Origin of the sequence: Streptococcus equinus (genome assembly GCF_049393805.1) — a bacterium.
GTDB classification, from domain to species: domain Bacteria; phylum Bacillota; class Bacilli; order Lactobacillales; family Streptococcaceae; genus Streptococcus; species Streptococcus equinus.
Map to the genome: position 1 here is coordinate 922,745 of NZ_CP185763.1, position 115,343 is coordinate 1,038,087.

Annotated in this window: 105 protein-coding genes, 31 tRNA genes, 6 rRNA genes and 1 other annotated feature (2 of these 143 running past the window's edge); of the genes, 115 read left to right on the forward strand and 27 right to left on the reverse strand. The window is 38.4% G+C overall.

From position 1 onward, the window contains the following. The 3 genes in view from essB to essA are tightly spaced (each overlapping or abutting the next) and all read right to left on the reverse strand, a layout consistent with a single transcriptional unit that may run on beyond the window. A protein-coding gene (gene essB, locus ACN0NP_RS04470; RefSeq protein ID WP_423217648.1) for a type VII secretion protein EssB crosses the window boundary here: on the reverse strand, positions 1-1,127 show its 5' portion. Its footprint begins 22 nt before the window's first position; only the first 1,127 of its 1,149 coding nucleotides appear in the window; it begins with the start codon at positions 1,125-1,127; its stop codon lies off the left edge, out of view. Beyond that, the gene (locus ACN0NP_RS04475) at positions 1,117-1,383 is read right to left on the reverse strand and encodes a hypothetical protein (RefSeq protein WP_423217649.1); all 267 of its coding nucleotides are present in this window, start codon (positions 1,381-1,383) and stop codon (positions 1,117-1,119) included. The genes essB and ACN0NP_RS04475 overlap by 11 nt, the downstream gene beginning before the upstream one ends. Continuing rightward, positions 1,364-1,834, reverse strand: a complete 471-nt coding sequence (essA, locus tag ACN0NP_RS04480) for a type VII secretion protein EssA (RefSeq protein ID WP_423217650.1) — start codon at positions 1,832-1,834, stop codon at positions 1,364-1,366. The genes ACN0NP_RS04475 and essA overlap by 20 nt, the downstream gene beginning before the upstream one ends. A 244-nt stretch (positions 1,835-2,078) precedes the next feature. On the opposite strand from essA, the gene ACN0NP_RS04485 reads away from it, so the two are divergent. The 4 genes from ACN0NP_RS04485 to ACN0NP_RS04500 all read left to right on the forward strand — a co-directional run bounded on the left by ACN0NP_RS04485 (position 2,079) and on the right by ACN0NP_RS04500 (position 4,428). Further along, complete coding sequence (locus ACN0NP_RS04485; protein ID WP_021143347.1) at positions 2,079-2,372, forward strand: WXG100 family type VII secretion target; 294 nt, start codon at positions 2,079-2,081, stop codon at positions 2,370-2,372. A gap of 250 nt (positions 2,373-2,622) precedes the next feature. Continuing rightward, a complete protein-coding gene (locus tag ACN0NP_RS04490) occupies positions 2,623-2,949 on the forward strand; it encodes a PadR family transcriptional regulator (RefSeq protein WP_021143348.1) in 327 nt (108 codons plus the stop codon). After that, a complete protein-coding gene (locus ACN0NP_RS04495; protein ID WP_423217651.1) occupies positions 2,936-3,520 on the forward strand; it encodes a DUF1700 domain-containing protein in 585 nt (194 codons plus the stop codon). Before ACN0NP_RS04490 ends, ACN0NP_RS04495 begins: the two co-directional genes overlap by 14 nt. Then, on the forward strand, positions 3,517-4,428 hold the full coding sequence (locus ACN0NP_RS04500) for a DUF4097 family beta strand repeat-containing protein (protein ID WP_423217652.1): 912 nt from the start codon (positions 3,517-3,519) through the stop codon (positions 4,426-4,428). The genes ACN0NP_RS04495 and ACN0NP_RS04500 overlap by 4 nt, the downstream gene beginning before the upstream one ends. 37 nt (positions 4,429-4,465) lie before the next feature. Here the strand turns inward: ACN0NP_RS04500 and ACN0NP_RS04505 are convergent, their stop codons facing one another. Together ACN0NP_RS04505 and ACN0NP_RS04510 are read right to left on the reverse strand one after the other, a co-directional pair. Continuing rightward, on the reverse strand, positions 4,466-4,819 hold the full coding sequence (locus ACN0NP_RS04505; RefSeq protein WP_004233620.1) for a DUF1304 domain-containing protein: 354 nt from the start codon (positions 4,817-4,819) through the stop codon (positions 4,466-4,468). A gap of 149 nt (positions 4,820-4,968) precedes the next feature. Further along, a complete protein-coding gene (locus tag ACN0NP_RS04510) occupies positions 4,969-7,683 on the reverse strand; it encodes a YhgE/Pip family protein (protein WP_423217653.1) in 2,715 nt (904 codons plus the stop codon). Between the two features lie 132 nt (positions 7,684-7,815). On the opposite strand from ACN0NP_RS04510, the gene ACN0NP_RS04515 reads away from it, so the two are divergent. Beyond that, positions 7,816-8,355, forward strand: coding sequence for a TetR/AcrR family transcriptional regulator (locus ACN0NP_RS04515; RefSeq protein ID WP_288263692.1), 540 nt, complete (start codon positions 7,816-7,818; stop codon positions 8,353-8,355). A 93-nt stretch (positions 8,356-8,448) separates the two neighbouring features. Here the strand turns inward: ACN0NP_RS04515 and rpsD are convergent, their stop codons facing one another. From rpsD to mnmA, 7 genes are all read right to left on the reverse strand, one after another. Further along, entirely contained in the window at positions 8,449-9,060 is a 612-nt protein-coding gene (gene rpsD, locus ACN0NP_RS04520) for a 30S ribosomal protein S4 (RefSeq protein WP_004233633.1), read from the reverse strand. Between the two features lie 256 nt (positions 9,061-9,316). Further along, on the reverse strand, positions 9,317-9,589 hold the full coding sequence (locus ACN0NP_RS04525) for a Veg family protein (protein WP_004233634.1): 273 nt from the start codon (positions 9,587-9,589) through the stop codon (positions 9,317-9,319). Positions 9,590-9,613: 24 nt separating this feature from the next. Next, on the reverse strand, positions 9,614-10,975 hold the full coding sequence (dnaB, locus tag ACN0NP_RS04530) for a replicative DNA helicase (RefSeq protein WP_024344459.1): 1,362 nt from the start codon (positions 10,973-10,975) through the stop codon (positions 9,614-9,616). A 34-nt stretch (positions 10,976-11,009) separates the two neighbouring features. After that, on the reverse strand, positions 11,010-11,462 hold the full coding sequence (gene rplI / locus ACN0NP_RS04535) for a 50S ribosomal protein L9 (protein WP_004233636.1): 453 nt from the start codon (positions 11,460-11,462) through the stop codon (positions 11,010-11,012). Further along, positions 11,462-13,438: a DHH family phosphoesterase gene (locus ACN0NP_RS04540; RefSeq protein ID WP_021143359.1), complete on the reverse strand. Its 1,977-nt coding sequence runs from the start codon at positions 13,436-13,438 to the stop codon at positions 11,462-11,464. The genes rplI and ACN0NP_RS04540 overlap by 1 nt, the downstream gene beginning before the upstream one ends. A gap of 86 nt (positions 13,439-13,524) precedes the next feature. After that, positions 13,525-15,429 carry a tRNA uridine-5-carboxymethylaminomethyl(34) synthesis enzyme MnmG gene (gene mnmG, locus ACN0NP_RS04545; RefSeq protein WP_021143360.1) on the reverse strand — a complete coding sequence of 635 codons (1,905 nt, stop codon included), beginning with the start codon at positions 15,427-15,429 and terminating at the stop codon, positions 13,525-13,527. Positions 15,430-15,679: 250 nt separating this feature from the next. Then, a complete protein-coding gene (gene mnmA / locus ACN0NP_RS04550) occupies positions 15,680-16,801 on the reverse strand; it encodes a tRNA 2-thiouridine(34) synthase MnmA (RefSeq protein ID WP_004233645.1) in 1,122 nt (373 codons plus the stop codon). 258 nt (positions 16,802-17,059) lie between these two features. On the opposite strand from mnmA, the gene sdaAB reads away from it, so the two are divergent. From sdaAB to ACN0NP_RS04565, 3 genes are all read left to right on the forward strand, one after another. Then, positions 17,060-17,731, forward strand: a complete 672-nt coding sequence (gene sdaAB, locus ACN0NP_RS04555; RefSeq protein ID WP_039691227.1) for an L-serine ammonia-lyase, iron-sulfur-dependent subunit beta — start codon at positions 17,060-17,062, stop codon at positions 17,729-17,731. 11 nt (positions 17,732-17,742) lie between these two features. Beyond that, the gene (gene sdaAA / locus ACN0NP_RS04560; protein WP_004233649.1) at positions 17,743-18,615 is read left to right on the forward strand and encodes an L-serine ammonia-lyase, iron-sulfur-dependent, subunit alpha; all 873 of its coding nucleotides are present in this window, start codon (positions 17,743-17,745) and stop codon (positions 18,613-18,615) included. A gap of 90 nt (positions 18,616-18,705) precedes the next feature. After that, positions 18,706-19,341 (forward strand): HAD hydrolase-like protein, encoded by a 636-nt coding sequence (locus tag ACN0NP_RS04565; protein WP_024344462.1) that lies wholly within the window; start codon positions 18,706-18,708, stop codon positions 19,339-19,341. Between the two features lie 25 nt (positions 19,342-19,366). Here the strand turns inward: ACN0NP_RS04565 and ACN0NP_RS04570 are convergent, their stop codons facing one another. The 9 genes from ACN0NP_RS04570 to yfmF form a co-directional block, all read right to left on the reverse strand. Next, the gene (locus ACN0NP_RS04570) at positions 19,367-20,002 is read right to left on the reverse strand and encodes a transglycosylase SLT domain-containing protein (protein WP_423217654.1); all 636 of its coding nucleotides are present in this window, start codon (positions 20,000-20,002) and stop codon (positions 19,367-19,369) included. A gap of 214 nt (positions 20,003-20,216) precedes the next feature. After that, on the reverse strand, positions 20,217-20,810 hold the full coding sequence (locus ACN0NP_RS04575) for a LysM peptidoglycan-binding domain-containing protein (RefSeq protein WP_024344464.1): 594 nt from the start codon (positions 20,808-20,810) through the stop codon (positions 20,217-20,219). A 137-nt stretch (positions 20,811-20,947) separates the two neighbouring features. Then, positions 20,948-21,745, reverse strand: coding sequence for an energy-coupling factor transporter transmembrane component T family protein (locus ACN0NP_RS04580; RefSeq protein WP_423217655.1), 798 nt, complete (start codon positions 21,743-21,745; stop codon positions 20,948-20,950). After that, positions 21,738-22,580, reverse strand: a complete 843-nt coding sequence (locus ACN0NP_RS04585; protein WP_024344466.1) for an energy-coupling factor ABC transporter ATP-binding protein — start codon at positions 22,578-22,580, stop codon at positions 21,738-21,740. Before ACN0NP_RS04585 ends, ACN0NP_RS04580 begins: the two co-directional genes overlap by 8 nt. Beyond that, complete coding sequence (locus ACN0NP_RS04590; RefSeq protein ID WP_024344467.1) at positions 22,556-23,398, reverse strand: energy-coupling factor ABC transporter ATP-binding protein; 843 nt, start codon at positions 23,396-23,398, stop codon at positions 22,556-22,558. The genes ACN0NP_RS04585 and ACN0NP_RS04590 overlap by 25 nt, the downstream gene beginning before the upstream one ends. After that, on the reverse strand, positions 23,395-23,949 hold the full coding sequence (gene pgsA, locus ACN0NP_RS04595) for a CDP-diacylglycerol--glycerol-3-phosphate 3-phosphatidyltransferase (protein ID WP_004233663.1): 555 nt from the start codon (positions 23,947-23,949) through the stop codon (positions 23,395-23,397). The genes ACN0NP_RS04590 and pgsA overlap by 4 nt, the downstream gene beginning before the upstream one ends. Before the next feature lie 9 nt (positions 23,950-23,958). After that, positions 23,959-24,888: a RodZ domain-containing protein gene (locus ACN0NP_RS04600; protein WP_423217656.1), complete on the reverse strand. Its 930-nt coding sequence runs from the start codon at positions 24,886-24,888 to the stop codon at positions 23,959-23,961. A 66-nt stretch (positions 24,889-24,954) separates the two neighbouring features. Beyond that, positions 24,955-26,244 carry an EF-P 5-aminopentanol modification-associated protein YfmH gene (gene yfmH / locus ACN0NP_RS04605; protein WP_423217657.1) on the reverse strand — a complete coding sequence of 430 codons (1,290 nt, stop codon included), beginning with the start codon at positions 26,242-26,244 and terminating at the stop codon, positions 24,955-24,957. Then, a complete protein-coding gene (gene yfmF / locus ACN0NP_RS04610) occupies positions 26,245-27,489 on the reverse strand; it encodes an EF-P 5-aminopentanol modification-associated protein YfmF (RefSeq protein ID WP_423217658.1) in 1,245 nt (414 codons plus the stop codon). An 86-nt stretch (positions 27,490-27,575) separates the two neighbouring features. On the opposite strand from yfmF, the gene yaaA reads away from it, so the two are divergent. Together yaaA and recF are read left to right on the forward strand one after the other, a co-directional pair. Continuing rightward, the gene (gene yaaA / locus ACN0NP_RS04615) at positions 27,576-27,959 is read left to right on the forward strand and encodes a S4 domain-containing protein YaaA (RefSeq protein WP_024344471.1); all 384 of its coding nucleotides are present in this window, start codon (positions 27,576-27,578) and stop codon (positions 27,957-27,959) included. 2 nt (positions 27,960-27,961) lie between these two features. After that, positions 27,962-29,056 (forward strand): DNA replication/repair protein RecF, encoded by a 1,095-nt coding sequence (gene recF, locus ACN0NP_RS04620; protein WP_024344472.1) that lies wholly within the window; start codon positions 27,962-27,964, stop codon positions 29,054-29,056. 66 nt (positions 29,057-29,122) lie between these two features. Here the strand turns inward: recF and ACN0NP_RS04625 are convergent, their stop codons facing one another. From ACN0NP_RS04625 to trpS, 3 genes are all read right to left on the reverse strand, one after another. After that, entirely contained in the window at positions 29,123-29,989 is an 867-nt protein-coding gene (locus tag ACN0NP_RS04625) for a GRP family sugar transporter (RefSeq protein WP_033153619.1), read from the reverse strand. Positions 29,990-30,230: 241 nt separating this feature from the next. Next, positions 30,231-31,712 (reverse strand): IMP dehydrogenase, encoded by a 1,482-nt coding sequence (gene guaB / locus ACN0NP_RS04630; protein WP_021143381.1) that lies wholly within the window; start codon positions 31,710-31,712, stop codon positions 30,231-30,233. 227 nt (positions 31,713-31,939) lie between these two features. After that, a complete protein-coding gene (gene trpS / locus ACN0NP_RS04635; protein WP_004233676.1) occupies positions 31,940-32,962 on the reverse strand; it encodes a tryptophan--tRNA ligase in 1,023 nt (340 codons plus the stop codon). Positions 32,963-33,014: 52 nt separating this feature from the next. Continuing rightward, positions 33,015-33,224 (reverse strand) — a binding site (T-box leader). A 205-nt stretch (positions 33,225-33,429) separates the two neighbouring features. On the opposite strand from trpS, the gene ACN0NP_RS04640 reads away from it, so the two are divergent. From ACN0NP_RS04640 to ACN0NP_RS04650, 3 genes are all read left to right on the forward strand, one after another. Continuing rightward, positions 33,430-34,302: a YitT family protein gene (locus tag ACN0NP_RS04640; protein WP_024344474.1), complete on the forward strand. Its 873-nt coding sequence runs from the start codon at positions 33,430-33,432 to the stop codon at positions 34,300-34,302. Positions 34,303-34,395: 93 nt separating this feature from the next. Beyond that, positions 34,396-36,018 carry an ATP-binding cassette domain-containing protein gene (locus ACN0NP_RS04645; protein ID WP_423217659.1) on the forward strand — a complete coding sequence of 541 codons (1,623 nt, stop codon included), beginning with the start codon at positions 34,396-34,398 and terminating at the stop codon, positions 36,016-36,018. A gap of 90 nt (positions 36,019-36,108) precedes the next feature. Then, positions 36,109-38,691 (forward strand): YfhO family protein, encoded by a 2,583-nt coding sequence (locus tag ACN0NP_RS04650; RefSeq protein WP_423217660.1) that lies wholly within the window; start codon positions 36,109-36,111, stop codon positions 38,689-38,691. 175 nt (positions 38,692-38,866) lie between these two features. Here ACN0NP_RS04650 and ACN0NP_RS04655 read toward each other — a convergent pair. Beyond that, positions 38,867-38,940, reverse strand: a tRNA-Asn gene (locus ACN0NP_RS04655). Positions 38,941-38,971: 31 nt separating this feature from the next. Beyond that, a tRNA-Glu gene (locus tag ACN0NP_RS04660) sits at positions 38,972-39,043 on the reverse strand. Positions 39,044-39,372: 329 nt separating this feature from the next. Between ACN0NP_RS04660 and ACN0NP_RS04665 the strand changes: the two genes are divergently transcribed. After that, a tRNA-Arg gene (locus ACN0NP_RS04665) sits at positions 39,373-39,446 on the forward strand. Between the two features lie 82 nt (positions 39,447-39,528). Here the strand turns inward: ACN0NP_RS04665 and rlmH are convergent. Then, complete coding sequence (gene rlmH, locus ACN0NP_RS04670; protein WP_004233682.1) at positions 39,529-40,008, reverse strand: 23S rRNA (pseudouridine(1915)-N(3))-methyltransferase RlmH; 480 nt, start codon at positions 40,006-40,008, stop codon at positions 39,529-39,531. Positions 40,009-40,220: 212 nt separating this feature from the next. Between rlmH and ACN0NP_RS04675 the strand changes: the two genes are divergently transcribed. The 101 genes from ACN0NP_RS04675 to secY form a co-directional block, all read left to right on the forward strand. Beyond that, positions 40,221-41,480, forward strand: coding sequence for a S1C family serine protease (locus ACN0NP_RS04675; protein WP_423217661.1), 1,260 nt, complete (start codon positions 40,221-40,223; stop codon positions 41,478-41,480). A 60-nt stretch (positions 41,481-41,540) separates the two neighbouring features. Then, positions 41,541-42,323 carry a ParB/RepB/Spo0J family partition protein gene (locus ACN0NP_RS04680; protein WP_423217662.1) on the forward strand — a complete coding sequence of 261 codons (783 nt, stop codon included), beginning with the start codon at positions 41,541-41,543 and terminating at the stop codon, positions 42,321-42,323. A gap of 204 nt (positions 42,324-42,527) precedes the next feature. Beyond that, positions 42,528-43,883: a chromosomal replication initiator protein DnaA gene (gene dnaA / locus ACN0NP_RS04685; RefSeq protein ID WP_024344479.1), complete on the forward strand. Its 1,356-nt coding sequence runs from the start codon at positions 42,528-42,530 to the stop codon at positions 43,881-43,883. Between the two features lie 156 nt (positions 43,884-44,039). Continuing rightward, a complete protein-coding gene (gene dnaN, locus ACN0NP_RS04690) occupies positions 44,040-45,176 on the forward strand; it encodes a DNA polymerase III subunit beta (protein WP_021143391.1) in 1,137 nt (378 codons plus the stop codon). A 130-nt stretch (positions 45,177-45,306) separates the two neighbouring features. Next, positions 45,307-46,191 carry a diacylglycerol/lipid kinase family protein gene (locus tag ACN0NP_RS04695; RefSeq protein ID WP_423216886.1) on the forward strand — a complete coding sequence of 295 codons (885 nt, stop codon included), beginning with the start codon at positions 45,307-45,309 and terminating at the stop codon, positions 46,189-46,191. A 10-nt stretch (positions 46,192-46,201) separates the two neighbouring features. Beyond that, positions 46,202-46,396, forward strand: a complete 195-nt coding sequence (locus tag ACN0NP_RS04700; RefSeq protein WP_004233691.1) for a DUF951 domain-containing protein — start codon at positions 46,202-46,204, stop codon at positions 46,394-46,396. 103 nt (positions 46,397-46,499) lie between these two features. Then, on the forward strand, positions 46,500-47,615 hold the full coding sequence (gene ychF / locus ACN0NP_RS04705; RefSeq protein WP_024344481.1) for a redox-regulated ATPase YchF: 1,116 nt from the start codon (positions 46,500-46,502) through the stop codon (positions 47,613-47,615). A 75-nt stretch (positions 47,616-47,690) separates the two neighbouring features. After that, positions 47,691-48,260: an aminoacyl-tRNA hydrolase gene (gene pth, locus ACN0NP_RS04710; RefSeq protein WP_423216887.1), complete on the forward strand. Its 570-nt coding sequence runs from the start codon at positions 47,691-47,693 to the stop codon at positions 48,258-48,260. Between the two features lie 5 nt (positions 48,261-48,265). Further along, on the forward strand, positions 48,266-51,763 hold the full coding sequence (gene mfd / locus ACN0NP_RS04715; RefSeq protein WP_423216888.1) for a transcription-repair coupling factor: 3,498 nt from the start codon (positions 48,266-48,268) through the stop codon (positions 51,761-51,763). Between the two features lie 180 nt (positions 51,764-51,943). Further along, positions 51,944-52,216 carry an RNA-binding S4 domain-containing protein gene (locus tag ACN0NP_RS04720; protein ID WP_004233698.1) on the forward strand — a complete coding sequence of 91 codons (273 nt, stop codon included), beginning with the start codon at positions 51,944-51,946 and terminating at the stop codon, positions 52,214-52,216. Next, on the forward strand, positions 52,203-52,574 hold the full coding sequence (locus ACN0NP_RS04725) for an FtsB family cell division protein (RefSeq protein WP_021143399.1): 372 nt from the start codon (positions 52,203-52,205) through the stop codon (positions 52,572-52,574). Before ACN0NP_RS04720 ends, ACN0NP_RS04725 begins: the two co-directional genes overlap by 14 nt. Before the next feature lies 1 nt (position 52,575). Beyond that, complete coding sequence (locus ACN0NP_RS04730; RefSeq protein ID WP_074629920.1) at positions 52,576-52,695, forward strand: SP_0009 family protein; 120 nt, start codon at positions 52,576-52,578, stop codon at positions 52,693-52,695. Positions 52,696-52,710: 15 nt separating this feature from the next. Continuing rightward, positions 52,711-53,997: a serine hydrolase gene (locus ACN0NP_RS04735; protein ID WP_033153635.1), complete on the forward strand. Its 1,287-nt coding sequence runs from the start codon at positions 52,711-52,713 to the stop codon at positions 53,995-53,997. A gap of 9 nt (positions 53,998-54,006) precedes the next feature. Further along, positions 54,007-55,272, forward strand: a complete 1,266-nt coding sequence (gene tilS, locus ACN0NP_RS04740) for a tRNA lysidine(34) synthetase TilS (protein WP_423216889.1) — start codon at positions 54,007-54,009, stop codon at positions 55,270-55,272. Between the two features lie 4 nt (positions 55,273-55,276). Continuing rightward, positions 55,277-55,819 (forward strand): hypoxanthine phosphoribosyltransferase, encoded by a 543-nt coding sequence (hpt, locus tag ACN0NP_RS04745; protein ID WP_024344485.1) that lies wholly within the window; start codon positions 55,277-55,279, stop codon positions 55,817-55,819. Positions 55,820-55,837: 18 nt separating this feature from the next. Next, complete coding sequence (gene ftsH, locus ACN0NP_RS04750; RefSeq protein WP_423216890.1) at positions 55,838-57,811, forward strand: ATP-dependent zinc metalloprotease FtsH; 1,974 nt, start codon at positions 55,838-55,840, stop codon at positions 57,809-57,811. Positions 57,812-58,327: 516 nt separating this feature from the next. Continuing rightward, positions 58,328-59,875 (forward strand): 16S ribosomal RNA (locus tag ACN0NP_RS04755). Between the two features lie 54 nt (positions 59,876-59,929). Then, a tRNA-Ala gene (locus tag ACN0NP_RS04760) sits at positions 59,930-60,002 on the forward strand. 146 nt (positions 60,003-60,148) lie between these two features. Further along, positions 60,149-63,048: ribosomal RNA gene (locus tag ACN0NP_RS04765) — 23S ribosomal RNA — on the forward strand. 85 nt (positions 63,049-63,133) lie between these two features. Then, positions 63,134-63,249: ribosomal RNA gene (gene rrf, locus ACN0NP_RS04770) — 5S ribosomal RNA — on the forward strand. Between the two features lie 4 nt (positions 63,250-63,253). After that, a tRNA-Val gene (locus ACN0NP_RS04775) sits at positions 63,254-63,326 on the forward strand. Positions 63,327-63,350: 24 nt separating this feature from the next. Continuing rightward, positions 63,351-63,423: transfer RNA gene (locus ACN0NP_RS04780), tRNA-Asp, on the forward strand. Positions 63,424-63,426: 3 nt separating this feature from the next. Next, positions 63,427-63,499: transfer RNA gene (locus ACN0NP_RS04785), tRNA-Lys, on the forward strand. Between the two features lie 9 nt (positions 63,500-63,508). After that, positions 63,509-63,590: transfer RNA gene (locus ACN0NP_RS04790), tRNA-Leu, on the forward strand. A gap of 14 nt (positions 63,591-63,604) precedes the next feature. Next, positions 63,605-63,677 (forward strand) — tRNA-Thr (locus ACN0NP_RS04795). Positions 63,678-63,694: 17 nt separating this feature from the next. Beyond that, positions 63,695-63,766: transfer RNA gene (locus ACN0NP_RS04800), tRNA-Gly, on the forward strand. An 8-nt stretch (positions 63,767-63,774) separates the two neighbouring features. Continuing rightward, positions 63,775-63,860, forward strand: a tRNA-Leu gene (locus ACN0NP_RS04805). A gap of 22 nt (positions 63,861-63,882) precedes the next feature. Beyond that, positions 63,883-63,956, forward strand: a tRNA-Arg gene (locus tag ACN0NP_RS04810). A gap of 6 nt (positions 63,957-63,962) precedes the next feature. Beyond that, a tRNA-Pro gene (locus ACN0NP_RS04815) sits at positions 63,963-64,036 on the forward strand. Between the two features lie 120 nt (positions 64,037-64,156). After that, positions 64,157-65,704 (forward strand): 16S ribosomal RNA (locus ACN0NP_RS04820). A gap of 54 nt (positions 65,705-65,758) precedes the next feature. Beyond that, positions 65,759-65,831 (forward strand) — tRNA-Ala (locus tag ACN0NP_RS04825). Positions 65,832-65,977: 146 nt separating this feature from the next. After that, positions 65,978-68,877: ribosomal RNA gene (locus ACN0NP_RS04830) — 23S ribosomal RNA — on the forward strand. Between the two features lie 85 nt (positions 68,878-68,962). Continuing rightward, positions 68,963-69,078: ribosomal RNA gene (gene rrf, locus ACN0NP_RS04835) — 5S ribosomal RNA — on the forward strand. Together the 16S, 23S and 5S rRNA genes with 28 tRNA genes alongside form the textbook arrangement of a ribosomal RNA operon. Before the next feature lie 4 nt (positions 69,079-69,082). Beyond that, positions 69,083-69,155 (forward strand) — tRNA-Val (locus ACN0NP_RS04840). Between the two features lie 24 nt (positions 69,156-69,179). Further along, positions 69,180-69,252 (forward strand) — tRNA-Asp (locus ACN0NP_RS04845). A gap of 3 nt (positions 69,253-69,255) precedes the next feature. Further along, positions 69,256-69,328: transfer RNA gene (locus tag ACN0NP_RS04850), tRNA-Lys, on the forward strand. Between the two features lie 9 nt (positions 69,329-69,337). Then, a tRNA-Leu gene (locus ACN0NP_RS04855) sits at positions 69,338-69,419 on the forward strand. A gap of 14 nt (positions 69,420-69,433) precedes the next feature. Then, a tRNA-Thr gene (locus ACN0NP_RS04860) sits at positions 69,434-69,506 on the forward strand. A gap of 17 nt (positions 69,507-69,523) precedes the next feature. Further along, positions 69,524-69,595 (forward strand) — tRNA-Gly (locus tag ACN0NP_RS04865). Between the two features lie 8 nt (positions 69,596-69,603). Then, positions 69,604-69,689, forward strand: a tRNA-Leu gene (locus ACN0NP_RS04870). Between the two features lie 22 nt (positions 69,690-69,711). After that, positions 69,712-69,785 (forward strand) — tRNA-Arg (locus tag ACN0NP_RS04875). Between the two features lie 6 nt (positions 69,786-69,791). After that, positions 69,792-69,865 (forward strand) — tRNA-Pro (locus tag ACN0NP_RS04880). Positions 69,866-69,870: 5 nt separating this feature from the next. Further along, positions 69,871-69,944: transfer RNA gene (locus ACN0NP_RS04885), tRNA-Met, on the forward strand. 22 nt (positions 69,945-69,966) lie between these two features. Continuing rightward, a tRNA-Ile gene (locus ACN0NP_RS04890) sits at positions 69,967-70,040 on the forward strand. A 24-nt stretch (positions 70,041-70,064) separates the two neighbouring features. Beyond that, positions 70,065-70,154 (forward strand) — tRNA-Ser (locus ACN0NP_RS04895). Positions 70,155-70,166: 12 nt separating this feature from the next. Then, positions 70,167-70,240 (forward strand) — tRNA-Met (locus ACN0NP_RS04900). A 5-nt stretch (positions 70,241-70,245) separates the two neighbouring features. Next, positions 70,246-70,318, forward strand: a tRNA-Phe gene (locus ACN0NP_RS04905). An 18-nt stretch (positions 70,319-70,336) separates the two neighbouring features. Continuing rightward, positions 70,337-70,407: transfer RNA gene (locus tag ACN0NP_RS04910), tRNA-Gly, on the forward strand. A gap of 33 nt (positions 70,408-70,440) precedes the next feature. Continuing rightward, positions 70,441-70,514: transfer RNA gene (locus tag ACN0NP_RS04915), tRNA-Ile, on the forward strand. 10 nt (positions 70,515-70,524) lie between these two features. Next, positions 70,525-70,612, forward strand: a tRNA-Ser gene (locus tag ACN0NP_RS04920). A gap of 70 nt (positions 70,613-70,682) precedes the next feature. Then, on the forward strand, positions 70,683-71,510 hold the full coding sequence (mreC, locus tag ACN0NP_RS04925; RefSeq protein ID WP_074534143.1) for a rod shape-determining protein MreC: 828 nt from the start codon (positions 70,683-70,685) through the stop codon (positions 71,508-71,510). 1 nt (position 71,511) lies between these two features. Next, positions 71,512-72,018 carry a rod shape-determining protein MreD gene (gene mreD, locus ACN0NP_RS04930; RefSeq protein ID WP_029876012.1) on the forward strand — a complete coding sequence of 169 codons (507 nt, stop codon included), beginning with the start codon at positions 71,512-71,514 and terminating at the stop codon, positions 72,016-72,018. 101 nt (positions 72,019-72,119) lie between these two features. Further along, positions 72,120-73,433: a peptidoglycan hydrolase PcsB gene (gene pcsB, locus ACN0NP_RS04935; RefSeq protein ID WP_423216891.1), complete on the forward strand. Its 1,314-nt coding sequence runs from the start codon at positions 72,120-72,122 to the stop codon at positions 73,431-73,433. Positions 73,434-73,564: 131 nt separating this feature from the next. Continuing rightward, complete coding sequence (locus tag ACN0NP_RS04940) at positions 73,565-74,536, forward strand: ribose-phosphate diphosphokinase (protein WP_003067288.1); 972 nt, start codon at positions 73,565-73,567, stop codon at positions 74,534-74,536. 185 nt (positions 74,537-74,721) lie between these two features. Continuing rightward, positions 74,722-75,897 carry a pyridoxal phosphate-dependent aminotransferase gene (locus ACN0NP_RS04945; protein ID WP_423216892.1) on the forward strand — a complete coding sequence of 392 codons (1,176 nt, stop codon included), beginning with the start codon at positions 74,722-74,724 and terminating at the stop codon, positions 75,895-75,897. Beyond that, a complete protein-coding gene (gene recO / locus ACN0NP_RS04950; protein ID WP_003067284.1) occupies positions 75,887-76,642 on the forward strand; it encodes a DNA repair protein RecO in 756 nt (251 codons plus the stop codon). The genes ACN0NP_RS04945 and recO overlap by 11 nt, the downstream gene beginning before the upstream one ends. 135 nt (positions 76,643-76,777) lie before the next feature. After that, complete coding sequence (gene plsX / locus ACN0NP_RS04955; protein ID WP_423216893.1) at positions 76,778-77,773, forward strand: phosphate acyltransferase PlsX; 996 nt, start codon at positions 76,778-76,780, stop codon at positions 77,771-77,773. A gap of 17 nt (positions 77,774-77,790) precedes the next feature. Further along, positions 77,791-78,033, forward strand: a complete 243-nt coding sequence (locus ACN0NP_RS04960) for an acyl carrier protein (RefSeq protein ID WP_423216894.1) — start codon at positions 77,791-77,793, stop codon at positions 78,031-78,033. 124 nt (positions 78,034-78,157) lie between these two features. Next, positions 78,158-78,868, forward strand: a complete 711-nt coding sequence (purC, locus tag ACN0NP_RS04965) for a phosphoribosylaminoimidazolesuccinocarboxamide synthase (RefSeq protein WP_021141386.1) — start codon at positions 78,158-78,160, stop codon at positions 78,866-78,868. A 49-nt stretch (positions 78,869-78,917) separates the two neighbouring features. Further along, positions 78,918-82,643: a phosphoribosylformylglycinamidine synthase gene (locus tag ACN0NP_RS04970; RefSeq protein WP_423216895.1), complete on the forward strand. Its 3,726-nt coding sequence runs from the start codon at positions 78,918-78,920 to the stop codon at positions 82,641-82,643. 96 nt (positions 82,644-82,739) lie between these two features. Beyond that, positions 82,740-84,203, forward strand: coding sequence for an amidophosphoribosyltransferase (purF, locus tag ACN0NP_RS04975; protein ID WP_423216896.1), 1,464 nt, complete (start codon positions 82,740-82,742; stop codon positions 84,201-84,203). 23 nt (positions 84,204-84,226) lie between these two features. Then, positions 84,227-84,658 carry a hypothetical protein gene (locus tag ACN0NP_RS04980; protein ID WP_231997666.1) on the forward strand — a complete coding sequence of 144 codons (432 nt, stop codon included), beginning with the start codon at positions 84,227-84,229 and terminating at the stop codon, positions 84,656-84,658. Positions 84,659-84,868: 210 nt separating this feature from the next. Next, positions 84,869-85,888 (forward strand): phosphoribosylformylglycinamidine cyclo-ligase, encoded by a 1,020-nt coding sequence (purM, locus tag ACN0NP_RS04985; protein WP_033152113.1) that lies wholly within the window; start codon positions 84,869-84,871, stop codon positions 85,886-85,888. Next, positions 85,888-86,439: a phosphoribosylglycinamide formyltransferase gene (purN, locus tag ACN0NP_RS04990; protein WP_039691858.1), complete on the forward strand. Its 552-nt coding sequence runs from the start codon at positions 85,888-85,890 to the stop codon at positions 86,437-86,439. The genes purM and purN overlap by 1 nt, the downstream gene beginning before the upstream one ends. A 71-nt stretch (positions 86,440-86,510) precedes the next feature. Further along, a complete protein-coding gene (gene purH, locus ACN0NP_RS04995; RefSeq protein WP_423215111.1) occupies positions 86,511-88,058 on the forward strand; it encodes a bifunctional phosphoribosylaminoimidazolecarboxamide formyltransferase/IMP cyclohydrolase in 1,548 nt (515 codons plus the stop codon). Between the two features lie 367 nt (positions 88,059-88,425). After that, the gene (purD, locus tag ACN0NP_RS05000) at positions 88,426-89,688 is read left to right on the forward strand and encodes a phosphoribosylamine--glycine ligase (protein ID WP_423216897.1); all 1,263 of its coding nucleotides are present in this window, start codon (positions 88,426-88,428) and stop codon (positions 89,686-89,688) included. Beyond that, positions 89,678-90,127, forward strand: a complete 450-nt coding sequence (locus ACN0NP_RS05005; RefSeq protein WP_027968249.1) for a DUF523 domain-containing protein — start codon at positions 89,678-89,680, stop codon at positions 90,125-90,127. The genes purD and ACN0NP_RS05005 overlap by 11 nt, the downstream gene beginning before the upstream one ends. Then, positions 90,127-90,615 (forward strand): 5-(carboxyamino)imidazole ribonucleotide mutase, encoded by a 489-nt coding sequence (gene purE / locus ACN0NP_RS05010; protein WP_021141395.1) that lies wholly within the window; start codon positions 90,127-90,129, stop codon positions 90,613-90,615. The genes ACN0NP_RS05005 and purE overlap by 1 nt, the downstream gene beginning before the upstream one ends. After that, a complete protein-coding gene (purK, locus tag ACN0NP_RS05015) occupies positions 90,602-91,693 on the forward strand; it encodes a 5-(carboxyamino)imidazole ribonucleotide synthase (RefSeq protein WP_074534150.1) in 1,092 nt (363 codons plus the stop codon). Before purE ends, purK begins: the two co-directional genes overlap by 14 nt. A gap of 140 nt (positions 91,694-91,833) precedes the next feature. Then, positions 91,834-93,132 carry an adenylosuccinate lyase gene (gene purB / locus ACN0NP_RS05020; RefSeq protein ID WP_024344772.1) on the forward strand — a complete coding sequence of 433 codons (1,299 nt, stop codon included), beginning with the start codon at positions 91,834-91,836 and terminating at the stop codon, positions 93,130-93,132. 155 nt (positions 93,133-93,287) lie between these two features. Then, positions 93,288-94,193, forward strand: a complete 906-nt coding sequence (locus ACN0NP_RS05025) for a helix-turn-helix domain-containing protein (protein WP_021141398.1) — start codon at positions 93,288-93,290, stop codon at positions 94,191-94,193. A 170-nt stretch (positions 94,194-94,363) separates the two neighbouring features. Further along, positions 94,364-95,362, forward strand: a complete 999-nt coding sequence (gene ruvB / locus ACN0NP_RS05030) for a Holliday junction branch migration DNA helicase RuvB (protein WP_021141399.1) — start codon at positions 94,364-94,366, stop codon at positions 95,360-95,362. A 700-nt stretch (positions 95,363-96,062) separates the two neighbouring features. Next, complete coding sequence (locus ACN0NP_RS05035; RefSeq protein ID WP_423216898.1) at positions 96,063-97,388, forward strand: AAA family ATPase; 1,326 nt, start codon at positions 96,063-96,065, stop codon at positions 97,386-97,388. Between the two features lie 2 nt (positions 97,389-97,390). Next, positions 97,391-97,981: a hypothetical protein gene (locus ACN0NP_RS05040; protein ID WP_423216899.1), complete on the forward strand. Its 591-nt coding sequence runs from the start codon at positions 97,391-97,393 to the stop codon at positions 97,979-97,981. A 275-nt stretch (positions 97,982-98,256) separates the two neighbouring features. After that, complete coding sequence (locus tag ACN0NP_RS05045) at positions 98,257-98,688, forward strand: low molecular weight protein-tyrosine-phosphatase (RefSeq protein WP_423216900.1); 432 nt, start codon at positions 98,257-98,259, stop codon at positions 98,686-98,688. A gap of 16 nt (positions 98,689-98,704) precedes the next feature. Then, positions 98,705-99,085: an MORN repeat-containing protein gene (locus ACN0NP_RS05050; protein ID WP_021141401.1), complete on the forward strand. Its 381-nt coding sequence runs from the start codon at positions 98,705-98,707 to the stop codon at positions 99,083-99,085. After that, positions 99,082-100,875, forward strand: a complete 1,794-nt coding sequence (locus ACN0NP_RS05055; RefSeq protein WP_423216901.1) for an acyltransferase family protein — start codon at positions 99,082-99,084, stop codon at positions 100,873-100,875. The genes ACN0NP_RS05050 and ACN0NP_RS05055 overlap by 4 nt, the downstream gene beginning before the upstream one ends. Before the next feature lie 351 nt (positions 100,876-101,226). Beyond that, complete coding sequence (thrC, locus tag ACN0NP_RS05060; protein ID WP_423216902.1) at positions 101,227-102,711, forward strand: threonine synthase; 1,485 nt, start codon at positions 101,227-101,229, stop codon at positions 102,709-102,711. Between the two features lie 52 nt (positions 102,712-102,763). Continuing rightward, entirely contained in the window at positions 102,764-104,044 is a 1,281-nt protein-coding gene (locus tag ACN0NP_RS05065; protein ID WP_423216903.1) for an MATE family efflux transporter, read from the forward strand. A gap of 280 nt (positions 104,045-104,324) precedes the next feature. Continuing rightward, positions 104,325-104,633, forward strand: coding sequence for a 30S ribosomal protein S10 (rpsJ, locus tag ACN0NP_RS05070; RefSeq protein WP_003067229.1), 309 nt, complete (start codon positions 104,325-104,327; stop codon positions 104,631-104,633). A 109-nt stretch (positions 104,634-104,742) separates the two neighbouring features. Next, complete coding sequence (rplC, locus tag ACN0NP_RS05075) at positions 104,743-105,369, forward strand: 50S ribosomal protein L3 (RefSeq protein ID WP_003067226.1); 627 nt, start codon at positions 104,743-104,745, stop codon at positions 105,367-105,369. Positions 105,370-105,392: 23 nt separating this feature from the next. Next, a complete protein-coding gene (gene rplD, locus ACN0NP_RS05080; RefSeq protein WP_003067225.1) occupies positions 105,393-106,016 on the forward strand; it encodes a 50S ribosomal protein L4 in 624 nt (207 codons plus the stop codon). Beyond that, positions 106,016-106,312 (forward strand): 50S ribosomal protein L23, encoded by a 297-nt coding sequence (locus ACN0NP_RS05085; RefSeq protein WP_003062842.1) that lies wholly within the window; start codon positions 106,016-106,018, stop codon positions 106,310-106,312. The genes rplD and ACN0NP_RS05085 overlap by 1 nt, the downstream gene beginning before the upstream one ends. Before the next feature lie 17 nt (positions 106,313-106,329). After that, positions 106,330-107,163 carry a 50S ribosomal protein L2 gene (gene rplB / locus ACN0NP_RS05090; protein WP_021141407.1) on the forward strand — a complete coding sequence of 278 codons (834 nt, stop codon included), beginning with the start codon at positions 106,330-106,332 and terminating at the stop codon, positions 107,161-107,163. 102 nt (positions 107,164-107,265) lie between these two features. Further along, positions 107,266-107,541 (forward strand): 30S ribosomal protein S19, encoded by a 276-nt coding sequence (rpsS, locus tag ACN0NP_RS05095; RefSeq protein ID WP_020916215.1) that lies wholly within the window; start codon positions 107,266-107,268, stop codon positions 107,539-107,541. Between the two features lie 15 nt (positions 107,542-107,556). Further along, the gene (rplV, locus tag ACN0NP_RS05100) at positions 107,557-107,901 is read left to right on the forward strand and encodes a 50S ribosomal protein L22 (RefSeq protein WP_003062848.1); all 345 of its coding nucleotides are present in this window, start codon (positions 107,557-107,559) and stop codon (positions 107,899-107,901) included. A 12-nt stretch (positions 107,902-107,913) separates the two neighbouring features. Continuing rightward, positions 107,914-108,567, forward strand: coding sequence for a 30S ribosomal protein S3 (gene rpsC, locus ACN0NP_RS05105; RefSeq protein ID WP_021141408.1), 654 nt, complete (start codon positions 107,914-107,916; stop codon positions 108,565-108,567). A 3-nt stretch (positions 108,568-108,570) separates the two neighbouring features. Beyond that, a complete protein-coding gene (gene rplP / locus ACN0NP_RS05110; RefSeq protein ID WP_003029477.1) occupies positions 108,571-108,984 on the forward strand; it encodes a 50S ribosomal protein L16 in 414 nt (137 codons plus the stop codon). A 9-nt stretch (positions 108,985-108,993) separates the two neighbouring features. Further along, the gene (gene rpmC, locus ACN0NP_RS05115) at positions 108,994-109,200 is read left to right on the forward strand and encodes a 50S ribosomal protein L29 (RefSeq protein WP_003062854.1); all 207 of its coding nucleotides are present in this window, start codon (positions 108,994-108,996) and stop codon (positions 109,198-109,200) included. 27 nt (positions 109,201-109,227) lie between these two features. Then, positions 109,228-109,488, forward strand: a complete 261-nt coding sequence (rpsQ, locus tag ACN0NP_RS05120) for a 30S ribosomal protein S17 (protein ID WP_002887061.1) — start codon at positions 109,228-109,230, stop codon at positions 109,486-109,488. A 24-nt stretch (positions 109,489-109,512) separates the two neighbouring features. Then, positions 109,513-109,881: a 50S ribosomal protein L14 gene (gene rplN / locus ACN0NP_RS05125; RefSeq protein ID WP_020916217.1), complete on the forward strand. Its 369-nt coding sequence runs from the start codon at positions 109,513-109,515 to the stop codon at positions 109,879-109,881. 75 nt (positions 109,882-109,956) lie between these two features. After that, on the forward strand, positions 109,957-110,262 hold the full coding sequence (gene rplX / locus ACN0NP_RS05130; protein WP_003067218.1) for a 50S ribosomal protein L24: 306 nt from the start codon (positions 109,957-109,959) through the stop codon (positions 110,260-110,262). A 28-nt stretch (positions 110,263-110,290) separates the two neighbouring features. After that, positions 110,291-110,833 (forward strand): 50S ribosomal protein L5, encoded by a 543-nt coding sequence (gene rplE / locus ACN0NP_RS05135; RefSeq protein ID WP_021141409.1) that lies wholly within the window; start codon positions 110,291-110,293, stop codon positions 110,831-110,833. A 17-nt stretch (positions 110,834-110,850) separates the two neighbouring features. Continuing rightward, the gene (locus ACN0NP_RS05140) at positions 110,851-111,036 is read left to right on the forward strand and encodes a type Z 30S ribosomal protein S14 (protein ID WP_003062863.1); all 186 of its coding nucleotides are present in this window, start codon (positions 110,851-110,853) and stop codon (positions 111,034-111,036) included. A 163-nt stretch (positions 111,037-111,199) separates the two neighbouring features. Continuing rightward, entirely contained in the window at positions 111,200-111,598 is a 399-nt protein-coding gene (gene rpsH / locus ACN0NP_RS05145) for a 30S ribosomal protein S8 (protein ID WP_006531328.1), read from the forward strand. Between the two features lie 146 nt (positions 111,599-111,744). Next, on the forward strand, positions 111,745-112,281 hold the full coding sequence (gene rplF / locus ACN0NP_RS05150; RefSeq protein ID WP_024344768.1) for a 50S ribosomal protein L6: 537 nt from the start codon (positions 111,745-111,747) through the stop codon (positions 112,279-112,281). A gap of 106 nt (positions 112,282-112,387) precedes the next feature. Beyond that, positions 112,388-112,744 carry a 50S ribosomal protein L18 gene (gene rplR / locus ACN0NP_RS05155; RefSeq protein ID WP_003001342.1) on the forward strand — a complete coding sequence of 119 codons (357 nt, stop codon included), beginning with the start codon at positions 112,388-112,390 and terminating at the stop codon, positions 112,742-112,744. Between the two features lie 18 nt (positions 112,745-112,762). Beyond that, positions 112,763-113,257 carry a 30S ribosomal protein S5 gene (gene rpsE, locus ACN0NP_RS05160; protein WP_003067208.1) on the forward strand — a complete coding sequence of 165 codons (495 nt, stop codon included), beginning with the start codon at positions 112,763-112,765 and terminating at the stop codon, positions 113,255-113,257. Between the two features lie 14 nt (positions 113,258-113,271). Further along, the gene (rpmD, locus tag ACN0NP_RS05165) at positions 113,272-113,454 is read left to right on the forward strand and encodes a 50S ribosomal protein L30 (RefSeq protein ID WP_006531331.1); all 183 of its coding nucleotides are present in this window, start codon (positions 113,272-113,274) and stop codon (positions 113,452-113,454) included. 140 nt (positions 113,455-113,594) lie between these two features. Then, positions 113,595-114,035 carry a 50S ribosomal protein L15 gene (gene rplO, locus ACN0NP_RS05170; protein WP_003067203.1) on the forward strand — a complete coding sequence of 147 codons (441 nt, stop codon included), beginning with the start codon at positions 113,595-113,597 and terminating at the stop codon, positions 114,033-114,035. 16 nt (positions 114,036-114,051) lie between these two features. Then, on the forward strand, positions 114,052-115,343 hold the 5' portion of the coding sequence (secY, locus tag ACN0NP_RS05175; RefSeq protein WP_003067201.1) for a preprotein translocase subunit SecY. Its footprint extends 13 nt past the window's final position; the window shows 1,292 of its 1,305 coding nt (coding positions 1-1,292); it begins with the start codon at positions 114,052-114,054; its stop codon lies beyond the right edge, outside the window.

Genomic DNA, 115,343 nt, shown 5'->3' on the forward strand with positions numbered 1-115,343 from the left:
CCTGATGTTTCTCCAAGTTCTTTAGAAAGCTTACTAATTTCTTTCTCGTATTCGTTGAGTTTCTTTTGCTTATCAGAACCACTCATTTTCGTATCAGCTTTCACTTTTTCATATAAATTCGTATAAGCGTGTAAAATCAACTGAGTGTCGCCGATATTTTGAGCCACATCAAGTGCTTTTTCCAAGTCACCACGTCCTAAATAAATCCAGTAATTTAAAATGGTTTCATCTGAAGACTGAGTAATCGTATTTAAAACAGCTTCCATTTGCTCAGAATTAAGATTATCTAATTTTACAAAACTAGTTGCCAAAACATACTTGGCCGATTTCGGCAGACGATTAATACCGTAAGGTTCTAAGATATCAATAGCCTTGTCATAATCAGTTGACATAAAAGCAGCTTGCGCATCAATCACAGCATTTTTCAGCGGTAAATCTCTCGAATATGACTTATAAGTAAAGAATCCTAAAGTCAATGTTGCTACTGCTAGAACAATTGCTCCGACAACTAACGCACGCCATTGTTTTTTATTAACTTGGACCTTACTTTCTTTATTTTTTTGCTCTAAACGATGACATTCTTCACTGATAAATTGATTAATTTCAGCAATCGAATGAAAGGCATTGATTTTTTCAGCAATTGACTCACGAACCGCATCGAGTCCTTCAACCGCTAATTCAAAATCAACCTTGGGCAACAAAATAGAAGCCACTAAAGCTTTATAAACCTTCAAGTAGCGGTCTTGATTAAACACTTGAGGCGCTAAAATATGACTGACCCCATAGTGAATCAAACGAACATCATTACCTGAAACATAAATATTTTGCGGATGAAGGTAAACAACATTAAAGTCATTTGGTTTTACAGTCAGTGTCGCCACTTTTTGAGCTAAAGAATAACGCTCCAAATCTGTCGTTGCCTTAGCAATGCAAGTTGCTAAACTCTCTGAAAAAGCTGGCAACTCATATGCTAAGATCAACTCCCCATTTTCAGTCAATGATACTTGCGCCTTAACGTATTCTTTAATAAATTCTTGGCTCTTTCGATCATAATCACTTGGCTGCACAGTCACTAATAACTGATTGTCTTTTTCTACAAGTTTTAAATGGTTATCCTCAAATATCATAAGTTTTAATCTCCAAAATATCCCCATTTCCTAACGGAAAATTAACTAACATCTCGTAGCGATTTAAAGTTATCGCCTTATTTTTCAAGCAAAGTTCCCAAGCTTGATCTTCCTTTTCAACAAAACCCAGCCGAGACAAAATATGTAATTCTCTTAATAACTCTTCTAGCTTAATAAGAGACAAACCTCGCGAAATTCGTAAATCAATTTGCTTATCTTGATAAGCAATTGTAATATCAATGTTGTCGAATGCCATGACGTTTCCTTCCCAAATAAATTCCCAATCCTGTCATCAAAATAAAAAAGCAAAAAACAGCAATCGAATTCAAATACGATTTCTTCTGAGATTGGTTCTCTTTAGCAACTTTATAACTCTCATCAACATGATAATTAACAAATTGCTTTGACGTCACCTTCTCAGTATCTAAGCGATAATAAATTGTCTTTTCATTATCTTTCTTAAAAACAGAATGATTTGCAGTTGTTAGCATCTTCTTTTCTTTTTGATGTTCCTTATCGACAACTTCTTGTGTGCGATTTAAGAAAAGATTCGGCGCATAAAGCTCCTCAATGCTATTACCTGCTGACTTCTGTTTCGTGTTAGAAATAGAGTCCGTATTTAAATTTAGATTGCCGTTTTCTGCCAAAACGACTGATGTGCTTAAAAATAAACACAAAATATAAATCCCCATTATCCCTTTTTTCATTTCCCTAAATATTCTATATTTAAATTCCCTTTCATGTGTGTCTCATAATTATACCACTTTTTAAGCTATCTACCAATAGCAAAATAAGCCTTTTCACTCAAATATTTTGCCATATAAAACAATATCATAGGGCCAATTTATTTATTCATCCGATGAAATAAAATTTATTTTTTGCGGTTTATACTTTACAAAAAAAAATAAAAGCGTATAATTTAGAAAAAAATGAATTTTAAAGGAGATTTATATGGCCGCTATTAGCGTAACACCAGAACAACTTAAGGAGCAAGCTCAAGTTTACACTCGTTCAAAAGAACAAATTGAGCAAGCTATCCAATCTGTAAACAGCATGAACAGTCAAATTGCTGAAGAATGGAAAGGTCAAGCTTTCAACGCTTACCTTGAACAATACAACCAGCTTTACACTCAAGTTCAAAAATTTGAAGAGTTGCTTGCAAGTATCAATCAACAATTAAACAACTATGCTGAAACTGTTGCAGAACGTGACGCACAAGACTCTGCTTCATTCGGACTTAACTAATTTGTTCTGGCAAGGTGGACTGGGAGACTGTTGAGAATATCATTAACAGAATCCACCTTTTCCAAAATTTGATTTTAACAGCTACTGTAAACCTAAGTTTACAGTAGCTTTTTTTATCTTTACACTCTATTTTTTATAATATATAAAATTTTTATATATTATGCTTGACTTTTCGATTAAGCTAATTTATAGTTTATATATAAAATATTTATATATAAAAATTTTATATATTGCCAGAAAGGAATTTGCTATGTATTTTCCAACTTCTGCGACGGTTATTGAATTTCTTATCCTAGCGATTGTCGATAAAGAAGATTCTTATGGTTACGCTATTAGTCACACCATTAAAAAAGTGGCTAACATCAAAGAATCAACGCTTTATCCCATCTTAAAGAAACTCGAAAAGGCAGGTTATTTAAACACCTACCAACAAGAATACCAAGGTCGCAAACGCAAATACTATACCACTACAGAAAGAGGTAAACAACAGCTCACCTTTCTAAAGGGTGAGTGGCAATTGTATATCACAAAAATCGATGACATTGTTGAAGGGAGATTAGAGGATGACGAAAAGTGAATACTTGGCAAAATTAGATAAATATCTAAAGAAATTGCCAAAAGAGGATTATCTGGAAGCAATGGACTATTTCAGAGAATATTTCGATGAAGCTGGTCCTGAAAACGAAGAAGAAGTTATTGCTGAACTAGGCACTCCTAAAGAAGCCGCGCATGATATTATTAGTCGATTACTCAATGAAAAAATCGTTGAAGATGAAAAAACACCTAAAAACAGAGCTGTTATTTTCTGGATTGCTATCTTAGCCATTCTAGCTAGTCCAGTTGCTTTACCGCTTGTCTTTTTACTTTTAATGATAATTGTTGCTATTGTAGCTGTCGTTGTCAGCATACTTGTTGCAGTCATCGCTTTAGGGGTTGGGCTTTTCATTTCTGGTGGAGCTCTACTTGTTAATAGTTGGTCTTATCTCAACATTTCTTATGCAAGTACGACCCTCGGACTTGGCTTAGGACTACTTGCTGGCGGCTTATCAATACTTGCCATTCTAGCTGCTGGTGCCGTTTGTAAATATACTGGGATTGGACTTGTCAACTTAACAAAAATCATTGCAAGCAAAAGGAGAAAATCATGAAAAAGTGGACAAAAATTGTTTTAGGTATTGGTATTGGTGCTAGTTTAATCGGTGCAGGATTGACTGCTGCAGGACTTGCTGGTGGCGGGCTTTCACAACTTCAAAGTTATTATGATAACAAAGAAAAACATGACTCGCATTTTTACACAAAAACAGTAGAAAATTTTGACAAAATTGATATTGATACGACAGTGTACAATGTCATCATCACCCCAACAAACAGTGATAAACCAAGCATCTCATACACAGATAATTCAAAACTTCGTGTTTCTCATCAAGTGACAAACGACGGAATCCTAGCTATTAAACAAACTGGCGACTGGAAAGAATCAACAACTGGCATTCACTTCCCTAGCCTATCTGATTTTCTGACACTTGCCAAAAATGGTGTCGTTACGGATAACCACACCATTACTATTGCGATTCCTAAAAAAACAACTATTCACTCACTTATTGCAAAAGTCAAAGTTGGTGACCTTCAAATCAATCATCTAACTGCTGATTATGCTAACATCGACCTAAATGCTGGTGATTTTGAACTCACAAACAGCTACTTCAAATCAGGTAAAAGTAACTTATCTGTCGGGGATAGTAATTTTCAAGATGCTCAGCTAAAAAATTTCACTTTGACAAGTAACACTGGTGATATCGACTTTGAAAATGGTAAAGTCTCTGACTCAACGATTAGTCTCTCAATTGGAGATTTTTCAGCCGACAATATTGCATTTGAAAATAAAAATGAGCTCTCCGTTTCAACAGGAGATGTTGACATTACGCTAGCTGACAAAAATCTTACCCTCCAAGCTAGCAACAACTTAGGAGATGCTGATATTTCTGATTCACTCAAACCATCTACAAGTAACATTTTAAGTCTCAAAGGAAATACGGGTGATATTTCTATCCAGTAAACTAAAAAGGTATCGCAATGCGATACCTTTTATTTTATTAAAATAAAAATGTTAACAAGGCTAAAATAGCTAGGCCACCTTGCTTAAGTATGATTTTTTTATCAGCCGTCAAGCTACCATAAATTGCTGCCAAAATAACGTTCAAAAGAAAAATAACCACAATACTAATATTTTCTGTAAAGATACCGTAAAGCAAAAATACCGCAATCAAACCATTATAAATTCCTTGATTTTTAAATAGACTAGTTACAGACTCACGTTGTAACTCTTCTTCTGACATGTTAAAGACACGCGCTGTCGCTTTGGACTGCGTCGCAAAAGTTTCTAAATACATGATGTAAAAATGCTCTAAGGCTACTAAAATAGCTAAAACTATTGTAATAATTGACATGTTTTTTCCTCTTTTCATAAATTTAAAGTTTTACAAGCCTGTAAACATGTTGTAAACACTTCTAAACTATTTGACTTTTGTTAAGTATACAAAAGCTTACACAGTTCTTCAAATGATTTGCTTACAAAAAACAGAGGATAGAAAATCTATCACTCTGCGTCTTGTTTTCTATAAATGATAAGTCCTAATACCATGAAAGCAATAAGGAATCCAATTAGAACACCAACTTCTTTTCCAATTGAGCATGTCATTGAAATGGTTTGACGTAAACCTAAAACAATGTAAGACATTGGCATATATGGATGTACAACTTGGAAGAATTTCGGACTAAGTTCAATTGGATATGATCCACCTGCAGACCCTACTTGTAAGAGCAACATAAGCAATGAAGCAAATGAACCATAGCGGTTATCCCAACCGACCAAGGCTGTAACAAGTGCCATCAATGTCCATCCACTCAAGATGATGAAGAGAAGTGTTTGCCAACCATAGTTAGCTTCAACTCCAAGAAATTGAATAGCTACATAAAGAATGATTGAACCTGCTGTTGAAATCAAACCATTGATGAACAATTTTTGTTTTGCCCACTCAAAGCGATTCTTAACAGGACGACCTGATAATGAATCAGCAAAGATAACATTTGTTGAAAGAGCAACAACCATAAGTGATACAGCAATCATGTAAGGCGCCATACCAATACCATTTGTTTTCACGCTATCTTTATCCTTAGCTGTTGTAGAAACAGGTTCAGAAACAAGTTTTGCATTCTTACCGTCCACAGAGACAAGTGATAATTGGTGACTTGCATCAGAAAGTGACGTTGTCAATGTTGTCAACCCATTTGTCATTGTTGTCAACCCATTTGTCAATGTACCACTACCAGCAGCCAATTTGCTTGATCCAGAAGCTAATTCTTGTGCCCCTGATTGTAATTGCTTAGCACCACTATTTAGCTTATCATTGTTTGCAGCTAACTTGTTAGCACCTGATGCTGCTTCACTTGCACCGCTTCTTAACTCATCACTTTTAGAATCGAGTTGATTAGCGCCATCTGTTGCTTTTTTGACACCGCCAGCTACTGCCTTACCACCGCTTACTAATTCTTCATTTTTCGCAGCTAAAGCTGAAGTTGCAAATTGAACTTGAGCAAGACCATTACTTAATTCAGGACTATTTAAAACAAGTTGATTGCTACCTGAGCTCAATTGAGAGGCTACAGATAGTAACGCTTCATTATTACCAGTTAATTGGTTAGCTCCTGTAGTTAATTGTCCAACAACTGATGTATAGCTAGAAATACCTGAAGCCAAAGCTGGAATACCTTTATCTGATGTCAAACCTGCTTTAAATTGCGTTAAACCATCCACTAATTGTTGACTTCCTGCGCTAGCAGTTGAAGCATTAGCTTTTAAGGTAGCTACTTTATCAAGAAGAACTGATAAATTCGTTAATTGTGCTGATAAATCTTGAAGTGAGGCAAGCTGTGTTTGAATACCTGAAATTTGACTTTTTAAATTATTTGCAGTTGTTGCACCACTATTAGTGATAGCAGCATTAATTTCATCTTGTTGTTCTGGGCTAAGACCTTGGTAAGCAGACGTTGACTGTACTGCTGCCAAGTCTGAACTATTAATAGATGAAATCGCTGAACTAATCGCAGACAAATCTTGTCCAAGTTGATTTAGACTATTAAGATTTGCTTGTAATCGTGAAATGTCTGGCAAGCTTGTATTATTTAGTTCATTTTGAGTGGCTTGTAAGCCGTTATTTAGGTTAGTCGCACCTGCAATTAATTGATCTAGATTATTGCTACTTTCTGTTTGTAATTGATTAATACCATCAGTTAAATTTTTAGATTTGGCATTTAATTGAGTCAAACCAGCTGAAAGCTGACTTACGCCATCAGTATATGAAGTTACTGCTGTTTCAAAGGCAGATTGACCAGCTGAGATTTTTGAAACACCATTAGCATACGTATTAAACCCTTGCGTTAATTGAGGCATTCCATTGGCGACTTGACCTTCAACAGTGGTATACTCTGACACACCTGCTGATAATTTATTAGCACCAGCTAATAACTCTGGTAAACCAGCTGATAATTGTCCGACACCATTGGTATATGCTGAAACACCTCCAGAGAGTTTGTCAAGACCAGGTGCTAATTTTCCAACACCAGCTGTATATTCACCAAGACCATTGGCAAGTGTTGTTGAGCCATCAGCAAGTTGTTGGCTTCCTGATGCGGCTTTATTAAGGTTATCTGTAATGATTTGGCTACCTGATTCAAGCTTTTGACTTCCATCAACCAGTTGTGTTCCACCATCACTAGCCTTTTTCAAACCATCTTGAAGACTAGTCATACTTTTGAAGACTGCTTTCGTATAAGTCTTCGTGATATTTTCTGAGACAGTATCCTTAAGCTTAGTCATTGCTGATTCACTCATTTTTGAAGCAACCACACTACGACCAGCTGTTGTCTGATATTTAATGTTTAGTTTCTTCGGTTTATCTGTTAGCAAGCTTGAAGCTTTCTCTGACAAATCTTCTGGCAAAGTGATAACCATATAGTAGTCACCATCTTTTAAGCCTTGATCAGCTTTTTTCTGACTAACAAAATGATAATCGAGGGCTTTATTTTTAGACATGCTGTCTACCATGTCGTCACCGATTGTTAATTTCTTGTCATTAAGCGTTGCTGTCTTGTCTTCATTTACAACTGCCACTGGTAAGTTATCTAAGCTACCATAAGGGTCCCACATAGAGCCTATAAATGACAAGTTATAAAGAGCTGGCACAAGCGCAACCCCAATCATTGTTACCCAAAGTTTAGGATTTTTAATAAGTGCTTTTAATTCTTCTAACATATTTTCTCCTAATTTAGACACACTGTTCAAAAATTATGATAAAATATATTATACAAGGATATAAAATAATTTCAAGACAAAAGAAGGAGTTTTTGGACACCCTGTCTAAAAGTGTTCAAAAGGTTTTTTAGTATGGCACATGACAACCGCAAAGCAAACACAAGAAAAGCTATCCAAGAGGCTATGGTAACTCTCTTAAAGTCCGAAAGCTTTGATGACATCACAGCTATTAAAATCGCTAAAGAAGCTGGTATCAGTCGCTCAAGTTTTTACACTCACTACAAAGATAAATTTGAGTTAATTGATTCTTACCAACAGACACTCTTCAACCAAGTCGAGTACATTTTTGAAAAGCACGAAGGCAGTAAAGAACACGCTTTTTTGGAAATCTTCGAATTTCTACAACGCGAACAATTATTGTCAGCTTTGATTTCAGCAAACGGGACACGCGAATTTCAAACGTTTATCATCAACAAAGTCCGTATCTTTATCAATACAGACTTGCAAGATCGATTTGGACGCGAAGTTGCTTTATCACCAATTGAAAGAGAATACAGCAGCATTTATTTCGCCTATGCATTTTTTGGTGTTTGTCAAACATGGATTGCTAAAGGTAAGAAAGAATCCCCACGTCAAATGACTAATCTCATTTTAAAGTTATTACCTCTTTAAATAATTTTACCGCCGTTAGGCGGTTTTTTATTTTTTTAAAACAAAAAAACCACGGCAAAAACCGTGGTTTTAAATACTTCAATAAACTGAGAATTAAAGCATTTTGTTGTAGTATTCAACGATAAGAGCTTCGTTGATTTCTGGGTTGATTTCGTCGCGTTCTGGAAGACGAGTCAATGAACCTTCAAGTTTTTCAGCGTCGAATGATACGAATGCTGGACGTCCAAGAGTAGCTTCAACAGCTTCAAGGATAGCAGGTACTTTAGCTGATTTTTCGCGAACTGAGATAACTTGACCTGGAGTTACGCGGTATGAAGGGATATCAACACGTTTACCGTCAACAAGGATGTGACCGTGGTTAACGAATTGACGAGCTTGACGACGAGTAGTTGCAAGACCTAGACGGTAAACAACGTTGTCAAGACGACGTTCCAAAAGAACCATAAAGTTGAAACCAAGAGTTCCACCTTTAACTTTAGTAGCTTGTACGAACAAGTTACGGAATTGTTTTTCACCTACACCGTAAGTGAAACGAAGTTTTTGTTTTTCAGCCAATTGCAAACCGTATTCAGAAAGTTTGCTACGGTTGTTAGGACCGTGTTGACCTGGCACGTAGTTACGACGTGCTAATTCTTTACCTGTACCTGTAAGAGACAAGCCAAGGCGACGTGATTGTTTCCATGATGGACCAGTATAACGTGACATTTAAAATGTCCTCCTATAAAATAAAAATTTTGTAGGAAATAACAATTTAGAGAATCCTGATTCGTGCAGTTGACTTTCATCTAAACAGCCAAGATTACTTTTCCGACTTCTAGAAGCTTTTCCATAAAAAGAAAAACTGTAGAAGAGCCAACTGTTGACGAGCTTCATACTCTCCCGCTATTATTTCACACGGAACTTAGTTTAACATAAAAAAAAGGCTCTGTAAAGCCTTTTGTATGCTAATTCTAAGATTAATTTAATCAAAATAACGAATCAATGTTTTTTCAGTTAAAATATCTGAATATGTGTATGATTCGACGTAAGAATTATTGATAGCACCTGGAACATCAGAATTCTCATTGTATTCAACGATAAATAATGATGGGTACACTTCAGTTAAACGACCGATTTTATTTTTTTCACGTTTACGGCCATTTTCTAGTGTCAATTCAACCAATTGACCTTCGTGTGCTTTAATATCCTCTTTAATTTTCTTCATTTTAGCAACATCTGCAAATGCATCGCTCATATTTTATTGTACTCCTTAATTTTATTAACGCTCTTCAAACTGCGCAATACTAGAAAATTTATTGTATTCCTTCTGGAAAATGAGTTTTACTGTCCCACGCGCACCAGAACGGTTTTTTTCCAAAATAACTTCAATGGTATTATCTTCAACAGCCTCATCGCTCTCTTCACCCTCACGGCGATAGTAATCATCACGATACAAGAAGGCTACAATATCAGCATCTTGTTCGATAGATCCTGATTCACGAATATCAGACAATACAGGACGCTTATCTTGACGCTGTTCAACACCACGAGATAACTGACTCAATGCGATAACTGGTACTTTCAATTCTTTCGCCAAGATTTTCAATTGACGTGAAATATCAGATACCTCTTGTTGACGGTTTTCAGGACGTGTACCTGTAATCAACTGAAGATAATCGATAACGATTAAACCAAGTCCACCCTCAACTTCTTGAGATAGTTTACGCGCACGCGCACGTATTTCAGTAATTTTAATACCAGGCGTATCATCGATGTAAATTGGTGCTTCAGCTAAGGCACCTTGAGCAATCGTAATGTTATTCCACTCTTGATCGGTTAACTGACCTGTTCTAAGGTGATGAGAATCAACCATTCCTTCAGCAGCCAACATACGGTCAACCAAACTTTCAGCCCCCATTTCTAGAGAGAAGATAGCTACTGGTCGATTTTGCTTAGTTCCGACATTCTGTGCGATATTTAGTGCAAAGGCAGTCTTCCCGACGGCTGGACGTGCTGCCAAAATAACCAATTGATCAGGGTGCAAACCTGTCGTAATCTTATCCAAATCACGGAAACCTGTTGGTAATCCCGTAACATCACTCGTTTGGCGTGAACGGATTTCTAAGTTTTCGTAGTTTACTTTCAAGACATCTGAAATCTTGCGAAAACCACTACGATTACTGTGCTCGTTAATCTCAACAAGAGCTTTTTCAGCACCGGCAATCACATCCTCTGAATCCGTAGCTCCTTCATAAGCTAGATTTACAGTTTCTGTCAATCTAGAGATAATATTACGCAGCATTGCTTTTTCAGCAACAATCTTAGCGTAATACTCCGCATTGGCACTTGTTGGAACACTGTTGACCAACTCAACAATATAAGACAAGCCACCAATATTTTGCAAATCTCCTTGATCATCAAGAATGGTTCTCACTGTTGTAGCATCAATAGCCTCATTACGATCACTTAAGGTAATCATAGCTTTAAAAATCACTCGGTGTGAGTATTTATAAAAATCATCTGGGCTAACAAATTCACGAACAGTGATGAGTTTATCTGGCGAGATAAAAATAGAACCTAATACAGATTGCTCTGCTAATAAATCCTGTGGCTGAACTCTCAATTCTGGCTCTTCTGCCAAACTTTTCACCTCCCCTAATAAGCTCGAATACGAATTATGCTTCTTTAATGTTTAATTTGATTTCAGCGGTTACTTCTTTATGTAATTTCACAGGTACTTCGACAGAACCAATTGCACGAATTGGGTGATCTAAAGTAATAGAACGTTTGTTAATTTTTAGACCGAATTGTTTTGACAATTCTTCTGCAATTTTCTTAGCCGTAATTGAACCAAAAGTACGTCCATCTGGACCAACTTTTTCAGTGAATTTAACGACAGTTTCTTCTTTTTCAAGTTCTGCTTTAAGAGCTTTTGCTTCAGCCAAAACTTCAGCTTGCGCTTTTTCTTCTGACTTTTGTTTTCCTTTCAATTCACCAATGGCTTGATTAGTAGCTTCTTTAGCAAGATTTTTCTTAATCAAAAAGTTTTGAGCGTATCCAGTTGGAACTTCTTTAATTTCGCCTTTTTTACCTTTTCCTTTAACATCTGCTAGAAAAATTACTTTCATTATTCTGCCTCCATATTTTCTCTTAAATCATTTTCAATCACATCAAGTAGCATTGCTTCAGCTTGGCTGACCGTTGTATTTTCTAGCTGACAAGCAGCCAATGTAAAGTGACCACCGCCGCCGATTTCTTCCATCATACGTTGGACATTAATCTTACTACGACTGCGTGCTGAGATAGCAACTGTGTTTGGTGCCACTTGCACCAATACAAATGTCGCCTCGATACCAGCTAGAGATAACATGGTATCTGCCGCCTTACTAGCAACTACTTTACTGTAATTAACATCATCACGCCCACTTGCAATGATGATATTGTCATAAATTCTGCGACCTCGAAGAATTAATTCATTAACCAATCGGTATTCCTCAAAATCTGTTTGAGAAATATTTTGAATCTCAATACTGTCACTACCATGAGCTCGAAGATAACTTGCAACATCAAACGTTCTGCTTGTAACACTTGCTGAGAAGTTCTTAGTATCAAGCATAATACCAGCCATCAAGATGCTTGCTTGAATCTTACTCAAACGTTTCTTAGCATTTTGAAATTGAATCAACTCTGTAACAAGTTCACTGGCACTACTTGCACCACTTTCAATAAATGTCAAAACAGCATTTTCTGGGAAATTATCATCACGACGGTGATGGTCAACGACAATCACATCGTTAAACTTATTATAGAGCTCTTGCGACAAGGTCAAATCAATCTTAGAGTGATCGACCATAATCAACAACGATCTCTCAGTCAACATTGACAAAGCCTGATTAATCGTAATCAGTTTAGTCTTTTCATCCTCTTGCAATCGTTTGATAGCACGCGTGATATCTGGAGTCATTTCATTTGGATTGTAGACCACATAAGACTCTTCATTAACGTTACTTGCAAAGAACTGCATACCAACAGCAGAACCAAGCGCATCCATGTCAATATTACGGTGACCAACCACAAACACACGATCAACACCTTTAATATGATCTGAAATAGCAGTCATCATAGCACGTGTACGCGTACGAGTTCGCTTAACAGTAGAAACAGATCCGCCACCGAAGTACAATGGTTTCTTATGCTCATCATTTTCACAAATAACGACCTGATCTCCACCTCGAACAAGCGCAGTATTCAAATTTTGCAACGCAACTTGTCCAATTTGTTGATGATTATCATCGCCATAAGCCACTCCAATACTAAGGGTCAGTGGCAAATTGTGTTCTTCTTTTGCCTGTTTTCGGAAAGCCTCCAAAACATTGAATTTATCGTCAATTAAAGTACTCAATACCGCATAATCTGTGAAAAAGTAGAAACGATCTAAATTAACACGGCGATAAAAAATATTTTTTGATTTAGTAAAATTCGAAATAAAGTTGGCAATAAAGCTATTGATTTGTGAAATCTCAGCATCCGACAAATCATCTGTAATGTCATCATAGTTATCGATTGAGATAACTCCAATTACTGGGCGCAAAAAAGCCACATCGCCTAACTGACGATTTCCCATAGATGTATCGAAGAAATAGAAAATTCCCGTTGATGAATCGATGTAAGATGAGTACTTATTACCATTCAACTCAAATGTCTGACTAGCATCACCTTCACGCTTATTCCCAATAATTCTCCGAATGATGTCGTCCTCAAACTCTCCTTCTTCACTAGTAAAAATAAGCTCTGCGTACGGATTAAACCACTCTACCTCATTTGTCTCTTGATCAAATTGAACAACACCTACTGGCATTTGTTCCAGAAGATGTTTTAATCCAACTTCTGTTTTGTCGTTTAACAATTCAATTTGTTCAAGCTCTGATAACTCATAAGTTTCCTTTTGATAGTAGAGCAAAGCTACAAGTAAAGAAAGCGCCAAAAAGATTGCAGCTAAGATAGCTGACTCCGTCTGAAAAAGTCTGACACAAATAGCCAAGATACCAAATAAAATAAGGCCAATCATGACTAAGTGGATAGTTGCAAATCGAAATCTTTTCATTGGTTAACCTCTTAGCTTATAATTATACCATAAAACAGCCCTATTTAATAGGGCTGCGTTCTGTTTAATAATTACAGTTTGATGACTTAATCTTCGTGATGGCGATGGTGTTTTTGTTTACCTTCCAAGTAAACCATCAAGATTGAAATATCGGCTGGGTTAACCCCTGAAATACGGCTAGCTTGACCGATAGTTTCTGGATTAATTTTCTTGAATTTTTGACGAGCTTCTGTCGCAATAGAATCAATATCATCCCAATCGATATTAGCAGGGATACGTTTTTCTTCCATGCGTTTCATCTTAGCCACTTGATCAAGAGCTTTGTTGATGTAACCTTCGTATTTGATTTCTGTTTCCAAAAGTTCAATCACTTTGCTATCAAGTTTTTCTTCGGCAGGACCAACAAAGCTTGTTGCAATTTCATAATTGATTTCAGGACGACGCATGAATTCTTTAGCTGTCAAGGCATCTGTCAACGGTTTGAAACCTAATGCTTCGATACGAGCGTTTGTTTCCTTGACTGGCTTGATTTTAAGGCTTGACAAACGTGTCAACTCATTGTCAAATTGACGTTTACGCTTCAAGAAACGAGCATAACGTTCTTCATCAACCAAACCAACACGATGACCAATCTCAGTCAAGCGCATATCTGCATTGTCATGACGCAAAATCAAACGATATTCTGCACGACTTGTCAACAAACGATAAGGCTCCAAAGTTCCTTTAGTTACCAAGTCATCAATCATAACACCGATGTAAGCATCACTACGTTTAAGAATCATTTCTGGTTTACCTTGAACTTTCAAAGCAGCATTAATACCAGCAACAATACCTTGACCAGCAGCTTCTTCATAACCTGATGTTCCGTTAGTTTGACCTGCTGTGAAAAGTCCTGAGATTTTCTTCGTTTCAAGCGTTGCACGCAATTGGTGTGGAAGAACGATATCGTATTCAATCGCATAACCTGTACGCATCATTTCGGCATTTTCAAGCCCTTTGATAGAATGAACTAATTCTTTTTGAACATCTTCTGGAAGACTAGTTGACAAACCTTGGATGTAAACTTCTTCTGTTTCACGACCTTCTGGTTCTAAGAACAATTGGTGACGTTCTTTATCCGCAAATCGAACAATTTTATCTTCGATAGATGGGCAATAACGAGGGCCAACACCTTTAACAATACCAGAGAACATTGGTGCACGATAAAGGTTTTTATTGATAATATCGTGACTAGTTTGGTTAGTGTATGTCAACCAGCAAGGAATTTGATCTTTAAGATAATCTTCATCATTTGACATGAATGAGAAATGATTTGGTTTTTCATCACCTGGTTGGATTTCTGTTTCATCATAGTTGATAGAACTTGCTTTAACACGTGGAGGTGTTCCTGTTTTGAAACGTCCAATTTCAAGACCAAGTTCTTTCAAGTTGTCAGCAAGACCGATAGAAGCCAAACTATTATTAGGACCTGATGAGTACTTGAGTTCTCCTAAAATAATTTCTCCACGAAGAGCTGTTCCTGTTGTGATAACAACAGCTTTAGCTGAGAATTTTTGGTTAGTAGCTGTACGAACACCAACAACTTTTCCATCTTCAACTAGAACTTCTTCAATCATTGATTGACGTAAAGTCAAGTTTTCTTGTTGTTCAACCGTATGCTTCATTGTACGTGAGTAAAGTGCCTTATCAGCTTGAGCACGAAGAGCACGTACAGCAGGACCTTTACCAGTATTGAGCATTTTCATTTGGATGTAAGTCTTGTCAATGTTTTTACCCATTTCCCCACCTAGGGCATCGATTTCACGAACGACAATCCCTTTAGCAGAACCCCCAATTGCAGGATTACATGGCATAAAGGATAACATTTCCAAGTTGATTGTAGCGAGCATTGTTTTACAACCCATACGAGCTGCAGCCAAACTAGCTTCAACACCAGCATGCCCTGCACCAACAACAATTACATCATAATTTTCAGCAAATTCATGTGTCATGATTTAATTACAATATCAAGTAAACAGTTACTAGGTTTTATCCAATTTGAACAGCTTAAAATCTAGCTATCTACTTAAAGCATTCCTTTCCAAATATAAAATGATTTATAAAACACAAAAATGATCAAAACCCTCGAAAATTGTGCAGTAAAAACGCACAATTCTCATGAGCTTTGACCATCATGATTATTGTTATGATTATTGTATCAAATTAAGTTAAAATGTCAACTTATCTTTACAAACTTGTCAATTAGATGTATTGGCAAGCAACGCCGTCTTTGTAAGCCATATCGATGATACCGCCACCGAGGCATTCTTCACCATCATAGAATACGACAGCTTGACCTGGTGTGATAGCACGTTGTGGTTCAGCAAAAACAACTTCTGCTTTGTCACCTTTTACATGAACAGTAACTTTTGAGTCCGGTTGACGGTAACGGAATTTAGCTGTTACTTCCATTGTAAATTCTTCTGGCATATCACGTGTGAAGTGAACGCTTGAAGCATCAAGGCTAGTTGACATTAATGATTCATGATAGAATCCTTGACCAACGTAAAGAATATTTTTTGAAAGATCTTTTCCGACAACAAACCAAGGAGCATTATCGCCACCTTGTTGACCACCGATACCAAGGCCTCCACGTTGTCCAATTGTATAGTACATCAATCCAGCGTGTTCACCCATATCACGACCATCAACAGTCATCATACGACCTTTTTGTGCTGGTAAATATTGACTAAGGAATTGTTTAAAGTTCTTTTCACCGATAAAGCAAATTCCTGTTGAATCTTTTTTCTTAGCCGTAGCAAGACCTGCACGTTCTGCAATTTTACGTACTTCTGGTTTTTCCAAATGACCAAGCGGGAACATTACTTTTTGCAATTGTTCTTGTGACAATTGGCTCAAGAAATAAGTTTGGTCTTTGTTATTGTCTGCTCCGCGAAGCATGTGAACTGTACCATCTTCATCACGAGAGACTTGTGCGTAGTGTCCAGTCGCCACGTAATCAGCACCAAGTGTCATGGCATAATCAAGGAAAGCTTTAAATTTGATTTCTTTGTTACACATAACATCTGGATTTGGTGTACGTCCTGCACGATATTCCGCTAGGAAATATTCGAAAACGCGATCCCAATATTCCTTTTCAAAGTTAACAGAGTAGTAAGGAATACCAACTTGGTCAGCTACAGCTGCTACATCTTTATAATCTTCGGTTGCTGTACACACACCGAATTCATCTGTGTCATCCCAGTTTTTCATGAAAACACCAATAACATCGTAACCTTGTTCTTTCAAAAGAAGAGCTGTTACAGACGAATCAACGCCTCCACTCATACCGACAACAACACGTGTTTTTGAATTATCTGTCATGATAATCCTCCCATCAAGATATTTTTTCGAACATAGGCTTGAAGGGCCTAGTTTTTCAAAAATCGATTTGAAGGTCGATTTTGAATGCGTGAAACCACGCGAAGTCTATTATAACATGAAATCTCTATTATGTAAGTCTTTTATGCTTTCCTTTTACATTTTTTTCTCATTTTTAATCAAGTTAAGCGGTTTATTATCGTTTACCCAAGTCATATCCTTTGTTATAATAAGTAAGCATAGATTCTTAAAGGAGTAGATATGAAAAATCTTAAATTCCAATCCGTATTTGACATTATCGGACCTGTTATGATTGGCCCATCAAGCAGCCACACTGCTGGAGCTGTTCGTATTGGAAAAATTGTTAACTCTATTTTCGGAGAAATCCCTGATTCCGTAACATTTCATTTATATAATTCATTTGCTAAAACTTACCGTGGACATGGAACTGATAAAGCACTCGTTGCAGGTATTCTAGGAATGGATACTGACAACCCAGATATTAAAAATTCATTAGAAATTGCCCACCAAAAAGGGGTTCGCATTTATTGGGATATTTTAAAAGACAGTAACGCTCCTCACCCCAATACAGCTAAAATTACCGTAGAAAAAGGGGATAAAAACATGAGTATCACTGGTGTGTCAATCGGTGGTGGAAATATCGAAGTCACTGAGCTCAATGGCTTTTCTGTTTCTCTCAAGATGAATACACCTACTCTAATTATCGTTCACCAAGATATCCCTGGTATGATTGCTAAAGTAACAGACATCCTTTCTGAGCACAATATCAATATTGCTCAAATGAATGTTACCCGTGAGCGTGCTGGCGAAAAAGCGATTATGATTATCGAAGTGGATTCACGTGATTGTCACCAAGCTGTCGAACAAATTCAACACATTCCACACTTACATAACGTAAACTTCTTCGATTAGAAAGGAAAAAGATGTTTTATTCTATTAAAGAATTAGTCGAACAAGCAGACCAGAGATTTGACGGCAACATCGCTGAATTGATGATTGCAACAGAAACCGAATTAAGTGGACGTAGCCGTGAAGAAATCATCCATATCATGGAAAAAAATCTTCAAGTCATGAAAAATTCTGTTACTGATGGATTAACACCAAGTAAATCTATCAGCGGTCTAACTGGCGGTGACGCTGTCAAAATGGACAATTACCTAAAATCAGGTAAAACATTGTCAGATACCACTGTTCTTACAGCAGTTCGAAACGCTATTGCTGTCAATGAACTAAATGCAAAAATGGGACTTGTCTGTGCCACTCCAACAGCTGGTTCTGCCGGATGCCTACCTGCTGTACTAACAACTGCAATCGACAAACTAAACCTTTCTGAAAAAGAACAACTCGACTTTTTGTTCACTGCAGGAGCATTTGGTCTAGTAATCGGAAATAACGCCTCTATTTCTGGTGCTGAAGGTGGCTGTCAAGCCGAAGTTGGTTCTGCTTCAGCAATGAGTGCAGCTGCGCTAGTCAAGGCTGCTGGTGGATCTGCTTTCCAAGCCAGCCAAGCTGTTGCCTTTGTTATCAAAAATATGCTTGGTCTTATCTGTGACCCTGTCGCAGGGCTCGTCGAAGTTCCTTGTGTTAAGCGCAACGCTTTAGGATCTAGTTTTGCACTTGTTGCTGCCGACATGGCTCTGGCTGGTATCGAATCACAAATTCCTGTCGACGAAGTCGTTGATGCGATGTACCAAGTTGGGGCAAGTCTTCCAACAGCCTTTCGTGAAACCGCCGAAGGCGGGCTCGCTGCTACACCAACTGGACGTCGTCTTCAGGCTAAAATATTTGGTGAATAAAGATTTAGTATTTCAATACTAAATTCAAAAATTGCTTAGTAATTGACAACTTCGTCAATTAATGTTTACAAAATTTACAGGAGAGTAAACGTGAAATCAATTCTATTTGACCTCGATGGAACATTGGTAAATTCAAGCCCTGGTATCAAGGCGGCATTTAATTACGCTTTTGAAAAGTTACAATTACCTTCACAGACCGATAAACAACTGTCAACATTCATCGGTCCACCTTTAGAAGTCACTTTTGGGAATTATTTTGACCAAACTGATGACATTAATCACGCTATTAAAACGTTTAGAGACTATTATGGTACTAAAGGAATTCATCAAGTTTCACTTTATGAAGGAATTTCTGATGTGCTAGAAGAGTTAAATCATTTAAACTATTCACTCTTTGTCACAACAAGTAAACATCAACCAATGGCAAGACAAATGTTAACAGACCTTGGTATCATTTCATATTTTGAAAAGGTCTATGGCTCTACACCTCAACACTTCCACAAGGCAGATGTTATTAAAGCTTGTCTGACAGAACAAAAAATTCAAGCACATGAAGCTGTTATCGTTGGTGATACTAAATTCGATATGATTGGCGGTAAAAAAACTGGTGTTAGAAGACTTGGAGTAACATGGGGCTTTGGTAGTCTAGAAAGCCTAAAAGAACATGGAGCTGAGTCCATTTGCTATCAACCTGAAGATTTAAAAAAAGCACTATCATCTTTATAAGATGATTAGTGCTTTTTCTTTTTTGTTAATATCCCCAAGCTGATAAACCTTGAGTGTTGTAAACTGTAATAGCTGTTGCAATTTGGTCTTCAACAGTTGCCGTTGAACCCCAACCAGGCATTGTTTGGAATAAACCTGATGCACCTGATGCGTTAGCAACATTTGGGTCACCATTAGACTCACGTGCAATAATAGCTTCCCAAGTTGATTGAGGAACACCTGTAGCCGCAGCCATTTGAGCTGCTGCCGCTGAGCCAATTGCTCCTGCTGTATTGCCATTTGGTGCAACATATGAATCTGTAGAAGATGCTACAGTCGTTACTGTGCTAGCTGTCGTATCTACAGTAGAAGCTTCAACTGGAGTTTCCTCAACGTATGCAACTTCAGGTTCTTGTACTTCCTCAGTAGATGATGATTCAGCTACTTCGCTCTCTTCTACTGAGCTTGAACTGCTTGTTTCTGTAGAACTAGAGCTTTCTGATGATACTTCTGAACTTTCTGAAGTAGATTTAACAACTTTTGTTTCTGAACTAGTTGTGATTGTCTCTGCAAATGCCTCAATTTTTGGAGCAAGTGCGACAACCACTGTTGTCATTAAAATAGCGCCTAAGACGCTAATAATTATATTTCTAATTGCTTTATTATTGATTTTACTATACATGATAAATAAAATATATACCTCTCTAAACTCCTGTTTCCTATCATATAATTTGTTTATTACTCTGAGATTGAAAATATGTTAAAAATATTACAGAGATATTGAAATTCACTCCATTTTCACAATGAAAACGCTAATTTATCGAAAACAAATCAAAAAAATCGGAGAACATTCTCCGATTTTTTCATTCTAATACTGGTAATTCTATCTCTAAATCTTAGTACCAACCATTTGCATTCCAGAATGCAAGGGCTGCTGACCATGAACCGTAGCGTCCTGCAACGTATGAGTCTGCAACACGTTCTTGGTTTTCAGCTGACAAGTCACCGTTAAGGTATGACATTGTCAATTGGTAACGACCATAGTATTGACCGTTTTGAGCTGTGTAGCTACCGCTTGATTCGCGTTGAGCAATGATTTCTTTAGCTTGAGCATCTGAAGTACCCAAGTTTGATGCGTATGATGATGTAGTTGTTGTTTCAGCTGGTGCTGCGGCTACAGTTTCAGCTGAGTTAGCTGCTGGTGCAGCAGCTTCTGCAGAAGTTTCTACTGATGCTACAGTAGCTTCTGGATCTAGTTCTAAGATTTGACCTACAGTGATGAAGTCAACGTCAGCAATTTGGTTTACTGAAGCCAATTTTTCAACTGTAGTGTTGTAAGTTACGGCAATTTCAGAAAGTGTATCACCTGATTGAACAGTGTATGAATCAGCGTTAGCAACTGTTGGGGCGATTAGTGCTACTGCTGCGGCTACACCGGCAAGACCAAGCTTAATTGAGTTAGATTTAGTTTTAAAAATATTTGTTTGCATTATATGCTCCTTTTTTATTTCAAAATTAGTACAGGCTATATAATACAGACTTAATGTTACTCAGGCTTTAGACTTATATTAAAAATATTACAATTAGATTGATATAACATAAAGAAAACGCCTACAGATTAGGCGTTTTAGCTTTTTTTAAGATAAAATAAGAGAATTCCTAAAATTACAACGATCAAAATAATCAAAGAATCTTTCAATTTCCATTGTAAAATTCGATATTTTGTACGTCCATCTCCGCCTTGATAGCCCCTTGCTTCCATCGCAAGTGCTAAAGCATCTGCACGTTTAAAGCTTGAAGCAAAGAGTGGAATTAGAATTGGAATAATAGATTTTACCTTCTGAATAAGATTTCCTTCACCAAAATCAACCCCACGCGCCTGTTGCGCCTTCATAATACGTGTTGTATCATCCATTAATGTTGGAACAAAACGCAAGCTTAATGACAACATCAAGCCGATTTCATGAGCTGGTACCTTAAATCGCACAAAAGGTTTTAAGAGAGATTCTACCCCATCAGCAAGGCTTAGAGGCGTCGTTGTAAGAGTCAATAGCGTTGAGAAGAAGATAATCAATACAAAGCGCATGAAAATCAATACCGCTTGACTAAAACCATAGCTTGTAATTTTCAAAATTCCAAATTGGAAATAAGTTTCCCCACCTTGCGTAAAGAACATTTGGAATAAAGTTGTAAATAAAATAATACCAATCATCGGACGAACGCCACGCAAGAAAAAGCTCAATTTAATCTTCGATAGAATAACAGCTACCAAAGTAAATGCAATCATCAAAAGATTGGTAACAAGGTTATTTGCCCAAAAAACAATAACAATATATAGAATCATCGCAAGTAACTTACTACGTGGGTCTAGGCGATGAATCAATGAATCTCCAGGTATGTAACGACCAAGTATTAGTTTATCCATGTTTCACCACCTCAGCAAATTCTTCTATAGTAATTGGTAAACTTTCTAAATGCAACCCTCGTTTGACAAGCTTTTGAGCAAACTTTGTGATTTTAGGAACACCCAGTTGCTTACTTTCAAGGAAGTCTACATCTTGAAAGACCTCTTTTGGATAACCAGAACGAACTAATTTACCACCTTCAAGGACATTGACATAATCAGCATAATTAGCAACATCATCCATTAAATGTGTAACTAAAACAATTGTCATACCACTTTGATGCAATTCTTTAAATAACGTCATCAACTCACGGCGACCTTTTGGATCTAAACCTGCTGTCGGTTCATCTAAGACTAATACTTCTGGTTCCATAGCTAAAATACCAGCAATAGCAACTCGTCGCATCTGACCACCTGAAAGTTCAAAAGGATTTTTTTCAAAAAATTCTTCTTTAATTCCGACCATTGCAAGTTTTTCACGAGCAAGTTTTTCAGCATCTTCTAGAGAAACACCAAAATTTTGTGGTCCAAATGCAACATCTTTAAGAACTGTTTCTTCAAAAAGTTGACTTTCTGGAAATTGGAAGACAAGCCCTACTTTTTTACGAACAGGCTTAATCTCCTTGCTTTTTGACTCAGCTGTAATTTTAATATCATCAACGATGACAGCACCTTCTGTTGGAATATTAAGCCCGTTTAGTAGCTGCATGATTGTTGATTTTCCTGAACCAGTATGTCCAATAAAAGCTGTATAAGAACCTTCTTTTATAGAAAGATTAATGTCAAAAAGGGCACGCCCTTCAAAAGGTGTCCCCGCTTGATATGTGTAATTTACGCCTTCAAGAGTAATTCCCATAATTGATCTTCTAATTCCTTTTCCGTAAGATAATCCTCTGTAAATTCAAACCCTTTATCTTTTAAAGCAGAGATGAGATTAGCTGAAAAAGGAATATCAAGTCCTAATGTCAATAATTCTTCTCCTCTAGCAAAGAGTTCTCTTGGTGTTGAACTTGACTCAACTTTTCCTTTTTTCATGACTAAAACACGGTCGCTAAGCGCCACCTCATCCAAATCATGAGTAATAGAGATAACCGTCATATTATATTTATCACGAATCTCCTTGATCGTCTGAATCAGTTCAATACGCCCTTCTGGATCTAACATGCTTGTTGCTTCATCCAAAATAATAATGTTAGGACGCATAGCAATCGCTCCTGCAATCGCAACACGTTGTTTTTGTCCACCCGAAAGGCGAGAAGGCTCGCGGTTGGCAAAAGCAGACATACCAACAAGTTTGAGTGCTTCTTTAACACGCGCTTTCATTTCTTCTAAAGGAATTCCTTTATTTTCCAACCCAAAAGCTACGTCATCTTCGACTGTTGCACCAACAAATTGGTTATCCGGATTTTGAAAAACCATTCCTATTTTTTGACGAATGTTCCACACATTTTCTTCTGTTAATAGTTCACCTTCAACAAAGATTTGACCTGATTCAGCAGCTAACAACCCATCAATTAAGCGGACTGTAGTTGATTTTCCTGAACCATTATGGCCAATAATTGATAACCATTCTCCCTGTTTCACGTGAAACGATAAATCATCTAAGGTATTGTAATCTTGTTGATCAGTATATTTAAAAGTTAAATGCTTAACGTCAATACTATTTAATGTCATTTAAAAGTGTCCTTAAAGAGGAATCCCGCTCCTTTGAAGTAATCATATCCTGAATAGATAGTGAAAATCAAAGCAACATAAAGTAAAAGTGTTCCAATAAGTGAAAAATGGAAAAGCAAGAAAATAATAGAAAACATTTGAGTAAATGTTTTGATTTTACCAGGCATAGCTGCTGCTAAAACTGTTCCACCATTTTCAACAAGTAGTAAACGAAGCCCTGTTACAGCAAGTTCACGACAAATAATAATCGCTGCAATCCAAGCTGGAACCATTTTAAGTTCAACCAACATGATAAATGCAGTCATAACTAACATTTTATCAGCCAATGGGTCTGCAAACTTCCCGAAATTTGTAACAACTTTCCATTTTCTAGCAAGATATCCATCCAAATAATCTGTAATACTTGCAAGTGCGAACACTACCGCTGCAACAGCGTGACCAGCAGTATTATTTGCAAAGCAAAGAATTAAAATAAATACTGGAATTAATACGATGCGTCCTAATGTTAACAAATTAGGAATATTTTCTTTTTTTGTAAAATCGACTTTCATTTTCCTACCTTATTGAATATTAATTGTAATATAACTTACTGTTGTACTTGTCAAAGCTGACATATCAACTTCTTGACCATTAATTGAAACAGTGACTCCTTCTGTAACCCCTAAAGTAATTACAGATGTTTTAGCTCCAGCAACAAGTGCTGTTGAGAAGCTTGTATTTCCTGCTGAAGAAAGAAGTGTTCCACCTTCACCAGTTTCTGAGTTACTTACAGAAACCCAGCTGCTATCAGCACCAGATAGTTTAATATCAACTGTCAAATTGTCTGTGTCTGAAACATTTGATACATTAACAGTTAAATTACTTCCGCTACCTTCAGTTTCCATTTTCAACCCTTTCTCTTCAGAAGAAGATTCGCTAGTTGAACTTTCTGAAGTTGATGAGCTGCTTTCTGATGAAGAACTATGAACAACAGAGTAGCTTGGTTTTGAATTATTATTACTATCAGTTTGAAGTTGACTCCAAGTCACAAATGTGACAAAAGCTAAGATAGCAAGTGCAACCACACATAACATAACAATTGGAAGGTATGTAGTGTTTTTTTCAGCGCTCTTATAGCGACTTGAGCGTGAACCAACACCAAATTCATCTTTATTTTCTACTTCTTGTTTTTGAACTGGCTTAACAGCTTGTTTATGACTTGGTACGATGGTAATTTTCTCATCTTCAGCAACTGCTGAACCTTTTTGAGTCTTGCCATTAGTTAACTCTCGATAGCGCTTTAATAGCTTAGCTGAATCAACATCAACCAAATCAGCATATTGAGTAAGATATTCCTCAACCTCATCTGCAGGAATCAGCTTGAATTTTTCTAATTCTAATGCTAGAAGATGGGGCGATGGAATCGCTGTTTTTTCTTCGACTTCTTCTAGGGTCAAGTTTTTTGCAACTCGACCTTTTCTTAAGATCTCTCCGATTGTTTCTTCTCTCATACAAGGTTTCCTTTAACAAAAATATAATCAGATTTATTATAGCAAATTTTAGCCAGTATTTCGATTTTATTTTGGAAGGATTGTGAATTCTGTTGCATCTGATTTTGCAACAAATTCAGTTCCTATGTTCAATACTTCTTCAAAAGTTAAGGTAGCCAAAATTTTTGGAACAGCTAAGTAAGTCTCTTCATCAGATAAATGATTGATAAATTGAGCAGATAAATTTTCAATAGAATCTAAACTCTTGAAAAAGTCACCATATAATTCCTTTTTGACAATTTCAAAATGTTCTTTCGATAAATCCTCTAAATCACTAGACTGCGCGACTTTATCAAGATATTGTCGGAGGTTAGTCGCCATAGCAATTGGTGTTGGTGTATCTAGGGAAATAATCAAAAATTGGAAATTCTCATAAACTTCAACTTCAAAATCAAATGAATCATCGATTTGACCATTTTCGTAAAGCTCCTGATAATGTTTTGATGTCCATCCTAAAATCATGGCAAAGAAAATCCTTAAAATCAATTCTTGTCGTAAAGTAGACATTCCTACAGATAAGGCTGGTCCTCTCAACCCAATTGCTAGTTTTGGTTGAACAACCTCCATCTGAACTGACTTTTGAGGCACTACAGGTTCATAGATTAATTTTTGATGTTCTAAGTGATGGACATCCTTTACATTTCCTTTTTGAATGTCCTGAATTTGCTCAAAGATGACATCTTTATCAAAATTACCAACAACTAATAAAGCCATTTCTTGTGGCGAATAGAAAACTTCATGATTTTCTTTTAAGTCGTTAACAGAAATTTTAGCGACACTATCTTGATTTCCTGCAATATCCTGAGCTAGCGCTGTTTTTGGATATAAGTTCTCTAAAATGCCTTGATATAATCGATAATCCGCATCATCCTGATACATATCAATTTCTTGTCCGATAATTGATTTTTCACGTTCAATTGACTCTTCTGTAAAGGCTGTATCTGATACAAAATGCTGCAATAAAGCTAGATTTTCACTTAAATTGTCTGCCGTTGAAAAATAAAAGCAAGTCTTATCAAAAGTTGTAAAGGCATTGCTGTTGGCACCTGCATTAGTGAATAATTCTGAAACATCTTGTCCATTTTCTAATTCAAATAATTTATGTTCTAGAAAGTGAGCAATTCCCTCTTCATAATTTCTAACCTTACCATTTTGTGTAAACTTGTTGTCAAGCGATCCAAAATTGACCACCAACATTCCACAACTTTCTTGAAAATCATTTTTGGGAATCAAGTAAACTTTCATGCCATTATCTAGTACGGCAGTATAGAGATTTTCACCAATTTCAGAGAAAAATTTTTCAATTAATCTTGTCATTTATTTTCCCTCCAAAAAATACAAAGCTTGTAATCTAATTTTTCTTGTCAATTGAAGAATATCAGCTTTACTAACCTTGTCAATCTTGTCAATCATTTCGTCAATGTTATAGTGATTTTCCAAATACTGTCCATTATAGCAACGTTCAATCAAAACTTTTGGAGAATCTCCTGACAATCGCAAATTCACTGTTAGCATCTTCTTAGTCTGCTTTAAAAGAGCTTCTGAAAAGCGCCCTGTCTTAATAATAGAAAATTGTTTATTAATCAACTGCATCGCTTTATTACGATTTTTTTGATCAATGCCAGCGTAAACATTCAGTAAACCTGTAAAAATATCAAAGTGGCTTCCGATAGTATATGCCAGCCCTTCTTTTTCACGAACTTCTGTAAACAAACGTGAATGGGCAAACCCACCAAAAAGTCCATTAAAAACAAGCAAAGCAAAATAATCTTTGTCACCATACCGCGTTGGAAAAGAATATCCCAACTGTAAAACTGACTGATTAACTTCTCTGCTTTCTAATTTTTCTTGAACAATATTGCCAAATTCTTGTTGGTAGTCAAATACTAAATCCTTGTGACGGTCTTCAAAAGGGAATTTATTAAACAGCTGCAACATACGATAATCATCAAATTCTCCTAATATGAAAATGTCCAGCTGATCTTCGCGAAGCATTTTCTGAAACTCTTGAAATGCTGTGTAAGAATTTTCAGCTGCTGCCAATTCTGCCGTACCATATTTTGAACTTTGAAAAGCTGGATTTTCAAAAAAGAGTTTTTTCAACCCTAATTCACTACTATAAAAACTATCATCTTTATCAGCCTTCAAATAATTAATCAAATTAGTTTGTTCAAGTTCAAAAAGTTTGGATTGATACTGCTCAACAGTGACAAGCGGAGAAAAAAGAACCTGATACAAAAAATCAATGACTTCTTCTAAAAGATTTTCCTTAGCCATTGTATATCGATTTTTCATAAATGATAATTCAATATCAACAATGTGAACTAGTCCCTTCGTTGACACTTTAGTTGATAAAGTGGCTCCGTATAAGCTTGCCAAGCGTTCTCTAAAGCGCTGAGCAGTCGGGTATTTGGCGTTAGCAGTTGCCAAAATTTGAGCCACTAAAACACGTCTCGAAACCGTTTTTTGATTAAAATCCCCAGAAAAACGAAAGGTAATGTGGTTCATCTTGAATTTTTCATTTTTAATTAAATGTAACTCAACACCATCAACTATTTTCATTACAAATTCCTTACTAATACACTTTATTAGCTAAAATTATACCACGTTTATGTTATAATTACTTGGATTACAAAATGGAGAAAACAATGGAATACAAATTATTTGATGACTATATTACTTTACAAGCTTTATTAAAGGAACTGGGCATTATCCAAAGTGGTGGTGCTATTAAAGGATACTTAGCAGAAACAACTGTCCTATTCAATGGTGAAGACGAAAAACGTCGTGGGAAAAAAATTCGCATTGGTGATGTTGTAGCTATTCCAGAAGACAATATCACAATCAATATTGTTGAACCAACAGCTAAAGAAAAAGAAGAACATCTTGAGGCTGTAGCTGAAAAAGCTCGTGTTGCTGCTATTGTCAAAGAGTTAAACGCTAAAAATAAAAAAGCTAAAAAACAAAATCAACCTAAAAAACAAGCTAAACAAACGAAAGAACGTAAACCTATTCGTTTTCCAGGAACTTAATCATGTGGATTCAAAAAATAGCCTTAAAAAATTACCGTAATTATTTAAATAATGAACTTGAATTTTCCCCTGGACTCAATGTTTTTATTGGGAAAAATGCCCAAGGAAAAACTAATTTCTTAGAAGCTATTTATTTCTTATCTTTAACTCGCAGCCACCGTACACGCTTAGACAAAGAGCTGATTCATTTTCAAGAAAAAGAACTCCGCGTCTCAGGTAATTTACAACGCTCAACTGGGGTAGTTCCTCTAGAGATCGACCTTTCAAGCAAAGGGCGTGTTACCAAAATCAATCACTTAAAACAAGCTAAATTATCTGATTACATTGGTGTAATGACTGTTGTTCTTTTTGCTCCCGAAGATTTGCAACTCATAAAAGGGGCACCAAGTCTTCGTCGCAAATTTATCGATATCGACCTTGGACAAATCAAGCCAGTCTATTTATCTGATTTATCAAATTACAACCATGTTCTTAAACAGCGTAATACCTACCTTAAAACGGCTGAAAAAGTCGATATTGACTTTCTAGCAGTACTTGATGAACAGCTAGCTGACTTTGGTAGCCGTGTTATGGAACACCGTCTAGATTTTATTGCTAATTTAGAAAAAGAAGCTGATCGCTACCACTACACCATTTCTGATGGCGTAGAACATTTGAAAATTCACTATTTATCATCCGTACCTTTTAATAAAAAATCTGATATCAAAGAACAATTTTTAAAGACTTTAGAAAAAAATCACAAACGTGATATTTTCAAAAAAAATACTGGTGCTGGTCCACACCGTGATGATTTAGAATTTTTCATCAATGATATGCCTGCTAATTTTGGAAGTCAAGGACAGCATCGTAGCCTAATTTTATCTCTAAAAATGGCTGAAATTGAGCTCATCAAAAATGTTACGGGCGATTATCCGATTCTACTTCTCGACGATGTTATGAGTGAGTTAGATAATTACAGACAAACTGAGCTACTGAAAATGATTATCGCTAAAAATGTTCAGACTTTCATCACAACAACAAGTCTTGAACATTTATCACAACTCCCCAAAGAATTAAAAATTTTTACTGTTACCAAAGGACATATTCAAGAGAACTAAAAAAAGCTGGCTTAGCCAGCTTTTTATTTATGTTTACAAAATCATTGACACCACTGTCAACAAAGATTAATAAGATTTTACAATTCCTAGTAATACAGCTCCAAGAACAAAGCATGCAATACCAATGACTAACCAACGCATTTCTTTACGTGTTTTAGTTTCACCTAAGAATAAGATACCACCCATGATTGAAATGATAACACCTAATTGTGAGAAACTAAAGGCAATTGCAAGACCAGCTTTTGCAGCAGCAAGAAGCATGAAGACATTACCAATACCCCACATAAATCCAACGATAGCATTTTTAATAACAACTGTTTCAAATTTAACATTAAATTTCATGAAAGCAACAGCTCCAAGAACCATACCAACAGCCATTGGGAAAATAACTGCCAAAGCATCAAAGTTCATGATATTGTTAAATAAGATAGTATAAGAAAGGTAACCAATTGTTGAATAAGTCAATGCACGGAAACCTTTACCAAAGTCAGTAAGAACGCCTGATTCAATTTTTTCAGAATCACGTTTACTTGTGAAATAGAAACCGATAACCAACAGAAGCAAAGCGACAATACCTAGTGTGTATTGAATTGGTTTACTCCATTCTCCAAATACGATTGCACCAATCAAGCTACCAAATACAAGTTGAGCACCACTTGATAGAGGGTTACCAACTGAAACACCCATATATTGCATTGCACGGAATTGACCATTTTGTCCCATAGACCAAAGCATACCACCGATAATTCCGACAACCCAAAGTGTAACTGACATTTCTGGTTGAACAAACAACCATACAACAAAGGCAAATACAAGTGCCCCAAGAGTCATTCCTAATGTTTGTTGATCTGGTTTACCTCCAATTTTATTGCTGACAAACCCGATACTTCCCCATGCAACCATGGGAATCAATGCAAATAAAATACCCTGCATTTTTTCTCCTTTACGATATGTTTTACAGATTAGTAAACGTTGTTTACACTGTTGTAAATATATAAATTAGTCGTTCGCTTTTATGAAAACGCTTTTTCAGAAAACTAAAAGAAAATTTCATGTTTTTGGCGAACATAGTTAAATATTCTAACATATTCTATAGCATTTTGTAAAGGCCTTCTTACAAAAAAATTCTGACAGCGTATCGCCATCAGAATTTCTATCTATTACTTATAAGATATTATTTTACAGAGTAGTTAGGAGCTTCATTCGTAATTTGAACATCGTGTGGGTGGCTTTCTACCAAACCTGCACCTGACATTTCAACGAATTGTGCTTTTTCATGAAGAGCTAGAATGTTTTCTGCTCCAACATATCCCATACCTGAACGGATACCACCGATCATTTGGAAGACGATATCAGCAACAGCACCTTTATAAGCTACACGACCTTCAATTCCTTCTGGAACAAGTTTGTTAGCTTCATTAACTGAACCTTGGAAGTAACGGTCGCTTGAACCTTTCTTCATAGCTGCAATTGATCCCATACCACGGTATGTTTTGAATTTACGTCCTTGGAAGATTTCAGTTTCACCTGGAGCTTCATCAGTACCAGCAAACATAGAACCTAGCATTACAGCATTACCACCGGCTGCCAAAGCTTTGACGATATCACCTGAATATTTGATACCACCGTCAGCAATGATTGTTTTACCATACTCACGCGCAACTTGTGCTGCATCATAAATAGCTGTAATTTGAGGGACACCGACACCAGCAACAACACGTGTTGTACAGATTGAACCAGGACCGATTCCGACTTTAACAACATCAACACCTGCTTCGTAAAGAGCTCGTGCTCCTTCTGCAGTAGCAACGTTACCAGCAATCAATGTACGTTCTGGGAAGTGTTGACGAATTTCAGCGATTTTACGTAGAACACCTGCTGAGTGACCGTGAGCAGTATCGATAACAATTGCATCTGCACCAGCTTCAAAGAGTGCTTCAGCACGTTCAAATGTATCAGATGTAACACCAACAGCACCCGCAACTAAAAGACGACCAAATTCATCTTTAGCAGCATTAGGAAATTCAATAACTTTTTCAATATCTTTGATAGTGATAAGACCTGACAAACGTCCAGCTTCATCAACCAAAGGTAATTTTTCGATACGGTGTTCGTGAAGAATGCGTTCCGCAGTTTCCAAGTCAGTTCCAACAGGAGCTGTTACCAATTTTTCACTTGTCATATGTGCAGAAATTGGAGCATGGTAATCTGAGATAAAACGCATATCACGGTTTGTGATAATCCCCACCAATTTACGATTTTCAAGAGTTTCAACAATTGGAACACCACTGATGCGGTAGCGTTGCATCAATTCTTCAGCTTCTGAAACAGAGTGTTTTGGTGTTAAGAAGAAAGGATCAATAATAACACCATTTTCAGAGCGTTTTACTTTACGAATTTCTTCAGCTTGCTCTTGGATTGACATGTTTTTGTGAACAACACCAAGACCACCAGCACGTGCAATCGCAATTGCCATTCGACTGTCAGTAACAGTGTCCATAGCCGCTGTTACGATAGGAATGTTCAATGTCAAATTTTTTGCAAGTTTTGTTTGCATGTTAACTTCATTTGGAAGAACATGACTTTCAGCAGGAATGAGTAGTACGTCATCAAAAGTGTAACCTTTTTTCAAAAATTTAGTGTCCCAATTTGACATTAAATAAACCCTCTTTTCTATATATTTGTAGGGGATTTTTAACCCTAGCTAATTTTTTATTGTTATTATAATAACACGCCAAAATCATTTGTCAATAAATTAAATTCAATTTTTTTCCAAAAATTCTCTTCTATATTAGACTGATTATTTTTGCAATTCTCATTTAAAACACATGTTTTATAGTTCTAAAAGAACTCCGAAGTAATCACCTCGGAGTTCTGTGTATTTTAGAAGTAGTTAATTCCCATAGCTGCTTTTACTTCAGCAAGTGTTTGTCCTGCAACTTCACGCGCAGCTTCACTTCCTTTTTCAAGCATACGGAAAACTTCACCCATATCTTTAGCGTATTCTAAACGACGTTCACGAATTGGTGCTAATTCGCGTTCAAGAATTTCAAGAAGGTAACGTTTTGTTTTCACATCGCCAAGACCACCACGTTGGTAGTGCTCTTTCATAGCAGCAATATCTGCTTGATCTTCTTCACGTCCGAAGACATCAAGATAATGGAAGACCATATTTCCTTCGATTTGACCTGGATCTTCAACGCGAATGTGGTTAGGGTCAGTATACATGCTCATAACTTTTTTACGAACTGTATCAGCATCATCAGATAAGTAGATACCATTACCAAGCGATTTAGACATTTTGGCATTACCATCTAAACCTGGCAAACGACCAGCTGCTTCGTTTTCAGGGAAAATTCCTTCTGGTTCAACCAAGACATCAGTTTTATAAGTATGATTGAAACTACGAACAATTTCACGTGTTTGTTCAATCATTGGTTTTTGGTCATTTCCGACTGGCACATAGTTAGCTTTGAAGGCTGTGATATCTGCAGCTTGTGAAATTGGATAAACCAAAAATCCTGTTGGGATTGAGCTTCCAAATCCTTTTTGAGCAATTTCTGTCTTAACTGTAGGATTGCGTTCCAAACGTGACAATGAAACAAGGTTCATGTAGTACATTGTCAATTCAGCTAATTCAGGGATTTGACTTTGAATGAAAATTGTTGATTTAGCTGGGTCAAGACCTACAGAAAGATAATCAAGTGCAACATTTCCTACTGATTCTCTGATAATTTCAGATTCTTTAGCATGGTCTGTCAAAGCTTGTTGGTCAGCCAAGAAAACAAACATGTCATATTTATCTTCATTTTGTAGAAGAACACGATTTTTCAAACTTCCAACATAATGTCCCAAGTGCAATTTACCTGTTGGACGGTCACCTGTTAAAATAATTGGTTTTGCCATTTTATCACCTCAATAATTAATTCAAATAAAAACGCCTCACGTAGTTTAACTACGTGAGGGCGTTATCGATACGCGGTACCACCTCAATTAATAGACTTAGTCTATCATCTCTTTACCACTATATAAACATTTACACAATCAATGCAAAGATTATTTCGTTTTTTCTCATCAGCCCATTCATGTAAGGTTACTACTGATTCTCAGCACCATCAGCTCTCTAAAAGTACGCGTTTACATTACTATTCTGAATCCTCTTCATTTTATGAAATTATACCTTCTTTGTCAAGTTCAGACCCTATCTCACAGGATAGATTTTGGATATTCATCGCTTTGGTATATTTATTCATTTACTTTTTAATTAAATTAAAAAGATTAAAACTTATTTTTGAGCTTTATCTCAAAAATTCTTGACGATATGGTGCTTCTTTGCCATAATATAATCGTTTGTTATTAAGAAGAGGATTAATATGAAGAAAAAACTTATTGATTTTGGACTCGTAACTGCCGGGTCTTTTATTGCTGCTGTTGGTTTTAACTGCTTCTTCCTTGAAAACCACATCGCCTCTGGTGGGGTGGTCGGAATTGCTGTCAGTCTCAAGGCTTTACTTGGGTGGAATCCGGGTAACTTTGTCATGATTACCAACTTTCCATTATTGATTTCATGCTGGCTTTTCTTGGGAAAAGAAACATTTTTTAAAACAATTTACGGATCATGGATTTACTCTATCTTCATCAAATTAACTGAAGACCTCCCAAATCTTACCCATAATCCACTACTTGCTGCTCTTTTTGGAGCTGTTATTTGTGGTTTTGGTCTAGGAGTTGTTTTCTGGGGAAATTCTTCAACTGGTGGAACAGGGATTATCACCCAAATTCTCCATAAATACACACCACTGCCTTTAGCTGTCGCAATGACTATCGTTGATGGCTGTAGTGTAGCTATGGGATTTCTAGCCTTCGACGTCGATACTGTTATGTACTCTATTATTGCTTTATTGGTCATTGGATATGTCGTTAACAGCATGCAAATCGGTGTCACATCATCTCGTAACCTTATGATTATTTCTCCGAAAAATGATTTAATCAAAAATTATATTTCTATGGAAGCTGACCGTGGTGTGACAGAAATTCCTGTGACTGGTGGCTTCTCAGGCGAGCAACAAACAATGCTGATGACAACTGTCTCACGTCAAGAAGTTCCTCGTTTAGAAAAAAATATTCAAAAAATCGACGAAGCAGCCTTTATCGTTGTTATGCCTGCCACACAAGTTATGGGACGTGGTTTCAGCCTTAAAAAATACTACAAGCTTAACGAAAAAGATGCTATCTTACCAATGTAACTGAAATGTAACTCAAAGCCCCCTTTCTCTAATTGAAAATTGGGGCTTTTTCATGTACAATGAGCTTATAGATAAATATTATGAGGTGAAAAATTGCTTACAGTTTCTGATGTATCACTACGTTTCAGCGATAGAAAACTGTTTGATGAGGTTAACATCAACTTTACAGCTGGAAATACCTATGGTTTAATCGGTGCCAACGGTGCAGGAAAATCTACATTTTTAAAAATCTTGGCAGGAGATATTGAACCAACAACAGGTCATGTTTCCCTTGGACCAGACGAACGTCTATCAGTTCTTCGTCAAAATCACTTTGACTATGAAGAAGAACGTGCGATTGACGTTGTTATCATGGGAAATGAGCGCCTATACAACATTATGAAAGAAAAAGACGCTATCTACATGAAACCTGATTTTTCAGATGAAGATGGTGTCCGCGCAGCAGAATTAGAAAGTGAATTTGCTGAGCTTGGCGGTTGGGAAGCTGAAAGTGAAGCTTCACAATTGCTCCAAAACCTTAATATCCCTGAAGACCTTCACTACCAAAACATGAGTGAACTTGCTAACGGTGACAAAGTGAAAGTTCTCCTTGCCAAAGCTCTTTTTGGTAAACCAGATGTTCTTCTTCTTGACGAACCAACCAACGGTCTTGACATCCAATCAATCACTTGGTTAGAAGATTTCTTGATTGACTTTGAAAACACTGTTATCGTTGTTTCCCATGACCGTCACTTCTTGAACAAAGTATGTACACACATGGCTGACCTTGATTTCGGTAAAATCAAACTCTACGTTGGTAACTACGACTTCTGGAAACAATCTTCTGAACTTGCTGCCCGCTTGCAAGCTGACCGTAACGCCAAAGCAGAAGAAAAAATCAAAGAATTGCAAGAATTCGTTGCTCGTTTCTCTGCCAACGCTTCTAAATCAAAACAAGCCACTTCTCGTAAGAAAATGCTTGATAAAATCGAACTTGAAGAAATTGTTCCATCAAGTCGTAAATATCCGTTCATCAACTTCAAAGCTGAACGTGAACTTGGTAAAGATTTGCTAACAGTCGAAAACTTATCTGTCAAAATCGATGGGGAAATAGTTCTTGACAATATCAGCTTTATCCTACGTCCAGGTGATAAGACAGCATTTATCGGACAAAACGATATTCAAACAACAGCTCTTATCCGCGCTTTGATGGACGACATCGAATACGAAGGAACAATCAAATGGGGGGTAACTACTAGCCGTTCTTACCTTCCAAAAGATAACTCGCGTGATTTTGCATCTGGTGAATCAATCCTTGAATGGCTTCGCCAATTTGCATCTAAAGAAGAAGACGATAATACTTTCCTTCGTGGTTTCCTAGGACGCATGCTTTTCTCCGGAGATGAAGTTAACAAATCAGTTAGCGTTCTTTCAGGGGGAGAAAAAGTGCGCGTGATGCTTTCTAAATTGATGCTTCTTAAATCAAACGTTCTTGTCCTTGATGACCCAACTAACCACTTAGACTTGGAATCAATCTCAAGCTTAAACGATGGTCTGAAAGATTTCAAAGAATCAATCATCTTTGCTAGTCACGACCATGAATTTATTCAAACTCTTGCTAACCACATCGTAGTTATCTCTAAAAATGGAGTTATCGACCGTATCGATGAAACTTACGATGAATTTCTTGAAAATGAAGAAGTTCAAGCAAAAGTTAAAGAACTTTGGAAAGATTAATCATTTTGTCATAGCTTGCTATGACGGCTACAATATTTTATAGAAAAGAAACAGGTTGGGATTTTTATCTCAACCTGTCTTACTAACATTATGACATTTAAATCATTTAAACTAACCAAAAACAAACTTTACTACGCAGCTGCTTTTTGTCTACCATTGTTTATCTTATTTTTTGCTCTGTTAGCTGAAAATATTACCTTCAACAGTGAGACAACCATTTTAGCCAGTGATGGTTTTCACCAATATGTTATTTTTGCTGAAAATCTCCGAAATATTTTACACGGCTCAGATAGCATTTTCTACACTTTTACAAGTGGACTTGGGCTCAATTTTTACGCTCTAATAAGCTACTATCTCGGAAGTTTCTTCTCGCCTTTAGTCTACTTTTTCAGCTTAAAAACTATGCCTGATGCCATATATCTTTTTACGCTATTAAAAGTTGCTTGTATGGGGCTATCTTGCTTTTATAGCTTGCGAAAACTTTATCCAAAAGTATTAGAATCATTCACTATCATCTTATCAACATCATATGCTTTGATGAGTTTCGCCATTAGTCAAATTGAAATCAATATGTGGCTTGACGTCTTTATCCTCTTGCCACTTATTATTCTTGGTCTTAATCGTTTAATATTCCAAAAGAGATTCATCCTCTACTACGTTAGCTTAACCATTCTTTTCATCCAAAATTACTACTTTGGATTTATGGTAGCTATTTTCCTCACCTTGTATTTTCTTGTTCGATTAAGCAAAAATACAACCTGGAAAGATATTGGACGTCAATTCATCGACTTTACAGCCGTGTCAATCTTAGCAGGTCTATCTAGCTGTATCATGCTATTACCAACCTATTTAGACCTTTCAACGCATGGCGAAAAATTTTCTAGCTTTACAGAATGGTTTACAGACAGTTCTTGGTTCTTTGATTTATTTGCTAAGAACTTTGTTGGTGCTTATGACACCACCAAGTTTGGCTCTATTCCTATGATTTATGTAGGAATCTTTCCACTTATTCTTGCCATTATCTTCTTTACAATCAAGTCAATCAAATGGCAAACACGCGTAGCATACGGACTAATGTTGCTACTAATTATTGCTAGCTTTTATCTCGAGCCCCTTGATTTGATGTGGCAAGGAATGCACTCACCAAATATGTTTCTTCATCGCTACTCATGGACTTTCTCTATCTTGGTTATCCTTCTTGCAGCTGAAACATTATCGCATCTGAAAGAGCTAGAAACCAGACACTATCTTACTGGACTTATCCCGCTTGCTGCTGGTTTCTTGGCTAGCGCAGTGTTAAAAAATCACTATGATTTCTTAGAAACTCCTCAAATCGTTATCACATTTTCTTTCTTAATCGCCTACGCTATTATCCTACTTAGCCATGCTAAGCAATATTTGACCTTTAATTTTGTTGTAGGCTTTACACTTATCTTTACACTCTTTGAAATCTCCCTTAACACTTATTACCAAATTAATGCTTTAAACAATGAATGGGTATTCCCATCTCGCCAAAGCTATGCTCATGATTTAACAGATATCGAAAAACTCGTTCACAATGCCAAAGAACTAAATACAACATTCTACCGTACTGAAGAATTACTTCCACAAACAGGGAACGATAGCATGAAGTATAACTACAATGGTATTTCACAGTTCTCATCTATTCGCAATACAATATCTAGCAGCACATTAGACCGACTAGGATTTAAGTCAACTGGGACTAATCTAAATCTCCGTTACCAAAATAATACTTTGCTAATGGACAGTCTATTTGCTGTAAAATATAATCTTTCTGAAACAGATGCCAATAAATTTGGCTATAGTTGTGTTGATACTTCTGATAACATGTCACTATACGAAAATCAATATGCTTGCCAACTAGCTCTTCTGACAAATGGTCTTTACAAGGATATTGACTTCAGTGTCAACACACTTGACAATCAAACCAATTTAATCAATAACATCACAGGACTTTCTGAAAATTACTTTACACGTCTAGCATCCCAGCTAACTAGTGGCGCAAGTGATTTAAACGGTCGTATAACAACAAATAACGGCGATGAATTAAGTGCTCACGCTAATTACAGCCTTACAGTAGCTGGAAATACCCAACTTTATGTTAGCGTGCCAAATATTACCTTTGCTAACGAAAATAGCCAAAAAGTTCAAATTACTGTGAATGGTAAAAGCACAGAATATACGACTGATAATGCCTACACATTCTTTGATCTTGGTTACTTTAAAGACCCACAAACATTGCAAATTAACTTTATATTCCCTGAAAACACTCAGGTATCATTCAATCAGCCAAACTTTTATGCACTTGACTTGACTAGCTACCAAAAAGCTATAGATGCTATCAATAGCCAGCCTGTCTCAGTTACCACTGATAAAAATACCGTAACAGCGGCTTATACTGCAACAAAAGATTCATCACTGTTATTTACCATTCCCTATGACAAAGGATGGACAGCAACTCAAAATGACAAAAAGCTATCATTATCTAGAGCTCAGAATGGCTTTATGAAAGTTAATGTAAAAGCTGGAAAAGGCAAAGTAACGTTAACCTATCTTCCAACAGGATTTAAGCAAGGAGTAATCCTATCGCTTAGTGGTGTTATTCTATTTATGATCTACCATACCATAAGGAAACGAAAAAAAAGTAATTAAACATCAAACATCCCTCTGTTAATAAGTTGACAGTGGGATGTTTTTTCTTTAGTGGCTAACAAAAAAGGCAGACCATAATTGTCTGACCTTACCTAAATTAATTTGAAAAGCTTGATTCTTTTGTTTATCTGAGCAATAAAAAATCCTAAGTAAAACTTAGGAAGGTGTCTTATCACTCCGGCAGTAGGACTCGAACCTACGACATCATGATTAACAGTCATGCGCTACTACCAACTGAGCTATGCCGGATAAACAAAAAAACTGCTAAGCAGTAGTTTTATAGTCCGTACGGGATTCGAACCCGTGTTACCGCCGTGAAAAGGCGGTGTCTTAACCCCTTGACCAACGGACCAGAAGTTTTAGGATTTCCCCTCAACACTCTTATTATTATATCAGAAATTTTCGGTTTGTCTATAGTTTTTTTCAATTTTTTTACTTTTTTTTGAAGTTTTTTTGCACTAAAATATCGCCGAAAAATTCAAATAATTTTAACGTGTCAAAAATCCCTAAATAACAGGCTTTTTGAGATACTCTTATAGTAAAAATAAAGTAGTTGTTTACTAGTAAAAAGATGATATTTCGTTTACTACTTTTTTCCTTTTAAAAAATCACTTCTGCCCGAAAGTACGATTTTTAGTTGACAGAAAAGCTGTTATTTTGATAGAATGATTAAGTTGATATGGTCTCATAGCTCAGCTGGATAGAGCATTCGCCTTCTAAGCGAACGGTCGCAGGTTCGAATCCTGCTGGGATCAAATCTTTAGCCGACGTAAGTCGGCTTTTTTTATACATGTTTCACACGAAACCATAAAAAAGCAGTTCAGCTGAACTGCTTTTTTATTTATGATAAGGACTTCCTTGTTGAATCATGAAAGCACGGTAGATTTGCTCAGATAGCACTAAACGCATCAACTGATGAGGTAATGTCAGCAAACCAAAACTCATTTTCAAGTTAGCTCGCTTTTTAACTTTATCCGCTAATCCTAAGCTTCCTCCAATAACAAATACAATATCTGAATAGCCTCTCAACGTTGCATCAGCAATAATCTTACTAAATTCTTCTGATGGGAACTGTTTACCTTCAATAGCTAAGACAATGACGTAGTCACGATCTGAAATTTTACCTAAGATACGCTCGCCCTCTTTTTCCATAATTTGTTGATTTTGAGCATCACTGGCATTATCAGGTGTTTTTTCATCGGGTAATTCGATAATTTCAAATTTTGCAAAGCGACTCATGCGTTTGCCATATTCAGAAATGCCATCTTTTAAATATTTTTCTTTTAATTTTCCTACAGCGATAATTTTAACTTTCATGCTTTTATTTTACCACATATTCACAAGCTTTTCACACATTATCCACATGTTAACAAGCTATAAACAGGGCTATAATCGCCTTATTATCAGCTTTTTTGCACAAAAGCAAAAAGTTTTCCACAGGCTGTGGATTACTTTATTTTTTTTGACTTTTAAGGTATAATTAAGTCGTTTTTTGTATGCTAGCTATAAATAAAAAGGGAGGAAGAGACATGAAAAAAGTCAATTTTCCAAAAGTTAAATCAAAAAAAATTCTCAAGCCGCTGTCTGTCATTTTAATCGGATTCATCGGAGGTGTAGCTGGGACGCTACTGATTTTAAATATGGCTGGCATTTCGATAAATAACGTTAGCGGTTCAAGCACTAAAACAACCACAAGTAAAGTAAGTTATTCAAATTCTAATGATACGACAAAAGCCGTTTCAAAAGTTCAAGATGCTGTCGTATCCGTTATTAATTATCAATCAAATACTTCATCAAATGATCTGTACGCTCAATTATTTGGTGATAATGCAAATAGCAACAATTCAACATCTGATGACGATTTAAACATCTCTAGCGAAGGTTCTGGTGTTATTTACAAAAAAGACGGAAATTCTGCCTACGTTGTAACAAATAACCACGTCGTTGACGGCGCTGAACAGCTTGAAATCATGCTATCTGATGGTACAAAAGTCGTTGGAGAATTAGTCGGAGCTGATACTTATTCAGATATCGCTGTTGTCAAAATTGCTTCTGATAAAGTTTCTACCGTTGCTGAATTTGCTGACTCAGATAAAATTACCGTCGGGGAAACAGCTATTGCCATTGGTAGCCCACTTGGAACTGACTACGCAAACTCTGTAACACAAGGGATTGTCTCAAGTCTAAGCCGTACAGTAACAATGACTAATGACGATGGCGAAACTATCTCAACAAATGCTATCCAAACCGATGCCGCTATTAACCCAGGTAACTCTGGAGGTGCTTTGATTAATATCGAAGGACAAGTTATCGGTATCAACTCAAGTAAAATTTCTTCAACATCTAGTTCAGGTGAGTCTGTAGAAGGTATGGGATTTGCCATTCCATCTAATGATGTTGTTAAAATCATCAATCAATTGGAAGAAAACGGAAAAGTTATTCGTCCAGCACTTGGTATCACAATGGCTAACTTAAGCGATCTCTCAACTGTATCTATTAGCCACCTCAACATTCCAACTAGCGTCACTAGTGGTGTTGTTGTTGCTTCAGTACAATCAGGTATGCCTGCTGAAGGAACTCTTGAAAGATACGATGTCATCACAGCTATTGATGACGAAGAAGTTAACTCAATCACAGACCTTCAAAGTATTCTTTACGGACACTCAACTGGAGACTCTGTCAAAGTTACTTTCTACCGCGGTACAACTAAGAAAACTGAAGCAATTAAACTAACTAAAACAACTCAAGACCTCTCTTCTTCATCAGATTCATCAAATCAAAATCAATAATTTATAATCAAACATCAATGAGGCTGAGTTCTCTCAGCCTCATTTTTTAAAGGAAAAAATATGACTGAGACACTTAACCTAATAAATATTGACGATATTTCTCCAAATCCTTACCAACCACGCTTAGAATTTAAACAAGAAGAATTAGAAGAGCTATCCCGCTCAATCAAAGCTAATGGCCTTATTCAGCCCATTATCGTTCGAAAATCTGCTATCTTTGGATATGAGCTTATAGCAGGAGAGAGACGTCTTAAAGCTTCTAAAATGGCTGGTTTGAGCGAAATTCCAGCGATTATCAAAGAAATTTCTAATAAAGAAAGTATGCAACTGGCTATTGTCGAAAATTTGCAACGTTCAGACCTTAATCCCATCGAGGAAGCAAAAGCCTACCAGCAATTATTAGACAGAAATCAGATGACACACGAAGAATTGGCTCAATTCATGGGAAAATCTCGCCCTTACATCACCAACTGCTTACGATTATTGAATTTACCAAGTGCCATTTCTAAAGCCGTTGAGCGAGGGCAGCTATCCCAAGGTCACGCGCGCGTGCTTCTCACATTAAAAAATGAAAAAGAACAAGAGAAGTGGTATCAAAAAATCATTACTGAAGAAATTAGTGTCCGAAAACTGGAAGAATTAATCAAAAAATCTAACCCCGCTAAAAAATCTTCAAAAAAAAATAAAAAAAATATTTTTATTCGTCATCAAGAAGAAGAACTGTCAAAATTGTTAGGAGTCCCAGTTAGCTTATCCCTTGCCAAATCAGGCTTCAAGGGAGATTTGCAATTGCATTTTCAGAGCGAAGAAGACTTTAACAGAATTATCAACAGGCTAAAATAGCTTGTGAATTGCTCATTTTTTATTTCATAGTTTTCCACAAGAAAAAAAGGCTAAATCACCCGATTTTAAGCCTTTTTTTGTGTTGTCCACAACCTGTGGATAACTTTTATAAACACTGTGGATTTTTATTTTTCACTGTTGTGGAAAACTTTTTTATTTTATGTTAGAATATTGTATGAATTATCCACAAAAAAGGAAACTACTATGACTGAAAATGAACAAATTTTTTGGAATAGGGTTCTCGAGTTAGCAAAAAGTCAACTAAAACAAGCAACATACGAATTTTTCGTTTTAGATGCTAGGCTGATTCAAATTGAGCAAAATATAGCGACAATTTATCTAGACCCTATGAAAGAACTATTTTGGGATAAAAATTTGAAACCAATCATTTTGACGGCTGGTTTCGAGGTTTATAACGCTGAAATTGTAGTAAACTATGTTTTCGAAGAAGACTTAGCAAAACAAGCAGTAGCTGAACCAACATCCCAAGTTCTCCAAGCACCACAAAAAAGTAACTTGCCACAGGTTGATTCAGACCTAAATACAAAGTACACTTTTGACAACTTTGTACAAGGGGATGAAAACCGTTGGGCTTTTTCTGCGTCTTACGCTGTTGCGGACGCCCCAGGAACGACTTACAACCCTTTATTTATTTGGGGTGGACCTGGACTTGGAAAAACTCACTTGCTAAATGCCATTGGTAATGCCGTACTTCAAAACAATCCTAAAGCACGTGTGAAGTACATCACTGCAGAAAATTTCATCAATGAATTTGTTATCCATATTCGATTGGACACTATGGAAGAATTGAAAGAAAAATTCCGTAATCTTGATGTCTTGCTCATCGATGATATCCAATCTTTAGCGAAAAAAACATTATCTGGTACGCAAGAAGAATTTTTCAATACCTTCAATGCGCTTTACGATAACAACAAGCAAATCGTGCTCACCAGCGACCGCACACCAGATCATCTGGACAATTTGGAACAACGTCTGGTCACGCGCTTCAAATGGGGATTAACTATTAATATCACACCGCCTGATTTTGAAACACGTGTTGCCATTTTGACAAACAAAACACAAGAATATGATTTTGTGTTCCCGCAGGATACTATTGAATATCTAGCAGGACAGTTTGATTCTAACGTGCGTGATCTTGAAGGTGCTTTGAAAGATATTAGTCTTGTTGCAAGTATCAAAAAAGCTAAAACAATCACCGTTGATATTGCTGCGGAAGCCATCCGTGCACGTAAGCAAGATGGTCCAAAAATGACAGTCATCCCGATCGAAGAAATCCAAAGTCAAGTTGGAAAATTCTATGGTGTTACCGTCAAAGAAATTAAAGCAACCAAACGAACACAAGATATCGTTTTGGCGCGACAAGTAGCAATGTACCTCACACGTGAAATGACAGATAACTCACTTCCGAAAATCGGTAAGGAATTTGGTGGGCGTGACCACTCAACGGTCCTTCACGCTTATAATAAAATCAAAAATATGATAGCTCAAGATAACAACTTACGTATTGAAATCGAAACTATAAAAAACAAGATTAAATAGTGGGTGTGGATAACGTGCCAAAATTCTAGAGAGTTATCCACAGGTTGTGAACAACTCTCTTTCGCTGATTTTTCTAGCGTTTTTAGAGTTATCAACAGTTTAAACAAGACCTACTACTACTACTAACTTAATACTTATAAATAAAGGAGTTATCTCATGATAAAATTCTCAATTAATAAATCATTCTTTCTTCAAGCATTGAATGCAACTAAGAGAGCAATCTCTACGAAGAACGCACTTCCAATTTTATCTACAATCAAAATTGAAGTACAAAACAACAACATTACTTTAACTGGTTCTAATGGACAAATTTCTATTGAAAACACAATTCCAACAACAAATGAAAATGCAGGTCTATTAATTACATCACCAGGTGCAGTACTATTAGAAGCAAACTTCTTTATTAATATTGTTTCAAGTCTTCCAGATGTAACATTAGATTTTGAAGAAATTGAAAGTCACCAAATCGTATTGACAAGTGGTAAATCAGAAATCACACTTAAAGGAAAAGATGTTGATCTTTACCCTCGTCTTCAAGAAATGGCAACTGAAAATCCACTTGTTATTGAAACAAAACTATTAAAATCAATTATTACTGAAACAGCATTTGCAGCTAGTCTTCAAGAAAGTCGTCCAATTTTGACAGGTGTTCACATGGTTCTTAGTGATCACAAAGATTTTAAAGCTGTAGCAACTGACTCACACCGTATGAGCCAACGTAAATTAACTTTGGAAAATACATCAAACGACTTTAATGTTGTTGTTCCAAGTAAATCACTTCGTGAATTTGCGGCTGTATTTACAGATGACATTGAAACTGTTGAAGTCTTCTTCTCAGATAGCCAAATGCTCTTTAGAAGTGACTACATTAGTTTCTACACACGTCTTCTAGAAGGAAATTACCCTGATACTGACCGCTTGTTGACAAATTCATTTGAAACTGAAGTTACATTCAATACAAATGCTCTTCGTTCAGCTATGGAACGTGCTCACTTGATTTCAAATGCTACACAAAATGGTACTGTTAAACTTGAAATTACAAATAACAGCGTATCAGCACACGTTAACTCTCCAGAAGTTGGTAAAGTAAACGAAGAACTTGATATCATTGACCAATCAGGTAGCGATTTAACAATCAGCTTTAACCCAACTTATCTTATTGAAGCTCTTAAAGCTTTGAAGAGTGAAACAGTTATTATCCGTTTCATCTCTCCAGTACGTCCATTTACTTTGGTACCAGGTGATGATGCTGAAAATCTTATCCAACTTATCACACCAGTTCGTACAAACTAAAAATCTTTAAGGAAACTTTAAGGATGACTTCGTATACTATAATCATCCTAAAACTTTTCTTTTTCATAATCTCCGGCAAGGGTACTGTCTATGCAGTGCTCTTGCTTTTTATGTTATAATATCTTTTGATATGACACTTTATATTATTGCTAATCCTCATTCAGGAAATCGTAGTGCCAAAGATATTATTGCAACGTTGAAAAATCACTCAGAGCAAAACGTAATTACTTTTTTTACGCGATATCGAAATGATGAAGAAAATCAAGTTAAGCAAGTTTTAAAATCTTTTCAATGCTCACAAGATAAGTTATTGATTCTTGGTGGTGATGGAACTTTGTCTAAAGTTTTGTATTATTGGCCAGCTGAAATTCCATTTGCTTATTATCCGATTGGTTCGGGAAATGATTTTGCGCGTGCTCTTGGTTTAAGAAAAAATCCAATTCAGCTAATGAAATCACTGGAAAAAGCGCCAAAAGAGATTACTGTTTTCACTTATCAGAAAGGTTTAGTGTTAAATAGTTTAGACCTTGGTTTTGCTTCATGGGTGATTAATCACGTTGAACATTCAAAGCTTAAAGCGAAACTCAATAAATATCATTTAGGAAATTTAATTTACGTTTTAACGGCAATTCAGTGTTTGATTAAGAAACCAGCATTTGCTTCACTTGTTTTAGAAAATGAAGTGGGAGAGTCTATTGAGCTGAAAGACCTTTTCTTTTTTTCACTAGCCAATAACACTTATTTTGGTGGTGGCGTGATGATTTGGCCAGATGCAACGGCCTATTCTGGAAATTTAGATTGTGTTTATGCTAAAGGTGAGACTTTGTGGAAACGAGCTTTGGTGTTGCTTACTTTAGTTTTGAAACAGCACAAGCGTCTCAATTATTTCCAGCATCAGACTTACCGAAAAATCACTCTAAAACCATCTGAGAGCAGCCTAATCGAGATTGATGGAGAAATTGTATCGCTTGATGAAGTGACTTTATCACCTCAGAAACGTTATATTTATTTGTAAAGGAGAAATCATGTACGAAATTGGAAGCCTTGTTGAAATGAAAAAGCCTCATGCATGCACTATCAAAGCCACTGGTAAAAAAGCGAATGAGTGGGAAGTTGTTCGTGTTGGTGCTGATATTAAAATTCGCTGCACTAACTGTGACCATATTGTCATGATGAGTCGTCATGATTTCGAACGTAAATTGAAAAAAGTATTGTCATAAGAATATATCAATTTGATTAAGTCTGCGCATATAGCGGGCTTTTTTGTTTGATTTTATGCTATAATAGTTTTGATTGAATAAATTTAACGGAGACTAATAAAATATGGCTTTAACAGCAGGTATCGTTGGTTTACCAAACGTCGGAAAATCAACACTTTTTAATGCGATTACAAAGGCAGGTGCGGAAGCTGCTAACTATCCTTTCGCGACAATTGACCCTAACGTTGGTATGGTAGAAGTCCCAGATGAACGTCTACAAAAATTGACTGAACTTATTACACCTAAAAAAACAGTTCCAACAACATTTGAATTTACTGATATTGCAGGTATCGTAAAAGGTGCATCTCGTGGTGAAGGCCTTGGTAATAAATTCCTTGCTAACATTCGTGAAGTTGATGCGATTGTTCACGTTGTTCGTGCATTTGATGACGAAAACGTTATGCGTGAACAAGGTCGTGAAGATGCCTTTGTTGATCCACTTGCTGATATCGATACAATCAACTTGGAATTGATTCTTGCCGACTTAGAATCAGTCAACAAACGTTATGCGCGTGTTGAAAAAGTGGCACGTACACAAAAAGATAAAGATTCTGTTGCAGAATTTAACGTTCTTCAAAAAATCAAACCAGTACTTGAAGATGGTAAATCAGCTCGTACAATTGAATTTACAGAAGACGAACAAAAAATTGTTAAACAATTATTCCTTTTGACAACAAAACCAGTTCTTTACGTAGCAAACGTCGATGAAGATAAAGTTGCTAATCCAGATGATATCGAATATGTGAAACAAATTCGTGAATTTGCAGCAACTGAAAATGCTGAAGTTGTTGTTATCTCAGCACGTGCAGAAGAAGAAATCTCTGAACTTGACGATGAAGATAAAGAATTCTTCCTTGAAGATCTTGGTTTGAAAGAATCTGGTGTCGACCGTTTGACTCGTGCAGCTTACCACTTGCTTGGTCTTGGAACTTATTTCACTGCAGGTGAAAAAGAAGTTCGTGCATGGACATTTAAACGTGGTATCAAAGCACCTCAAGCAGCTGGTATCATTCACTCTGACTTCGAACGTGGATTCATCCGTGCAATTACAATGTCTTACGATGATTTAATCAAATACGGTTCAGAAAAAGCTGTCAAAGAAGCAGGTCGTCTTCGTGAAGAAGGGAAAGATTATGTGGTTCAAGATGGTGACATCATGGAATTCCGCTTTAACGTCTAAGCTAATTAATAATTGAAAATCAAATGAGGTTGGAAAAAGTTTTTCCAGCCCTTTTGACATTTGAAAGGAAAAATAATGGTAAAAATGATTGTTGGTCTGGGAAATCCAGGCAGTAAATATCACGAAACACGTCACAATATTGGTTTTATGGCAATTGACCGTCTGGCAAAAGACTTAAATGTGACATTTTCAGAAGATAAAAACTTTAAAGCAGAAGTTGGCTCTGCTTTTATCAACAGTGAAAAAGTTTATCTTGTAAAACCAACAACTTTTATGAATAATTCTGGAATTGCGGTTCATGCTTTGTTGACTTATTATAATATCGCTATTGAAGATTTTATGGTAATTTATGATGATTTAGATATGGAAGTTGGTCGTATTCGTCTTCGTCAAAAAGGCTCTGCTGGTGGTCACAACGGTATCAAATCAATTATTGCTCATACAGGAACACAAGCATTTGATCGTATTAAAGTTGGCATTGGACGTCCAAAACAAGGACGATCAGTTGTTGATCATGTTCTTGGAAAATTTGATAAAGATGATTACATCACAGTAACGAATACACTTGAAAAAGTGAATGATGCCGTTCAATTTTATTTACAGGAAGCAGACTTTGTGAAGACAATGCAAAAATTTAATGGGTAAAGTCTATGAATATCATTGATTTATTTAGCCAGAATAAGCTGATTCAAACATGGCATAGAGGAGTATCAAATCTTGGTAGACAACTTATAATGGGGTTGTCAGGAGCAAGCAAGGCTCTTGCCATTGCTTCGGCTTATCAGGCAAATGAAGAAAAAATTGTTGTTCTGACATCAACTCAAAATGAAGTTGAAAAATTAGCCAGTGATTTATCTGGGTTAATTGGTGAGGATAAGGTTTATACATTTTTTGCGGATGACGTTGCAGCAGCAGAATTTATTTTTGCGTCTATGGATAAAGCTCACTCGCGATTGGAAGCTTTAAATTTTTTACAAGATACTACACAAACAGGAATCTTAATTACAAGCTTGGTAGGGGCACGAGTTTTATTACCAAATCCCAAAGCTTATGCTGAGAGTCAGTTGAAATTTGTTGTTGGTGAGGATTACAACCTTGACAAGGTTGTAAAGGTCTTGTCAAACGTAGGTTACCAGAAGGTATCCCAAGTTTTAAATCCTGGGGAGTTTAGCAGACGTGGTGATATTGTAGATATTTATGAGGTGACGGCTGACTATCCTTATCGTTTAGAATTCTTTGGTGATGAAGTTGATGGTATTCGTGAGTTCGATGCTGAAACTCAAAAATCACTTAGTAACGTTGAGCAAGTTACAATCTACCCTGCAGATGAATTGATTTTGTCTGAGGAAGACTTTACTAGAGCTAGTACAGCTTTTGAAAAATACCTAGAAACAGCTAAAGATGCTCAACATGCTTATCTAAGTGAACTTTATGCTGCAACACAGGAACATTATCGTCATCAGGATATAAGACGTTTCTTATCGCTCTTTTATGCTAAAGAATGGACGCTTTTGGATTACATTCCAAAAGGGACACCTGTGTTCTTTGATGACTATCAAAAGATTGTTGATCGCAATGCTAAGTTTGATTTAGAGGTTGCAAACTTGTTGACAGAGGATTTACAACGTGGTAAAGCTGTGTCAAGTTTGGTTTACTTTGCTGATATTTATAAAGATTTGCGTCAGTATCAGCCAGCAACCTTTTTCTCAAACTTCCATAAAGGATTAGGAAATCTAAAATTCGATAGTCTGCACAATTTTATGCAATATCCTATGCAGGAATTTTTCAATCAGTTTCCGTTATTGATTGACGAAATCAATCGTTATCAAAAGTCCAAAGCAACTATTCTAATTCAGTCGGACACACAACATGGCTTAGAGCGTCTGCAGGAAAACTTGCAGGAGTATGGTTTGGATTTGCCGATGGTTTCTGCAGATGAAGTGCAAGAACATCAGGCACAGCTAATTACCGGTAACCTTTCAAATGGTTTTTACTTTGCTGATGAAAAAATTGTCTTAATAACAGAGCATGAAATTTATCACAAGAAAGTCAAACGTCGTATTCGTCGTTCAAATATCAGCAATGCTGAACGTTTAAAAGACTATAATGAACTTTCTAAAGGTGATTATGTTGTTCACCATGTTCATGGTATTGGTAAGTTTTTAGGAATTGAGACAATTGAAATTCATGGTGTGCATCGTGACTACTTGACCATTCAATATCAAGGTTCTTCGACAATTTCCTTGCCAGTTGAGCAGATTGAAAGTTTATCAAAATATGTTTCAGCTGATGGCAAAGAGCCTAAAATTAATAAATTAAATGATGGTCGTTTCCAAAAGACTAAACAAAAAGTTTCTAAGCAAGTTGAAGATATTGCTGATGATTTATTGAAATTATACGCCGAACGTAGCCAGATGAAAGGTTTTGCTTTCTCACCAGACGACGATCTTCAACGAGAGTTTGATGATGATTTTGCTTATGTTGAGACAGAGGATCAACTTCGTTCAATCAAGGAAATCAAACACGATATGGAAGAAGCTAAACCTATGGATCGTCTTTTGGTAGGTGATGTTGGTTTTGGTAAAACAGAAGTTGCTATGCGTGCAGCCTTCAAGGCAGTTAATGACCACAAGCAAGTAGCTGTTTTGGTGCCAACTACTGTTCTTGCTCAACAGCACTTCACAAATTTCTCAGAGCGTTTTGATAATTATCCTGTAGAGGTGGCTGTTCTTAGCCGTTTCCAAAGTAAAAAAGAGCAAAATGAGACTTTAGAGAAATTAAAACAAGGTCAAGTTGATATCATTATTGGTACGCATCGACTCTTGTCTAAAGACGTTGAATTTGCTGATTTGGGCCTGATTATTATTGATGAAGAACAGCGTTTTGGTGTTAAGCACAAGGAAAAATTAAAAGAACTTAAAACTAAAGTCGACGTGCTAACGTTAACGGCAACCCCAATTCCACGAACTTTGCATATGTCCATGCTAGGAATTCGTGATTTGTCAGTTATCGAAACGCCACCGACAAATCGTTATCCTGTTCAAACTTATGTTTTGGAAACTAATCCTGGCTTGATTCGCGAAGCCATTATTCGTGAAATGGATCGCGGTGGTCAAGTTTTCTACGTTTACAATCGAGTTGACACGATTGACCAAAAAGTATCAGAACTGCAAGAGCTAGTTCCTGAAGCTAGTATTGGTTTTGTTCATGGTCAAATGAGTGAAATTCAACTTGAAAACACGTTGATGGATTTTATTGAAGGTGTTTACGACGTTCTTGTTGCGACGACTATCATTGAAACAGGCGTTGATATTTCAAATGTTAATACACTTTTCATTGAAAATGCTGACCATATGGGCTTGTCAACTTTGTATCAACTTCGTGGTCGTGTTGGGCGTTCTAATCGTATTGCTTATGCTTACCTCATGTATCGCCCAGACAAGATTTTGACAGAAGTTTCTGAGAAACGTTTGGATGCTATTAAAGGTTTTACAGAACTTGGATCTGGTTTCAAGATTGCAATGCGAGATTTGTCTATTCGTGGTGCGGGAAATATTCTTGGTGCCTCACAAAGTGGTTTTATCGATTCAGTTGGATTTGAAATGTATTCGCAACTGCTAGAAGAAGCTATTGCTAAGAAGCAGGGCAAATCTCAAACACGTCGTAAGAGCAATGCTGAGATCAATCTACAAATTGATGCTTATCTTCCAAGTGATTATATTGATGACGAACGTCAAAAAATCGAAATTTACAAACGTATTCGTGAAATTGAAAGTCAAAATGATTATCAAACTTTACAGGATGAATTAATTGACCGTTTTGGAGAGTATCCAGATCAGGTTGCTTATCTTCTTGAAATTGGTCTCGTGAAATCGTACATGGACAATGCTTTTACTGAACTTGTTGAACGTAAAGATAACAATTTGTTGGTACGTTTTGAGAAAGCTTCGCTGCAACACTATTTAACACAAGATTATTTTGAGGCTCTGTCTAAAACAGATTTGAAAGCCCGCATTGGAGAAAATCAAGGTAAGATTGAAATTACGTTCAATGTCAGAGGTAAAAAAGATTACGAAATTCTAGAAGAACTTCAAAAATTTGGTAGCATGTTGGCTGAAATCAAAGCCAGAAAAGCCCAAGAAAACTAGTTGTCAAAGAATTTTGACAATGTTTCACGTCGAACATTTTTATACTTACTATAGTAGAAATAGTATTTTCACTAAGAGAGCATTTGCTCTCTTTTTATTACATTATCTTAACAAACAGATTGAAAGCATCTATTTTCTGAAAAAAAGTGATAAAATAGAAAAGATTGCGAGGTAAAATATATGAGACTAGATAAATATTTAAAAGTATCCCGTATTATTAAACGTCGTCCAGTAGCAAAAGAAGTTGCTGATAAAGGGCGTATCAAAGTTAATGGCATCTTAGCCAAATCATCAACAGATTTAAAACTTAACGACGAAGTTGAAATTCGTTTTGGAAATAAATTGCTGACAGTACGTGTCCTTGAAATGAAAGACAGTACCAAAAAAGAAGATGCTACTAAAATGTATGAAATCATTAATGAAACAAGGATAGAAGCGGATGGAGAAGCCTAATATCGTTCAGTTGAACAATCAATACATCAACGATGAAAACACCAAAAAACGTTACCTTGAAGAGGAAAATCGTAAACGTAATCGTTTTATGGGGTGGATTTTGATTGTTGTAATGTTGTTGTTCATTTTACCGACATATAATCTTGTCAAAAGTTATCAAACACTGCAAGAGCGTAAAGATAAAGTTGTATCACTTCAAAAAACTTACAATAACTTAGTTGTTGAGACAGATGCAGAAAAAGTCTTGGCTAATCGCTTAAAAGATGACACTTATGTTGAAAAATACGCTCGTGCGAAATACTATTTGTCACGCTCAGGCGAAACAGTTTATCCATTGCCAAATTTATTACCAAAATAATATGGAAAATTTAATCGAAACAATTGAAAAATTTTTAGCCTATTCCGATGAAAAATTAGAAGAATTGGCAAAAGAAAATCAAAAATTACGTGAAGAAAACCATCAAATACCCAAAAAATAATGAAAGGAGGAGCCAATGAAAAAATTATTCGCAGTGATGCTAATACCATTTTTCTTGACTTCTCTTTCTGCTGTTAGTACTGAAAAAAATGTTGATTTAACTAATGTCGAAAAGTATCAATTGGCTGCTGGTATTGCAACAACAGCAGCTTATTATGACTCACTACCGTCAAATCCGATTCTTATACAAGCAACCGATGTTTTTAAAGATAGTAATTTGACAACTGTATCAGGGTCACTTGCTGCTAATCAGCATCTAGATGTTATTGATTTATCCGTTAACGATAATTCAGAACCTGTCTTCAAATTATCAAATGGTTCTTATATTGAGGCGAGTCATCAATTGATTTACGATGATGTGGTTCTTAGTCAAGAATCTGATAACGAAAAATATTGGCTAAAAGAGGATTTCAAAGTGTATCAAGCACCGTATGTTGTAGGTACACATGAAGTTCAGACTGATTTAACAGCTTATTCAGCTGTTACAGTTACTCAAAAAGCTACAACTTATCATGGAACTTATTATAAAGTTGATGGCAAAGGTTGGATTAGCGAAGACTATCTATCAACCTCTGATAACCGTATGGAAAAAGTTCAGCAGGTTCTTAATCAGAAATATAATAAGGGTAATTATTCTATTTACGTTAAACAATTATCAACGCAAGAAACAGCAGGTATTAATTCTGACACAACCATGTACGCAGCTAGTGTTGCTAAACTCGCAACACTTTACTACGTTGAAGAAAAAATTCAAGACGGCAGTGTTAAGATGGATGATAAATTAAGATACACTGCTGATGTGAATAATTTTTCTAAAGCCTATAATCCAAGTGGTAGCGGGAAAATTAGCAAGACAGCTGACAATAAGGATTATAGTGTTGAAGACTTGTTAAAAGCTGTCTGCCAGCATTCTGATAATGTTGCAACAAACATCTTAGGTTACTATATTGCTAAACAATATGGTGAACATTTCACTTCAGATATCAGTGCTATAACGAATACAGCATTTGATATGAAATCGCGTGAAATGTCTTCCAAAACAGCTGCTGACTTAATGGAAGCTATCTATCAGCAAAATGGAGATATCATTTCTTATCTATCGTCAACTGATTTTGACACAGCACGTATCTCTAAAGATATCAATGTTCAAGTTGCTCATAAAATCGGTGATGCCTATGACTATAGACACGATGTTGCGATAGTCTACGCTAATGAACCTTTTATCTTATCAATTTTCACAGATAATGCTTCGTACGACGATATTTCAAATATCGCTAACGACGTTTACAATATTTTAAAATAGTGATGTCTTATGTATGATAAATTAGTAAAAGAAATTCAAAAGAAGGCATATTTTGCCAAACATAAAAAAGTTTTAATAGCTGTCTCAGGTGGAGTAGATTCTATGAATCTGCTACACTTTTTGTATATATACCGAAAAAAATTAGGTATAGAAATTGGGATTGCTCACGTCAATCACAAACAACGTGTTGAATCAGATACAGAAGAAAATTATTTACGAGATTGGGCAAACGAGCACCAAGTTCCAATTTATGTTTCTTATTTTTCAGGAAATTTTTCTGAAAAAACGGCGCGTGATTTCCGATATCACTTTTTTAAGCAAATTATGAATGAGCAAAACTACACAGCACTTGTAACAGCTCATCATGCTGATGACCAAGCAGAAACAATCTTTATGAGACTTTTACGGGGTAGCCGCTTGCGCCATTTATCAGGAATTCAAGCAGTCTCTCCCTTTGCTAATGGTGAATTAATTCGTCCCTTTTTAGACTATTTCAAAAAAGATTTACCAGATGTTTTTCATTTTGAAGATGATTCAAATCAATCTTTAGAGTTTTTGAGAAATCGTATTAGAAATCGTTATATTCCGATTTTGGAGGAAGAAAATCCAAAATTTAAGCAGGGACTTCGTCAGCTTGGAGAAGAAAGTGAGCAACTTTTTCAAGCTTTCCAAGACTTAACACAAAATATTGATGTGACGAATTGTTCTCAGTTTTTGGCTCAATCTCAAGCAGTTCAAACAATTCTTCTTCAAAATTATCTTGAAAATTACCCTGATTTACAGGTTACTCGTGGACAATTTGAAGAAATTTTACAGACGTTGAGAAATAAATCAAATGCGAAGTATCACATAAAATCTAATTATTGGTTAGTTAAGGACTACGATGCATTTCAGATTAAAAAAATCAGCCCTAAGACCGATAGGGAACTAGATCAAAAGATGATAGACTATAGTAGTATAGTCAATTATGGTCAGTATCGATTTCAATTTGTCAGCAGAGATAAGGAAGGTATTGCCCTTTATAGTCTAAGTCCGGTTCTTCTACGGCGAAGACAAGAAGGTGATCGTATTGATTTTGGAAAATTTTCAAAGAAATTGCGTAGGCTTTTTATTGATGAAAAGATTCCAAGTCAAGAACGAGCTGATGCCATTATTGGTGAACAAGATGGAAAAATAATTTTTGTCCTGGTTGCTGATAAAACTTATTTGAGAAAACCCTCTAAACATGATATAATGGAGGGCAAATTGTATATTGAAAAAATTAGAAATAGGTGATGTCATGCTTGAACAAGATATTGAAAAAGTGTTATATTCTGAAGAGGAGATTGTTAGTAAAACCAAAGAATTGGGTGAACAACTCACAAAAGATTATGAAGGTAAAAATCCTCTATTGATTGGTGTTTTAAAAGGTTCTGTTCCGTTTATGGCAGAATTGATTAAACACATTGATACGCACGTTGAAATTGATTTTATGGTCGTTTCTAGCTATCATGGTGGAACACAAAGTAGTGGTGAGGTAAAAATCCTTAAAGATGTAAATACGAATATTGAAGGTCGTGATGTCATCTTTATCGAAGATATTATCGATACAGGACGTACTCTAAAATACCTTCGTGACATGTTTAAATATCGTAAAGCTAATTCAGTTAAAATTGCAACCCTTTTTGATAAACCAGAAGGTCGTGTTGTTGATATTGAAGCTGACTATGTCTGCTACGATGTACCAAATGAGTTTATCGTAGGGTTTGGCCTTGACTATGCTGAACGTTACCGTAATTTACCATATGTTGGCGTTTTGAAAGAAGAAATCTATTCAAAATAGTAGAAAGTCGTTAGTTATATGAAAAATAACAAAAATAATGGCTTTGTAAAAAATTCCTTTATCTATATTCTTGTTATTATTGCGGCGATTACCGCATTCCAATATTATTTAAGGGGAACAAGTACACAAAGCCAGCAAATTAATTACTCGACTTTAGTTAAACAAATTAAATCGGGTGATATTAAATCAATTACTTACCAGCCAAGCGGAAGTATTATCGAAGTAAGTGGTAAGTACAAAAAGGCTCAAAAAACAAAATCAAGTGCCTCACTTCCATTTCTAGAAGGAGATACTTCAACTTCTGTTACTGAATTTACATCAATCATCTTACCAAGCGATTCTTCTATTGATTCACTTACTAAAGCAGCAGAAAAAGCTGATGTTGATGTAAATATCAAACAAGAGAGCTCAAGCGGCACTTGGCTATCGTTGGCACTTACTTATCTTCCACTTATCTTAGTGATCGTTTTCTTCTTCATGATGATGAATCAAGGAGGAAATGGTGCTCGTGGAGCAATGAGCTTTGGTAAAAACCGAGCTAAATCACAACAAAAAGGTGATGTAAAAGTAAGATTCTCTGATGTTGCTGGTGCTGAAGAAGAAAAACAAGAACTTGTTGAAGTTGTTGATTTCTTGAAAAATCCTAAAAAATATAAAGCACTTGGAGCACGTATCCCGGCAGGTGTCCTTCTTGAAGGCCCTCCAGGAACAGGTAAAACACTTCTTGCAAAAGCCGTTGCCGGTGAATCAGGCGTTCCATTTTTCTCAATTTCAGGTTCTGATTTTGTTGAGATGTTCGTTGGTGTAGGTGCAAGTCGTGTAAGATCTCTCTTTGAAGATGCTAAGAAAGCTGAACGTGCCATTATTTTCATCGATGAAATTGATGCTGTAGGTCGTCGCCGTGGTGCCGGTATGGGTGGCGGAAACGATGAACGTGAACAAACCCTCAACCAACTTCTTATCGAAATGGATGGTTTTGAAGGGAATGAAAATATCATCGTTATTGCTGCAACTAACCGAAGTGATGTGCTAGACCCGGCTCTTCTTCGTCCAGGACGTTTTGACCGTAAAATTCTTGTCGGTAGTCCAGATGTTAAGGGACGTGAAGCTATTCTTCGAGTGCATGCTAAAAACAAACCATTAGCAGAAGATGTTAACTTAAAAGTCGTCGCACAACAAACCCCTGGTTTTGTCGGTGCAGATCTTGAAAATGTCTTAAATGAAGCTGCCCTTGTAGCAGCTCGCCGTAATAAAACTAAAATTGATGCTTCAGATATTGATGAAGCTGAAGATAGAGTTATTGCAGGACCATCTAAGAAAGATCGTACTATTTCACAACGTGAGCGCGAAATGGTCGCATACCATGAAGCTGGACACACTATTGTTGGTTTAGTTCTCTCAAGTGCTCGTGTTGTACACAAAGTCACAATTGTCCCTCGAGGTCGTGCTGGCGGATACATGATTGCTCTTCCAAAAGAAGATCAAATGCTTCACTCTAAGTCAGATCTCAAAGAACAATTAGCTGGTTTAATGGGTGGACGAGTTGCTGAAGAAATTATCTTTAATGCACAAACAACTGGTGCATCAAATGACTTTGAACAAGCAACACAATTAGCTCGCGCGATGGTCACTGAGTACGGTATGAGTGAAAAACTTGGCCCTGTTCAATATGAAGGTAGCCATGCAATGATGGCAGGTCAACTGTCACCAGAAAAATCATACTCACCTCAAACTGCACAGTTGATTGATGATGAAGTCCGCGCACTTCTTAATGAAGCACGTAACAAAGCTGCTGATATCATTAATAATAATCGCGAAACTCATAAACTTATTGCAGAAGCACTTCTTAAATATGAAACTCTTGATGCTGCTCAGATTAAATCAATTTACGAAACAGGTAAAGTACCTGCTGAGTTAGAAGAAGATACTGAAGAAGCACATGCACTTTCATATGATGAAGTGAAAGAAAAGATGGATGACTCAGAAGAATAACTTTTGAACAAGTCTAAGACATCATATAAGCAAAAAAGAAGGCCGTTTGGCCTTCTTTTTACTTATGTATATAATAGAATAAACAGCTGTAAAAACGCCTCAAAATGAGCCATTTACGCGGTATGAAAGGAAGAATAAGATAAAATGAAAAACTTTTCAAAAAAGTGTTGACAGTGTAAGTTAAGTTTAGTATACTAATATAGCTGTCGCATGAGACGGCAAGAGTTTCTAAGAGGTTGAAAAAAACTTTGAAAAAAGTTCTTGACAAAGCCTGTTAGAAATGTTAAACTAATATAGCTGTTGTTTGAGAGAGAACGATGGCAATCAGATTTGAAACTTGTTTGAAAAAACTTTGAAAAAGTTGTTGACAACGAGAGTTAAATTTGATAGAATATAGAAGTTGTCTCGAGTGAGACAAAGACCTTTGAAAACTGAACAATACGAACCAAACGTGCGGGTTACGGAAGTAACCTGTCAAAAAACGATAAATCTGTCAGTGACAGAATGAGAACAAGATTAAATGAGAGTTTGATCCTGGCTCAGGACGAACGCTGGCGGCGTGCCTAATACATGCAAGTAGAACGCTGAAGACTTTAGCTTGCTAAAGTTGGAAGAGTTGCGAACGGGTGAGTAACGCGTAGGTAACCTGCCTACTAGCGGGGGATAACTATTGGAAACGATAGCTAATACCGCATAACAGCATTTAACACATGTTAGATGCTTGAAAGGAGCAATTGCTTCACTAGTAGATGGACCTGCGTTGTATTAGCTAGTTGGTGAGGTAACGGCTCACCAAGGCGACGATACATAGCCGACCTGAGAGGGTGATCGGCCACACTGGGACTGAGACACGGCCCAGACTCCTACGGGAGGCAGCAGTAGGGAATCTTCGGCAATGGGGGCAACCCTGACCGAGCAACGCCGCGTGAGTGAAGAAGGTTTTCGGATCGTAAAGCTCTGTTGTAAGAGAAGAACGTGTGTGAGAGTGGAAAGTTCACACAGTGACGGTAACTTACCAGAAAGGGACGGCTAACTACGTGCCAGCAGCCGCGGTAATACGTAGGTCCCGAGCGTTGTCCGGATTTATTGGGCGTAAAGCGAGCGCAGGCGGTTTAATAAGTCTGAAGTTAAAGGCAGTGGCTTAACCATTGTTCGCTTTGGAAACTGTTAGACTTGAGTGCAGAAGGGGAGAGTGGAATTCCATGTGTAGCGGTGAAATGCGTAGATATATGGAGGAACACCGGTGGCGAAAGCGGCTCTCTGGTCTGTAACTGACGCTGAGGCTCGAAAGCGTGGGGAGCAAACAGGATTAGATACCCTGGTAGTCCACGCCGTAAACGATGAGTGCTAGGTGTTAGGCCCTTTCCGGGGCTTAGTGCCGCAGCTAACGCATTAAGCACTCCGCCTGGGGAGTACGACCGCAAGGTTGAAACTCAAAGGAATTGACGGGGGCCCGCACAAGCGGTGGAGCATGTGGTTTAATTCGAAGCAACGCGAAGAACCTTACCAGGTCTTGACATCCCGATGCTATTCCTAGAGATAGGAAGTTTCTTCGGAACATCGGTGACAGGTGGTGCATGGTTGTCGTCAGCTCGTGTCGTGAGATGTTGGGTTAAGTCCCGCAACGAGCGCAACCCCTATTGTTAGTTGCCATCATTAAGTTGGGCACTCTAGCGAGACTGCCGGTAATAAACCGGAGGAAGGTGGGGATGACGTCAAATCATCATGCCCCTTATGACCTGGGCTACACACGTGCTACAATGGTTGGTACAACGAGTCGCGAGTCGGTGACGGCAAGCAAATCTCTTAAAGCCAATCTCAGTTCGGATTGTAGGCTGCAACTCGCCTACATGAAGTCGGAATCGCTAGTAATCGCGGATCAGCACGCCGCGGTGAATACGTTCCCGGGCCTTGTACACACCGCCCGTCACACCACGAGAGTTTGTAACACCCGAAGTCGGTGAGGTAACCTTTTGGAGCCAGCCGCCTAAGGTGGGATAGATGATTGGGGTGAAGTCGTAACAAGGTAGCCGTATCGGAAGGTGCGGCTGGATCACCTCCTTTCTAAGGATAAACGGAAGCACGTTTGGAGTATTGTTTAGTTTTGAGAGGTCTTGTGGGGCCTTAGCTCAGCTGGGAGAGCGCCTGCTTTGCACGCAGGAGGTCAGCGGTTCGATCCCGCTAGGCTCCATTGAATCGAAAGATTCAAAGATTGTCCATTGAAAATTGAATATCTATATCAAATTCCACGATTCAAGAAATTGAATTGTAGATAGTAACAAGAAATAAACCGAAACGCTGTGATTTAATGAGTTTAAGGTCAACAGACCAAAATAAGGTTAAGTTAATAAGGGCGCACGGTGGATGCCTTGGCACTAGAAGCCGATGAAGGACGTGACTAACGACGAAATGCTTTGGGGAGTTGTAAGTAAACATTGATCCAGAGATGTCCGAATGGGGGAACCCGGCATGTAATGCATGTCACTCATTACTGTTAAGGTAATGTAGAGGAAGACGCAGTGAACTGAAACATCTAAGTAGCTGCAGGAAGAGAAAGCAAACGCGATTGCCTTAGTAGCGGCGAGCGAAAAGGTAAGAGGGCAAACCGATGTGTTTACACATCGGGGTTGTAGGACTGCGTTGTGGGACGACAAGATTATAGAAGAATTACCTGGGAAGGTAAGCCAAAGAGAGTAACAGCCTCGTATTCGAAATAGTCTTTAACCCTAGCAGTATCCTGAGTACGGCGAGACACGAGAAATCTCGTCGGAATCTGGGAGGACCATCTCCTAACCCTAAATACTCTCTAGTGACCGATAGTGAACCAGTACCGTGAGGGAAAGGTGAAAAGCACCCCGGGAGGGGAGTGAAATAGAACCTGAAACCGTGTGCCTACAACAAGTTCGAGCCCGTTAATGGGTGAGAGCGTGCCTTTTGTAGAATGAACCGGCGAGTTACGATATGATGCGAGGTTAAGTTGAAGAGACGGAGCCGTAGGGAAACCGAGTCTTAATAGGGCGACTTAGTATCATGTCGTAGACCCGAAACCATGTGACCTACCCATGAGCAGGGTGAAGGTGAGGTAAAACTCACTGGAGGCCCGAACCAGGGCACGTTGAAAAGTGCTTGGATGACTTGTGGGTAGCGGAGAAATTCCAAACGAACTTGGAGATAGCTGGTTCTCTCCGAAATAGCTTTAGGGCTAGCGTCGATGTTAAGTCTCTTGGAGGTAGAGCACTGTTTGATTGAGGGGTCCATCCCGGATTACCAATATCAGATAAACTCCGAATGCCAACGAGATATAATCGGCAGTCAGACTGCGAGTGCTAAGATCCGTAGTCGAAAGGGAAACAGCCCAGACCACCAGCTAAGGTCCCAAAATATATGTTAAGTGGAAAAGGATGTGGGGTTGCACAGACAACTAGGATGTTAGCTTAGAAGCAGCTATTCATTCAAAGAGTGCGTAATAGCTCACTAGTCGAGTGACCCTGCGCCGAAAATGTACCGGGGCTAAAACATATTACCGAAGCTGTGGATACCTTTTAGGTATGGTAGGAGAGCGTTCTATGTGTGATGAAGGTGTACCGTGAGGAGCGCTGGAACGCATAGAAGTGAGAATGCCGGTATGAGTAGCGAAAGACAGGTGAGAATCCTGTCCACCGTATGACTAAGGTTTCCAGGGGAAGGCTCGTCCTCCCTGGGTTAGTCGGGACCTAAGGAGAGACCGAAAGGTGTATCCGATGGACAACAGGTTGATATTCCTGTACTAGAGTATATAGTGATGGAGGGACGCAGTAGGCTAACTAAAGCGTGCGATTGGAAGTGCACGTCTAAGCAGTGAGGTGTGATATGAGTCAAATGCTTATATCTATAACATTGAGCTGTGATGGGGAGCGAAGTTAAGTAGCGAAGTTAGTGATGTCACACTGCCAAGAAAAGCTTCTAGCGTTAATTATACTCTACCCGTACCGCAAACCGACACAGGTAGTCGAGGCGAGTAGCCTCAGGTGAGCGAGAGAACTCTCGTTAAGGAACTCGGCAAAATGGCCCCGTAACTTCGGGAGAAGGGGCGCTGGCTTTAAGTCAGCCGCAGTGAATAGGCCCAAGCAACTGTTTATCAAAAACACAGCTCTCTGCTAAATCGTAAGATGATGTATAGGGGGTGACGCCTGCCCGGTGCTGGAAGGTTAAGAGGAGCGCTTAGCATTAGCGAAGGTGTGAATTGAAGCCCCAGTAAACGGCGGCCGTAACTATAACGGTCCTAAGGTAGCGAAATTCCTTGTCGGGTAAGTTCCGACCCGCACGAAAGGCGTAATGATTTGGGCACTGTCTCAACGAGAGACTCGGTGAAATTTTAGTACCTGTGAAGATGCAGGTTACCCGCGACAGGACGGAAAGACCCCATGGAGCTTTACTGCAGTTTGATATTGAGTATCTGTACCACATGTACAGGATAGGTAGGAGCCTATGAAATCGGGACGCTAGTTTCGGTGGAGGCGTTGTTGGGATACTACCCTTGTGTTATGGCTACTCTAACCCAGATAGGTTATCCCTATCGGAGACAGTGTCTGACGGGCAGTTTGACTGGGGCGGTCGCCTCCTAAAAGGTAACGGAGGCGCCCAAAGGTTCCCTCAGAATGGTTGGAAATCATTCGCAGAGTGTAAAGGTATAAGGGAGCTTGACTGCGAGAGCTACAACTCGAGCAGGGACGAAAGTCGGGCTTAGTGATCCGGTGGTTCCGCATGGAAGGGCCATCGCTCAACGGATAAAAGCTACCCTGGGGATAACAGGCTTATCTCCCCCAAGAGTTCACATCGACGGGGAGGTTTGGCACCTCGATGTCGGCTCGTCGCATCCTGGGGCTGTAGTCGGTCCCAAGGGTTGGGCTGTTCGCCCATTAAAGCGGCACGCGAGCTGGGTTCAGAACGTCGTGAGACAGTTCGGTCCCTATCCGTCGCGGGCGTAGGAAATTTGAGAGGATCTGCTCCTAGTACGAGAGGACCAGAGTGGACTTACCGCTGGTGTACCAGTTGTCTTGCCAAAGGCATCGCTGGGTAGCTATGTAGGGAAGGGATAAACGCTGAAAGCATCTAAGTGTGAAGCCCACCTCAAGATGAGATTTCCCATGATTTTATATCAGTAAGAGCCCTGAGAGATGATCAGGTAGATAGGTTAGAAGTGTAAGTGTGGTGACACATGTAGCGGACTAATACTAATAGCTCGAGGACTTATCCAAAAAAGAAACGAGTCAATATTGACAGCGAGTCGGTTTCTTGTTAGAATATATAGGTATTCAATTTTGATTGGATAATCAATCATAGTTAAGTGACGATAGCCTAGGAGATACACCTGTTCCCATGCCGAACACAGAAGTTAAGCCCTAGCACGCCTGATGTAGTTGGGGGTTGCCCCCTGTTAGATATGGTAGTCGCTTAGCAAAAGGGAGTTTAGCTCAGCTGGGAGAGCATCTGCCTTACAAGCAGAGGGTCAGCGGTTCGATCCCGTTAACTCCCATTTACAATGGTATATAAACCAAAAGGTCCCGTGGTGTAGCGGTTATCACGTCGCCCTGTCACGGCGAAGATCGCGGGTTCGATTCCCGTCGGGACCGTTTGACTCGTTAGCTCAGTTGGTAGAGCATCTGACTTTTAATCAGAGGGTCACTGGTTCGAGCCCAGTACGGGTCATATTAATATGCGGGTTTGGCGGAATTGGCAGACGCACCAGATTTAGGATCTGGCGCTTAACGGCGTGGGGGTTCAAGTCCCTTAACCCGCATTAAATAAGAAGTTGCCGGCTTAGCTCAGTTGGTAGAGCATCTGATTTGTAATCAGAGGGTCGCGTGTTCAAGTCATGTAGCCGGCATATAGGATACTCTTTATGCGAACGTAGTTCAGTGGTAGAACATCACCTTGCCAAGGTGGGGGTCGCGGGTTCGAACCCCGTCGTTCGCTTGTTAGAGGCCGGGGTGGCGGAACTGGCAGACGCACAGGACTTAAAATCCTGCGAAGGGTAACCTTCGTACCGGTTCGATTCCGGTCCTCGGCAGTATAAAATTTAATATTATGATGCACCCTTGGCTCAACTGGATAGAGTACCTGACTACGAATCAGGCGGTTGCAGGTTCGAATCCTGCAGGGTGCATAATTTCGGGAAGTAGCTCAGCTTGGTAGAGCACTTGGTTTGGGACCAAGGGGTCGCAGGTTCGAATCCTGTCTTCCCGATGTGAATTCTCGAAATTCACAAAGACCTTTGAAAACTGAACAATACGAACCAAACGTGCGGGTTACGGAAGTAACCTGTCAAAAAACGATAAATCTGTCAGTGACAGAATGAGAACAAGATTAAATGAGAGTTTGATCCTGGCTCAGGACGAACGCTGGCGGCGTGCCTAATACATGCAAGTAGAACGCTGAAGACTTTAGCTTGCTAAAGTTGGAAGAGTTGCGAACGGGTGAGTAACGCGTAGGTAACCTGCCTACTAGCGGGGGATAACTATTGGAAACGATAGCTAATACCGCATAACAGCATTTAACACATGTTAGATGCTTGAAAGGAGCAATTGCTTCACTAGTAGATGGACCTGCGTTGTATTAGCTAGTTGGTGAGGTAACGGCTCACCAAGGCGACGATACATAGCCGACCTGAGAGGGTGATCGGCCACACTGGGACTGAGACACGGCCCAGACTCCTACGGGAGGCAGCAGTAGGGAATCTTCGGCAATGGGGGCAACCCTGACCGAGCAACGCCGCGTGAGTGAAGAAGGTTTTCGGATCGTAAAGCTCTGTTGTAAGAGAAGAACGTGTGTGAGAGTGGAAAGTTCACACAGTGACGGTAACTTACCAGAAAGGGACGGCTAACTACGTGCCAGCAGCCGCGGTAATACGTAGGTCCCGAGCGTTGTCCGGATTTATTGGGCGTAAAGCGAGCGCAGGCGGTTTAATAAGTCTGAAGTTAAAGGCAGTGGCTTAACCATTGTTCGCTTTGGAAACTGTTAGACTTGAGTGCAGAAGGGGAGAGTGGAATTCCATGTGTAGCGGTGAAATGCGTAGATATATGGAGGAACACCGGTGGCGAAAGCGGCTCTCTGGTCTGTAACTGACGCTGAGGCTCGAAAGCGTGGGGAGCAAACAGGATTAGATACCCTGGTAGTCCACGCCGTAAACGATGAGTGCTAGGTGTTAGGCCCTTTCCGGGGCTTAGTGCCGCAGCTAACGCATTAAGCACTCCGCCTGGGGAGTACGACCGCAAGGTTGAAACTCAAAGGAATTGACGGGGGCCCGCACAAGCGGTGGAGCATGTGGTTTAATTCGAAGCAACGCGAAGAACCTTACCAGGTCTTGACATCCCGATGCTATTCCTAGAGATAGGAAGTTTCTTCGGAACATCGGTGACAGGTGGTGCATGGTTGTCGTCAGCTCGTGTCGTGAGATGTTGGGTTAAGTCCCGCAACGAGCGCAACCCCTATTGTTAGTTGCCATCATTAAGTTGGGCACTCTAGCGAGACTGCCGGTAATAAACCGGAGGAAGGTGGGGATGACGTCAAATCATCATGCCCCTTATGACCTGGGCTACACACGTGCTACAATGGTTGGTACAACGAGTCGCGAGTCGGTGACGGCAAGCAAATCTCTTAAAGCCAATCTCAGTTCGGATTGTAGGCTGCAACTCGCCTACATGAAGTCGGAATCGCTAGTAATCGCGGATCAGCACGCCGCGGTGAATACGTTCCCGGGCCTTGTACACACCGCCCGTCACACCACGAGAGTTTGTAACACCCGAAGTCGGTGAGGTAACCTTTTGGAGCCAGCCGCCTAAGGTGGGATAGATGATTGGGGTGAAGTCGTAACAAGGTAGCCGTATCGGAAGGTGCGGCTGGATCACCTCCTTTCTAAGGATAAACGGAAGCACGTTTGGAGTATTGTTTAGTTTTGAGAGGTCTTGTGGGGCCTTAGCTCAGCTGGGAGAGCGCCTGCTTTGCACGCAGGAGGTCAGCGGTTCGATCCCGCTAGGCTCCATTGAATCGAAAGATTCAAAGATTGTCCATTGAAAATTGAATATCTATATCAAATTCCACGATTCAAGAAATTGAATTGTAGATAGTAACAAGAAATAAACCGAAACGCTGTGATTTAATGAGTTTAAGGTCAACAGACCAAAATAAGGTTAAGTTAATAAGGGCGCACGGTGGATGCCTTGGCACTAGAAGCCGATGAAGGACGTGACTAACGACGAAATGCTTTGGGGAGTTGTAAGTAAACATTGATCCAGAGATGTCCGAATGGGGGAACCCGGCATGTAATGCATGTCACTCATTACTGTTAAGGTAATGTAGAGGAAGACGCAGTGAACTGAAACATCTAAGTAGCTGCAGGAAGAGAAAGCAAACGCGATTGCCTTAGTAGCGGCGAGCGAAAAGGTAAGAGGGCAAACCGATGTGTTTACACATCGGGGTTGTAGGACTGCGTTGTGGGACGACAAGATTATAGAAGAATTACCTGGGAAGGTAAGCCAAAGAGAGTAACAGCCTCGTATTCGAAATAGTCTTTAACCCTAGCAGTATCCTGAGTACGGCGAGACACGAGAAATCTCGTCGGAATCTGGGAGGACCATCTCCTAACCCTAAATACTCTCTAGTGACCGATAGTGAACCAGTACCGTGAGGGAAAGGTGAAAAGCACCCCGGGAGGGGAGTGAAATAGAACCTGAAACCGTGTGCCTACAACAAGTTCGAGCCCGTTAATGGGTGAGAGCGTGCCTTTTGTAGAATGAACCGGCGAGTTACGATATGATGCGAGGTTAAGTTGAAGAGACGGAGCCGTAGGGAAACCGAGTCTTAATAGGGCGACTTAGTATCATGTCGTAGACCCGAAACCATGTGACCTACCCATGAGCAGGGTGAAGGTGAGGTAAAACTCACTGGAGGCCCGAACCAGGGCACGTTGAAAAGTGCTTGGATGACTTGTGGGTAGCGGAGAAATTCCAAACGAACTTGGAGATAGCTGGTTCTCTCCGAAATAGCTTTAGGGCTAGCGTCGATGTTAAGTCTCTTGGAGGTAGAGCACTGTTTGATTGAGGGGTCCATCCCGGATTACCAATATCAGATAAACTCCGAATGCCAACGAGATATAATCGGCAGTCAGACTGCGAGTGCTAAGATCCGTAGTCGAAAGGGAAACAGCCCAGACCACCAGCTAAGGTCCCAAAATATATGTTAAGTGGAAAAGGATGTGGGGTTGCACAGACAACTAGGATGTTAGCTTAGAAGCAGCTATTCATTCAAAGAGTGCGTAATAGCTCACTAGTCGAGTGACCCTGCGCCGAAAATGTACCGGGGCTAAAACATATTACCGAAGCTGTGGATACCTTTTAGGTATGGTAGGAGAGCGTTCTATGTGTGATGAAGGTGTACCGTGAGGAGCGCTGGAACGCATAGAAGTGAGAATGCCGGTATGAGTAGCGAAAGACAGGTGAGAATCCTGTCCACCGTATGACTAAGGTTTCCAGGGGAAGGCTCGTCCTCCCTGGGTTAGTCGGGACCTAAGGAGAGACCGAAAGGTGTATCCGATGGACAACAGGTTGATATTCCTGTACTAGAGTATATAGTGATGGAGGGACGCAGTAGGCTAACTAAAGCGTGCGATTGGAAGTGCACGTCTAAGCAGTGAGGTGTGATATGAGTCAAATGCTTATATCTATAACATTGAGCTGTGATGGGGAGCGAAGTTAAGTAGCGAAGTTAGTGATGTCACACTGCCAAGAAAAGCTTCTAGCGTTAATTATACTCTACCCGTACCGCAAACCGACACAGGTAGTCGAGGCGAGTAGCCTCAGGTGAGCGAGAGAACTCTCGTTAAGGAACTCGGCAAAATGGCCCCGTAACTTCGGGAGAAGGGGCGCTGGCTTTAAGTCAGCCGCAGTGAATAGGCCCAAGCAACTGTTTATCAAAAACACAGCTCTCTGCTAAATCGTAAGATGATGTATAGGGGGTGACGCCTGCCCGGTGCTGGAAGGTTAAGAGGAGCGCTTAGCATTAGCGAAGGTGTGAATTGAAGCCCCAGTAAACGGCGGCCGTAACTATAACGGTCCTAAGGTAGCGAAATTCCTTGTCGGGTAAGTTCCGACCCGCACGAAAGGCGTAATGATTTGGGCACTGTCTCAACGAGAGACTCGGTGAAATTTTAGTACCTGTGAAGATGCAGGTTACCCGCGACAGGACGGAAAGACCCCATGGAGCTTTACTGCAGTTTGATATTGAGTATCTGTACCACATGTACAGGATAGGTAGGAGCCTATGAAATCGGGACGCTAGTTTCGGTGGAGGCGTTGTTGGGATACTACCCTTGTGTTATGGCTACTCTAACCCAGATAGGTTATCCCTATCGGAGACAGTGTCTGACGGGCAGTTTGACTGGGGCGGTCGCCTCCTAAAAGGTAACGGAGGCGCCCAAAGGTTCCCTCAGAATGGTTGGAAATCATTCGCAGAGTGTAAAGGTATAAGGGAGCTTGACTGCGAGAGCTACAACTCGAGCAGGGACGAAAGTCGGGCTTAGTGATCCGGTGGTTCCGCATGGAAGGGCCATCGCTCAACGGATAAAAGCTACCCTGGGGATAACAGGCTTATCTCCCCCAAGAGTTCACATCGACGGGGAGGTTTGGCACCTCGATGTCGGCTCGTCGCATCCTGGGGCTGTAGTCGGTCCCAAGGGTTGGGCTGTTCGCCCATTAAAGCGGCACGCGAGCTGGGTTCAGAACGTCGTGAGACAGTTCGGTCCCTATCCGTCGCGGGCGTAGGAAATTTGAGAGGATCTGCTCCTAGTACGAGAGGACCAGAGTGGACTTACCGCTGGTGTACCAGTTGTCTTGCCAAAGGCATCGCTGGGTAGCTATGTAGGGAAGGGATAAACGCTGAAAGCATCTAAGTGTGAAGCCCACCTCAAGATGAGATTTCCCATGATTTTATATCAGTAAGAGCCCTGAGAGATGATCAGGTAGATAGGTTAGAAGTGTAAGTGTGGTGACACATGTAGCGGACTAATACTAATAGCTCGAGGACTTATCCAAAAAAGAAACGAGTCAATATTGACAGCGAGTCGGTTTCTTGTTAGAATATATAGGTATTCAATTTTGATTGGATAATCAATCATAGTTAAGTGACGATAGCCTAGGAGATACACCTGTTCCCATGCCGAACACAGAAGTTAAGCCCTAGCACGCCTGATGTAGTTGGGGGTTGCCCCCTGTTAGATATGGTAGTCGCTTAGCAAAAGGGAGTTTAGCTCAGCTGGGAGAGCATCTGCCTTACAAGCAGAGGGTCAGCGGTTCGATCCCGTTAACTCCCATTTACAATGGTATATAAACCAAAAGGTCCCGTGGTGTAGCGGTTATCACGTCGCCCTGTCACGGCGAAGATCGCGGGTTCGATTCCCGTCGGGACCGTTTGACTCGTTAGCTCAGTTGGTAGAGCATCTGACTTTTAATCAGAGGGTCACTGGTTCGAGCCCAGTACGGGTCATATTAATATGCGGGTTTGGCGGAATTGGCAGACGCACCAGATTTAGGATCTGGCGCTTAACGGCGTGGGGGTTCAAGTCCCTTAACCCGCATTAAATAAGAAGTTGCCGGCTTAGCTCAGTTGGTAGAGCATCTGATTTGTAATCAGAGGGTCGCGTGTTCAAGTCATGTAGCCGGCATATAGGATACTCTTTATGCGAACGTAGTTCAGTGGTAGAACATCACCTTGCCAAGGTGGGGGTCGCGGGTTCGAACCCCGTCGTTCGCTTGTTAGAGGCCGGGGTGGCGGAACTGGCAGACGCACAGGACTTAAAATCCTGCGAAGGGTAACCTTCGTACCGGTTCGATTCCGGTCCTCGGCAGTATAAAATTTAATATTATGATGCACCCTTGGCTCAACTGGATAGAGTACCTGACTACGAATCAGGCGGTTGCAGGTTCGAATCCTGCAGGGTGCATAATTTCGGGAAGTAGCTCAGCTTGGTAGAGCACTTGGTTTGGGACCAAGGGGTCGCAGGTTCGAATCCTGTCTTCCCGATTGATGGCGGTGTAGCTCAGCTGGCTAGAGCGTCCGGTTCATACCCGGGAGGTCGGGGGTTCGATCCCCTTCGCCGCTATAGATGATATATGGATGACTTTGGACCTTTAGCTCAACTGGTTAGAGCACTCGGCTCATAACCGAGCGGTCGTAGGTTCGAGTCCTACAAGGTCCATATTGATTTGAAACTTTTTGTTATGGAGGATTACCCAAGTCCGGCTGAAGGGAACGGTCTTGAAAACCGTCAGGCGTGTAAAAGCGTGCGTGGGTTCGAATCCCACATCCTCCTTTATATTGTTAGCGCGGGATGGAGCAGCTCGGTAGCTCGTCGGGCTCATAACCCGAAGGTCGTAGGTTCAAATCCTGCTCCCGCAATAGAAGGCTCGGTAGCTCAGTTGGTAGAGCAATGGATTGAAGCTCCATGTGTCGGCGGTTCGATTCCGTCTCGCGCCATTAATTAAATAAAATTATGCGGGTGTAGTTTAGTGGTAAAACTACAGCCTTCCAAGCTGTTGTCGCGAGTTCGATTCTCGTCACCCGCTTTTTATTTTTATATTGGTTATTCCAAGTTTCATGGGCGCATAGCTCAGCTGGTTAGAGCGCACGCCTGATAAGCGTGAGGTCGGTGGTTCGAGTCCACTTGTGCCCATACATGGAATGGAGAATTACTCAAGAGGCTGAAGAGGACGGTTTGCTAAATCGTTAGGTCGGGTAACTGGCGCAAGGGTTCGAATCCCTTATTCTCCGTGCTATTTTCAAACGAGTTATCTTTTGATATCTCGTTTATTTTTATATTCTAAGTTAGTTGGTGCGCATCTTGAAAAAATTAAGAATCTCTCGTTTCGTTTTCTTCGCTGTTGTGATTTTGTTACTTTTATCATTTTCATTATCGCTACTTTTCAGAAATTTAGGTGTTATTTCGGTAGTTTCATCGCCGATTAGAAGTGTTGTTGCTAGAGTTGATTCTGTCGTTTCTGCTCCGTTTAGGTCTTTAGGATCTTTAAATGAAGATATACATGATTTATTTAGCACGTATTCTGAAAATAAAAAATTGAAGAAGAAAGTTGCTGAACTTGAGAATCAAAGTGAGGAAATTGCATCATTAAAAACTGAGAATGAGCAGTTAAATAATACAATTAATGCATCTTCCTCAATTTCGACTCAATTTTCTGCAACAGGAAAGGTTATAGTTAGAAGCCCTGTTTCTTGGTATGAGTCTTTGACTGTTAAGATTGGGAAAGATAAAAATGTTGCTAAAAAGATGTTGGCACTTTCTAATGGGGGGCTTATAGGTGTTGTTGATGATGTTGATTCTTCGACATCAAATATTGCACTTTTGGCCAATGGTTCTGATTTTAGTATCCCTGTTAAGATTTCTACTGCTTCAGGTGATCTTTATGGAATTTTAGAGTCATTTGATTCAGAAAAGAAATGTTTCGTTGTTTCTAACCTTAATTCTTCTACAGATGTTGTTGAGGGTGATAGTGTTGTGACAAGTGGACTAGATGGTGATACTGTAGCTAATGTTTCAGTTGGTTCAGTTTCTAGTGTCAAGAATAGTTCTGAAAATTTAGAGCGTGTTGTTTATGTTAAACCGACAGCAGATTTCTCTGATATTTCATATGTAACAGTAGTTGGTGATTAATATGGCGTTTTTAAAAAACAGATATTTTTTACTTTTTACCCTTTTTCTATTGATGTTAATTGATGGTCAGTTTTCTTATTTAATGAGTTCTGTTTTTACGTACCATGTGACGATTAGCAGTCATTTGCTTTTGCTGGCTATTATATATTTCTACCATAATCAGACTAAGTATTTTACTATATTTAGCTCTTTGTTTCTTGGTGGATTATATGATATTTACTATTTGAATAGAATCGGGATTGTTGTTCTTTTATTACCATTTTTAGTAATTTTTACTAATAGTATTACTAAGACTATTTTCTCTAGTAATTTTCAAACATTAACGTTCTTTATTATTGTTTTGTTTATGTTTGAAATTGTTGGGGATGTTTGTGCCGTATTATTGGGAATGACAACGTTAACAATAGCTAATTTTATTGCTTATGGTTTTGCGCCAACTCTGATTTTCAATATTTTGTTGTATTTGATATTTCAAAAATTGTTTAAAAAAGTATATTTTAATGCTTAGATTACCATAACAAAACATAAATGTAACAATCACGTAATATTACTTGCGTGATTTTTTGGTAAAATAATAATGTCTTATCAAAAAGGAGTAGTTTAATTAATATGAAAAAAAGAATTTTATCAGCTGTTCTTGTCAGTGGTGTAACACTCGGGACAGCAGCCGTAACTGTAAATGCGGATGATTTTGATACACAAATTGCTGCACAGGATGCTGTAATCAGCAACCTAACTTCTGAACAAGCTGCAGCACAAAGCCAAGTTGATGCAATCCAAACTCAAGTGTCTTCTCTTCAATCACAACAAGCTGAATTGGAAGCACAAAATGCTCAACTTGAAGCTGAATCTCAAAAATTGAGCGAAGAAATTCAAGTTCTTTCAAGCAAAATTGTTGCTCGTAACGAAACTTTGAAAAACCAAGCTCGTAATGCTCAAAAGAATGTTTCAGCTACTAGCTACATTAACACAATCTTGAACTCTAAATCAGTTTCTGATGCGATTAACCGTGTTCAAGCTATTCGTGAAGTAGTTGCTGCAAACAAAAAAATGCTTGATGAACAAGAAGCAGATAAAGCTGCTATTGAACAAAAACAAGCAGAAAACCAAGAAGCTATCAATACTGTAGCTGCTAACAAAGCAACTATCGAACAAAACCAAGCTGCTTTGGCAACACAACAAGCTGAATTGGAAGCTGCACAATTGAACCTTTCAGCTCAATTGGCAACTGCTGAAGATGAACGTGCTAACCTTGTAGCTCAAAAAGAAGCTGCTGAACAAGCTGCTGCTGAAGCTGCTGCAGCACAAGCCGCTGCAGAAGCACAAGCCGCTGCAGAAGCACAAGCACAAGCAGAATCTGTAGCACAAGCACAAGCTGCTGTTCAAAACAATACAGCTACAACTGATACAACTACAGATACTTCAGCTCAAGATTCATCAGCTACACAACCAGCTGCTACAACACCAGCACAAGATACTTCATCAGCTGCACAACCAGCTGCAGCAACACCAGCACAAAGCACTTCATCAGCTGCACAACCAGCTGCTAAACCAAGTTCAGTAACACCATCAGCTAATACAGCAGGTAACACTTACCCAGTAGGTCAATGTACTTGGGGTGTTAAATCACTTGCTTCATGGGTTGGTAACTATTGGGGTAATGCAAACCAATGGATTGCTAGCGCACAAGCTGCAGGTCACTCAGTAGGTACTACACCACAAGCTGGTGCTGTCGCTGTATGGCCATATGATGGTGGTGGATACGGACACGTTGCTTACGTAACAGCTGTTCAAAGTTCAACTAACATCCAAGTTATGGAAGCAAACTACGCTGGTAACTCTTCAATCGGTAACTACCGTGGATGGTTTAACCCAACTTCATCAACTTGGGGTGGCGGTACTGTCTACTACATCTACCAATAATAAATCTGTGAGAGGGATTCCCCCTCTCTTTTTTTTATTTCCCTGTATTTAAGCGGATTTAACGCATTTGTCATTGAAAAAAAGCCGAAAAAACGTTAAAATGGTAAAGGATAAAAACTTTGGAGGAAATCATGTCTTATTCTGATTTAAAATTGTTTGCCTTATCGTCAAACAAAGAATTAGCAGAAAAAGTAGCTTCGGCTATGGGAATTCAGCTCGGAAAATCATCTGTACGTCAATTTTCTGATGGTGAAATCCAAGTCAATATTGAAGAATCAATTCGCGGCGACCATGTCTTTATTTTGCAATCAACTAGCTCACCAGTTAATAATAATTTGATGGAAATCTTAATCATGGTTGATGCTCTTAAACGTGCTAGTGCTGAAAAAATTAGCGTAGTTATTCCTTATTATGGATATGCACGTCAAGACCGTAAAGCTCGTTCACGCGAACCAATTACATCTAAATTAGTAGCAAATATGCTTGAAGTAGCAGGTGTCGATCGTCTTTTGACTGTTGATTTGCACGCTGCTCAAATTCAAGGTTTCTTTGATATTCCAGTTGATCATTTGATGGGTGCACCATTGATCGCTGATTATTTCGATCGACACGGATTGGTCGGAGACGATGTTGTTGTTGTTAGTCCTGACCATGGTGGTGTGACACGTGCTCGTAAATTGGCACACTTCCTCCAAACACCGATTGCTATCATTGATAAACGTCGTAGTGTTACAAAAATGAATACCAGTGAAGTTATGCACATCATTGGTAATGTTAAAGGTAAAAAATGTATCTTGATTGATGACATGATTGATACTGCAGGTACAATTTGTCACGCAGCTGACGCTCTTGCTGAAGCTGGTGCAACAGAAGTTTATGCTTCATGTACTCACCCAGTCCTTTCAGGTCCAGCTCTTGATAACATCCAAAATTCAGCTATTAAGAAATTGGTAGTTTTGGATACCATTTACCTTCCAGAAGAACGTTTGATTGATAAAATTGAACAAATTTCAATTGCAGAATTAATTGCAGAAGCAATTACTCGTATTCATGAAAAACGTCCGTTGTCACCATTGTTTGAAGTGGGAGTTAACGACCGTTAATAATTAATTTTAGAGTAAGTAAAAAATCGTTGGTTTATCTGCCAGCGGTTTTTATTTTGGACTGTGCACATGTGGATAACTTGCAAAATCTCTTTTTGGAGTTCGTTGTGGATAAATCAAAAAAGGGTGTATAATTATTAGGATTTTATGTATAATAGATATAATTAGATTTTTGAGGTGAAACTATGAGTTTAACAGATCGTTTTAATAAAAATTTAGATAAGATTGAAGTGTCGTTAATTCGCCAATTTGATCAATCCATTTCGGATGTACCAGGGATTATGAAACTGACTCTTGGTGAGCCTGATTTTACAACACCTGATCATGTTAAGGAAGCAGCTAAAGCTGCAATCGATGCCAATCAGTCACATTATACTGGTATGGCTGGTTTACCTGCTCTGCGTCAAGCTGCAGCTGATTTTGTAAAAACAAAGTATAATTTGTCATACAACCCTGACAATGAAATTTTGGTTACAATTGGAGCTACTGAAGCTCTGTCAGCTACACTGACTGCTATTTTAGAACCTGGTGATACAGTTCTTTTGCCAGCGCCAGCTTATCCAGGTTATGAACCGATTGCTAATCTTGTGGGTGCTGAAATTGTTGAAATTGATACGACCGCTAATGATTTTGTTTTGACGCCAGAAATGCTTGAAAAAGCAATTTTAGAACAAGGTGATAAGCTAAAAGCGGTTTTGCTAAATTATCCAACGAATCCGACTGGTGTGACTTATTCACGTAAACAAATCAAAGAGTTGGCTGATGTGCTCAAGAAATATGATGTTTTTGTAATTTCTGATGAAGTTTATGCTGAGTTGACTTATAGCAATGAACTTCACGTATCGATTGCTGAGTACCTTCCAGAACAAACTATTTTGATTAATGGTCTGTCTAAATCTCATGCCATGACTGGTTGGCGAATTGGTTTGATTTTTGCGCCTGCTGTCTTCACTGCTCAGTTGATTAAGAGTCACCAATATTTGGTAACGGCTGCAGCGACGATGGCACAATTTGCGGCTATTGAAGCTCTTTCTGTTGGTAAAGATGATGCTCTTCCAATGAAAGCTGAGTATTTGAAACGTCGTGATTATATTATGGATAAAATGTCTGCTCTTGGATTTAAGATTATTAAACCAGATGGAGCTTTCTATATCTTTGCCAAAATTCCTGCTGGTTATGAACAAGATTCATTTAAATTCTGTCAAAGTTTCGCGCGTGAAAAGGCTGTTGCCTTTATCCCAGGTGTAGCCTTTGGTCAGTACGGTGAAGGTTATGTTCGTTTATCTTACGCAGCTAGCATGGAAACAATCACTACAGCGATGGATCGTTTGAAAGAATTTATGGAAGAACATGCAAACTAAAGAAACTTATGGTCTTGTCCTCTATAATCGCAATTATCGCGAGGATGACAAACTAGTTAAGATTTTTACAGAAACAGATGGCAAGCATATGTTTTTTGTGAGACATGCGGGAAAATCTCGTTTTAATTCTGTGATTCAGCCGTTGACCATTGCTAAATTTATCGTAAAGATTAACGACAATGGTTTGTCGTTCATTGAAGATTATAAGGAAGTGGCTTCGTTTAAGGAAATCAATGCTGATTTATTTAAGTTGTCATATGCTTCTTATGTAACTTCTTTGGCTGATGCTGCTGTGCCTGATAATGTGGCTGATTCGCAGTTGTTTGCTTTTTTGAACAAGACTTTATCTTTGATGGAAGAGGGTCTTGATTATGAAATCTTGACGAATATCTTTGAGATTCAGATTTTGGAGCGCTTTGGTATTAGTCTGAATCTGCATGAATGTGCATTTTGTCATCGTGTAGGACTTCCTTTTGATTTTTCTCATAAGTATACTGGCTTGCTTTGCCCAGAGCATTATGCAAAAGATGAGCATCGAAGTCATGTTGATCCAAATATGCTTTATCTCCTTGATCGTTTTCAAGCCATTCAATTTGATGAGTTAAAGACAATTTCGGTTAAACCTGACATGAAACGAAAACTGCGTTTATTTATCGATGATATCTATGATAACTATGTCGGTGTTCGATTGAAGAGTAAGAAGTTCATCGATGATTTAGGTTCTTGGGGAAATATTATGAAATAAAGGTCACTTGATAAACACTTGTTGCTGTGTTTGTCAGGTGGCTTTTTTCTGAAAGTTGCTCTGCTATTTTCGAAAAATGAAAAAAATCTCGAATCATGCTATAATAAAGCGATAATGTTTTGTGAGGAAATTCATATGAAAAAAATTGCTATTGATGCTATGGGTGGCGACAATGCTCCTAAAGCTATTGTTGAAGGAGTCAATCGTGCCGTAGCCGAATTCTCAGATATTGAGGTTCAACTTTATGGAGATGAAGCAAAAATTAAAAAATATTTGACAGCGACAGAGCGCGTGTCAATTATTCATACAGATGAAAAAATTAATTCAGACGATGAGCCGGCTAAAGCAATTCGTCGTAAAAAGAAAGCAAGTATGTTGCTTGGTGCCAAAGCTGTCAAAGAAGGTGAAGCGGACGCTGTTATTTCTGCAGGAAATACAGGTGCTCTTCTAGCAGCAGGCTTGTTTGTGGTTGGACGTATTAAAGGGATTGATCGTCCAGGTCTTATGTCTACATTGCCAACTTTGGATGGCAAAGGATATGATATGCTAGACCTTGGTGCTAATGCTGAAAATACACCAAAACATTTGCATCAGTATGCTATCTTAGGTTCATTTTATGCTAAGAATGTTCGCGGGATTGATAAACCGCGTGTTGGTTTGCTTAATAATGGTACAGAATCTACTAAAGGTGACCCACTTCACAAGGAAACTTATGCTTTATTAGCTGAAGATGACACCTTGAATTTTGTTGGAAATGTTGAAGCGCGTGATTTGATGAATGGTGTTGCTGATGTTGTGGTATCAGATGGTTTCACAGGAAACGCTGTTCTTAAAACAATGGAAGGAACTGCTCTTAACATTATGGGGGCTTTGAAATCTTCTATTAAATCAGGCGGCTTCAAGGCTAAATTAGGTGCTCTTCTATTGAAAGATAGCTTGTATAGTTTGAAAGATACTATGGATTATTCAAGTGCTGGTGGAGCAGTTCTTTTCGGACTTAAAGCACCTGTTGTCAAATGCCATGGTTCAAGTGATGCGCAAGCTGTTTATTATACTATTAGACAAGCTCGTAAGATGTTAGATACTAATGTTGTTGGTCAATTAGTAGAAGCATTCACACCGAAAGATTAACGAAAAGGGAGGATGAGATGACAAAAGAGGCTATTTTTGAAAGGATTAGTTTCATCATTAAGGAGCAAATGAATAAGCCTGATTTGGAGATTACACAAACAACGAGTCTCCACGATGATTTGGGAGTTGATTCTATTGCTTTGACAGAATTTGTTATCAATCTTGAAGATGAATTCCATTTGGAAATCCCTGATGAAGATGTTGAACACATGAAATGTATGGGAGAAATGATGGAATATCTCTATAATAGAGTAAAATAAAGAAAAACGTTCGCAAAAAGCGGACGTTTTTAATTTTATTTCATTAAAAAGTCTGTTAAATGTTGAAATTGGTTTGAGCATGTGTTAAAATTTAGTAGAATAAAAGCGAAAGGCGAACAAAAACATGTCACGACAACTAATTTATACGGGAAAAGCTAAAGATATTTACACAACCTCAGAAGATGAGAACTTGATTATTTCAGTCTACAAAGACCAAGCTACTATGCTTAATGGTGCTCGAAAAGAGACTATTAAAGGTAAAGGCGTTCTTAATAATCAAATCTCATCTTTAATTTTTACAAAATTGAATGAAGCAGGTGTAGCCACTCATTTTGTTAAACAATTGTCAGAAACCGAACAATTGAACAAAAAAGTTGATATTGTTCCACTTGAAGTTGTTTTGCGTAATGTTACTGCTGGGTCATTCTCAAAACGTTTTGGTGTTGAAGAAGGTATTAAATTAGATACACCGATTGTTGAGTTCTACTATAAGAATGACGAATTGGATGATCCATTCATTAATGATGAACATGTGAAATTCCTTGGAATTGCAAGTGAAGAAGACATTGCTTACATCAAAGCTGAAACACGTCGTATTAACGAACTTTTGAAAGATTGGTTCAAACAAATCGGTCTTACTTTGATTGATTTCAAATTGGAATTTGGTAAAGACAAAGATGGCAAAATTATTCTTGCTGATGAATTTTCACCAGATAACTGCCGCCTTTGGGATGCTGAAGGTCACCACATGGATAAAGACGTTTTCCGTCGTGACTTGGGTAGTTTGACTGATGTTTACGAAGTGGTTCTTGAAAAACTAAAAGGACTTGACTAAGTAATTGCGATTTCTAGAGTGTCAAAAGAATTTCTAAAAAGGGTAAAAAATGAATAAACGAATTTTCGTTGAGAAAAAATCAAATTTCAACATCAAAGCTCAAGCGCTTGTTAAAGAACTTAAACATAATCTTCAGTTAAAAAGCTTGACTGATTTGCGTATTGTTCAAGTGTATGATGTTTTTGGATTAGCAGACTCACTTTTTGAACGTGCTGAAAAACATATCTTTTCTGAACAAGTTACAGATAATATCTTGGCGGAAGATGAAGTAGTTGCTGAACTTGCTAATTATGCTTTCTTTGCTATTGAGTCACTTCCTGGTCAATTTGACCAACGTGCAGCTTCATCACAAGAAGCTTTGCTCCTTCTTGGTAGTAGCAATGATGTGACAGTTAATACAGCGCAGCTTTATCTTGTGAATAAAGATATTGATGCTGCTGAACTTGATGCGGTTAAGAATTATCTTCTTAATCCTGTTGATTCTCGTTTTAAAGATATCACGACAGGTATTGCGCCTCAAGCATTTTCAGAATCTGATAAAACAATTCCAACTCTTGATTTCTTCAAAACTTATACGGCAGCTGAATTTGCTGATTATAAAGCTGAGCAAGGTTTGGCGATGGAAGTTGATGACCTTGTATTCATCCAAGATTATTTCAAATCAATTGGGCGTGTGCCAACTGAAACTGAATTGAAAGTTTTAGATACTTATTGGTCAGACCACTGTCGTCACACAACATTTGAAACTGAGCTTAAACACATTAATTTCTCAGCGTCTAAATTCCAAAAACAATTGCAAGCAACTTATGATAAATACATTGCTATGCGTGATGAACTAGGTCGCTCTGAAAAACCACAAACATTGATGGATATGGCGACTATCTTTGGTCGTTATGAACGTGCCAATGGTCGTTTGGATGATATGGAAGTTTCAGATGAAATCAATGCATGTTCTGTTGAAATTGAAGTTGACGTGAATGGTGTCAAAGAACCTTGGCTATTGATGTTCAAGAATGAAACGCACAACCACCCAACAGAAATCGAGCCATTCGGTGGTGCAGCAACATGTATCGGTGGTGCAATCCGTGACCCATTGTCAGGACGTTCATATGTTTACCAAGCAATGCGTATTTCAGGTGCTGGTGATATCACAACACCAATCTCAGAAACTCGTCTTGGTAAATTGCCACAACAAGTCATTTCAAAAACAGCAGCTCACGGTTATTCTTCATATGGTAACCAAATCGGTCTTGCAACAACTTATGTTAAAGAATATTTCCACCCAGGTTTCGTTGCTAAGCGTATGGAACTAGGTGCCGTTGTTGGTGCAGCTCCTAAAGGTAATGTTGTTCGTGAAAAACCAGAAGCTGGCGATGTTGTTATTCTTCTTGGTGGTAAGACTGGTCGTGATGGTGTCGGCGGTGCAACTGGTTCATCTAAAGTTCAAACGGTTGAATCTGTTGAAACAGCTGGTGCAGAAGTTCAAAAAGGTAACGCCATTGAAGAACGTAAAATTCAACGTCTTTTCCGTAATGGTAATGTGACTCGTCTTATCAAAAAATCAAATGACTTTGGTGCTGGTGGTGTCTGTGTTGCAATCGGTGAATTGGCAGATGGTCTTGAAATTGACCTTAACAAAGTGCCTTTGAAATACCAAGGTCTTAACGGAACTGAAATTGCTATTTCAGAGTCACAAGAACGTATGGCAGTTGTGGTTCGTCCGAAAGATGTTGAGGCTTTCGTAGAGGAATGCCACAAAGAAAATATTGATGCTGTAGTGGTTGCGACAGTTACTGAAAAACCAAACCTTGTCATGACTTGGAATGGTCAAACTATCGTTGATATTGAACGTCGTTTCCTTGATACAAACGGTGTGCGCGTGGTTGTTGATGCAAATGTTGTTGACAGCACAGTTGATATGCCAGAACAACGCACAACATCAGCAACAACTCTTGAAGCTGATACTGTAAATGTTCTTTCAGACCTTAACCACGCTAGTCAAAAAGGTTTGCAAACTATCTTTGATAGTTCAGTTGGTCGTTCAACAGTTAACCATCCAATTGGTGGTCGTTACCAAATCACCCCAACAGAAAGTTCTGTTCAAAAACTTCCTGTTCAAAATGGTGTGACAACAACAGCTTCTGTCATGGCACAAGGTTTCAACCCTTATATTGCAGAATGGTCACCATACCATGGTGCAGCTTATGCTGTGATTGAAGCGACAGCACGCTTGGTAGCAACTGGTGCTAACTGGTCTAAAGCGCGCTTCTCTTACCAAGAATATTTCCAACGTATGGATAAAAAAGCTGAACGATTTGGTCAACCAGTTTCAGCACTTCTTGGTTCAATCGAAGCACAAATCCAACTTGGTTTACCATCAATCGGTGGTAAAGACTCAATGTCTGGTACGTTTGAAGAATTGACAGTGCCACCAACATTGGTTGCCTTTGGTGTGACAACAGTAGATAGCCGTAATGTTCTTTCACCAGAATTTAAAGCAGCTGGAGAAAATGTTTACTACATTCCAGGACAAGTTATTTCACAAGATATTGATTTTGATTTGATTAAAGCTAACTTCGCTAAGTTTGAAGCGATTCAAAAAGCACATCATATCACATCAGCTTCAGCTGTTAAATATGGTGGTGTGATGGAAAGCCTAGCACTTGCTAGCTTTGGTAATCACCTCGGTGCTAAGGTTGAATTGGCAGAGCTTGCTACTAGCTTGACAGCTCAACTCGGTGGCTTCATCTTTACATCTGCTGAAGAAATTGCTGACGCAGTTAAAATCGGTGAAACAACAGCTGACTTTACACTTATTGTCAATGGTGTCAACCTTGCTGGTGAAAAACTCCTTTCAGCTTTTGAAGGAACACTTGAAGAAGTTTACCCAACTGAGTTTGAACAAAGTACTAAACTTGAAGAAGTTCCAGCAGTAGCCTCAGATGCAGTTATCAAAGCAAGTCAAAAAGTCGCTGAACCGCTCGTTTACATTCCAGTCTTCCCTGGTACTAACTCAGAGTATGATTCAGCTAAAGCTTTTGAACAAGCTGGTGCAAAAGTTAATTTGGTTCCATTTGTCACACTTAATGAAGCAGCAATTGAAGCCTCAGTTGACACAATGGTTGACAACATCAATAAAGCTAACATTATCTTCTTTGCTGGTGGTTTCTCTGCCGCTGATGAACCAGATGGCTCAGCTAAATTTATCGTCAACATCTTACTAAATCAAAAAGTTCGCGCAGCTATTGATAGTTTTATTGAAAAAGGTGGTCTTATCATCGGTATCTGTAATGGATTCCAAGCCCTTGTTAAATCAGGTCTTCTTCCATACGGTAACTTTGAAGATGCTACTGAAACAAGTCCAACTCTTTTCTACAATGATGCTAACCAACACGTTGCGAAAATGGTTGAAACACGTATTGCTAATACGAACTCACCTTGGCTTGCTGGAGTTGAAGTTGGTGATGTTTATGCTATCCCAGTTTCACACGGTGAAGGTAAATTTGTTGTGACTGATGAAGAGTTCGCTGAACTTCGTGACAACGGACAAATCTTTAGTCAATACGTTGACTTTGATGGTAAACCAAGCATGGATTCTAAATACAATCCAAATGGTTCTGTTAATGCTATCGAAGGTATCACAAGTAAGAACGGACAAATCATCGGTAAGATGGGACACTCAGAACGTTACGAAGATGGACTTTTCCAAAATATTCCAGGAAATAAAGACCAACACTTGTTCCGTAGCGCTGTTGAGTATTTCACTAAAGCTTAATATTCACGATAAATATATTTTATAGAAATGACAATGACAAGGTACGCGAGTACCTTTTGTCAACTTGTCAAAGGAATTTTTAGGTAATAAAAAAGAATGACATACGAAGTTAAATCTCTTAACGAAGAGTGTGGTGTGTTTGGGATTTGGGGACATCCTCAAGCAGCTCACGTTACTTATTTTGGGCTCCACAGTCTTCAACACCGCGGTCAAGAAGGTGCTGGTATCGTCACAAACGATAACGGTAAACTTCTTCAGCACCGTAATACAGGTCTCCTTTCAGATGTGTTTAAAAATCCTGCTGATTTGGAAAAATTGACAGGGACTGCAGCAATTGGTCACGTTCGTTACGCGACAGCAGGTTCAGCATCAATTAACAATATTCAACCTTTTCTTTACAACTTTACAGATGAACAATTTGGTCTTTGCCACAATGGTAATTTGACAAATGCTGTTTCATTGAAAAAAGAATTGGAAAACGAAGGTGCGATTTTTAACGCATCATCAGATACTGAAATTTTGATGCACTTGATTCGACGTAGCCACAATCCAGAGTTTATCGGCAAAGTCAAAGAAGCTCTTAATACTGTTAAAGGTGGCTTTGCTTATCTCTTGATGACAAAAGACAAGTTGATTGCTGCGCTTGATCCAAATGGTTTCCGTCCATTGTCAATCGGTCAAATGGATAACGGTGCTTGGGTTGTTTCAAGTGAAACATGTGCGTTTGAAGTGATCGGTGCGAAATGGGTTCGTGATGTAAAACCAGGTGAACTTGTTATCATTGATGACAATGGTATCCAGTATGATACCTACACAACCGATACTCAGCTTGCTATCTGTTCAATGGAATACATTTACTTCGCTCGTCCTGATAGTGATATTTATGGCGTTAATGTTCACACAGCTCGCAAAAATATGGGGAAACGTTTGGCGCAAGAGTTTCATCATGAAGCTGATATCGTCGTTGGTGTACCAAATTCATCTCTATCAGCAGCCATGGGCTTTGCAGAAGAGTCGGGTCTCCCAAATGAAATGGGCTTGGTGAAAAATCAATACACACAACGTACTTTCATTCAACCAACACAAGAATTACGTGAGCAAGGTGTTCGCATGAAACTCTCAGCCGTATCTGGTGTTGTTAAAGGTAAGCGCGTTGTCATGGTTGACGATTCTATCGTACGTGGAACAACATCATGTCGTATCGTTCGCCTGCTACGTGAAGCTGGCGCGACAGAAGTTCATGTTGCAATCGGTAGTCCAGAATTGAAATACCCATGTTTCTACGGTATCGACATTCAAAATCGTCGTGAGTTGATTTCGGCTAATCATACCAAAGAGGAAGTTTGTGAGATTATCGGAGCTGATAGTTTAACTTACCTATCAATTGATGGTTTGATTGAGTCAATTGGTCTTGATACAGATGCTCCAAACGGTGGTCTTTGTGTGGCATACTTTGACGGTAAGTATCCAACACCACTCTATGATTATGAAGAAGCGTATCTCAAGAGCTTGGAAGAAAAAACAAGTTTCTATATTCACGAAGTTAATGAGAATAAATAGCTTTTATTTATAGGAAGGACAGTATGATGCAAGAATTTGGTTTGTCCATGCTATGGTATTGGTTGGCTTATGTTGTAGTGACTTTTATCTTTGGTGTGGGACATACGGTTTTTAATATTGTTGTTCTTAAAATGTCATCGATGGCTGATGGACCAGGTATGGGAGAAGGTTATGAGGCTACTAAACCTTGGCATCCACTTTATAATATTTTAATTTTCCCTATTGCTGCTTATATGTACCTATCGACTTTGCCTATAGTTACATTACATGAAGTGATTGTTACATCAACTGTCTGGGGAACGTTAACTATTATTGTTGATGTTGTTGGCTGGGTTATCATAAAACATCCGTGGTCATTGACTTTTAAGGAATTCTATATTGATTATCAACCGTGGATTACGCTGATTTATCTAGCAATTTATATTAGTCCATTTTTGGCATATATGGCACTATAGGATAGGAAAAATGTTATCAAAAAATAAAAATGCTTATGCTCCACGTCTTACCACTGACTAAAGGCTAAAGCATTTGTTAGTGGACGCTTTGTCCTATGGGACCATAGCTAAAGACCTGACTAGTTTTTTCAGTCAAAATGATGTTTTGACTGAAAAAACGTCGCAATCTCCAAAAAGATTTTTTGACAAAAAAAGAGAAGGAAAAATATTATGACAAAAAATGCTTATGCCCAATCTGGTGTTGATGTTGAAGCGGGTTATGAAGTTGTTGCACGTATCAAAAAACACGTGGCACGTACTGAACGTGCGGGTGTTATGGGAGCTCTCGGTGGCTTTGGAGGTATGTTCGACCTTACAAAAACTGGCGTGAAAGAACCTGTTTTGATTTCAGGGACTGATGGTGTGGGAACAAAACTCATGCTTGCCATCAAATACGATAAACACGATACAATCGGTCAAGACTGTGTTGCTATGTGTGTTAATGACATCATTGCAGCTGGTGCTGAACCACTTTATTTCCTAGATTACATTGCAACTGGTAAAAATGAACCTGCCAAACTTGAACAAGTCGTTGCGGGTGTAGCTGAAGGTTGCGTTCAATCTGGCGCAGCTCTTATCGGTGGTGAAACTGCTGAAATGCCTGGTATGTACGGTGAAGATGACTATGATTTGGCTGGTTTTGCAGTAGGTGTTGCTGAAAAATCACAAATCATTGATGGTTCAAAAGTTTCTGATGGTGATGTTCTTCTTGGCCTTGCTTCAAGTGGTATTCACTCAAATGGTTACTCACTTGTTCGTCGTGTTTTTGCTGACTACACAGGGGAAGAAGTTCTTCCAGAACTTGAAGGCAAAAAATTGAAAGAAGTACTTCTTGAACCAACACGTATCTATGTTAAAGCGGTACTTCCACTTATCAAAGAAGAATTGGTAAATGGTATTGCTCACATTACTGGTGGTGGTTTCATCGAAAATGTTCCACGTATGTTCGCTGATGACTTGGCTGCTGAAATCGAAGAAGACAAAATTCCTGTTCTTCCAATTTTCAAAGCACTTGAAAAATATGGCAACATCAAACACGAAGAAATGTTTGAAATCTTCAACATGGGTATTGGTTTGATGATGGCAGTTAGCCCAGATAAAGTTGAGCGCGTGAAAGAATTGCTTGACGAGCCAGTTTACGAACTTGGTCGTATCGTCAAAAAAGCTGATGCAAGTGTGGTGATTAAGTAATGAAAAAAATCGCAGTATTTGCGAGTGGTAATGGGTCAAATTTTCAAGTCATTGCGGAGCAATTTCCGGTTGAGTTTGTCTTTTCAGATCACCGAGATGCATATGTCTTAGAACGTGCAGAAAAACTCGGTGTGACAGCTCATGCTTTTGAGCTCAAAGAGTTTGATAGTAAAGTAGCTTACGAAGAGGCTATTATTGCTTTACTTGAAAAATATGACATTGATTTGGTTTGCTTGGCTGGCTATATGAAAATTGTTGGACCGACTTTGTTAAAAGCTTACGAAGGTCGAATCATTAATATTCATCCAGCTTATCTTCCTGAATTTCCAGGTGCTCATGGTATTGATGATGCTTGGGAAGCTGGCGTTGACCAGTCTGGCGTTACCATTCACTGGGTTGACAATGGCGTTGACACAGGGAAAGTGATTAAACAAGTTCGTGTGCCTCGATTGGCTGACGATACCATTGAAAGCTTTGAAGCTCGCATTCATGAAAATGAGTATAAGCTTTATCCTGAGGTTTTAGAGAGCTTGGGAGTTGAGAAAAAGTAATCTCATAACTTATGCTTTGTGATGACTTTAAATTTAAAAAATAGCAGTAACATCTTTTTAAAGGAGAAAAAATGACAAAACGTGCACTAATTAGTGTTTCTGACAAAGCGGGCATTGTTGAATTTGCTCAAGAATTGAAAAAACTTGGTTGGGATATTATCTCAACTGGTGGAACAAAAGTTGCGCTTGATAAAGCAGGTGTTGATACAATTGCGATTGATGATGTGACTGGTTTCCCAGAAATGATGGATGGTCGTGTGAAGACACTTCACCCAAATATCCACGGTGGTCTTTTGGCTCGTCGTGACCTTGACAGCCACCTTCAAGCTGCAAAAGACAATCATATTGAATTGATTGACCTTGTTGTGGTTAACCTTTACCCATTCAAAGAAACAATCTTGAAACCAGATGTCACTTATGCTGATGCAGTTGAAAACATTGATATCGGTGGTCCTTCAATGCTTCGTTCTGCGGCTAAAAACCACGCTAGCGTTACAGTTGTTGTTGACCCTGCTGATTACGCAGTTGTTTTGGATGAATTGTCAGCTAATGGCGAAACAAGCTTTGAAACTCGTCAACGTTTGGCAGCAAAAGTTTTCCGTCACACTGCAGCATACGATGCTTTGATTGCGGAATACTTTACAAAACAAGTTGGTGAAACAAAACCTGAAAAACTCACAATCACTTACGATTTGAAGCAACCAATGCGCTATGGTGAAAATCCACAACAAGATGCTGATTTCTACCAAAAAGCTTTGCCAACAGATTACTCAATTGCTTCTGCTAAACAATTGAACGGTAAAGAATTGTCATTTAACAACATTCGTGATGCTGATGCAGCTATCCGTATCATTCGTGATTTCAAAGACCGTCCAACTGTTGTTGCTCTTAAACACATGAACCCATGTGGTATCGGACAAGCTGATGACATTGAAACTGCTTGGGATTACGCTTATGAATCAGACCCAGTGTCAATCTTTGGTGGTATTGTTGTACTTAACCGTGAAGTTGACGCTGCAACAGCTAAGAAAATGCACGCTATCTTCCTTGAAATCATCATTGCTCCAAGTTATTCTGATGAAGCTCTTGAAATCTTGACAACTAAGAAGAAAAACATGCGTATTCTTCAATTGCCATTTGACGCTCAAGAAGCTAGCCAAGTTGAAAAAGAATACACTGGCGTTGTTGGTGGACTTTTGGTTCAAAACCAAGATGTTATCGAAGAAAATCCAGCAGATTGGAAAGTTGTCACAAAACGTCAACCAACTGAACAAGAAAAAGCTGCGCTTGAATTTGCTTGGAAATCAATCAAATACGTTAAATCTAACGGTATCATCGTAACAAATGACCACATGACACTTGGTGTTGGTCCTGGTCAAACAAACCGTGTAGCCTCAGTTCGTATTGCACTTGACCAAGCTAAAGACCGTCTTGACGGTGCTGTTCTTGCTAGTGATGCTTTCTTCCCATTTGCAGATAACGTTGAAGAAATTGCTGCTGCAGGTGTGAAAGCTATCATCCAACCTGGTGGTTCAGTTCGTGACCAAGAATCAATCGACATGGCTGATAAATACGGCATTGCCATGGTATTTACAGGTGTTCGTCACTTCCGTCATTAAGATTGACTAATTTTACTTCCTTTATTTAATATTTCACCGCAAGAGCATCTTGGCTGAAAGCTAAGGTGCTTTTGCTTTAAGTTTTTTATAAGTTATTCTTAAGTCTTGCTTAAGTAAGAACTCCTATACTAACAATAACTCCTAAATAAACTTTTTTTCATAATCCAATCCTATCCCAATCTAAATTGATTGGGATTTTTTATATTTAATGCAATTTTTCAAAACTTATCACGGGATTTTTATCTATTTCCGAACAAATGTGATATAATATATCTAGATAATTCGTAAAAAAATTTTGTTTTTGCGTGCTTTGTTGATAGTGGAGCGCTAGCTCCTATGATTGTTTTCTATTGAGGTATTTTTACTTATGAAACTTTTAGTTGTTGGCTCTGGCGGGCGTGAGCACGCTATTGCTAAGAAGTTGTTGGAATCTCCTCAAGTGAGTCAGGTTTTTGTAGCACCTGGTAACGATGGAATGACACTTGACGGACTTGATTTGGTAAATATCGGAATTTCCGAACATTCTAAACTGATTGATTTTGCAAAAGCAAATGACATTGCTTGGACATTTATCGGTCCTGATGATGCTTTGGCAGCAGGAATTGTTGATGATTTTAATGCAGCTGGCTTAAAAGCTTTTGGACCAAGTAAAGCTGCAGCAGAACTTGAATGGTCTAAAGACTTTGCTAAATCAATCATGGCTAAATACCTTGTTCCAACAGCGGCTTACAGCACCTTCTCAGATTTTGAACAAGCAAAGAGTTATATTGAAGAACATGGTGCACCGATTGTTGTCAAAGCAGACGGCTTGGCACTTGGTAAAGGTGTGGTTGTTGCTGAAACAGTTGAGCAAGCGGTAGAAGCTGCACATGAAATGTTACTTGATAATAAATTTGGTGATTCTGGTGCGCGCGTGGTTATCGAAGAATTTCTTGACGGTGAAGAGTTCTCATTGTTTGCTTTTGTCAATGGTGATAAATTCTACATCATGCCAACAGCACAAGACCACAAACGTGCTTTTGACGGTGATAAAGGTCCTAATACTGGTGGTATGGGAGCTTACGCACCAGTGCCACATTTGCCACAATCTGTAATTGACACTGCCGTTGAAACAATTGTTAAGCCAGTTCTTAACGGTATGATTGCTGAAGGTCGTCCATATCTTGGTGTTCTTTACGCTGGTCTTATTTTGACAGCTGATGGACCAAAAGTTATCGAGTTCAATTCACGTTTTGGTGACCCTGAAACACAAGTTATCTTGCCACGTTTGACATCTGATTTTGCACAAAATATGACTGATATTTTGGATGGAAAAGTTCCAAAAATTACATGGACAGATAAAGGTGTGACTCTTGGTGTAGTGGTTGCCTCAGAAGGTTATCCTGTTGCCTATGAAAAAGGTGTTCACCTTCCTGCAAAAACATCAGGTGATGTTATTACTTATTATGCGGGAGCAAAATTTGCTGAAGGTAATTCCCTTCTTTCAAATGGTGGACGTGTGTATATGCTAGTGACGACAGAAGATGATGTAAAATCAGCTCAAGATGTTATCTATGCAGAGCTTGCCAAACAAGATACAACAGGTCTTTTCTACCGTAACGATATTGGAAGTAAAGCTCTTGGACGCTAAACCTAAATGTATTTTAGTCAGTGCATGTCTCTTAGGTGAGAGATGTAAGTACAATGGCGGTCATAATTACAATCAAACTCTTGTTGATTATGTTGCTGACAAAGATGTAATAGCTATTTGTCCAGAAGTTTTAGCTGGGCTTCCTACACCACGAGAACCTGTTGAATTAGTAGACGGACACGTTCTCGATAAGATGGGAAATTGTTACGATGATTTGTTTGAAAAAGGAATTGAGCGTTGTGTCAATGAGATTTCTGGCAAACAAATTGACCTAGCAGTTTTACAATCACGCAGTCCGTCGTGTGGTGTTAATCAAATTTATGATGGAAACTTTTCTGGTAAAAAAGTGGCAGGTAGCGGACTTTTTACTCAAAAATTAAAGAAACTTGGTTATCTTGTTCTTGATGTTGAAGATATAAAACAATTGGAAGGAAAATAATGAAACCATTAATTTCAGTTATCATGGGTAGCAAATCAGATTGGGCTACCATGAAAAAAACAGCAGAAGTACTTGATGAATTTGGTGTGGCTTATGAAAAGAAAGTTGTTTCAGCTCATCGTACACCAGATTTGATGTTTAAACATGCCGAAGAAGCACGAGGTCGTGGTATCAAGGTGATTATTGCTGGTGCTGGTGGTGCTGCGCATTTACCTGGTATGGTCGCAGCAAAAACAACACTTCCAGTTATTGGTGTTCCTGTGAAATCACGTGCCCTTAGTGGACTTGATTCTCTTTATTCAATCGTTCAAATGCCTGGTGGCGTACCAGTTGCGACGATGGCGATTGGTGAATCAGGAGCTAAAAATGCAGCTTTGACAGCTCTTCGTATTTTGGCGATTGAAGATGCAGCTTTGGCAGAAAAACTAGAAAACTTTGCTATCGAACAAGGTAAGGTTGCGGAGGCATCAACAGATGAACTCGACTAAAACAATTGGTATTATCGGTGGTGGACAATTAGGTCAGATGATGGCTATTTCAGCTATTTATATGGGTCACAAGGTGGTTACCCTTGACCCGACAGCGGATTGCCCAGCATCACGTGTTAGTGATATGATTGTGGCACCGTACGATGATGTTGATGCGATGCGTGAATTGGCAGAGCGTTGCGATGTGCTTACTTATGAGTTCGAAAATGTCGATGCGGATGCCTTGGATGCTGTGGTTAAAGACAATCAATTGCCACAAGGAACTGACCTACTTCGCATTTCACAAAATCGTATCTTTGAGAAAAACTTTTTGTCTCAAAAAGCAGGTGTGAAAGTGGCACCTTATAAGGTTGTGACATCGAGCCTTGACCTTGAGAATATTGATTTATCTAAAAATTATGTTTTGAAAACAGCAACTGGTGGTTATGATGGTCACGGGCAAATCGTGATTAAGTCAGCAGATGATTTAGCTGACGCTAACAAATTAGCAAACTCTTGCGAGTGTGTTTTGGAAGAATTTGTGAATTTTGACCTTGAAATTTCTGTGATTGTATCTGGTAATGGCAAGGATATGACTGTTTTCCCAGTGCAAGAAAATATTCATCGTAATAACATTCTATCTAAGACAATCGTGCCAGCTCGCATTTCTGACGAACTTGCTAAAAAAGCACAAGCAATGGCTGTTCAAATTGCTGAAAAACTAGAATTGTCTGGAACACTATGTGTTGAAATGTTTGCGACATCTGATGACATTATTGTCAATGAAATCGCACCACGCCCTCACAATTCTGGACACTATTCAATCGAGGCTTGTGATTTTTCACAATTTGATACACATATTTTAGGAATTCTCGGTTTGCCTCTTCCTAAGATTCACTTGCACCAACCAGCTGTTATGCTTAATGTTCTTGGTCAACATATGGACAAAGCGCAAGCATATGTCAATGAAAATCCTAGCGCTCACCTCCACCTTTATGGTAAACTAGAGGCAAAACATAACCGCAAAATGGGACACATTACTTTGTTTAGTAATGACCCAGATGCCATTGCGGAAATGGGTGAAGGAATGGATTTCTAGGGAGTTATCTTGCCACATTCCATTGAATTGGCAAAGAAGATTTTAATTAAATGTGTTAGTTATTTTTTGATATATAACTTAAAAAAGGAAAGGAGCTAGGGTGTTAAACTTATTGGCTTAATACCCTTAATATCTTAAACATGATCGATCGTTATTCACGCCCTGAGATGGCGGCAATTTGGAGTGAAGAAAACAAATACAAAGCTTGGCTTGAAGTTGAAATTTTGGCTGACGAAGCTTGGGCTGAATTAGGAGAAATTCCTAAAGAAGATGTGGCTAAAATTCGTGCGAATGCAAGTTTTGACGTTGATCGTATTTTGGAAATTGAACAACAAACACGTCATGACGTTGTTGCCTTTACACGTGCGGTTTCTGAAAGTCTTGGACAAGAACGTAAATGGGTTCACTATGGTTTGACATCAACTGACGTTGTTGACACAGCTTACGGTTACCTTTACAAACAAGCTAATGAAATCATCCGTAAAGATTTGCATAATTTCCTTGAAATCATTGCTAACAAAGCTAAAGAACATAAATTTACAATCATGATGGGACGTACTCACGGTGTCCATGCTGAACCAACTACATTTGGTTTGAAATTGGCAACTTGGTACAGTGAAATGAAACGTAACATCGAACGTTTTGAACATGCTGCTGCTGGTGTTGAAGCAGGTAAAATCTCAGGTGCTGTTGGTAACTTCGCTAACATTCCACCGTTTGTCGAAGCTTATGTTTGTGAAAAACTTGGTATTCGTGCTCAAGAAATCTCAACACAAGTTCTTCCACGTGACCTTCATGCAGAATACTTTGCAGTTCTTGCAAGTATTGCAACATCAATCGAACGTATGGCAACTGAAATCCGTGGTCTTCAAAAATCTGAACAACGTGAAGTTGAAGAATACTTTGCTAAAGGTCAAAAAGGTAGCTCAGCTATGCCGCACAAACGTAACCCAATCGGTTCAGAAAATATGACAGGTCTTGCACGTGTTATCCGTGGTCACATGATTACAGCTTACGAAAATGTGTCACTTTGGCATGAACGTGACATTTCTCACTCATCTGCTGAACGTATCATTTCACCAGATACAACAATCCTTATCGATTATATGCTTAACCGTTTTGGAAACATTGTGAAAAACTTGACTGTTTTCCCAGAAAACATGATTCGCAACATGGGTTCTACATTTGGTCTTATCTTCAGTCAACGTGTAATGCTTAAATTAATCGAAAAAGGTATGACACGTGAACAAGCTTATGACCTTGTTCAACCTAAGACAGCTTATTCTTGGGATAATCAAGTTGACTTCAAACCACTTCTTGAAGCTGATGAAGAAGTCACTTCACGTTTGACACAAGACGAAATTGATGAATTGTTCAACCCATCATATTACACTAAACGTGTCGATGAAATCTTTGAACGTATCGGTTTAGGTGACTAATATAATAGAAAAATGTCTGAGATGTTTGTCTCAGGCGTTTTTTTATTAAATGTTTCATTAGAAAATTTGTTATTTTTAATGAAAATGTTTTGTTGCAAGAAAGCGTTATGTTAAAATATAAAATATACCAACTTTTTTTGTAGTAGGAGATAGAAGTGAAAAAATTTGGGAACAAAATTCGTATTTTGCGGGAGAAAAAGGGAATCTCACGTGAAGAATTCTGTGGGGACGAGACCGAATTATCCGTACGACAACTAGCACGAATTGAGCTAAATCAATCGATACCTAACCTAAGTAAAGCCCAATTCATTGCTAATCGCCTTGGCGTAAAACTCGGAACCCTGACAGACGGCGATAGCTTAGAATTACCAAAGCGGTATAAAGAGCTGAAGTATTTAATTTTGCGTACGCCAACGTATAAAGATGAAAAGCGTGTGAATTTAAGAGATTCTTATTTTGATGAGATTTACTCTGACTTTTACGATGACCTTCCTGAGGAGGAGCAATTAATCGTGGAGTGCATGCGCTCAAAAGCAGATGTCTTTTTAACTGATAATAGTAATTTAGCCACAAAGTTGTTAGAAGACTATTTTTATCAAACAAAATCAAAATCGCATTATTCGATTAATGATTTAATCATAATTGATTTATATATGGTTTGTGCAAATGCTTCAAATTATGAATATTTTATGTTTGATAAAGATGAATTTATTGGTATAGCTAAGAATCTATTAGAACAAGAAAATCACTTTTCGCTAGCAGAAATTTTTGTCTTAAATAATATTTTATTTGGTAGTTTGAGCTTGTTGGTTGATTTAAAAATGTGGGACGAAGTGGAATTGACTTTAGATGTTTTAAAAGGAATTATGGCTAAAATTCAAGATTTTCATAAGAAGCCAGTTTTGAATATGATTGAGTGGAAGTATATTTTGGAACGTTTTGGTCAAACAGAAAAGGCTCAAAAATTATATGAAGAGGCAGTGTTATATGCAAATTTGATAGGTGATGTTTATTTAGCTAATAAAATAACAGAAGAATGGATAAAAGATACAACAGCATGACATTTTTGTCATGTTGTTTTTTCTTAAAACCTTTTACAATAATATTAGAAATTGGGAAAGGAGAGAGGAAGTTAATAATGAAGGTATTTTCAATTCTTTTAACAGGTTGGTGGCTTGGGTAAGGCGTTAAAACAATTCACTGATGGTCTTTGTTTTGGTATAATAAGGCTATGAGCAGAATTTTAGACAATGATATTATGGGTGATGAAGAGTTTGTGGAACGTACGCTTCGTCCTCAGTATTTAAAAGAATATATTGGACAGGATAAGGTAAAAAATCAGCTGAAAATTTTTATTGAAGCTGCTAAATTACGAGATGAGTCATTGGACCATGTGCTGTTGTTTGGCCCTCCGGGGTTAGGTAAGACGACAATGGCATTTGTGATTGCTAATGAATTAGGGGTGAATTTAAAACAAACATCTGGACCGGCTATTGAAAAGGCTGGTGATTTGGTTGCGATTCTGAATGACTTAGAACCAGGTGATGTGTTGTTTATTGATGAAATTCACCGCATGCCAATGGCAGTAGAAGAGGTGCTTTATAGCGCTATGGAAGATTTCTATATTGATATTATGATTGGTAATGGTGAGACTAGTCGTAGTGTCCATTTAGAATTGCCGCCTTTTACTTTGATTGGTGCGACAACGCGTGCAGGGATGCTTTCAAATCCATTGCGTGCACGTTTTGGTATCACTGGTCACATGGAATATTATGCTGTTGAAGATTTGACAGAAATTGTAGAACGTACGGCTGATATTTTTGAGATGGAAATTGTCCATGAAGCCGCACAAGAATTAGCGCGACGCAGTCGTGGAACGCCACGTATCGCTAACCGTTTGTTGAAACGTGTGCGTGATTATGCCCAAATCATGGGCGATGGTATCATCACAAAAGACATTACAGATAAAGCGTTGACGATGCTTGATGTTGATCACGAGGGGCTTGATTATATTGACCAAAAAATCTTGCGCACGATGATTGAAGTTTATAACGGTGGACCTGTTGGTTTAGGGACTCTTTCTGTTAACATCGCAGAAGAACGTGATACGGTCGAAGATATGTATGAACCCTATTTGATTCAAAAAGGATTTATCATGCGTACCAGAACTGGGCGCGTGGCAACTGCTAAGGCATATGAACATTTAGGATATCCTTATATAGAAAAATAAAAAACATGCTTAAGCTTTATTTAAGCATGTTTTCTTATACTATAAACAATCCTAAAACTTTTCTTTTTCATAATCTCCAGAAGGGGCTTCGTTAATGAAGTCCCTTCATTTTGTTTAAGCTTTCTAAAAGAAATTTTTTAGTCTCTCTTAAGTAAGGCAAACTATACTAAAGATACTCCTAAATAAACTTTTTTCATACCCCAAGAAATCCTAATCTATTTAGATTGGGATTTTTTTCTACCAATAAAATAAGTGAAAATATAGCAGAAATTCCTGTGAGGAAATGACCAAAAGGAATGATTTGTGCCTATTAATACCATTAAGGTACCACTAATTTTCCTTCAACTTGTCCATTTATTTTATAAGGACGAAAAAATTGTATAGAAAAGTAAGGAATTTGAAAATCAAATAGCCGCAGATTCTGAAATAGCGTATTCCTCTCTAACATTTCCTAACTCTACAATGAAAAGATAATTTTGGCAGGGGGAAATAGGATGGAATTTGGTATAATGAGAAGAGGTAAATTCCTCAATAGATTGAGGAAGAGTACACTTCCGCTTTTGCGAATAGAATAAGTAAGTCTCTACTTTGGTATATAATTATAAAATACATGAGGTAGAGTCATGTAATAAGGAAAGTAGAAAATTATGGAAGTTTTTGTTATGATTAATACTAGTAACTATATGGAAGGTGATGAGATATGAAAATATTTAATCTAGGCCCAATTAAAGAAGGAGAAGTAAAATTCAATGATATGATTATTATCTGGGGGATGAATAACTCAGGTAAGACAATGTTGACCTATCTTCTATATGCAATTCAAGAGGAATTTAGAAAATATCTATTTAAGTTTTCTAATACCCATATTGATGGAGTATACTATTATGAAATAATTAATTCAGGTAAAAAAATAACGATTAGTATGGATGAAATTTATAGTTTGTATAATGATTTTCAAAAATATTTTGAAGATAAGGCACAAACGATATTATCAGAATATTTTTCAATAGATCAGTCATACTTTTCAAATTTTTCAATAAAATTTGATGAAAACGAAATATATAATGCTATACCGATAAAGCGAAAAAAGTCAAGAGGATTTCATAGGCAAAGAGTAGAAGGACAAATTGTGCAAAGTACCTTTGAATTAGCTAAATCGAATGCGGGATATGAGTTTAGACTTCTTAAACAAAATACAGATATTGAGTTTATGGATGAAGAAGACCATACCCCTTCAAAAAAAACTTTAAATTTTTCTTTAGAATCATTTGATAATTACTTATCTGGCTTTTTTAAATTTATGACTAATAGGGCTAAAAATATTTATTTTCCAGCTGAACGTATTGGTATTAACCAGTTTAGGGAGGAACTTAACTCCTATAGGGCACCTGATAATGATTTTTTGATAAGTAAATCAACAAGAACAAGCAATCATCCGAAACCAATAGAAGACTATATAAATCTAATGTTTGGCATTGAGTATCGAGATAAAAGTGAACGCTATATGGAAGAACTATCGGATCTGATTGATGGCGAGTTTATTTATAATGAAGATACTGATGATTTTGAGTATAAGAATAAACTAATGCCAAAAAGTGTTCCGTTTAAAGTGATATCTTCCTCGTTAAAATCTTTATTTGGTATTGAGGAATACTTACGTAGGACTAAGATGTTAAATTCAAGTTCAATAATTATTGATGAACCAGAAATGAATCTTCATCCAACAAAACAAGTAGAGATAATTGATTTTTTCACAAAATTAATTATGGACAATGGAATATCTATGATATTGTCTACACATAGTAGCTATATTACCAGGAAGCTATTAAATTTACTAATAGAGAATGAAAATTTTCCAGAACAATCTAAAAGTATTTCCAAAGAAAATGTCAATATTTACGAAATAAAAGAAGGAAAGATTAAGCAAATTGATCTAATAGAAAGTCAAGATTTTATAGAGAATTTCGACACGGTTTCCTTAGCATTAGATGAGGAGTACTATAAGTTAATAGGTGTTGAGGAATAGGTATGACAGTGCTATCAAATTTCAAAGATTCATTTAATGAGGAATATATCGAAATAATTGATAAAAATTATACCCCAAGAATGTTAACATTTACTGAAGATGGAGATTTAACCAAGTACAAATATTCCATAAAACTTGACACTGGTTTTTCTCAAGGAATTCGATTTAGAATGGATAAATTTTTACGTGAAGGTAGTGCTTATATAAAACAAAAATTTTGTAAAGATTGTGATGATGTTCTGATTGATACAAGTAATAAAGTAATCTATTTGATAGAAATAAAGAAAGAAAAAGCATTTACAACTTGTACTGCAAAAGAGTTTCAAAGAAAAGAAAAGGATACACTATTTTTTATAAAATATTTATTTTGGCTATCACAGTCATTAGATGAATTCGATGAATATAATAAGGTTTGTATTAGATGGAAATATAAAAATATACGTCAACCTGATAGGAACTCTAAAAGTAGAATGAGAAACTATCGAAATCCATATAAGAAATATCAGGATTCGCAATATGAGACATATAAGGTAGATGGAGCTAGTACTATTTTTTTAGATGCTATGTTTAATGATTATGAGTTGATTTCTTAATTTGTAGAGGGAAACACAAAAATCCTAATCTATTTTAGATTGGGATTTTTTGTGCAACGATTTTAGAGATAAAAAAGGAAGAGCCCCGCAAGCGGAGCCCTCTCAGGAGATTATGAAAAAGAAAAGTTTTAGGATTGTTTATATTGTATGCAGTCAGGCTTAATTTTTTCTTAAAGTCGACAGATAAGGGAATTTGCATGTGATAAGGTACTATTTTTTGTTATAATGGTAGATGAAGTTTTTAAGCAAGATGCTGATAACTCGTAGGAGAAAAAATGAAAAAAATCTGTTTTGTTTGCCTAGGAAATATTTGTCGAAGTCCAATGGCAGAATTCGTGATGAAAGATTTGATAAGTGATGAACTTCTGCTTATCGAGAGTCGTGCAACATCAAGTTGGGAGCATGGTAATCCTATTCATCATGGCACACAAGAAATTTTTAAAAAGCATCAGATTGCTTATGATAATCACAAGTCATCCCAACAGATTTCATATCAAGACTTTTGTGACTTTGATGTTATTATTGGTATGGATGCCAATAATGTGGCAGATTTAAAACAAATGTCACGTGGTAGATTTGATGATAAAGTCTTTCTTTTTGTGGATGGTGGAGTACCTGATCCATGGTATACAGGTGATTTTGATACTACTTATGATTTGGTTAAGCGTGGTTGTGAACAGTGGCTAGCGCGACTAAGAAATTCTTAAAGAGAAGTTGAGTAAAATGAAAAAAATCAAATTAACCAGAGGTCGCCTCGAGCTTCTGACGGTTTTAATTCTTATTGTTTGTGGTTTATCGGTTTTTGCATTAACGATAAAATCAAAAACGACATTGACATACGATAATGGTAAAATTACCTACACAGGTTATGTGGTTAATCATCGTATGAATGGTCAAGGTAAGTTGACATATGAGAACGGTGATATCTATGAAGGTGACTTTGTGGATGGTGTTTTTGAAGGGCAAGGCGTCTTTACGTCGCATTCTGGTTGGATTTATAAAGGTGAGTTCAAAAATGGTCAACCAGATGGCGAAGGTGTTTTGACTGCACAAAATGGTAAGGTATATACAGGAACCTTTAAACAGGGGATTTTTCAAAAATGAGAATAAAATGGTTTTCAATGGTTAGGGTGACAGGACTTTTGTTGGTTCTGTTCTACCATTTCTTTAAAACGGCTTTTCCAGGCGGTTTTATTGGTGTTGACATTTTCTTTACTTTTTCAGGGTATTTGATTACAGCATTGCTGATTGATGAGTATTCACGAAGTAAGAAAATTGATCTTTTAGGATTTTACAAGAGACGTTTTTACCGTATCGTTCCGCCATTAATTTTAATGATTTTGATTGTCATGCCGTTTACTTACTTAGTCCGTAGAGATTATGTGGCAAGTATTGGTAGTCAAGTGGCTGCGGCGATAGGTTTCACGACAAACTTTTATGAAATCATTACAGGTGGTAATTACGAAACACAATTTATCCCTCATCTCTTTGTTCATACATGGAGTTTGGCAATTGAGATGCATTTTTATCTAATTTGGGGATTTTTAGTTTGGTTACTAGGAAGACGTCAGGATAGTTTAGCAAAATTCCGTAGTTTGATTTTTGGACTTTCTTTGGTATTTTTTGCAGGAAGTTTTCTATCCATGTTCGTCCGAGCATTTTTTGTTGATAATGTGTCAACAATTTACTTCTCATCTCTAACACACAGTTTCCCATTCTTCTTGGGGGCAATGGCTGCGACAATGACAGGGATTAAAGAGACGACTGTTCGCTTTAAAAAGAATGTCCGATTGTGGTCTACAAAACGTAGCATTTTGACAATGCTAGTGAGCGCAGCTCTGTTAGTGCTGTTGATGTTCATATTGAAGTTTGATCAACGTATCACCTATTTATTTGGATTTGTTTTGGCAAGCTTATTTGCTACGGTGATGATTTATGCGGCGCGTATTTTGAACGACCAAACTCCAAATGCTAAAGAGCCTGCCATTATCAATTATCTAGCAGACGTTAGTTATGGTGTTTATTTATTCCACTGGCCGTTTTACATTATCTTTACTCAGTTGATGTCAAATGGTTTTGTTGTCTTGCTAACAGTTATTCTTTCATTGGTATTTTCAACCTTGTCTTACTATGTTGTTGAACCATTCCTTGCTGGAAAAGCACCGAAATTGTTTGGTAAACCACTAGACTTAGAACCTTACAAGAAATGGATTTTAGGTGGTTCGGCAGCATTAGCTGTGGTGACGCTTGTGACAGTTATGACGGCACCTGCGGTAGGAAAATTTGAGACAAGTCTTTTAGTTAGTTCGCTTCAACAATCTCAAGTGAATTTAAATCGTACTCATACGGTAGCGGCAGGAGATGCGGGAGCGTTGAGTGATGTCACTGTTATTGGAGATTCTGTTGCTCTTCGTTCAAGTGCGTCGTTTGCGACATTGCTTCCGAATGCGCAGTTAGATGCGGCGGTTAGTCGAAGTTTTGATAATGCTTTTGAAATTTTCCAAAATGAAATTTCTAGCGGCACTCTTTCTAAAACGACAGTTCTTGCGATCGGTGTAAACTCACTAGATCATTATCAAGAAGATATTCAACAATTTATTGATGCTTTGCCAGATGGCTATCGTTTAGTTATTGTTACGCCGTACAATGCTGGTGATGAAGCGAAAGTTAAAGAGGCGCGTGATTATGAATTGAGCTTAGCGAAGTCTTATAGTTACATTACGGTTGCTGATTGGTATAAAGCAGCGACGAATCATCCTGAAATTTGGAATGGCACTGATGGTGTTCACTACAGCGATGCCAATACAAAAGGAGCTAATCTTTACGTTAAGACAATTCAACAGGCCATTGATAAATCAGCTAAAAAGTCTGCAAAAGGTGAATCGGATAATTAATACAGAAAAGTCAACTTCGGTTGGCTTTTTTATGTTAGAAACTGTCAATCTATGTAAGAAAATATGACGTCAAAAATATATCAAAAATCCCTTTACATCAACGTTTGATAGCGTTATAATACATGTGACATAAAACGTGAGAAAAGGGGTAAAACAAGTGGCTGAGTTGTTCTATGATGTTTTGGCGAGTGTCTGGATTTCAATTGCGGGCGTAGATTCACGCTGGGGTAAATAATAAGTTGTAACAGCACCGAAAGGGTGCTTTTTTTAATAAATAGCGTAAAACTGTATAAATTTTCTGATAATTGTGATACAATTGGTGCAAGACTATCTAAAAATGAGGAATTTGCGATGACGTTAATTTACCAATCAACTCGTGACGAAAATAACAAAGTAACTGCTAGCCAAGCTATTTTACAAGGATTGGCAACTGACGGCGGTTTGTTTACCCCTGTGTCAATTCCAAAAGTAGCTTTAGATTTTAATGCTTTAAAGGATGCTTCATACCAAGAAGTAGCAAAATTGGTCTTGTCAGCTTTTTTGGATGATTTTACTGAAGAGGAGTTAGAATACTGTATCAACTCAGCTTACGATGAAAAATTTGATACTCCAGCGATTGCTCCAGTGGTGAAATTGGGTGACCAATATAATCTTGAACTTTTCCATGGTTCAACGATTGCCTTTAAGGATATGGCTTTGTCGATTTTGCCTTACCTTTTGACAACATCAGCTAAGAAACAAGGTGTTGACAATAGAATTGTAATTTTGACAGCGACATCGGGTGACACTGGTAAAGCTGCTATGGCTGGCTTTGCAGATGTTCCAGGAACTGAAATCATTGTCTTTTATCCTAAAGACGGTGTCAGCAAAATTCAAGAACTTCAAATGACAACTCAAACTGGTAATAATACGCATGTTGTTGCAATTACTGGTAATTTTGATGATGCTCAAACGGATGTCAAACGTATGTTTAATGATGTGGCTTTGCGTGAAAAATTGCTTGCCCACAAAACCCAATTTTCGTCAGCTAACTCAATGAATGTTGGTCGCTTGGTGCCTCAAGTTGTTTATTACGTTTATGCTTATGCTCAACTTGTCAAAACTGGTCATATTAAAGTTGGTGACAAAGTTAATATTACAGTTCCAACTGGAAACTTCGGTAACATTTTAGCAGCTTACTATGCTAGTCAAATTGGTGTTCCAGTAGGTAAATTAATCTGTGCATCGAACGAAAATAAAGTGTTGACTGATTTCTTTACAACAGGGACTTATGATAAAAAACGTGACTTTAAAGTAACAACAAGTCCTTCAATGGATATCTTGGTATCTTCTAACCTAGAGCGTTTGATTTTCCACCTTTTGGGTAATGATGCTGCTAAGACAAAAGAACTGATGGAAAAACTGACTACAGAAGGTGAATATACACTTCCAGAAGTCAATCAAGAAATTCTTGATATGTTTGAAGCTGGATATGCAACAGAAGCTGAAACATCGGCTGAGATTAAGCGTGTTTACGATGCTTCTGACTATGTTGAAGATCCTCATACGGCAGTTGCATCAGCTGTTTATAAAAAATATGTTGAACGTACAGGAGATCACACGCCGACGGTTATTGCCTCAACAGCTAGTCCATATAAATTCCCACGTGTGGCAGTTGAAGCAGTGAGTGGAAAAGCTCCAGCAGACGATTTTGCTGCAGTAAAGGAACTTGAAAAATTATCAGGTGTCGTTATTCCGAAAGCTGTCGATGGACTTGAAACAGCTGAAGTTCGACATAAGACAGTTGTTGCGACAAGTGATATGCAAAAAGCTGTCGAAGATTATTTGGGACTTTAAAAAGTAGAAGCTGAGACTGGTTCTCGGCTTTTCTTTTTGTTACGATAGAGATATGAAACAAACAAAGAAAATTATGCGTCTGGCTTTTCCAGCGATGATGGAAAATTTGCTGCAGATGCTCATGGGTGTTGTCGATAATTACCTTGTTGCGCAAGTCGGCTTAATTGCTGTTTCAGGGGTATCTGTGGCCAATAACATTATTACAATTTATCAAGCGATTTTTATTGCTCTTGGTGCAGCGGTGTCTAGTTTGGTGTCTAAAAGTGTTGGTGAAAAGAATCCTCAAAAGTCACTGCATTATCAGTCGGAGTCCTTACTTATTACTTTAGGCTTGAGTGTCCTTCTCGGCTTGATTTCAATAGTATTTGGTAAGTACATTTTAGCTTGGTTGGGGACTGAAGCGGCTGTTACACAGGCAGGAGGTTTGTATCTTGCTATTGTAGGTGGTTTGATTGTTAGTCTAGGACTTATGACAACTCTGAGTGCTTTTTTGAGAGCACTTGGAAAACCACAATTACCTATGTACGTGAGCCTGCTAACCAATGTTTTAAATGCAGTCTTATCGGCTGTAGCGATATTTATTTTTCATTGGGGAATTGTTGGGGTAGCATGCTCAACGGTAATTTCTCGCCTTCTTGGAGTCGTAATGCTAGCTAGTCAATTGCCAATTAAAAAGATTGTTAAAAACATTAGGTGGACACTTGATCGGAATTTAGTTAGCATAGCCTTGCCAGCTGCAGGTGAACGTTTAATGATGCGAGCTGGTGATGTTGTTATTGTAGCTATTATTGTTAAATTTGGTACAGAGGTTGTAGCGGGAAATGCTATTGGTGAAACCTTGACTCAGTTTAACTATATGCCAGGAATGGGTGTAGCCACAGCGACAGTTATTTTGGTTGCTCATAGTCTTGGGCAAAAAAATAAACAAGAAATCCGTCAGTTGGTACGAGATTCTTATCTTGTGTCAGTTGTGCTTATGTTTGCTGTAGGAGCGGTGGTATATTTTTCAGGTAATCAGCTAACTCATCTCTTTACGACAAATGAAGCTGCTTTAGAAGCGAGTCTTGTGGTCTTATTTTACTCATTTATTGGCGGACCAGCAACTGCTGGAACTCTCATATTTACAGCAACTTGGCAAGGATTAGGAAATGCAAAGTTACCTTTTTATGCAACAACCGTCGGTATGTGGGTGATTCGAATTGTAACTGGATATGTTCTAGGAATTGTTTTGCATTTTGGGCTAACAGGAGTTTGGCTTGCTACGGTGGCAGATAATGTTTTTCGTTGGATATTCTTATACATTCTTTACAGAAAATACATGAAAAAAATCTAAAACTCTACTATTAAATAGCGTAAATTATGACCAGATATTTATCTGGTCTTTTTTGTGTAAGAAAACTGAAAACAGTTTCTTCTAAAAAATCGAAAAAAAGGGAGCAAAATCCTTGCAATGCACTGTTAAATCTGATATTATAGACAAGTGCTGTTGATACAGTGACTTTAGCTATGATACAAGAGGTTGCGACACGCTCGGTTGCATTGCCACGCAAAAGGCGTGTTGGTTTTCTTGAGGAGCTAGCCTATTATCTTAAATAGACGAAAAGGAGAAAAAGATGGCAAACAAAAAAATCCGTATCCGTTTGAAAGCATACGAACATCGTACACTTGATACAGCGGCAGAAAAAATTGTTGAAACTGCAACACGTACAGGTGCTTCAGTAGCTGGACCAGTTCCACTTCCAACTGAACGTAGCTTGTACACAATTATTCGTGCGACTCACAAATACAAAGATTCTCGCGAACAATTTGAAATGCGTACTCACAAACGCTTGATCGATATCGTCAACCCAACACAAAAAACTGTTGATGCTTTGATGAAATTGGATCTTCCAAGTGGTGTTAACGTAGAAATCAAACTTTAATAAGGATTTGATTCTTGAGCACAAAAAACGCTCGTTAAAAACTTTTTTGAGCATAAAAAACGCTCATTAAAAACTTTTTAAATAAATAAAGTAAAGGAAATATTTTCTCATGACAAAAGGAATCTTAGGGAAAAAAGTGGGAATGACTCAAATCTTCACTGAATCTGGTGAATTCATCCCTGTTACTGTCATCGAAGCAACTCCAAACGTTGTGCTTCAAGTGAAAACTGTTGAAACAGACGGTTATGAAGCTGTTCAAGTTGGTTTTGACGACAAACGTGAAGTATTGAGCAACAAACCTGCCAAAGGCCATGTAGCGAAAGCTAACACAGCTCCTAAGCGCTTCATTCGTGAATTCAAAAACATTGAAGGCTTAGAAGTTGGTCAAGAAATCACAGTTGATACATTCGAAGCTGGAGATGTTGTTGATGTAACTGGTACATCTAAAGGTAAAGGTTTCCAAGGTGTTATCAAACGCCATGGTCAAGCTCGTGGACCAATGGCTCACGGTTCTCGTTATCACCGTCGTCCAGGTTCTATGGGACCTGTTGCGCCTAACCGTGTTTTCAAAAACAAACACTTGGCAGGACGTATGGGTGGTAACCGTGTGACAATCCAAAACCTTGAAGTTGTCCAAGTTATCCCAGAGAAAAACGTTATCCTTATCAAAGGTAACGTACCAGGTGCTAAGAAATCTCTTATCACTATCAAATCAGCAGTTAAGGCTGCTAAATAATAAGAAAGGAGAAAACAGTTAAAATGGCAAACGTAAAACTATTTGACCAAACTGGTAAAGAAGTTAGCTCAGTTGAATTGAACGACGCTATCTTCGGTATCGAACCAAACGAATCAGTAGTGTTTGATGTTGTTATCAGCCAACGCGCTAGCCTTCGCCAAGGTACTCACGCAGTTAAAAACCGCTCTGCAGTATCTGGTGGTGGTCGTAAACCATGGCGTCAAAAAGGAACTGGACGCGCTCGTCAAGGTTCTATCCGCTCACCACAATGGCGTGGTGGTGGTGTAGTCTTCGGACCAACTCCACGTTCATACGGATACAAACTTCCACAAAAAGTTCGTCGCCTTGCATTGAAATCAGTTTACTCAGCTAAAGTTGCTGAAGAAAAATTTGTAGCTGTAGAAAGCCTTTCATTTGCAGCTCCAAAAACTGCTGAATTCGCAAACGTACTTTCAGCTCTTAACGTTGACTCAAAAGTACTTGTAATCCTTGAAGAAGGTAATGAATTTGCAGCTCTTTCTGCACGTAACCTTCCAAACGTTAAAGTTGCAACTGCAACAACTGCAAGTGTTCTTGATATCGTAAACAGCGACAAACTTCTTGTTACTAAAGAAGCAATCTCTACAATCGAGGAGGTTCTTGCATAATGAATTTGTACGACGTAATCAAAAAACCAGTTATCACTGAAAAATCAATGTACGACCTCGAAGCAGGTAAATATACATTTGAAGTTGACTCTCGTGCGCACAAACTTTTGATCAAACAAGCTGTTGAAGCTGCTTTTGATGGAGTTAAAGTTGCAAACGTGAACACTGTAACTGTTAAACCAAAAGCTAAACGTGTTGGTCGTTACACTGGTTTCACTTCAAAAACTAAAAAAGCTATCATCACTCTTACAGCTGATTCTAAAGCAATCGAGTTGTTTGCAGCTGAAGCTGAATAATCTAAGGAGGAAATAACGTGGGTATTAAAGCTTATAAACCAACGACAAATGGTCGTCGTAATATGACTTCTTTGGATTTTGCTGAAATCACTACAAGCACTCCTGAGAAATCATTGCTTGTTTCACTTAAAAACAAAGCTGGTCGTAACAACAACGGTCGCATCACTGTACGTCACCAAGGTGGCGGACACAAACGTCACTACCGTTTGATTGACTTCAAACGTAACAAAGATGGCGTTGAAGCAGTTGTTAAAACTATCGAGTACGATCCAAACCGTACAGCTAACATCGCTCTTGTACACTACACTGATGGTGTGAAAGCTTACATCCTTGCACCTAAAGGTCTTGAAGTTGGTCAACGTATCGTTTCAGGTCCAGATGCAGATATCAAAGTTGGTAACGCACTTCCACTTGCTAACATCCCTGTTGGTACAGTTATTCACAACATCGAACTTCAACCAGGTAAAGGTGCTGAATTGATCCGTGCCGCTGGTGCATCTGCACAAGTTCTTGGTCAAGAAGGTAAATATGTACTTGTTCGTCTTCAATCAGGCGAAGTTCGTATGATTCTTGGTACTTGCCGTGCTACAATCGGTACTGTAGGTAACGAACAACAAGTTCTTGTTAACCTTGGTAAAGCTGGTCGCAGCCGTTGGATGGGTATCCGTCCTACAGTTCGTGGTTCTGTAATGAACCCTAATGATCACCCACACGGTGGTGGTGAAGGTAAAGCACCAGTTGGACGTAAAGCGCCATCTACTCCTTGGGGTAAACCTGCGCTTGGTCTTAAAACTCGTAACAAAAAAGCTCAATCTGACAAACTTATTATTCGTCGTCGTAACGACAAATAATAAGCTAGTCGCTTAGCTAATTAATCATCCGCCAGCTCGGTAGTGTGCATTTTATGCACACAGGCCGCTGTGGTACTATAATTTAAAGGAGAAAACTACAAAATGGGACGTAGTCTTAAAAAAGGACCTTTCGTCGATGAGCATTTGATGAAAAAAGTTGAAGCTCAAGCAAACGACGAAAAGAAAAAAGTAATTAAAACTTGGTCACGTCGTTCAACGATTTTCCCAAGTTTCATCGGATACACAATCGCAGTTTATGATGGACGTAAACACGTACCAGTTTACATTCAAGAAGACATGGTAGGTCACAAACTTGGTGAATTCGCACCAACTCGTACTTACAAAGGTCACGCTGCTGACGATAAGAAAACACGTTAATAAGAGGAGGACACAATGGCAGAAATTACTTCAGCTAAAGCAATGGCTCGTACAGTCCGTGTTTCACCTCGTAAAACACGTCTTGTACTTGATCTTATCCGTGGTAAGAACGTTGCTGACGCAATCGCAATCTTGAAATTCACTCCAAACAAAGCAGCTCGTGTAGTTGAAAAAGTTCTTAACTCTGCTATCGCTAACGCAGAAAACAACTTTGGTTTGGAAAAAGCTAACTTGGTAGTATCTGAAACTTTCGCAAACGAAGGACCAACTATGAAACGTTTCCGTCCACGTGCTAAAGGTTCAGCTTCACCAATCAACAAACGCACAACTCACGTAACAGTAGTTGTGTCAGAAAAATAAGGAGGTAAAATCGTGGGTCAAAAAGTACATCCAATTGGTATGCGTGTCGGAATCATCCGTGATTGGGATGCGAAATGGTATGCTGAAAAAGAATACGCGGATTACCTTCATGAAGATCTTGCAATCCGCAAATTCATCCAAACAGAATTGGCAGACGCTTCAGTTTCACGTATTGAAATCGAACGTGCTGTAAATAAAGTAATTGTTTCACTTCACACTGCTAAACCAGGTATGGTTATCGGTAAAGGTGGAGCAAACGTAGACGCTCTTCGCGTTAAACTTAACAAATTGACTGGAAAACAAGTTCACATCAACATCGTTGAAATCAAACAACCTGATTTGGACGCTCACCTTGTTGGTGAAAACATCGCACGTCAACTTGAACAACGTGTTGCTTTCCGTCGTGCTCAAAAACAAGCTATCCAACGTACAATGCGTGCAGGTGCTAAAGGTATCAAAACTCAAGTATCTGGTCGTTTGAACGGTGCTGATATCGCTCGTGCAGAAGGTTACTCAGAAGGAACTGTTCCACTTCACACACTTCGTGCAGATATCGACTACGCTTGGGAAGAAGCTGACACTACTTACGGTAAACTAGGTGTTAAAGTTTGGATCTACCGTGGTGAAGTTCTTCCAGCTCGTAAAAACACTAAAGGAGGCAAATAACAAATGTTAGTACCTAAACGTGTTAAACACCGTCGCGAATTCCGTGGAAAAATGCGCGGTGAAGCTAAAGGTGGTAAAGAAGTCGCATTCGGTGAATACGGTCTTCAAGCTACTACTAGCCACTGGATCACAAACCGCCAAATCGAAGCTGCCCGTATCGCTATGACTCGTTACATGAAACGTGGTGGTAAAGTTTGGATTAAAATCTTCCCACACAAATCATACACTGCTAAAGCTATCGGTGTACGTATGGGTTCTGGTAAAGGGGCACCTGAAGGTTGGGTAGCACCAGTTAAACGTGGTAAAGTTATGTTCGAAATTGCTGGTGTACCTGAAGAAGTTGCACGTGAAGCTCTTCGTCTTGCTAGCCACAAATTGCCAGTTAAGACTAAATTCGTGAAACGTGAAGCAGAATAAGGAGAAATCATGAAACTTCAAGAAATTAAAGATTTTGTTAAAGAGCTTCGTGGTCTTTCTCAAGAAGAACTTGCTAAGAAAGAAAACGAACTTAAGAAAGAACTTTTCGATCTTCGTTTCCAAGCTGCAGCAGGTCAACTTGATCAAACTGCTCGTTTGAACGAAGTTAAAAAACAAATTGCACGTGTTAAAACAGTGCAATCTGAAAAGAAATAATAGATTGGGAAAGGAGAAATTCTAATAATGGAACGTAATCAACGTAAAACCCTTGTTGGACGCGTAGTATCTGACAAAATGGATAAAACAATCACTGTTGTAGTTGAAACTAAACGTAACCACCCAGTCTATGGTAAACGTATCAACTATTCTAAAAAATACAAAGCACATGATGAAAACAACGTTGCTAAAGAAGGCGATATCGTTCGTATCATGGAAACTCGTCCACTTTCAGCTACAAAACGTTTCCGTCTTGTAGAAGTTGTGGAAAAAGCTGTTATTATCTAATCAAACTAAAAGGAGAAAATTGAAATGATTCAACAAGAAACTCGCTTGAAAGTTGCTGATAATAGCGGTGCTCGTGAAATCTTGACTATCAAAGTTCTTGGTGGTTCAGGACGTAAATTCGCTAACATCGGTGACGTAATCGTTGCTTCTGTAAAACAAGCTACTCCTGGTGGAGCTGTTAAAAAAGGTGATGTCGTAAAAGCTGTTGTAGTTCGTACTAAAACAGGTGCTCGCCGTCCAGACGGTTCATACATCAAATTTGACGACAACGCTGCAGTAATCATCCGTGACGATAAAACTCCTCGCGGAACTCGTATCTTCGGCCCTGTTGCACGTGAATTGCGTGAAGGTGGCTTCATGAAGATCGTATCACTTGCACCAGAAGTACTTTAATAAGAACACAAACTAAGTCCCCTGCTTTTTGCAGGGTGCCCATTAGGGCGTAAGAAATAATAGGAGAAAAACCAAATGTTTGTAAAAAAAGGCGATAAAGTTCGCGTTATTGCTGGTAAGGACAAAGGCGTTGAAGCTGTAGTTCTTAAAGCCCTTCCTAAAGTCAACAAAGTTGTCGTTGAAGGTGTTGCTATTGTTAAAAAACATCAAAAACCAAACAACGTAAACCCTCAAGGTGCTATCGTGGAAAAAGAAGCACCAATCCATGTGTCTAACGTTCAAGTTCTTGACAAAAATGGTGTTGCAGGACGTGTTGGTTACAAAGTTGTAGACGGCAAAAAAGTTCGTTACAACAAAAAATCAGGCGAAGTGCTTGATTAATCACGAAGGAAAGGAGAAAGTATAAGTAATGGTAAATCGTTTAAAAGAAAAATACACTAACGAAGTAGTTCCTGCTTTGACTGAAAAATTCAACTACACTTCAGTTATGGCTGTCCCAAAAGTTGAGAAAATCGTTCTTAACATGGGTGTTGGTGATGCTGTAAATAATGCTAAAAACCTTGAAAAAGCTGCTGCTGAATTGGCACTTATCTCAGGTCAAAAACCATTGATTACTAAAGCTAAGAAATCAATCGCTGGCTTCCGTCTTCGTGAAGGTGTAGCGATCGGTGCAAAAGTTACCCTTCGTGGTGAACGTATGTACGAATTCTTAGATAAATTGGTAACTGTTTCACTTCCACGTGTTCGTGACTTCCACGGTGTTCCAACAAAATCATTTGATGGACGTGGTAACTACACACTTGGTGTGAAAGAACAATTGATCTTCCCAGAAATCAACTTTGATGATGTTGATAAAGTACGTGGTCTTGATATCGTTATCGTAACTACTGCTAACACTGACGAAGAAGGTCGTGAATTGCTTAAAGGCCTTGGAATGCCTTTTGCAAAATAATTTAGGAGGTAAATCAATTGGCTAAAAAATCTATGATTGCTAAGAATCATCGCCCTGCGAAATTCTCTACGCAAGCTTACACTCGTTGCGAACGTTGTGGCCGTCCACACTCAGTTTACCGCAAATTCAAACTTTGCCGTGTTTGCTTCCGTGAGTTAGCTTACAAAGGACAAATCCCAGGCGTTACCAAAGCTTCTTGGTAAGTCGATGATATAATATTCCTGACTGAACAAGCCATATAGAAGAATTTATCTTCTGTTTGGCAAAGTTCATGATGGGTTCAAGAGTTATTCTTGAAAACAAGCCGTAAGGCACATTAACTAGCAAGTGAACTATTCAAACTACTAGTAAGAGGAGAATATATAAATGGTTATGACTGACCCAATTGCAGACTTTTTGACACGCATTCGTAACGCTAACCAAGCAAAACACGAAGTGCTTGAAGTACCTGCATCAAACATTAAAAAAGGTATTGCTGAAATCCTTAAACGCGAAGGTTTCGTGAAAAACGTTGAAGTTATCGAAGATGACAAACAAGGTATCATCCGCGTATTCCTTAAATACGGACAAAACGGTGAACGTGTTATCACTAACTTGAAACGTATCTCTAAACCAGGTCTTCGTGTTTACGCAAAACGTGAAGATGTTCCTAAAGTTCTTAACGGACTTGGAATTGCAATCATTTCTACATCAGAAGGTCTTTTGACTGACAAAGAAGCTCGTCAAAAGAACGTTGGTGGAGAAGTTATTGCTTACGTTTGGTAAGATTAAAAACTTATTTCAATTTTCATTGAGAGAAGTTTCTTACTAAAATTAATGGACTATCAGTACAGTTAATCTGTATGAATAGTTGCCCCGTGAAAACTCGTCGCATATGCGGCTTGACAATCTAACAGGAGAAAATAAAAACTATGTCACGTATTGGTAATAAAGTTATCAACTTGCCTGCTGGTGTTGAAGTTACTAACAACAACAATGTAGTAACTGTTAAAGGACCTAAAGGCGAACTCACTCGTGAGTTTGATAAAAACATTGAAATCAAAGTTGAAGGCACTGAAGTTTCACTTCACCGTCCAAACGACTCAAAAGAAATGAAAACAATCCATGGTACAGCTCGTGCTAACTTGAACAACATGGTACTTGGCGTTTCTGAAGGTTTCAAAAAAGAACTTGAAATGCGCGGGGTTGGTTACCGTGCTCAACTTCAAGGTTCAAAACTTGTACTTTCTGTAGGTAAATCTCACCAAGACGAAGTAGAAGCTCCAGAAGGAATTTCATTTGAAGTACCATCTGCAACTTCAATCATCGTTAACGGTATCAGCAAAGAAGTTGTTGGTCAAACAGCTGCTTACATCCGTAGCCTTCGTGCTCCAGAACCTTACAAAGGTAAAGGTATCCGTTACGTTGGTGAATACGTACGTCGTAAAGAAGGTAAAACAGGTAAATAATAGCTTATGGGAGATTTTGCGAGAGTTATTCTCGCAGAACTCATATGCTAACATTTATACAACAATGTCGTTTTGACATTAATCAATTAATTAAGAGGTGAAAATTGTGATTTCGAAACCAGATAAAAACAAAATCCGCCAAAAACGCCACCGTCGCGTTCGCGGTAAACTCTCTGGAACTGCTGATCGCCCACGTTTGAACGTTTTCCGTTCTAATACAGGCATCTACGCTCAAGTTATTGATGACGTAGCGGGTGTAACGCTCGCAAGTGCATCAACTCTTGATAAAGAAGTTTCTAAAGGAACTAAAACAGAACAAGCCGTTGTTGTCGGTAAACTTGTTGCTGAACGCGCAGTAGCTAAAGGTATTTCTGAAGTGGTGTTTGACCGCGGTGGATATCTCTATCACGGACGTGTTAAAGCTTTGGCTGACTCAGCTCGTGAAAACGGATTGAAATTCTAATAGGGAGGACACTAAATAATGGCATTTAAAGATAATGCAGTTGAACTTGAAGAACGCGTTGTTGCGATCAACCGTGTTACAAAAGTTGTTAAAGGTGGACGTCGTCTTCGCTTTGCTGCTCTTGTAGTTGTTGGTGACCGTAATGGTCGTGTAGGTTTCGGTACTGGTAAAGCTCAAGAAGTACCAGAAGCTATTCGTAAAGCTGTTGAAGACGCTAAGAAAAACTTGATCGAAGTACCTATGGTTGGTACAACAATTCCTCACGAAGTTCGTTCAGAATTCGGTGGAGCTAAAGTATTGTTGAAACCTGCTGTAGAAGGTGCTGGGGTTGCCGCTGGTGGTGCTGTTCGTGCCGTCATCGAATTGGCTGGTGTTGCAGATGTTACATCTAAATCACTTGGCTCAAACACTCCAATCAACATTGTTCGCGCAACTGTTGAAGGTTTGAAACAACTTAAACGTGCAGAAGAAGTTGCTGCTCTTCGCGGTATTTCAGTTTCTGACTTAGCTTAAGAAAGGGGATAATAATGGCTCAAATTAAAATCACTTTGACTAAGTCTCCAATCGGACGCATTCCTGCACAACGTAAAACAGTTGCTGCTCTTGGACTTGGTAAATTACATAGCTCAGTTGTCAAAGAAGACACTCCAGCTATCCGTGGAATGGTTACTTCAGTTTCACACTTGGTAACTGTTGAAGATGTTAAATAATTAACATTAAATAAATTTTAGGTTTAAGTCGCGGGGGAAACTCTTGCGACTTAAACTAGATATAGTATAGGCGAGTTTCTATGGGGAGTCCTTTCCCCTCATAGAGGCGCTAGCATTTTACAAATAAGGAGAAATTAATAATGAAACTTCATGAACTTAAACCTGCTGAAGGTTCTCGTAAAGTCCGTAACCGTGTAGGTCGTGGTACTTCATCTGGTAACGGTAAAACTGCAGGACGCGGTCAAAAAGGTCAAAAAGCTCGTAGCGGTGGTAAAGTACGTCTTGGTTTTGAAGGTGGACAAACTCCATTGTTCCGTCGTATGCCAAAACGTGGTTTCTTGAACATCAACGCTAAAGAATACGCTCTTGTAAACCTTGACCAACTTAACGTTTTCGAAGATGGTACAGAAGTAACTCCAGTTGTTCTTAAAGAAGCTGGAATCATCCGTGCTGAAAAATCAGGCGTTAAAGTTCTTGGTAACGGCGAATTGACTAAAAAATTGACTGTTAAAGCAGCTAAATTCTCAAAATCTGCTGAAGCAGCTATCACTGCAAAAGGTGGTTCAATCGAAGTCATCTAATTGAGGAGGACTCGGTATGTTCTTTAAATTACTTAAAGATGCACTAAAGGTAAAAAATGTAAGAAATAAAATTTTCTTTACGCTTTTTATCATCTTTGTTTTCCGAGTTGGTACGCATATTACCGTACCTGGTATTAATGCCAAAAGTCTTGACCAACTAGGTGAACTTCCCTTTCTTAATATGTTGAATCTTGTTTCTGGTAATGCTATGAGTAACTTCTCTGTATTCTCAATGGGTGTTAGCCCGTACATCACAGCATCTATCATTGTTCAACTATTACAGATGGATATTTTGCCTAAGTTTGTTGAATGGAGCAAACAAGGTGAGGTTGGTCGTCGCAAGTTAAACCAAGCGACTCGCTATATTTCACTAGTTCTTGCATTTATCCAATCAATTGGGATTACAGCAGGCTTTAATACTTTATCAAGCATTTCACTTGTTTCAACACCAAATGTTAAAACATATATCCTGATTGGAGCTTTGCTCACAACAGGTAGTATGATTGTGACTTGGCTTGGGGAACAAATCACCGATAAAGGTTTCGGAAATGGTGTCTCAATGATTATCTTTGCTGGTATCATTTCATCAATTCCAAATGCGATTTCAACAATCTATGAAGATTTCTTTGTAAATGTTCGTTCAAGTGATTTAGTATCTTCATACATCTTTGTAGCTTTGTTGATTGTAGCTGTATTGGCAATTGTTTTCTTTACAACCTTTGTCCAACAAGCAGAATATAAAATTCCAATCCAATATACAAAACTTGTTCAAGGAGCACCAACAAGTTCTTATCTTCCTTTAAAAATTAATCCGGCTGGCGTCATTCCCGTTATCTTTGCCAGTTCGATTACAACGATTCCAAGTACGATTATTCCGTTGATTTCAAATGGACATGATATTCCTTGGCTTACAACTCTAGAATCATTCTTGAATTACCAAACACCGATCGGAATGGTAATTTACGCAGTACTAATTATTTTATTTTCATTCTTCTATACTTTTGTACAAGTTAATCCTGAAAAAACTGCAGAAAACTTGCAAAAGGGTGCGTCATATATTCCTAGTGTTCGACCTGGACGCGAAACAGAAGAATATTTGTCTTCATTATTGAAGAAATTAGCTACTGTCGGATCAATTTTCTTGGCGTTTATTTCATTAACACCAATTATTGCTCAACAAGCAATGAATCTATCTAGTAGTATTGCTCTTGGAGGAACAAGTCTTCTAATCTTGATTTCAACAGGCATTGAAGGAATGAAACAACTTGAAGGTTATCTCTTGAAGAGACAGTATGTTGGTTTCATGAA

Excerpts from the sequence above, each read along its gene's own strand:
- ACN0NP_RS04475 (WP_423217649.1), bottom strand. The coding sequence starts at position 1,383 with ATGGCATTCGACAACATTGATATTACAATTGCTTATCAAGATAAGCAA.
- essA (WP_423217650.1), bottom strand. The coding sequence starts at position 1,834 with ATGAAAAAAGGGATAATGGGGATTTATATTTTGTGTTTATTTTTAAGC.
- ACN0NP_RS04485 (WP_021143347.1), top strand. The coding sequence starts at position 2,079 with ATGGCCGCTATTAGCGTAACACCAGAACAACTTAAGGAGCAAGCTCAA.
- ACN0NP_RS04490 (WP_021143348.1), top strand. The coding sequence starts at position 2,623 with ATGTATTTTCCAACTTCTGCGACGGTTATTGAATTTCTTATCCTAGCG.
- ACN0NP_RS04495 (WP_423217651.1), top strand. The coding sequence starts at position 2,936 with ATGACGAAAAGTGAATACTTGGCAAAATTAGATAAATATCTAAAGAAA.
- ACN0NP_RS04500 (WP_423217652.1), top strand. The coding sequence starts at position 3,517 with ATGAAAAAGTGGACAAAAATTGTTTTAGGTATTGGTATTGGTGCTAGT.
- ACN0NP_RS04505 (WP_004233620.1), bottom strand. The coding sequence starts at position 4,819 with ATGTCAATTATTACAATAGTTTTAGCTATTTTAGTAGCCTTAGAGCAT.
- ACN0NP_RS04510 (WP_423217653.1), bottom strand. The coding sequence starts at position 7,683 with ATGTTAGAAGAATTAAAAGCACTTATTAAAAATCCTAAACTTTGGGTA.
- ACN0NP_RS04515 (WP_288263692.1), top strand. The coding sequence starts at position 7,816 with ATGGCACATGACAACCGCAAAGCAAACACAAGAAAAGCTATCCAAGAG.
- rpsD (WP_004233633.1), bottom strand. The coding sequence starts at position 9,060 with ATGTCACGTTATACTGGTCCATCATGGAAACAATCACGTCGCCTTGGC.
- ACN0NP_RS04525 (WP_004233634.1), bottom strand. The coding sequence starts at position 9,589 with ATGAGCGATGCATTTGCAGATGTTGCTAAAATGAAGAAAATTAAAGAG.
- rplI (WP_004233636.1), bottom strand. The coding sequence starts at position 11,462 with ATGAAAGTAATTTTTCTAGCAGATGTTAAAGGAAAAGGTAAAAAAGGC.
- ACN0NP_RS04540 (WP_021143359.1), bottom strand. The coding sequence starts at position 13,438 with ATGAAAAGATTTCGATTTGCAACTATCCACTTAGTCATGATTGGCCTT.
- mnmG (WP_021143360.1), bottom strand. The coding sequence starts at position 15,429 with ATGACACATGAATTTGCTGAAAATTATGATGTAATTGTTGTTGGTGCA.
- mnmA (WP_004233645.1), bottom strand. The coding sequence starts at position 16,801 with ATGACAGATAATTCAAAAACACGTGTTGTTGTCGGTATGAGTGGAGGC.
- sdaAB (WP_039691227.1), top strand. The coding sequence starts at position 17,060 with ATGAAAAATCTTAAATTCCAATCCGTATTTGACATTATCGGACCTGTT.
- sdaAA (WP_004233649.1), top strand. The coding sequence starts at position 17,743 with ATGTTTTATTCTATTAAAGAATTAGTCGAACAAGCAGACCAGAGATTT.
- ACN0NP_RS04570 (WP_423217654.1), bottom strand. The coding sequence starts at position 20,002 with ATGTATAGTAAAATCAATAATAAAGCAATTAGAAATATAATTATTAGC.
- ACN0NP_RS04575 (WP_024344464.1), bottom strand. The coding sequence starts at position 20,810 with ATGCAAACAAATATTTTTAAAACTAAATCTAACTCAATTAAGCTTGGT.
- ACN0NP_RS04580 (WP_423217655.1), bottom strand. The coding sequence starts at position 21,745 with ATGGATAAACTAATACTTGGTCGTTACATACCTGGAGATTCATTGATT.
- ACN0NP_RS04585 (WP_024344466.1), bottom strand. The coding sequence starts at position 22,580 with ATGGGAATTACTCTTGAAGGCGTAAATTACACATATCAAGCGGGGACA.
- ACN0NP_RS04590 (WP_024344467.1), bottom strand. The coding sequence starts at position 23,398 with ATGACATTAAATAGTATTGACGTTAAGCATTTAACTTTTAAATATACT.
- pgsA (WP_004233663.1), bottom strand. The coding sequence starts at position 23,949 with ATGAAAGTCGATTTTACAAAAAAAGAAAATATTCCTAATTTGTTAACA.
- ACN0NP_RS04600 (WP_423217656.1), bottom strand. The coding sequence starts at position 24,888 with ATGAGAGAAGAAACAATCGGAGAGATCTTAAGAAAAGGTCGAGTTGCA.
- yfmH (WP_423217657.1), bottom strand. The coding sequence starts at position 26,244 with ATGACAAGATTAATTGAAAAATTTTTCTCTGAAATTGGTGAAAATCTC.
- yfmF (WP_423217658.1), bottom strand. The coding sequence starts at position 27,489 with ATGAAAATAGTTGATGGTGTTGAGTTACATTTAATTAAAAATGAAAAA.
- yaaA (WP_024344471.1), top strand. The coding sequence starts at position 27,576 with ATGGAATACAAATTATTTGATGACTATATTACTTTACAAGCTTTATTA.
- recF (WP_024344472.1), top strand. The coding sequence starts at position 27,962 with ATGTGGATTCAAAAAATAGCCTTAAAAAATTACCGTAATTATTTAAAT.
- ACN0NP_RS04625 (WP_033153619.1), bottom strand. The coding sequence starts at position 29,989 with ATGCAGGGTATTTTATTTGCATTGATTCCCATGGTTGCATGGGGAAGT.
- guaB (WP_021143381.1), bottom strand. The coding sequence starts at position 31,712 with ATGTCAAATTGGGACACTAAATTTTTGAAAAAAGGTTACACTTTTGAT.
- trpS (WP_004233676.1), bottom strand. The coding sequence starts at position 32,962 with ATGGCAAAACCAATTATTTTAACAGGTGACCGTCCAACAGGTAAATTG.
- ACN0NP_RS04640 (WP_024344474.1), top strand. The coding sequence starts at position 33,430 with ATGAAGAAAAAACTTATTGATTTTGGACTCGTAACTGCCGGGTCTTTT.
- ACN0NP_RS04650 (WP_423217660.1), top strand. The coding sequence starts at position 36,109 with ATGACATTTAAATCATTTAAACTAACCAAAAACAAACTTTACTACGCA.
- rlmH (WP_004233682.1), bottom strand. The coding sequence starts at position 40,008 with ATGAAAGTTAAAATTATCGCTGTAGGAAAATTAAAAGAAAAATATTTA.
- ACN0NP_RS04675 (WP_423217661.1), top strand. The coding sequence starts at position 40,221 with ATGAAAAAAGTCAATTTTCCAAAAGTTAAATCAAAAAAAATTCTCAAG.
- ACN0NP_RS04680 (WP_423217662.1), top strand. The coding sequence starts at position 41,541 with ATGACTGAGACACTTAACCTAATAAATATTGACGATATTTCTCCAAAT.
- dnaA (WP_024344479.1), top strand. The coding sequence starts at position 42,528 with ATGACTGAAAATGAACAAATTTTTTGGAATAGGGTTCTCGAGTTAGCA.
- dnaN (WP_021143391.1), top strand. The coding sequence starts at position 44,040 with ATGATAAAATTCTCAATTAATAAATCATTCTTTCTTCAAGCATTGAAT.
- ACN0NP_RS04695 (WP_423216886.1), top strand. The coding sequence starts at position 45,307 with ATGACACTTTATATTATTGCTAATCCTCATTCAGGAAATCGTAGTGCC.
- ACN0NP_RS04700 (WP_004233691.1), top strand. The coding sequence starts at position 46,202 with ATGTACGAAATTGGAAGCCTTGTTGAAATGAAAAAGCCTCATGCATGC.
- ychF (WP_024344481.1), top strand. The coding sequence starts at position 46,500 with ATGGCTTTAACAGCAGGTATCGTTGGTTTACCAAACGTCGGAAAATCA.
- pth (WP_423216887.1), top strand. The coding sequence starts at position 47,691 with ATGGTAAAAATGATTGTTGGTCTGGGAAATCCAGGCAGTAAATATCAC.
- mfd (WP_423216888.1), top strand. The coding sequence starts at position 48,266 with ATGAATATCATTGATTTATTTAGCCAGAATAAGCTGATTCAAACATGG.
- ACN0NP_RS04720 (WP_004233698.1), top strand. The coding sequence starts at position 51,944 with ATGAGACTAGATAAATATTTAAAAGTATCCCGTATTATTAAACGTCGT.
- ACN0NP_RS04725 (WP_021143399.1), top strand. The coding sequence starts at position 52,203 with ATGGAGAAGCCTAATATCGTTCAGTTGAACAATCAATACATCAACGAT.
- ACN0NP_RS04730 (WP_074629920.1), top strand. The coding sequence starts at position 52,576 with ATGGAAAATTTAATCGAAACAATTGAAAAATTTTTAGCCTATTCCGAT.
- ACN0NP_RS04735 (WP_033153635.1), top strand. The coding sequence starts at position 52,711 with ATGAAAAAATTATTCGCAGTGATGCTAATACCATTTTTCTTGACTTCT.
- tilS (WP_423216889.1), top strand. The coding sequence starts at position 54,007 with ATGTATGATAAATTAGTAAAAGAAATTCAAAAGAAGGCATATTTTGCC.
- hpt (WP_024344485.1), top strand. The coding sequence starts at position 55,277 with ATGCTTGAACAAGATATTGAAAAAGTGTTATATTCTGAAGAGGAGATT.
- ftsH (WP_423216890.1), top strand. The coding sequence starts at position 55,838 with ATGAAAAATAACAAAAATAATGGCTTTGTAAAAAATTCCTTTATCTAT.
- mreD (WP_029876012.1), top strand. The coding sequence starts at position 71,512 with ATGGCGTTTTTAAAAAACAGATATTTTTTACTTTTTACCCTTTTTCTA.
- pcsB (WP_423216891.1), top strand. The coding sequence starts at position 72,120 with ATGAAAAAAAGAATTTTATCAGCTGTTCTTGTCAGTGGTGTAACACTC.
- ACN0NP_RS04940 (WP_003067288.1), top strand. The coding sequence starts at position 73,565 with ATGTCTTATTCTGATTTAAAATTGTTTGCCTTATCGTCAAACAAAGAA.
- ACN0NP_RS04945 (WP_423216892.1), top strand. The coding sequence starts at position 74,722 with ATGAGTTTAACAGATCGTTTTAATAAAAATTTAGATAAGATTGAAGTG.
- recO (WP_003067284.1), top strand. The coding sequence starts at position 75,887 with ATGCAAACTAAAGAAACTTATGGTCTTGTCCTCTATAATCGCAATTAT.
- plsX (WP_423216893.1), top strand. The coding sequence starts at position 76,778 with ATGAAAAAAATTGCTATTGATGCTATGGGTGGCGACAATGCTCCTAAA.
- ACN0NP_RS04960 (WP_423216894.1), top strand. The coding sequence starts at position 77,791 with ATGACAAAAGAGGCTATTTTTGAAAGGATTAGTTTCATCATTAAGGAG.
- purC (WP_021141386.1), top strand. The coding sequence starts at position 78,158 with ATGTCACGACAACTAATTTATACGGGAAAAGCTAAAGATATTTACACA.
- ACN0NP_RS04970 (WP_423216895.1), top strand. The coding sequence starts at position 78,918 with ATGAATAAACGAATTTTCGTTGAGAAAAAATCAAATTTCAACATCAAA.
- purF (WP_423216896.1), top strand. The coding sequence starts at position 82,740 with ATGACATACGAAGTTAAATCTCTTAACGAAGAGTGTGGTGTGTTTGGG.
- ACN0NP_RS04980 (WP_231997666.1), top strand. The coding sequence starts at position 84,227 with ATGATGCAAGAATTTGGTTTGTCCATGCTATGGTATTGGTTGGCTTAT.
- purM (WP_033152113.1), top strand. The coding sequence starts at position 84,869 with ATGACAAAAAATGCTTATGCCCAATCTGGTGTTGATGTTGAAGCGGGT.
- purN (WP_039691858.1), top strand. The coding sequence starts at position 85,888 with ATGAAAAAAATCGCAGTATTTGCGAGTGGTAATGGGTCAAATTTTCAA.
- purH (WP_423215111.1), top strand. The coding sequence starts at position 86,511 with ATGACAAAACGTGCACTAATTAGTGTTTCTGACAAAGCGGGCATTGTT.
- purD (WP_423216897.1), top strand. The coding sequence starts at position 88,426 with ATGAAACTTTTAGTTGTTGGCTCTGGCGGGCGTGAGCACGCTATTGCT.
- purE (WP_021141395.1), top strand. The coding sequence starts at position 90,127 with ATGAAACCATTAATTTCAGTTATCATGGGTAGCAAATCAGATTGGGCT.
- purK (WP_074534150.1), top strand. The coding sequence starts at position 90,602 with ATGAACTCGACTAAAACAATTGGTATTATCGGTGGTGGACAATTAGGT.
- purB (WP_024344772.1), top strand. The coding sequence starts at position 91,834 with ATGATCGATCGTTATTCACGCCCTGAGATGGCGGCAATTTGGAGTGAA.
- ruvB (WP_021141399.1), top strand. The coding sequence starts at position 94,364 with ATGAGCAGAATTTTAGACAATGATATTATGGGTGATGAAGAGTTTGTG.
- ACN0NP_RS05035 (WP_423216898.1), top strand. The coding sequence starts at position 96,063 with ATGAAAATATTTAATCTAGGCCCAATTAAAGAAGGAGAAGTAAAATTC.
- ACN0NP_RS05040 (WP_423216899.1), top strand. The coding sequence starts at position 97,391 with ATGACAGTGCTATCAAATTTCAAAGATTCATTTAATGAGGAATATATC.
- ACN0NP_RS05045 (WP_423216900.1), top strand. The coding sequence starts at position 98,257 with ATGAAAAAAATCTGTTTTGTTTGCCTAGGAAATATTTGTCGAAGTCCA.
- ACN0NP_RS05050 (WP_021141401.1), top strand. The coding sequence starts at position 98,705 with ATGAAAAAAATCAAATTAACCAGAGGTCGCCTCGAGCTTCTGACGGTT.
- ACN0NP_RS05055 (WP_423216901.1), top strand. The coding sequence starts at position 99,082 with ATGAGAATAAAATGGTTTTCAATGGTTAGGGTGACAGGACTTTTGTTG.
- thrC (WP_423216902.1), top strand. The coding sequence starts at position 101,227 with ATGACGTTAATTTACCAATCAACTCGTGACGAAAATAACAAAGTAACT.
- ACN0NP_RS05065 (WP_423216903.1), top strand. The coding sequence starts at position 102,764 with ATGAAACAAACAAAGAAAATTATGCGTCTGGCTTTTCCAGCGATGATG.
- rpsJ (WP_003067229.1), top strand. The coding sequence starts at position 104,325 with ATGGCAAACAAAAAAATCCGTATCCGTTTGAAAGCATACGAACATCGT.
- rplC (WP_003067226.1), top strand. The coding sequence starts at position 104,743 with ATGACAAAAGGAATCTTAGGGAAAAAAGTGGGAATGACTCAAATCTTC.
- rplD (WP_003067225.1), top strand. The coding sequence starts at position 105,393 with ATGGCAAACGTAAAACTATTTGACCAAACTGGTAAAGAAGTTAGCTCA.
- ACN0NP_RS05085 (WP_003062842.1), top strand. The coding sequence starts at position 106,016 with ATGAATTTGTACGACGTAATCAAAAAACCAGTTATCACTGAAAAATCA.
- rpsS (WP_020916215.1), top strand. The coding sequence starts at position 107,266 with ATGGGACGTAGTCTTAAAAAAGGACCTTTCGTCGATGAGCATTTGATG.
- rplV (WP_003062848.1), top strand. The coding sequence starts at position 107,557 with ATGGCAGAAATTACTTCAGCTAAAGCAATGGCTCGTACAGTCCGTGTT.
- rplP (WP_003029477.1), top strand. The coding sequence starts at position 108,571 with ATGTTAGTACCTAAACGTGTTAAACACCGTCGCGAATTCCGTGGAAAA.
- rpmC (WP_003062854.1), top strand. The coding sequence starts at position 108,994 with ATGAAACTTCAAGAAATTAAAGATTTTGTTAAAGAGCTTCGTGGTCTT.
- rpsQ (WP_002887061.1), top strand. The coding sequence starts at position 109,228 with ATGGAACGTAATCAACGTAAAACCCTTGTTGGACGCGTAGTATCTGAC.
- rplN (WP_020916217.1), top strand. The coding sequence starts at position 109,513 with ATGATTCAACAAGAAACTCGCTTGAAAGTTGCTGATAATAGCGGTGCT.
- rplX (WP_003067218.1), top strand. The coding sequence starts at position 109,957 with ATGTTTGTAAAAAAAGGCGATAAAGTTCGCGTTATTGCTGGTAAGGAC.
- rplE (WP_021141409.1), top strand. The coding sequence starts at position 110,291 with ATGGTAAATCGTTTAAAAGAAAAATACACTAACGAAGTAGTTCCTGCT.
- rpsH (WP_006531328.1), top strand. The coding sequence starts at position 111,200 with ATGGTTATGACTGACCCAATTGCAGACTTTTTGACACGCATTCGTAAC.
- rplF (WP_024344768.1), top strand. The coding sequence starts at position 111,745 with ATGTCACGTATTGGTAATAAAGTTATCAACTTGCCTGCTGGTGTTGAA.
- rpsE (WP_003067208.1), top strand. The coding sequence starts at position 112,763 with ATGGCATTTAAAGATAATGCAGTTGAACTTGAAGAACGCGTTGTTGCG.
- rpmD (WP_006531331.1), top strand. The coding sequence starts at position 113,272 with ATGGCTCAAATTAAAATCACTTTGACTAAGTCTCCAATCGGACGCATT.
- rplO (WP_003067203.1), top strand. The coding sequence starts at position 113,595 with ATGAAACTTCATGAACTTAAACCTGCTGAAGGTTCTCGTAAAGTCCGT.